The organism is Polaromonas sp. CG_9.5 (assembly GCF_035984465.1).
GTDB lineage: Bacteria > Pseudomonadota > Gammaproteobacteria > Burkholderiales > Burkholderiaceae_C > Polaromonas.
The window spans coordinates 1-114180 of sequence record NZ_JAXCHR010000006.1; the positions used below are offsets into that span (position 1 = coordinate 1).

At 60.9% G+C, this 114180-nt stretch carries 105 protein-coding genes, 1 other RNA gene and 1 riboswitch (1 of these 107 only partly in view); of the genes, 34 read left to right on the top strand and 72 right to left on the bottom strand.

Annotated elements, in window-relative coordinates; genetic code table 11:
• The first annotated feature begins 142 nt into the window (after window positions 1-142).
• The 3 genes from RCH06_RS06100 to RCH06_RS06110 all read left to right on the top strand — a co-directional run bounded on the left by RCH06_RS06100 (window position 143) and on the right by RCH06_RS06110 (window position 2087).
• Window positions 143-646 (top strand): hypothetical protein, encoded by a 504-nt coding sequence (locus RCH06_RS06100; protein ID WP_327080554.1) that lies wholly within the window; start codon window positions 143-145, stop codon window positions 644-646.
• Window positions 647-847: 201 nt separating this feature from the next.
• Window positions 848-1342, top strand: a complete 495-nt coding sequence (locus RCH06_RS06105) for a GlcG/HbpS family heme-binding protein (RefSeq protein WP_327080555.1) — start codon at window positions 848-850, stop codon at window positions 1340-1342.
• Window positions 1343-1370: 28 nt separating this feature from the next.
• Window positions 1371-2087: an ankyrin repeat domain-containing protein gene (locus RCH06_RS06110; RefSeq protein ID WP_327080556.1), complete on the top strand. Its 717-nt coding sequence runs from the start codon at window positions 1371-1373 to the stop codon at window positions 2085-2087.
• Between the two features lie 100 nt (window positions 2088-2187).
• Here the strand turns inward: RCH06_RS06110 and dtd are convergent, their stop codons facing one another.
• Both dtd and tyrS read right to left on the bottom strand, forming a co-directional pair.
• A complete protein-coding gene (dtd, locus tag RCH06_RS06115; protein ID WP_327080557.1) occupies window positions 2188-2625 on the bottom strand; it encodes a D-aminoacyl-tRNA deacylase in 438 nt (145 codons plus the stop codon).
• Between the two features lie 19 nt (window positions 2626-2644).
• Window positions 2645-3877 carry a tyrosine--tRNA ligase gene (tyrS, locus tag RCH06_RS06120; RefSeq protein ID WP_327080558.1) on the bottom strand — a complete coding sequence of 411 codons (1233 nt, stop codon included), beginning with the start codon at window positions 3875-3877 and terminating at the stop codon, window positions 2645-2647.
• 265 nt (window positions 3878-4142) lie between these two features.
• On the opposite strand from tyrS, the gene RCH06_RS06125 reads away from it, so the two are divergent.
• Window positions 4143-5507, top strand: coding sequence for a M23 family metallopeptidase (locus RCH06_RS06125; RefSeq protein WP_327080559.1), 1365 nt, complete (start codon window positions 4143-4145; stop codon window positions 5505-5507).
• Between the two features lie 39 nt (window positions 5508-5546).
• On the top strand, window positions 5547-6686 hold the full coding sequence (locus RCH06_RS06130) for an anhydro-N-acetylmuramic acid kinase (protein WP_327080560.1): 1140 nt from the start codon (window positions 5547-5549) through the stop codon (window positions 6684-6686).
• An 81-nt stretch (window positions 6687-6767) separates the two neighbouring features.
• Here the strand turns inward: RCH06_RS06130 and erpA are convergent, their stop codons facing one another.
• From erpA to rplM, 3 genes are all read right to left on the bottom strand, one after another.
• Window positions 6768-7133 (bottom strand): iron-sulfur cluster insertion protein ErpA, encoded by a 366-nt coding sequence (gene erpA, locus RCH06_RS06135; RefSeq protein ID WP_296904757.1) that lies wholly within the window; start codon window positions 7131-7133, stop codon window positions 6768-6770.
• A gap of 152 nt (window positions 7134-7285) precedes the next feature.
• The gene (gene rpsI / locus RCH06_RS06140) at window positions 7286-7678 is read right to left on the bottom strand and encodes a 30S ribosomal protein S9 (protein ID WP_196863961.1); all 393 of its coding nucleotides are present in this window, start codon (window positions 7676-7678) and stop codon (window positions 7286-7288) included.
• Entirely contained in the window at window positions 7675-8118 is a 444-nt protein-coding gene (rplM, locus tag RCH06_RS06145) for a 50S ribosomal protein L13 (protein WP_327080561.1), read from the bottom strand. Before rplM ends, rpsI begins: the two co-directional genes overlap by 4 nt.
• Window positions 8119-8325: 207 nt before the next feature.
• Here rplM and RCH06_RS06150 point away from each other — a divergent pair, with 207 nt between their 5' ends.
• Complete coding sequence (locus RCH06_RS06150) at window positions 8326-9315, top strand: 23S rRNA (adenine(2030)-N(6))-methyltransferase RlmJ (RefSeq protein ID WP_327080562.1); 990 nt, start codon at window positions 8326-8328, stop codon at window positions 9313-9315.
• Window positions 9316-9405: 90 nt separating this feature from the next.
• On the opposite strand, the gene cydX is transcribed toward RCH06_RS06150, so the two are convergent.
• From cydX to RCH06_RS06185, 7 genes are all read right to left on the bottom strand, one after another.
• Window positions 9406-9528, bottom strand: a complete 123-nt coding sequence (gene cydX, locus RCH06_RS06155) for a cytochrome bd-I oxidase subunit CydX (protein WP_327080563.1) — start codon at window positions 9526-9528, stop codon at window positions 9406-9408.
• Window positions 9529-9588: 60 nt separating this feature from the next.
• Entirely contained in the window at window positions 9589-10743 is a 1155-nt protein-coding gene (gene cydB, locus RCH06_RS06160; RefSeq protein WP_327080564.1) for a cytochrome d ubiquinol oxidase subunit II, read from the bottom strand.
• Between the two features lie 16 nt (window positions 10744-10759).
• Window positions 10760-12340, bottom strand: a complete 1581-nt coding sequence (locus tag RCH06_RS06165) for a cytochrome ubiquinol oxidase subunit I (protein WP_327080565.1) — start codon at window positions 12338-12340, stop codon at window positions 10760-10762.
• Between the two features lie 45 nt (window positions 12341-12385).
• Window positions 12386-14143 (bottom strand): amino acid ABC transporter ATP-binding/permease protein, encoded by a 1758-nt coding sequence (locus RCH06_RS06170; RefSeq protein WP_442799605.1) that lies wholly within the window; start codon window positions 14141-14143, stop codon window positions 12386-12388.
• Window positions 14131-15861 (bottom strand): thiol reductant ABC exporter subunit CydD, encoded by a 1731-nt coding sequence (gene cydD / locus RCH06_RS06175; protein WP_327080566.1) that lies wholly within the window; start codon window positions 15859-15861, stop codon window positions 14131-14133. Before cydD ends, RCH06_RS06170 begins: the two co-directional genes overlap by 13 nt.
• A 99-nt stretch (window positions 15862-15960) precedes the next feature.
• Window positions 15961-16614 carry a GbsR/MarR family transcriptional regulator gene (locus RCH06_RS06180; protein ID WP_327080567.1) on the bottom strand — a complete coding sequence of 218 codons (654 nt, stop codon included), beginning with the start codon at window positions 16612-16614 and terminating at the stop codon, window positions 15961-15963.
• A 172-nt stretch (window positions 16615-16786) separates the two neighbouring features.
• Window positions 16787-17224 (bottom strand): septal ring lytic transglycosylase RlpA family protein, encoded by a 438-nt coding sequence (locus tag RCH06_RS06185; RefSeq protein ID WP_442799606.1) that lies wholly within the window; start codon window positions 17222-17224, stop codon window positions 16787-16789.
• A 40-nt stretch (window positions 17225-17264) separates the two neighbouring features.
• On the opposite strand from RCH06_RS06185, the gene RCH06_RS06190 reads away from it, so the two are divergent.
• Window positions 17265-17711, top strand: a complete 447-nt coding sequence (locus RCH06_RS06190) for a hypothetical protein (RefSeq protein ID WP_327080751.1) — start codon at window positions 17265-17267, stop codon at window positions 17709-17711.
• Here RCH06_RS06190 and metF read toward each other — a convergent pair.
• The 11 genes from metF to RCH06_RS06245 all read right to left on the bottom strand — a co-directional run bounded on the left by metF (window position 17686) and on the right by RCH06_RS06245 (window position 29339).
• Window positions 17686-18516, bottom strand: a complete 831-nt coding sequence (metF, locus tag RCH06_RS06195) for a methylenetetrahydrofolate reductase [NAD(P)H] (protein ID WP_327080568.1) — start codon at window positions 18514-18516, stop codon at window positions 17686-17688. The two genes, RCH06_RS06190 and metF, sit on opposite strands and share 26 nt — an antisense overlap.
• Before the next feature lie 9 nt (window positions 18517-18525).
• Window positions 18526-19572, bottom strand: coding sequence for a TlyA family RNA methyltransferase (locus RCH06_RS06200; RefSeq protein WP_327080569.1), 1047 nt, complete (start codon window positions 19570-19572; stop codon window positions 18526-18528).
• A gap of 217 nt (window positions 19573-19789) precedes the next feature.
• A complete protein-coding gene (ahcY, locus tag RCH06_RS06205) occupies window positions 19790-21226 on the bottom strand; it encodes an adenosylhomocysteinase (RefSeq protein WP_327080570.1) in 1437 nt (478 codons plus the stop codon).
• Between the two features lie 103 nt (window positions 21227-21329).
• Window positions 21330-21404: riboswitch (S-adenosyl-L-homocysteine riboswitch) on the bottom strand.
• Between the two features lie 181 nt (window positions 21405-21585).
• Entirely contained in the window at window positions 21586-22557 is a 972-nt protein-coding gene (locus tag RCH06_RS06210; protein ID WP_327080571.1) for a Bug family tripartite tricarboxylate transporter substrate binding protein, read from the bottom strand.
• 244 nt (window positions 22558-22801) lie between these two features.
• A complete protein-coding gene (locus RCH06_RS06215; RefSeq protein WP_327080572.1) occupies window positions 22802-23704 on the bottom strand; it encodes a carbohydrate kinase family protein in 903 nt (300 codons plus the stop codon).
• 17 nt (window positions 23705-23721) lie between these two features.
• Window positions 23722-24864: a zinc-ribbon and DUF3426 domain-containing protein gene (locus tag RCH06_RS06220; protein WP_327080573.1), complete on the bottom strand. Its 1143-nt coding sequence runs from the start codon at window positions 24862-24864 to the stop codon at window positions 23722-23724.
• A gap of 66 nt (window positions 24865-24930) precedes the next feature.
• The gene (gene prmA, locus RCH06_RS06225) at window positions 24931-25821 is read right to left on the bottom strand and encodes a 50S ribosomal protein L11 methyltransferase (protein ID WP_327080740.1); all 891 of its coding nucleotides are present in this window, start codon (window positions 25819-25821) and stop codon (window positions 24931-24933) included.
• Between the two features lie 172 nt (window positions 25822-25993).
• A complete protein-coding gene (gene accC / locus RCH06_RS06230) occupies window positions 25994-27343 on the bottom strand; it encodes an acetyl-CoA carboxylase biotin carboxylase subunit (RefSeq protein ID WP_327080574.1) in 1350 nt (449 codons plus the stop codon).
• A 70-nt stretch (window positions 27344-27413) separates the two neighbouring features.
• Window positions 27414-27875 carry an acetyl-CoA carboxylase biotin carboxyl carrier protein gene (gene accB, locus RCH06_RS06235; protein WP_327080575.1) on the bottom strand — a complete coding sequence of 154 codons (462 nt, stop codon included), beginning with the start codon at window positions 27873-27875 and terminating at the stop codon, window positions 27414-27416.
• 337 nt (window positions 27876-28212) lie between these two features.
• On the bottom strand, window positions 28213-28749 hold the full coding sequence (locus RCH06_RS06240) for a TlpA disulfide reductase family protein (RefSeq protein WP_327080576.1): 537 nt from the start codon (window positions 28747-28749) through the stop codon (window positions 28213-28215).
• A complete protein-coding gene (locus RCH06_RS06245; protein WP_442799612.1) occupies window positions 28746-29339 on the bottom strand; it encodes a hypothetical protein in 594 nt (197 codons plus the stop codon). Before RCH06_RS06245 ends, RCH06_RS06240 begins: the two co-directional genes overlap by 4 nt.
• A gap of 239 nt (window positions 29340-29578) precedes the next feature.
• Here RCH06_RS06245 and mpl point away from each other — a divergent pair, with 239 nt between their 5' ends.
• Window positions 29579-31087: a UDP-N-acetylmuramate:L-alanyl-gamma-D-glutamyl-meso-diaminopimelate ligase gene (gene mpl, locus RCH06_RS06250; protein WP_327080578.1), complete on the top strand. Its 1509-nt coding sequence runs from the start codon at window positions 29579-29581 to the stop codon at window positions 31085-31087.
• A 406-nt stretch (window positions 31088-31493) separates the two neighbouring features.
• Here the strand turns inward: mpl and RCH06_RS06255 are convergent, their stop codons facing one another.
• The 6 genes from RCH06_RS06255 to rodA form a co-directional block, all read right to left on the bottom strand.
• Entirely contained in the window at window positions 31494-32675 is a 1182-nt protein-coding gene (locus RCH06_RS06255; RefSeq protein ID WP_327080579.1) for a hypothetical protein, read from the bottom strand.
• Entirely contained in the window at window positions 32672-37015 is a 4344-nt protein-coding gene (locus RCH06_RS06260) for an Eco57I restriction-modification methylase domain-containing protein (RefSeq protein WP_327080580.1), read from the bottom strand. The genes RCH06_RS06255 and RCH06_RS06260 overlap by 4 nt, the downstream gene beginning before the upstream one ends.
• Before the next feature lie 221 nt (window positions 37016-37236).
• A complete protein-coding gene (locus RCH06_RS06265) occupies window positions 37237-37548 on the bottom strand; it encodes a hypothetical protein (RefSeq protein WP_327080581.1) in 312 nt (103 codons plus the stop codon).
• A gap of 47 nt (window positions 37549-37595) precedes the next feature.
• Complete coding sequence (locus RCH06_RS06270) at window positions 37596-38717, bottom strand: 3-deoxy-7-phosphoheptulonate synthase (RefSeq protein WP_327080582.1); 1122 nt, start codon at window positions 38715-38717, stop codon at window positions 37596-37598.
• 242 nt (window positions 38718-38959) lie between these two features.
• On the bottom strand, window positions 38960-40486 hold the full coding sequence (gene tldD, locus RCH06_RS06275) for a metalloprotease TldD (RefSeq protein ID WP_327080583.1): 1527 nt from the start codon (window positions 40484-40486) through the stop codon (window positions 38960-38962).
• Between the two features lie 293 nt (window positions 40487-40779).
• Window positions 40780-41928 (bottom strand): rod shape-determining protein RodA, encoded by a 1149-nt coding sequence (gene rodA, locus RCH06_RS06280; RefSeq protein WP_327080584.1) that lies wholly within the window; start codon window positions 41926-41928, stop codon window positions 40780-40782.
• 194 nt (window positions 41929-42122) lie between these two features.
• Here rodA and RCH06_RS06285 point away from each other — a divergent pair, with 194 nt between their 5' ends.
• The 6 genes from RCH06_RS06285 to ruvC all read left to right on the top strand — a co-directional run bounded on the left by RCH06_RS06285 (window position 42123) and on the right by ruvC (window position 48146).
• On the top strand, window positions 42123-42707 hold the full coding sequence (locus tag RCH06_RS06285) for a YqiA/YcfP family alpha/beta fold hydrolase (protein WP_327080585.1): 585 nt from the start codon (window positions 42123-42125) through the stop codon (window positions 42705-42707).
• Between the two features lie 101 nt (window positions 42708-42808).
• The gene (locus tag RCH06_RS06290) at window positions 42809-44887 is read left to right on the top strand and encodes a ribonuclease catalytic domain-containing protein (RefSeq protein WP_327080586.1); all 2079 of its coding nucleotides are present in this window, start codon (window positions 42809-42811) and stop codon (window positions 44885-44887) included.
• 60 nt (window positions 44888-44947) lie between these two features.
• Window positions 44948-45808 (top strand): energy transducer TonB, encoded by an 861-nt coding sequence (locus RCH06_RS06295; RefSeq protein WP_327080587.1) that lies wholly within the window; start codon window positions 44948-44950, stop codon window positions 45806-45808.
• A gap of 66 nt (window positions 45809-45874) precedes the next feature.
• Window positions 45875-46714: a shikimate dehydrogenase gene (gene aroE / locus RCH06_RS06300; RefSeq protein WP_327080588.1), complete on the top strand. Its 840-nt coding sequence runs from the start codon at window positions 45875-45877 to the stop codon at window positions 46712-46714.
• The gene (gene mtgA / locus RCH06_RS06305) at window positions 46711-47457 is read left to right on the top strand and encodes a monofunctional biosynthetic peptidoglycan transglycosylase (RefSeq protein WP_327080589.1); all 747 of its coding nucleotides are present in this window, start codon (window positions 46711-46713) and stop codon (window positions 47455-47457) included. Before aroE ends, mtgA begins: the two co-directional genes overlap by 4 nt.
• Window positions 47458-47597: 140 nt before the next feature.
• Window positions 47598-48146, top strand: a complete 549-nt coding sequence (gene ruvC, locus RCH06_RS06310; RefSeq protein ID WP_327080590.1) for a crossover junction endodeoxyribonuclease RuvC — start codon at window positions 47598-47600, stop codon at window positions 48144-48146.
• Window positions 48147-48184: 38 nt separating this feature from the next.
• On the opposite strand, the gene RCH06_RS06315 is transcribed toward ruvC, so the two are convergent.
• The 24 genes from RCH06_RS06315 to dapF form a co-directional block, all read right to left on the bottom strand.
• Entirely contained in the window at window positions 48185-48361 is a 177-nt protein-coding gene (locus RCH06_RS06315; RefSeq protein WP_327080591.1) for a hypothetical protein, read from the bottom strand.
• A gap of 33 nt (window positions 48362-48394) precedes the next feature.
• Window positions 48395-49318 carry a UDP-3-O-acyl-N-acetylglucosamine deacetylase gene (gene lpxC / locus RCH06_RS06320; RefSeq protein ID WP_327080592.1) on the bottom strand — a complete coding sequence of 308 codons (924 nt, stop codon included), beginning with the start codon at window positions 49316-49318 and terminating at the stop codon, window positions 48395-48397.
• Between the two features lie 146 nt (window positions 49319-49464).
• Window positions 49465-50646 carry a cell division protein FtsZ gene (gene ftsZ, locus RCH06_RS06325; protein WP_327080593.1) on the bottom strand — a complete coding sequence of 394 codons (1182 nt, stop codon included), beginning with the start codon at window positions 50644-50646 and terminating at the stop codon, window positions 49465-49467.
• A gap of 151 nt (window positions 50647-50797) precedes the next feature.
• Window positions 50798-52027 carry a cell division protein FtsA gene (gene ftsA / locus RCH06_RS06330; RefSeq protein ID WP_327080594.1) on the bottom strand — a complete coding sequence of 410 codons (1230 nt, stop codon included), beginning with the start codon at window positions 52025-52027 and terminating at the stop codon, window positions 50798-50800.
• Window positions 52028-52035: 8 nt separating this feature from the next.
• Window positions 52036-52827 carry a cell division protein FtsQ/DivIB gene (locus RCH06_RS06335; RefSeq protein WP_327080595.1) on the bottom strand — a complete coding sequence of 264 codons (792 nt, stop codon included), beginning with the start codon at window positions 52825-52827 and terminating at the stop codon, window positions 52036-52038.
• 8 nt (window positions 52828-52835) lie between these two features.
• The gene (locus RCH06_RS06340) at window positions 52836-53813 is read right to left on the bottom strand and encodes a D-alanine--D-alanine ligase (protein WP_327080596.1); all 978 of its coding nucleotides are present in this window, start codon (window positions 53811-53813) and stop codon (window positions 52836-52838) included.
• A complete protein-coding gene (gene murC, locus RCH06_RS06345) occupies window positions 53810-55246 on the bottom strand; it encodes a UDP-N-acetylmuramate--L-alanine ligase (RefSeq protein WP_327080597.1) in 1437 nt (478 codons plus the stop codon). The genes RCH06_RS06340 and murC overlap by 4 nt, the downstream gene beginning before the upstream one ends.
• Window positions 55243-56298, bottom strand: coding sequence for an undecaprenyldiphospho-muramoylpentapeptide beta-N-acetylglucosaminyltransferase (murG, locus tag RCH06_RS06350; protein WP_442799613.1), 1056 nt, complete (start codon window positions 56296-56298; stop codon window positions 55243-55245). Before murG ends, murC begins: the two co-directional genes overlap by 4 nt.
• 143 nt (window positions 56299-56441) lie before the next feature.
• The gene (ftsW, locus tag RCH06_RS06355) at window positions 56442-57683 is read right to left on the bottom strand and encodes a putative lipid II flippase FtsW (RefSeq protein ID WP_327080742.1); all 1242 of its coding nucleotides are present in this window, start codon (window positions 57681-57683) and stop codon (window positions 56442-56444) included.
• Between the two features lie 8 nt (window positions 57684-57691).
• Entirely contained in the window at window positions 57692-59203 is a 1512-nt protein-coding gene (murD, locus tag RCH06_RS06360; protein ID WP_327080598.1) for a UDP-N-acetylmuramoyl-L-alanine--D-glutamate ligase, read from the bottom strand.
• Window positions 59200-60378, bottom strand: a complete 1179-nt coding sequence (mraY, locus tag RCH06_RS06365; RefSeq protein WP_327080599.1) for a phospho-N-acetylmuramoyl-pentapeptide-transferase — start codon at window positions 60376-60378, stop codon at window positions 59200-59202. The genes murD and mraY overlap by 4 nt, the downstream gene beginning before the upstream one ends.
• Window positions 60368-61765 (bottom strand): UDP-N-acetylmuramoyl-tripeptide--D-alanyl-D-alanine ligase, encoded by a 1398-nt coding sequence (locus RCH06_RS06370; protein WP_327080600.1) that lies wholly within the window; start codon window positions 61763-61765, stop codon window positions 60368-60370. The genes mraY and RCH06_RS06370 overlap by 11 nt, the downstream gene beginning before the upstream one ends.
• On the bottom strand, window positions 61762-63255 hold the full coding sequence (locus tag RCH06_RS06375; protein ID WP_327080743.1) for a UDP-N-acetylmuramoyl-L-alanyl-D-glutamate--2,6-diaminopimelate ligase: 1494 nt from the start codon (window positions 63253-63255) through the stop codon (window positions 61762-61764). Before RCH06_RS06375 ends, RCH06_RS06370 begins: the two co-directional genes overlap by 4 nt.
• A 2-nt stretch (window positions 63256-63257) precedes the next feature.
• The gene (locus tag RCH06_RS06380; protein ID WP_327080601.1) at window positions 63258-64991 is read right to left on the bottom strand and encodes a peptidoglycan D,D-transpeptidase FtsI family protein; all 1734 of its coding nucleotides are present in this window, start codon (window positions 64989-64991) and stop codon (window positions 63258-63260) included.
• The gene (gene ftsL, locus RCH06_RS06385; protein WP_327080602.1) at window positions 64984-65292 is read right to left on the bottom strand and encodes a cell division protein FtsL; all 309 of its coding nucleotides are present in this window, start codon (window positions 65290-65292) and stop codon (window positions 64984-64986) included. The genes RCH06_RS06380 and ftsL overlap by 8 nt, the downstream gene beginning before the upstream one ends.
• 64 nt (window positions 65293-65356) lie before the next feature.
• Complete coding sequence (rsmH, locus tag RCH06_RS06390; protein ID WP_327080603.1) at window positions 65357-66277, bottom strand: 16S rRNA (cytosine(1402)-N(4))-methyltransferase RsmH; 921 nt, start codon at window positions 66275-66277, stop codon at window positions 65357-65359.
• Between the two features lie 6 nt (window positions 66278-66283).
• Complete coding sequence (gene mraZ / locus RCH06_RS06395; RefSeq protein ID WP_327080604.1) at window positions 66284-66712, bottom strand: division/cell wall cluster transcriptional repressor MraZ; 429 nt, start codon at window positions 66710-66712, stop codon at window positions 66284-66286.
• 658 nt (window positions 66713-67370) lie between these two features.
• Window positions 67371-69143, bottom strand: a complete 1773-nt coding sequence (locus RCH06_RS06400; protein ID WP_327080605.1) for an STAS domain-containing protein — start codon at window positions 69141-69143, stop codon at window positions 67371-67373.
• Between the two features lie 40 nt (window positions 69144-69183).
• Complete coding sequence (gene dksA / locus RCH06_RS06405) at window positions 69184-69981, bottom strand: RNA polymerase-binding protein DksA (protein ID WP_327080606.1); 798 nt, start codon at window positions 69979-69981, stop codon at window positions 69184-69186.
• 352 nt (window positions 69982-70333) lie between these two features.
• Window positions 70334-71392 carry a CobW family GTP-binding protein gene (locus RCH06_RS06410; RefSeq protein WP_327080607.1) on the bottom strand — a complete coding sequence of 353 codons (1059 nt, stop codon included), beginning with the start codon at window positions 71390-71392 and terminating at the stop codon, window positions 70334-70336.
• Between the two features lie 224 nt (window positions 71393-71616).
• On the bottom strand, window positions 71617-72807 hold the full coding sequence (locus RCH06_RS06415; protein WP_327080608.1) for a class I SAM-dependent rRNA methyltransferase: 1191 nt from the start codon (window positions 72805-72807) through the stop codon (window positions 71617-71619).
• Window positions 72808-72912: 105 nt separating this feature from the next.
• Window positions 72913-73950, bottom strand: a complete 1038-nt coding sequence (locus tag RCH06_RS06420) for a tyrosine recombinase XerC (RefSeq protein ID WP_327080609.1) — start codon at window positions 73948-73950, stop codon at window positions 72913-72915.
• A gap of 9 nt (window positions 73951-73959) precedes the next feature.
• Window positions 73960-74658: a DUF484 family protein gene (locus tag RCH06_RS06425; protein ID WP_327080610.1), complete on the bottom strand. Its 699-nt coding sequence runs from the start codon at window positions 74656-74658 to the stop codon at window positions 73960-73962.
• A 69-nt stretch (window positions 74659-74727) separates the two neighbouring features.
• Window positions 74728-75606, bottom strand: coding sequence for a diaminopimelate epimerase (gene dapF, locus RCH06_RS06430; RefSeq protein WP_327080611.1), 879 nt, complete (start codon window positions 75604-75606; stop codon window positions 74728-74730).
• Between the two features lie 233 nt (window positions 75607-75839).
• Between dapF and RCH06_RS06435 the strand changes: the two genes are divergently transcribed.
• Together RCH06_RS06435 and RCH06_RS06440 are read left to right on the top strand one after the other, a co-directional pair.
• A complete protein-coding gene (locus tag RCH06_RS06435; protein WP_327080744.1) occupies window positions 75840-77474 on the top strand; it encodes an MBL fold metallo-hydrolase in 1635 nt (544 codons plus the stop codon).
• Between the two features lie 128 nt (window positions 77475-77602).
• Complete coding sequence (locus RCH06_RS06440) at window positions 77603-78463, top strand: basic amino acid ABC transporter substrate-binding protein (RefSeq protein ID WP_327080612.1); 861 nt, start codon at window positions 77603-77605, stop codon at window positions 78461-78463.
• A gap of 100 nt (window positions 78464-78563) precedes the next feature.
• Here the strand turns inward: RCH06_RS06440 and nhaR are convergent, their stop codons facing one another.
• On the bottom strand, window positions 78564-79478 hold the full coding sequence (gene nhaR / locus RCH06_RS06445) for a transcriptional activator NhaR (protein ID WP_327080613.1): 915 nt from the start codon (window positions 79476-79478) through the stop codon (window positions 78564-78566).
• Between the two features lie 162 nt (window positions 79479-79640).
• On the opposite strand from nhaR, the gene RCH06_RS06450 reads away from it, so the two are divergent.
• Complete coding sequence (locus tag RCH06_RS06450; protein ID WP_327080614.1) at window positions 79641-80180, top strand: Rrf2 family transcriptional regulator; 540 nt, start codon at window positions 79641-79643, stop codon at window positions 80178-80180.
• Window positions 80181-80230: 50 nt separating this feature from the next.
• On the opposite strand, the gene rnpB is transcribed toward RCH06_RS06450, so the two are convergent.
• Window positions 80231-80557: RNase P RNA component class A (gene rnpB / locus RCH06_RS06455), an RNA gene on the bottom strand.
• Window positions 80558-80620: 63 nt separating this feature from the next.
• Here rnpB and cysK point away from each other — a divergent pair.
• The 3 genes from cysK (at window position 80621) to RCH06_RS06470 (ending at window position 84476) form a co-directional block, all read left to right on the top strand.
• The gene (gene cysK, locus RCH06_RS06460; protein ID WP_327080615.1) at window positions 80621-81538 is read left to right on the top strand and encodes a cysteine synthase A; all 918 of its coding nucleotides are present in this window, start codon (window positions 80621-80623) and stop codon (window positions 81536-81538) included.
• Window positions 81539-81784: 246 nt separating this feature from the next.
• On the top strand, window positions 81785-83446 hold the full coding sequence (locus RCH06_RS06465) for an NAD(P)/FAD-dependent oxidoreductase (RefSeq protein WP_327080616.1): 1662 nt from the start codon (window positions 81785-81787) through the stop codon (window positions 83444-83446).
• A gap of 133 nt (window positions 83447-83579) precedes the next feature.
• Complete coding sequence (locus RCH06_RS06470; RefSeq protein ID WP_327080617.1) at window positions 83580-84476, top strand: ProQ/FINO family protein; 897 nt, start codon at window positions 83580-83582, stop codon at window positions 84474-84476.
• 120 nt (window positions 84477-84596) lie between these two features.
• On the opposite strand, the gene htpX is transcribed toward RCH06_RS06470, so the two are convergent.
• The 4 genes from htpX to pyrC all read right to left on the bottom strand — a co-directional run bounded on the left by htpX (window position 84597) and on the right by pyrC (window position 88627).
• Window positions 84597-85481, bottom strand: coding sequence for a protease HtpX (htpX, locus tag RCH06_RS06475; protein ID WP_327080618.1), 885 nt, complete (start codon window positions 85479-85481; stop codon window positions 84597-84599).
• A gap of 166 nt (window positions 85482-85647) precedes the next feature.
• On the bottom strand, window positions 85648-86385 hold the full coding sequence (locus RCH06_RS06480; RefSeq protein WP_442799614.1) for a DUF3025 domain-containing protein: 738 nt from the start codon (window positions 86383-86385) through the stop codon (window positions 85648-85650).
• Window positions 86386-86402: 17 nt separating this feature from the next.
• Complete coding sequence (locus RCH06_RS06485; protein WP_327080620.1) at window positions 86403-87572, bottom strand: NYN domain-containing protein; 1170 nt, start codon at window positions 87570-87572, stop codon at window positions 86403-86405.
• A complete protein-coding gene (gene pyrC / locus RCH06_RS06490; protein WP_327080621.1) occupies window positions 87569-88627 on the bottom strand; it encodes a dihydroorotase in 1059 nt (352 codons plus the stop codon). The genes RCH06_RS06485 and pyrC overlap by 4 nt, the downstream gene beginning before the upstream one ends.
• A gap of 126 nt (window positions 88628-88753) precedes the next feature.
• Here pyrC and RCH06_RS06495 point away from each other — a divergent pair, with 126 nt between their 5' ends.
• Genes RCH06_RS06495 through RCH06_RS06505 form a run of 3 tightly spaced genes read left to right on the top strand, consistent with a single transcriptional unit; the run spans window position 88754 to window position 91644 of the window.
• On the top strand, window positions 88754-89281 hold the full coding sequence (locus RCH06_RS06495) for a TRAP transporter small permease (RefSeq protein ID WP_327080622.1): 528 nt from the start codon (window positions 88754-88756) through the stop codon (window positions 89279-89281).
• Window positions 89278-90576, top strand: a complete 1299-nt coding sequence (locus tag RCH06_RS06500) for a TRAP transporter large permease (protein WP_327080623.1) — start codon at window positions 89278-89280, stop codon at window positions 90574-90576. Before RCH06_RS06495 ends, RCH06_RS06500 begins: the two co-directional genes overlap by 4 nt.
• Window positions 90577-90609: 33 nt before the next feature.
• On the top strand, window positions 90610-91644 hold the full coding sequence (locus tag RCH06_RS06505) for a DctP family TRAP transporter solute-binding subunit (protein ID WP_327080624.1): 1035 nt from the start codon (window positions 90610-90612) through the stop codon (window positions 91642-91644).
• 70 nt (window positions 91645-91714) lie between these two features.
• On the opposite strand, the gene RCH06_RS06510 is transcribed toward RCH06_RS06505, so the two are convergent.
• From RCH06_RS06510 to RCH06_RS06540, 7 genes are all read right to left on the bottom strand, one after another.
• Window positions 91715-92125 (bottom strand): GreA/GreB family elongation factor, encoded by a 411-nt coding sequence (locus RCH06_RS06510; protein WP_327080625.1) that lies wholly within the window; start codon window positions 92123-92125, stop codon window positions 91715-91717.
• Window positions 92126-92414: 289 nt separating this feature from the next.
• Window positions 92415-93152: an amino acid ABC transporter ATP-binding protein gene (locus RCH06_RS06515; RefSeq protein WP_327080626.1), complete on the bottom strand. Its 738-nt coding sequence runs from the start codon at window positions 93150-93152 to the stop codon at window positions 92415-92417.
• Between the two features lie 53 nt (window positions 93153-93205).
• Window positions 93206-93874: an amino acid ABC transporter permease gene (locus RCH06_RS06520; protein ID WP_327080627.1), complete on the bottom strand. Its 669-nt coding sequence runs from the start codon at window positions 93872-93874 to the stop codon at window positions 93206-93208.
• 1 nt (window position 93875) lies between these two features.
• On the bottom strand, window positions 93876-94634 hold the full coding sequence (locus tag RCH06_RS06525) for an amino acid ABC transporter permease (protein ID WP_327080628.1): 759 nt from the start codon (window positions 94632-94634) through the stop codon (window positions 93876-93878).
• 95 nt (window positions 94635-94729) lie between these two features.
• Window positions 94730-95626 carry a transporter substrate-binding domain-containing protein gene (locus RCH06_RS06530; RefSeq protein WP_327080629.1) on the bottom strand — a complete coding sequence of 299 codons (897 nt, stop codon included), beginning with the start codon at window positions 95624-95626 and terminating at the stop codon, window positions 94730-94732.
• Between the two features lie 153 nt (window positions 95627-95779).
• Complete coding sequence (locus RCH06_RS06535; RefSeq protein WP_327080630.1) at window positions 95780-96715, bottom strand: LysR substrate-binding domain-containing protein; 936 nt, start codon at window positions 96713-96715, stop codon at window positions 95780-95782.
• A 385-nt stretch (window positions 96716-97100) separates the two neighbouring features.
• Complete coding sequence (locus RCH06_RS06540) at window positions 97101-97631, bottom strand: hypothetical protein (protein ID WP_327080631.1); 531 nt, start codon at window positions 97629-97631, stop codon at window positions 97101-97103.
• 169 nt (window positions 97632-97800) lie between these two features.
• Between RCH06_RS06540 and RCH06_RS06545 the strand changes: the two genes are divergently transcribed.
• Window positions 97801-98253 carry a CBS domain-containing protein gene (locus tag RCH06_RS06545; protein WP_327080632.1) on the top strand — a complete coding sequence of 151 codons (453 nt, stop codon included), beginning with the start codon at window positions 97801-97803 and terminating at the stop codon, window positions 98251-98253.
• A 16-nt stretch (window positions 98254-98269) separates the two neighbouring features.
• On the opposite strand, the gene RCH06_RS06550 is transcribed toward RCH06_RS06545, so the two are convergent.
• Entirely contained in the window at window positions 98270-98530 is a 261-nt protein-coding gene (locus tag RCH06_RS06550) for a DUF488 domain-containing protein (protein ID WP_327080633.1), read from the bottom strand.
• 1289 nt (window positions 98531-99819) lie between these two features.
• Between RCH06_RS06550 and sdhC the strand changes: the two genes are divergently transcribed.
• The 3 genes from sdhC to RCH06_RS06565 are packed head-to-tail and all read left to right on the top strand — an operon-like array spanning window position 99820 to window position 101310.
• Window positions 99820-100197 (top strand): succinate dehydrogenase, cytochrome b556 subunit, encoded by a 378-nt coding sequence (gene sdhC, locus RCH06_RS06555; protein WP_327080634.1) that lies wholly within the window; start codon window positions 99820-99822, stop codon window positions 100195-100197.
• A complete protein-coding gene (gene sdhD, locus RCH06_RS06560; RefSeq protein ID WP_327080635.1) occupies window positions 100194-100532 on the top strand; it encodes a succinate dehydrogenase, hydrophobic membrane anchor protein in 339 nt (112 codons plus the stop codon). Before sdhC ends, sdhD begins: the two co-directional genes overlap by 4 nt.
• 43 nt (window positions 100533-100575) lie before the next feature.
• Window positions 100576-101310, top strand: a complete 735-nt coding sequence (locus RCH06_RS06565) for a succinate dehydrogenase iron-sulfur subunit (RefSeq protein ID WP_327080636.1) — start codon at window positions 100576-100578, stop codon at window positions 101308-101310.
• Between the two features lie 242 nt (window positions 101311-101552).
• Here the strand turns inward: RCH06_RS06565 and RCH06_RS06570 are convergent, their stop codons facing one another.
• The gene (locus tag RCH06_RS06570) at window positions 101553-103454 is read right to left on the bottom strand and encodes an ABCB family ABC transporter ATP-binding protein/permease (protein WP_327080637.1); all 1902 of its coding nucleotides are present in this window, start codon (window positions 103452-103454) and stop codon (window positions 101553-101555) included.
• Between the two features lie 49 nt (window positions 103455-103503).
• Between RCH06_RS06570 and RCH06_RS06575 the strand changes: the two genes are divergently transcribed.
• Window positions 103504-103998: an acyl-CoA thioesterase gene (locus tag RCH06_RS06575; protein ID WP_327080638.1), complete on the top strand. Its 495-nt coding sequence runs from the start codon at window positions 103504-103506 to the stop codon at window positions 103996-103998.
• Window positions 103999-104118: 120 nt separating this feature from the next.
• The gene (locus RCH06_RS06580) at window positions 104119-104649 is read left to right on the top strand and encodes an MgtC/SapB family protein (protein WP_327080639.1); all 531 of its coding nucleotides are present in this window, start codon (window positions 104119-104121) and stop codon (window positions 104647-104649) included.
• A 57-nt stretch (window positions 104650-104706) separates the two neighbouring features.
• On the opposite strand, the gene RCH06_RS06585 is transcribed toward RCH06_RS06580, so the two are convergent.
• A complete protein-coding gene (locus tag RCH06_RS06585; RefSeq protein WP_327080640.1) occupies window positions 104707-105150 on the bottom strand; it encodes a hemerythrin domain-containing protein in 444 nt (147 codons plus the stop codon).
• A gap of 195 nt (window positions 105151-105345) precedes the next feature.
• Here RCH06_RS06585 and RCH06_RS06590 point away from each other — a divergent pair, with 195 nt between their 5' ends.
• The 3 genes from RCH06_RS06590 to RCH06_RS06600 all read left to right on the top strand — a co-directional run bounded on the left by RCH06_RS06590 (window position 105346) and on the right by RCH06_RS06600 (window position 108468).
• The gene (locus RCH06_RS06590; RefSeq protein ID WP_327080641.1) at window positions 105346-106302 is read left to right on the top strand and encodes a complex I NDUFA9 subunit family protein; all 957 of its coding nucleotides are present in this window, start codon (window positions 105346-105348) and stop codon (window positions 106300-106302) included.
• 156 nt (window positions 106303-106458) lie between these two features.
• Window positions 106459-107142, top strand: a complete 684-nt coding sequence (locus RCH06_RS06595; protein WP_327080642.1) for a glutathione S-transferase family protein — start codon at window positions 106459-106461, stop codon at window positions 107140-107142.
• A 39-nt stretch (window positions 107143-107181) separates the two neighbouring features.
• Complete coding sequence (locus tag RCH06_RS06600; protein WP_327080643.1) at window positions 107182-108468, top strand: multifunctional CCA addition/repair protein; 1287 nt, start codon at window positions 107182-107184, stop codon at window positions 108466-108468.
• Window positions 108469-108620: 152 nt separating this feature from the next.
• On the opposite strand, the gene RCH06_RS06605 is transcribed toward RCH06_RS06600, so the two are convergent.
• The 3 genes from RCH06_RS06605 to RCH06_RS06615 all read right to left on the bottom strand — a co-directional run bounded on the left by RCH06_RS06605 (window position 108621) and on the right by RCH06_RS06615 (window position 110648).
• Window positions 108621-109124 (bottom strand): thioesterase family protein, encoded by a 504-nt coding sequence (locus RCH06_RS06605; RefSeq protein WP_442799607.1) that lies wholly within the window; start codon window positions 109122-109124, stop codon window positions 108621-108623.
• Window positions 109125-109245: 121 nt separating this feature from the next.
• Window positions 109246-109782, bottom strand: coding sequence for a phasin family protein (locus tag RCH06_RS06610; protein WP_327080645.1), 537 nt, complete (start codon window positions 109780-109782; stop codon window positions 109246-109248).
• A gap of 158 nt (window positions 109783-109940) precedes the next feature.
• A complete protein-coding gene (locus tag RCH06_RS06615) occupies window positions 109941-110648 on the bottom strand; it encodes a TetR/AcrR family transcriptional regulator (RefSeq protein ID WP_327080646.1) in 708 nt (235 codons plus the stop codon).
• Between the two features lie 279 nt (window positions 110649-110927).
• Between RCH06_RS06615 and RCH06_RS06620 the strand changes: the two genes are divergently transcribed.
• Together RCH06_RS06620 and RCH06_RS06625 are read left to right on the top strand one after the other, a co-directional pair.
• Entirely contained in the window at window positions 110928-112343 is a 1416-nt protein-coding gene (locus tag RCH06_RS06620) for a phospholipase D-like domain-containing protein (protein WP_327080647.1), read from the top strand.
• Between the two features lie 384 nt (window positions 112344-112727).
• A protein-coding gene (locus tag RCH06_RS06625) for an L-lactate permease (RefSeq protein ID WP_327080648.1) crosses the window boundary here: on the top strand, window positions 112728-114180 show its 5' portion. Its footprint extends 242 nt past the window's final position; the window shows 1453 of its 1695 coding nt (coding positions 1-1453); it begins with the start codon at window positions 112728-112730; its stop codon lies beyond the right edge, outside the window.

A 114180-nucleotide genomic window follows, 5' to 3' on the forward strand; every position in this document is an offset into this window, starting at 1 on the left:
AGCGTGTACTTGGCCCTTGATGTCTTTGTCATTTTCGTTTTCCTTGTCTGAATTGAACCACTCAGCAAGGGATACGTTTTCTGGGGGCAAGGTCACTACGGATATTTTTATTATGCAAGTTTTTCTACTTTAGGCGTCCCAAATGCCCCAGCTTTGGATTGAGCACGAATTGCAAACTCTGGTTTCGCTTGTTCGTCTACTCGATCAACAATTGAGCGCGTTGAGCGATAAGAGCACGGATGTTGAAGATGCCGATGCTTTTGGCTACTTCGACACAATGGAACATCTGGTCGGACTAGCAATGGTCATTTTTCAAACTTATGTTGCAACCGTTTGCGGCACGATTTTGGTAGAAAAGCACCTCGCCCTTAAAAAGGGACCCTTTCATTCGGGCGGAATGTACAAAGCCGAAATCGTCAATCATGCTGCGAACTACTGGAAGCACAACAATGAGTGGGGCACTGAGCGTTCAGATCGGCGTAGACGAACAATAGAAGACGCATTCGAGTCCGTCGGCTTTCCGGTTGGAACCGACTACCCACTTTCTGGGGTGCTAACAGAGCTTTCAGCTCCAAAATTTGCTTCATTAGAGCCTCTTATCGAAATACTCCATGAGTGGAAGTCGGCGGTTCTAACCAGCTCTTAAACGTACCTTCAACGAGGTTTTCATCGGCCCTCGACTTTGGTAAAAAGTCTAAGGTATGAAATTAGAGCGGAGGATCGTTCGACTCCGTATTTCTACGGAGCTTCGCGAGTAGCCCTACGAATGGGCAAATCCCTCTCCATTTCTTAAAGTTCATCTACGGCGAATCAAGCCGGTCAACGAACCAAACCAATGGAGAACCCCATGCGCAACATCCTCAAAATTTCTGTCCTAGCCCTGTCCATGATCGCCGCCGCCGGTGCCAACGCCCAAGCCGTGCGCACTGAAAAGAACATGTCGCTCGAACTGGCCAACCAACTGGCTTCGGCCACCGTGGCGGCCTGCGCTGCCAACGGTTATGCCGTCAGCGCCACGGTGGTTGACCGGGCTGGCACTGTCCGTGCCGTGCAGCGTGCCGACAATGCGGGCCCGCACACTTTGGCCGCCAGCCAGCAGAAGGCATTTACCTCGGCATCGGCCAAAAACACCACGCTGGCGATGATGGAGGGCTCGCAAAAGAACCCGGCTGCGGCCAATCTGGTGTACATCCCCGGTTATTTGTTGCTGGGTGGCGGCGTGCCGGTCAAGGTGGGCAATGAAGTGATTGGCGCTGTCGGCGTGGGCGGTGCGCCGGGTGGCAATCTGGATGAGCAATGCGCCCTGGTGGCCATCGATAAAATCAAGGATCAGCTGAAATAAGCAGGCGGGTTCAGTCAAGGACAACACCATGCGCAGCACGCCCTTTTATTCGGCACGCCAACTGTTCGCAGCCCTCATCCTTGGCCTGGCGGCAGCCGCAGGCACCCAAGCCTTGGCGCAGGTCGCGCCGACGGCAGCAGAAGCGGTGGCTTATACCGGCCTTCACGCTGCCGCCCAAAAAGGCGACGTCGCCAAAATCGACCGCCTTGCCGCCGCAAACGCTGACCTGAACGCCCGTGACGGCAACGGCCGCACGCCGCTGCATGTCGCCGCTTTTGCGGGCCAGCGTGAAGCCATCAAGGCGCTGGTCAAGCGCGGTGCTGATATCAACCTGCTGGACAAAGACCGTTATGACGGCGTGACGATTGCCGCCGTGGCCAACGACGAAGAAACCCTGCGGGTGCTGCTGGCGCTGGGTGCCAGCGCGAAGCTGGTGACCAGTCGTTATGACGGCACGGCGCTGATTGCCGCCGCGCACCTGGGGCATGCGGGCGTGGTCAAACAACTGATTGCCGCCGGCGCGCCGCTTAACCATGTCAACAACCTGCACTGGACCGCCGCAATTGAAGCCGTGGTGCTGGGCGACGGCGGGGTGCGGCACCAGGAAACCCTGCGCGCCCTGATCAACGCCGGCGCCAATCTGCAGCTGACCGACCGGGAAGGCAACACGCCGCTTCAGCTTGCCAGGTCACGCAGCTACCAGGAAATGGTTGACATGCTGGAGCGGGCTGGCACAGCAAGATAAAAAAAGGAACTGGAAGGGGCTGAAGTCGGGTGTTCAGCATCAAATCGGGCTTTTGCGCACGTTCTACGGGTATGAGCAGCTATTGATTAAATAGCAAAAATCAAAACTGCAGGGGAATCGTGACGGGCCCGTCATTGACCAGATGCACCTGCATGTCTGCCCCAAACTGGCCGGTTTGCACCACCGGATGCGCCGTTTTGGCCCGGGTCACAAAAAAGTCATACAGCTTGCGGCCCAATTCGGGTGGCGCTGCCGCGGTAAAGCTGGGGCGGTTGCCGCCAGACACGTCTGCCGCCAGGGTGAACTGGCTGACGATGAGCAGGCCGCCCGCCACGTCCTGCACGCTGCGGTTCATCTTGCCGCCTTCGTCTGAAAAGATGCGCAACTTGAGCACTTTGGCGAGCAGTTTGTCCGCTTGCGCCTCGCTGTCGCCGTGTTCTGCGCACAGCAACACCAAGAGGCCCTGGCCAATCTGGCCGGCAACTTCGCCGTCAATCACGACACGTGCTTCGGCCACGCGCTGCAACACGGCTTTCATGAACGCTGGACCCGGCGCATCAGCTGAGCGTGACCCGCGCAAACTTGCGCTTGCCGACCTGCACCACATAAATGCCAGCCGGCAGTTTCAGCGCCTTGTCGCTGACCACGCTGGAATCGACGCGAACGCCGCCGCCTTCAATCAGGCGCGTGGCATCGCCGCCCGACGCTGCCAGGCCGGCCGCTTTCAGCAGCGCACCGATACCCAGCGGCGCGCCCGAAAGTGTGACCTCGGGAATCTCGTCGGGCACGCCGCCCTTGCTGCGGTTGATGAAATCCTGTTCGGCGGCATCGGCGGCGGCTGCTGAATGAAAGCGCGCGGTGATTTCCTTGGCCAGCGCCACCTTGGCGTCTTTCGGGTTGCGGCCGGCGGCCACTTCGGCCTTGAGGGCGGCAATGTCGACTTCGCTCTGGAACGACAGCAGCGTGTACCACTTCCACATCAGCACGTCGGAAACCGACAGCACCTTGGCAAACATGCTGTTGGCGTCTTCTGAAATGCCGATGTAGTTGTTCTTGCTTTTCGACATCTTTTCAATGCCGTCCAGGCCTTCGAGCAGCGGCATGGTCAGGATGCACTGCGGCTCCTGGCCGTATTCCTGCTGCAGGTGCCGGCCCATCAGCAGGTTGAACTTCTGGTCGGTGCCGCCGAGTTCCAGGTCGCTCTTGAGCGCCACCGAGTCATAACCCTGCAGCAGCGGGTACAAAAACTCATGCACGCTGATCGGCGTTCCGGCGTGGAAGCGGTCATGGAAGTCGTTGCGCTCCATCATCCGCGCCACGTTGTAGCGCGAGGCCAGCTGGATCATGCCGCGCGCGCCCAGCGGGTCGCACCATTCGCTGTTGTAGCGGATCTCGGTTCTGGACGGGTCCAGCACCAGACTGGCCTGGCGGTAGTAGGTTTCGGCATTCACCTTGATCTGCTCGGAGGTGAGCGGCGGGCGCGTGCTGTTGCGGCCCGACGGGTCGCCAATCAGCGTGGTGAAGTCGCCAATCAGGAAGATCACCGTGTGCCCCAGGTCCTGCAGCTGGCGCATCTTGTTGAGCACCACGGTGTGGCCGATGTGGATGTCGGGTGCCGTCGGGTCCAGCCCGAGCTTGATGCGCAACGGCACGCCGGTGGCTTCGCTGCGGACCAGTTTTCGCGTCCATTCGTCCTGCGGAATCAGCTCGTCGCAGCCCCTCAATGAGATGGCCAGCGCCGCTTTTACACGGTCAGACAGGGGTGGATTTGTAACAAGCGCTTGATTCATAAGGGGTTTTTCAGGACAGGTTATTGTCCGACAGATATAATTACGACTTTCCTACGTCAGGCCGCCATTTTAGAGGCCGCTTCAGTTGCTGATGAGGAAGCCAGAATTTTGAGCCCGATGACCCCCACCCGCTGGCAAAAACGGATGGCCTGGTCATCGATTTCCTTTTAATAGCAGTTCGGCATGCGCTTGCAGCCCGACGCACTTTAGTTGGGATTCCGCTTTGCGCCTGCCTGTCGCCTCCCGTAGCCTCCTTACCCTCTCCGTGGTGTTGTCCACCGTCGCCGGCAGCCTGCGCCGCCACCCCAAACGCATCACAGCCAGCTTGGCCGTCTTGCTGCTGGGAACTGGTGTGACGGCTTTCGGCGTTGCGCCGCTGGCACCTGACGCCGCCGATTTGCCTGTCCGCCAGATCCTTGAGGCCGTGCAGCCACTTTCGCCCAGCTCGGCGCAAACACAGCTCAATGCGTTGGCCAACTTCAACTTCACACTGTTTCGCACCGAAAGCACACGCAGCAGCGACACCGTAGCCTCGCTTCTCAAACGTCTGAACCTCGACGATGCGGGAGCCGACGCCTTTTTGCGCTCCGATGCCAATGCGCAGCAAATACTGACCGGCCAGGCCGGAAAAAACGTAACAGTTGAAACCAGCGAAAGCCAGCAACTGCTCAAACTCAGCATGCGCTGGGCGACCGATGACGAGCAAGTGTTCAAGCGCCTGGTGATTGAACGCAAACTTGGCGCGGACGGCTCACGTTTCACATCACGGATTGAAACCGCGCCTTACACCCGTTCGGCCCAGTTGGCGAGCGCCACCGTCCAGACCTCGCTGTTTGCCGCCATTGACGACGCCCGCATTCCCGACAGCGTCGGCGTGCAGATCGCGGAAATATTCTCCAGCAACATCGATTTCCGTCGCGCACTGCGCAAAGGTGACCGTTTCAACGTGGTGTATGAAACCCTGGAAGCCGACGGCGAAGTCCTTGGCGCTGGCCGTGTGCTGTCTGCCGAATTTGTCAACGAAGGCAAAGCCTACCAGGCCATGTGGTTTCAGCCGCCAGGCAACGATGCGACAGGCGTGCCCTTCAAAGGCGGCTACTACTCGCTCAACGGCCAGAGCCTGCGCCGCGCGTTCCTGAGCTCACCGGTAGAGTTTTCACGCATCAGCAGCGGTTTTTCGATGCGTTTTCATCCCATCCTGCAAACCTGGCGCGCCCACAACGGCACCGATTTCGCCGCCACCAGCGGCACCCCGGCCCGCACAGTGGGCGATGGCGTGGTGGAGTTTGCGGGCGTACAAAACGGTTTTGGCAACGTGGTGTTCGTCAAACACGCCAACAACCAGGAAACCGTCTACGCCCACCTGAGCAAGATCAACGTTCAGCAGGGCCAGAAGGTCAGCCAGGGCCAGACCATCGGCCTGGTTGGCATGACCGGCTGGGCGACCGGCCCGCACCTGCATTTCGAGCTTCGTGTCAACGGCGTGCAGCAAGACCCGATGACCATGGCCCAGCAAAGTGACGTTATTCCAGTGCCTGCCGCTGCCAAGGCGCATTTCAAGCAACTGGCTGAGGGCTTCAGGAACCAGCTGCAAGCTGCTGCCACCATCGACCAGACACAGGCTGAGTGAGCCTCCAGCGGTCGGCATGACTGCGGCAAAATAGCCGCCATGCACGACTACACCATCGGCCTGATGTCAGGCACTTCCCTTGACGGCGCCGACGGCGTGCTGGTCGATTTCTCCGGCGACACGCTGCGCGTTGTTGCCACGGCCAGCCAGCCGTTTACAGAAGCTTTCCGCGCCGAGCTGCTGGCGCTCAACACCCCATCACACAACGAACTGCACCGCGCTGCATTGGCGGGCAACGAGTTGGCAGCGGTGTACGCCCAAGTGGTGGCAGATCTTGTGCAACAAGCAAGCGCACAGGGAATCACCGCCAGCCAGATTTCGGCCATTGGCGCGCACGGCCAGACCGTCAGGCATCAGCCCCGGCAAACCGCCGCCGGGCCGGCGAACGCGGCCTACACGCTGCAACTCAACAATCCGTCCCTGCTGGCCGAACTCACGGGTCTTGATGTGGTGGCGGATTTTCGCAGTCGCGATGTGGCGGCAGGCGGCCAGGGTGCGCCCTTGGTGCCGGCCTTTCATCAAGGGGTCTTTGACCGCCCCGATGCTCATGTGGCGGTGCTGAACCTGGGCGGCATCTCCAATCTCAGCCTGCTGCCGCCTTCTGGCAGCTCGCTTCCGGTGCTGGGTTTCGACTGCGGGCCGGGCAATGCCTTGATGGACGCCTGGTGCCTGCAATGCACCGGCCAGCCCTTTGATGCAGGCGGCACCTGGGCGAAAAGCGGGCAACTGATTCCGGCGCTGCTGGCCAGCTTGCTGGACGAGCCTTACTTCTCGCTTCCGATTCCCAAAAGCACGGGACGCGATCTTTTCAGCCTGGCATGGCTGGCAGAAAAATTACAGCCTTTTTCCAACGAACGTCCGCAAGATATCCAGAATACATTAACTGAACTGACGGTTTGCGCATGTACATCAGGCGTAAGCAGCTATGGAAAAAAGAGCAAAGAGTTGATCGTCTGCGGCGGCGGAGCGTTTAACCTGCACCTGCTGCAGCGCCTGCAGGCCGGGCTTCCCTGGCTGCGTGTCAGCACCTCAGACGAGCGCGGCTTGCCGCCTTTGCAGGTGGAGGCAGCGGCTTTTGCCTGGCTGGCCCGCCAGATGCTCAAGCGTCAGCCCGGCAACCTGCCCGGCGTGACCGGCGCGGTCGGGCTGCGGGTGCTGGGCGCGCTGTACCCGGCATGAAGTGAGCCAGGCACAAAAAAGCCGCCTTGACAGGCGGCTTTTTTAATTTAGCAAGGGCAGCGTCTTCTGCCCGCCTGAGGCTCAGACCGAGAAGCTCGATCCGCAGCCGCACGAGCTGTTGGCGTTCGGATTTTTGATCACGAACTGCGCGCCTTCCAGGTCGTCCTTGTAGTCGATTTCGGCACCGACCAGATACTGGTAGCTCATCGCGTCAATCAGCAGTGACACGCCATTTTTGGTCATGGTGGTGTCGTCTTCGTTGGTGATTTCATCAAAGGTGAAACCATACTGGAAGCCCGAGCAACCGCCACCCTGCACAAACACGCGCAGCTTCAGGTCAGGGTTGCCCTCCTCGGCAATCAATTCAGCCACTTTCGACGCCGCACTGTCGGTAAAAACAAAAGGTGCGGGCATTTCGGTCTGGATATTTTCAGCAACTGCACTCATGGGGAACTCCGTTATTCAATAGGCAATGGGGGAAATAGTACAGTAAATCGATCAACCATACCGGCTGCGCGTCTTAGCACACAACGCAAGGCCCCATGAAAAAAGCCGCCCGGCGAACCAGGCGGCTTTTTTGCGAAGCAGGGAAAGCGAAATTAACGCTTGCTGAACTGCTTGCGACGGCGGGCTGAACGGAAACCGACCTTTTTACGCTCAACTTCACGGGCATCGCGCGTGACGAAACCGGCTTGGCTCAACGCTGGCTTGAGCGTTGCGTCATAGTCGATCAGGGCGCGGGTGATGCCGTGGCGCACTGCGCCGGCCTGGCCGGACTCGCCGCCGCCGTGAACGTTGATCATGATGTCAAACGTCTCGACGTGGTTCGTCAGGAACAGGGGCTGGCGGCAGATCATGATGGAGGTCTGGCGACCGAAGAACGCTTGAATGTCCTTGTCGTTGACCGTGATCTTGCCAGTGCCTTTTTTCAAGAACACGCGGGCAACGCTGGATTTGCGACGGCCGGTGCCGTTGTTCCATTCACCGATCATTTGGCGACTCCTGCGATTTCCAGCACTTTAGGCTGTTGGGCGCTATGGGGATGCTCTGCACCGCCATAGACCTTGAGTTTCTTGATCATGGCGTAACCGAGCGGGCCCTTGGGCAGCATGCCCTTGACAGCCTTTTCCAGGGCGCGGCCCGGGAACTTGGTTTGCATGTCGCGGAAATTGGTGGCAGTGATGCCGCCTGGATAACCGGAATGGCGATAGTAAATCTTGTCGGTTGACTTGGCACCGGTCACGCGCAGCTGGGCTGCGTTGATGATGATGATGAAATCACCGGTGTCGATGTGAGGCGTGTAAATGGCCTTGTGTTTGCCGCGCAAACGGAGAGCAACTTCGCTGGCTACTCGTCCGAGGACCTTGTCGGTCGCGTCAATCACAAACCACTCGTGCGTCACATCAGCGGGTTTGGCGCTGAAGGTTTTCATGAGTTTTCTTTTCGAAAAAAGGGGTTTGTCGGGTTCTTTTCCACGGTCGGCGTTCTTCTGATGAGAACCTCTTAGGTGGTCATTTGCCTTTTCAAGCAACTCTGTCGCGGAACCCCATGTGCGCTGCAGAGCCTTGGATTATATGAATAATCAAACGCTTGCGTCAATTTTTGAGGGTTTTCGCGTGCAAGAAGGTACGATAGCGCCATGTTTTCTTACCGCCACGCCTTCCATGCAGGCAACCATGCCGACGTTCTCAAGCACACCACTTTGATTGCGTTGATGAAGTACCTGACCCAAAAAGACACGGCGCTGACCGTGATCGACACCCACGCCGGCGCTGGCCTGTACCGCCTTGATGGCGACTACACCGAAACCAGCGGCGAAGCCAGCCAAGGGATTCTCAAGTTGCTTTCAGCGTCAAAAACGGTTCCTGTGCAAGCTGCACGTGCGGGAGCAGCTCCTAAAAATGTAGCACCCGCAACGCCCGATGCTGCCGCCAGCAGCTACGCCTGGGCACCGGCCCTGCAAGATTACCTGAACCTGCTGCGCGACCTGAACCCTCACTTCGCGCAAACCAGCGACCCGTTGCACCTGAAAATTTATCCCGGTTCGCCATTCATCGAACAAAAATTTCTGAGCGGACGCGACAAGCTCAAGCTGTTCGAGCTGCACCCGACCGATTACAAGTCGCTGGCCGGCAACATCGAGCAGCTCGGCGTGGGCCGTCAGGTGGTGGTCGCCCGCGAGGACGGCTTTGAAGCACTTAAAACGTTTTTGCCGCCGCCGGCCCGCCGCGCCATGGTGCTGTGCGATCCGAGCTATGAAATGAAAACCGACTACCTGCGCGTGTCCAGCTGCATGGCAGACGCGGTCAAGCGCTTTGCCACCGGCACCTACGCCGTCTGGTATCCGATCATTCCGCGCCCTGAGGCGCACGACTTGCCGCGCAAACTCAAAACGCTGGCTTCCAAAGCCGGACGCAGCTGGCTGCATGCCACGCTGACCGTCAAGTCGAGCAAACTGACGCTAGATCCCGAAGGCGAAGTGGTTCGCCCCGGCCTGCCCGCCAGCGGCATGTTCATCATCAACCCGCCGCACACGCTGAAGGCCGATCTGCAAGCGGCCTTGCCACAAATGGTGCAGCTGCTGGCCCAAGACCGCCACGCGGGTTTCACGCTCGACCACGGCGGCTAAGCCGCAACCGCCCACACATCAAGCATCCGATTCGATCTGTGGGCGACATGCTTTGGCAGCTGCCAAGCAGTAGCGTTCTGCCCTTCCCCCTCAGGGTGCATCCACTTTGTCACGGCGCATCGCCTCGTCCTCCATCAGCTCAAACCACATGGCATTGAGCACGGCAAAGGCGGCGGCCAGGGGCAGGCCGAGAATCCAGGAGAAATACCACATGGTCAGTTCCTTAAGCAAGTAAAAAGCCGGTGAAGGTTCAACGGCCCGGGGCCGTTGCACTCAATACGCATGGCCGCGTTCTTCGCTGATGGCTTGCTCGTCTACCTTGCCGCGCAGCACCGAATAGACCCAGCTGGTGTAGGCAATGATGAGCGGCAAAAAAATGGTCGTGCTCACCAGCATGATAAACAGCGTCAGGTGGCTTGACGACGAGTCCCACACCGTCAGGCTAAAGCGCGGGTCAACAGACGAAGGCAGCAAAAACGGAAACATCGACACCCCCACGCTCAGCACGATGCCTGCGATGCTGAACGTGCTCGCCAGCATCGTCAGCCATTCGCGGCGCAAGCGCAAACCCAGCCACGCCAGTAACGCACCGGCCAGCCCCGCCCCAGGCACCGCCCACAGCCACGGTCGGGCCAGGTAGTTGGCAAACCAGGCACCGGCCTGCAGTTCGGCGGTTTTGAGCAGTGGATTGGAAGGCCCCTCGGTCACGATGGCGCTGGTGATGCGGTAGCCATCAACATAGCGCCACAGCATCCAGCCTGCCAGCGCGTACAGCACCACCGTCACCAGCGCTGCCACGCTGCCGAAACGGCGTGCGCGTTCAGCCACGGAGCCCTGCGTTTTCAGGCGCAACCAGGCCGCGCCATGCATGACCAGCATGGCCACCGACACCAAGCCGCACAGCAGCGCAAACGGGTTGAGCAGACCGAAAAAGCTGCCGTCGTAAAAAATACGCATGTCGTCTTGCAGTCGGAAAGGCACGCCTTGCAGCACGTTGCCAATGGCCACGCCAAAGATCAGCGCAGGCACGAAGCCGCTGCCAAACAGCACCCAGTCCCAGCGCGCGCGCCAGGCCGCCTCGGGGCGTTTGCTGCGGAACTTGAAAGCCACGGGCCGCAAGATCAGCCCGACCAGTATGACGAACATCGCCAGGTACAGGCCGGAAAAAGACACCGCGTACAGCTGCGGCCAGGCGGCAAAAATAGCGCCGCCGCCCAAAATCAGCCAGACCTGGTTGCCCTCCCAAACCGGCCCCACGCTGTTGATGGCCACGCGGCGCTCCAGATCGGTGCGCGCTGCAAACGGCAGCAGCATGCCCACGCCCAGGTCAAAGCCGTCCATCACGGCATAGGCCAACAGCAGCACGCCCAGCAGCCCCCACCAGATGAGGCGCAGCGTTTCGTAAGACACCATTTGATGCAAGATCATGATTTTTCTCCGGGATTCAGTGGGCGGCCACGACTTGTGCGGCCAAGGGCGCGCGGTGCGTCGCCTCACTGCCGACATCAGGCCCTTTGCGGATGGCCTTGAGCATGAGCTTGACCTCAATGAACAGCAGTACGGTGTAGATCAGCACAAAGCCGGCAATCGTCATCAGCACCGTGGCGGCCCCCAAGCTGGACACCGCTGCCGCCGTAGGCAACACGCCTTCAATCACCCAGGGCTGACGACCCAATTCGGACACGATCCAGCCGGCCTCCACAGCCAGCCAGGGCAGCGGCATCGACCACACCGCCACCTTAAGCAGCCAGCGGCGGGTGTCGAGCTGACGCCGCGCCGACAACACGAAGAACGTGCCGGTCAGCAGTATCAGGAACATGCCGATGCCGACCATCAGGCGGAAAGACCAGTACAGCGGCGCCACCGGCGGCACCGTATCCCAGGCGGCCTTGCTGATTTGCTCGGGCGTGGCCTGGCGCGGGTCGTCTACATAGCGCTTGAGCAGCAGCGCGTAACCCATCTCGTTGCCATGCTGCTCAAACGCGGCACGCGCAGCGGGCGGAATGGCCGCGTCACTGCCAGCAGCGCGAATGGTTTGCAGTGCATCGTAGGCCAGGATGCCATCGCGGATACGTTGCTCGGCCTTTTGCACCAGTTCTTCAATGCCGGGGATGACGGTGTCCAGCGAACGCGTGCCAATCAGGCCCATGACGGCCGGAATATGCACCGCGTAATGCGTCTCGCGCGCTTTCTGGTCGGGAAAGCCGAATGCCGTAAAGGCTGCGGGCGCGGGCTCGGTCTTCCACATCGCTTCAATGGCGGCGAGCTTCATTTTCTGGTGCTCTGTCGACAGGTAGCCGCTTTCGTCGCCCAGCACCACTACCGACAGCGCCGCCGCCAGGCCGAACGAGGCCGCCACCGTCATCGAGCGCTTGGCCAGTTGCACGTGGCGCCCCTTGAGCAAATACCAGGCCGAGATGCCCAGTACAAACACCGAGGCCGTCACATAGCCCGCCGACACGGTGTGGACGAACTTGGCCTGCGCAACCGGGTTGGTGATGACGGCGAAGAAGTCGGTCACCTCCATGCGCATGGTTTGCGGGTTGAAGGCCGCGCCCACCGGGTTTTGCATCCAGCCGTTGGCAATCAAGATCCACAGCGCAGAAAAGTTCGAGCCGATGGCCACGGCCCAGGTCGTCACGAGGTGACCGACCTTGGACAGCTTGTCCCAGCCAAAGAAGAACAAGCCGACGAAGGTGGCCTCCATAAAGAACGCCATCAGCCCTTCCAACGCCAGCGGCGCACCGAAGATGTCGCCCACGTAGTGGCTGTAATAGCTCCAGTTCATGCCGAACTGGAACTCCATCACGATGCCCGTGGCCACGCCCATGGCGAAGTTGATACCGAACAACACGCCCCAGAACTGGGTCATGTCGCGCCAGATGGTTCGCCCCGTCATCACGTAGACCGTCTCCATGATGGCCACCAAAATCGCCAACCCCAGCGTCAGCGGCACAAATAGAAAATGGTAAAGCGCCGTGATGGCGAATTGCAAGCGCGAAAGCGTAACGATGTCGAAGTCCATGATTGGATTCCTTTCTTGATTTCCGTTTTTCTGTCAGTACCGCGTTCAGTCGGCCCGCAGCGCCTGCAGCGCCGCATCAAATTCAAAACTGCCGCGCCGCCAGTCCGCCACAATGACGCCCGCCTGCAGGCACAACACCCGGTCGGCCAGCTCGGCCTCGCGGCGCAAGTGGGTGGCAATCAGCAGCGTGCGCCCCTGCGCCAGCGCGGCCACACAGCCCAGCACCGCTTGCGCCGTGGCGGCGTCGAGCGCCTCCGTGGGCTCGTCCAGCAACCACAGCGGCACATCGCGCAGCAACAGGCGCGCCAAGGCCAGGCGGCGTGACTGCCCGCCCGAAAGGCCCAGCCCGCCCTCGCCCAGCCGCGTATCCAGCCCCGCCGTCAACGCTTGCACATCGCCCGCCAGACCGGCCGACTGCAGCGCCGCTATCAGGCGCGCATCGCTGGCCGCCGGATCGGCGAGGCGCAGGTTGTCGCGCAGGCTGTCTTGAAACAATTCGGTGCGCTGCGTCAGCCAGGAACACGGCTGCGCTTGCAGCGTGCCGCAGCGGGGTGACAATTCGCCCGCCACTGCGGCCAGCAATGTCGATTTGCCCGCGCCGCTGGCACCAATCAGGGCCACGCGCTCACCCGCTGCAATGTGCAGCGACAGCCCTTTGGCCACCGGCACCGGGCTGCCCGGATGGGCCAGCGTGACATCGTGCAGCGCCACCGCATCGTCAGAATCCTGCGCAGCACCTGTCAACGGCAAGTGGCATGCGGCGACTTGATCCGCTTCTTGTTCTTTCCCCAAGACTTCTGGCGTCATATGCGGGCCCAGGCGCCGCGCCGCCAGCCACGTGCGCCCGGCTTCCAGTGCGCCCCGGCGCAGGGCGGCCCACGGCTCAGTGGCGGTCAGCACCACCAGCAAAGCCAGCGCAGCCGCTGGCGCGCCTATCGCCCCCTGCCCCACCAGCGCCCCCACGGCCAGCAGCACGGCGACCAGTGTCAAAGTGCTGGTCAATCCGTAGGCCAGCCCGGCACGCACTTCCAGCCGGTTCAGCGCATCGTCAGCACGGGCCAGACGCTGGTCGGCCAGCGCCAGGGCGTCGCACTGGGCCATCAAGCGTGCGGCCATCGCCAGTTCGGTCTGGCCAGCCACCAAATCCACAGCGCGCGCACGCAGCAGCTCGGTCGCCAGCGCACGCCGCACTGCTGCCGGACGCGCGCGCCGCGCCAGCCACACCGCAATCGCGCCACCCGCCAACACCAGCCACAGCACCAGTGCCAAGCCCAACGCCCCATGCAACGCACCCAGCACCACGCCCGCCAGCAAGGCGGCCCCCAACGCCGCAGCCAGCGGCACCAACAGGCGCAAATACATGGATTCCAGTGCGTCAATATCAGCAGTCAGCCGAAACAGCAGACGCGCCGGGCGCAACAGCAACTGGCGCGCCGCTTCAGGACGCGCCCAGCCGCGAAACAATTGCTCGCGCAGATCAGCCAACACGGCCAGCGTAGCGTCGTGGGTCACCAGCCGTTCGCCGTAGCGCGACAAGGTGCGCCCCATCGCCAGCAGACGAATGCCCGCCGAGGGCATGAACACATCGAACACGATGGCTGTCGCCACGTGCAAACCCGCCAGCGCCGTGGACGTGATGAACCAGCCCGAGAGGCCAAGCAACCCCATCCCCAACAGCACCGTCAGCACCGCCAGCGCGGCACCCAGCAGCAGCAAGCGCGGCCTGGAGGTTAAAAACAGTTGCAGCACGGGCTGCATATCGCGCCATGCTGCACGTCTGTTGAGAGCGTTTACCGGGCGCATGCCAACTCCTCAGCCACCGGCTCGCCGACCTGCACCACGTGCCCCAGCCGCGCCGCCAAAACCGGGTCGTGCGTGGCGACGATCAGGGTCTTGCCTACCGCCAACTGCAGCAGCGCATCGGTCACGCGCTGCGCGGTTTGGCTGTCCAGGTGCGCCGTGGGTTCGTCCACCAGCAGCAGGCCCGCCTGCGTATGCGCCGCCACGCGCGCCAGCGCCAGGCGGACTGCTTCGCCGCCCGACAGGCCACTGCCGCCCTCGCCCAGCGTGCTGCCGGGATGCGCTTGCGCCACATCGCCCAGCGCAGCCCATTGCATGGCGGCTTCGACCTGCGGGCGCGCCACACCGGCGCGGCCCAACGACACGTTGCTCTGCACCGTGCCGGCAAACACGTGCGGGCGCTGCCCCATCCACGCCATGCGCTGGCGCAGCGTGCTGGCCGTGGCAGCCGTCAAGGGCACGCCGCCAATAGCCACTGTGCCTTGGTCAGGGGCCACCAGCCCGGCAATCAGGCTCAGCAGCGTGGTTTTGCCGCTGCCGCTCGGGCCCACCAGCGCCACATGCATACCCGCAGCAACGTGCAAGTTGTAGTCCTGCACCACCGCTGTGCCACCACCGGCATGGGCAAAATGCACGCCATGCAGTGCCACCGACAGTGCGCCTGAGGGCACAGAATCCTCTGCCAGCGTGGCCCCCAATGCGCCAGGCAGCGCTTGGCCCACACGGCCCAATTGCACCAATGCCTCCAGTGCGGCTTTCCCTGCGGCGCGGTCGTGCCAGGCGGCCGACAAGTCGCGCAGCGGCTCGAAAAAAGCCGGTGCCAACAGCAGTACAAACAAACCTTCGCCCAGACTCAGCCGCCGGCCCCAGGCACCAAACTCCAGCGTACCCAACAAGTGAAAACCAATATAGACCGCCACCATCGCCACGCCCAGCGCGGCAAACAGCTCCAGCACGGCAGACGACAAAAATGCAATGCGCAGCACGGCCATCGTGCGCTGGCGCAGCGCCTGCGCTGCATCCCGAAGGCGCAAGGCGGTCGCGTCCACGGCTCCCAGCGCGCGTAGAGTGCTCAGGCCACGTAGGCGGTCGAGCAAAAACGCATTCAATCCGCCCAGCTCCAGCATGTGCGCCTCGCTGGCCGCCTTGGCGCGCCAGCCAACCAGCGCCATGAACAAAGGAATCAAAGGCGCAGCCAGCACCAGCACCAGCGCCGCCACCCAGGAAAGCGTAGTCACGGTGATGGCAATGACCGGCAAAACCAGCATCACGCGCCAGCGCGCTGGCTGGTAGCGCACCAGCCACGGCACCACGGCCTCGGCCTGTTCGGCCATAACACTGGCGGCCAACCCTGAAGCAGGCCGTGCGCTGTCCAGCGGCGAGCGCTGCGCCAACGCCACGGCGACTTCGGCACGCAGCGCCGTCAGCTGCGCGCGCGCCGTCAAAAATACACGCCGCAAACCCCAGGCTTCACAGCCGCTGCGCAGCAGGCCCAGCAGCAGCAAGCCAGCAGCCGAGCGCAGCATGACCGCAGCGCCCGCGCCCTGCGCCAGCTGCTGCACGGCCCAAGCCAAAAGCGCGGCTTGCGGCAACCAGAGCCACGCGCCCAGCACTTGCAAAAAAATGCCGGCATCAATGCCTTTGGCGGATGCAAACGCAGGCGCGCCAGCAACGGGCGATACAGCCGTGTTGCGCAGGGTGGATGAAGAGGAAAGCTGCATACAGAGCGCCTCAGCGCGACCAGATGGCCGGTAAAGCAGTCGTCAGCGGATCAAGGTGAATCAGCATGGCAAATAGGCCTCAACCGCTCCTGGTTAACGTTATGAACGGCTCGCGCCCTGGCTGTCGCCAAGCACGGTCAGCGCGTTGTCAATCGGCATCAAGGCGACTTCTGGCGGCTTGTTGGCGGCGCGTCCACCCAGACTGGTCCGCATGGTTTGCGCCACTTTGTCTTTGACTTCCAGCAGCTTTTGTACTTTTGCGCCCATTTTCATGAGGCTCACCAGCGTGGCGGAATCCATCTTCTGCACGTCAGCCAGCCAGCCCGTCATCAACTCGATCAGGTCGTGCATCTGCCGCATGCGCTCCTGGGCATGGACGTCATCCTGCCCGACGGCCTGCTCCATCAGCGCGTCGCGCAGCATCGACAGCGTCGGGTCGATCTCGCGCTTGCGCCGCTCTTCGGCCAGCGTACGAAAGATGGCCCACACGTCTTCAGGTGCCTGAAAATACTCACGCCGGTCATTGGGCAGGTGCTGCAGGCGCACCAGGTTCCACGACTGGAGTTCCTTCAGGCCCATGCTGACGTTGGAGCGCGAAAAACCCAGCGCGTCGCCAATATCGTCGGCATTGAGGGCGCGGGGCGAGACATACAGCAAGGCATAAATCTGCCCGACCGTGCGGTTGATGCCCCAGCGGCTGCCCATTTCGCCAAAATGGAGAACAAAACGCTGGGAAAGAGGGGCAAGATTCATGGCTGTATATACTGAAGTTTCAGGAATTACTGAAATTCTAGTAACTACAGAGCCGCCGGCGTCGCCGGTTTTACTTAACCTTTGACTCTTCAGGGTGAGCGTCGGCTCTCACGCTACAAGGAATAAATTCGTGCATGGCTTGCCAGCCAGAAGGCGGGACTGGCCAAAGAAATCAGCGCCGGCGGCGGGCGGATGGCGCTTTGTGGGGTTTGCGCAGCGCCTTGCGCATTTTCAAACCCTGGGGGCCCGCCATGTTCAGCGATACCTCAGCCACGCCAGCGCCCACCAACCCCAGCGCCTCGGCGGCAGCCTGGCTGACGTCAATCACGCGGCCAGGCGCGAACGGCCCCCGGTCGTTGATCCGGACATCGACTTCGCGGCCCAGCTTCAGGCTGCGCACCCGGACGATGGTGCCGAAAGGCAGCGTTTTGTGGGCGGCGGTAAGCGCATATTTGTCGTAATTTTCGCCGCTGGCAGTACGGCGGCCGTGAAATTGCCCGCCGTACCACGACGCCTTGCCCCGCTCCACTTCCAGCGCGTCCTCACCGGTCAACCGGTATTTTTCATCGACAGGCGTTTCTGGCACCGGGACTGCTTCGGCGACTGGCACGGGTGCCGGGTTTTCAGCCCGCCTGAGCAAATGGCGGGAGATGAATTCGGAAAAACGTGATGCGCGAGACGCAGTTGACGCAAGCGGCGAAGCCGGCACAGGGAGCGCAACAGCATGCTCGGCTGTCGGCAGCTGCGCTGAGGCGAGAGGCGAAGCCGGTGCAGTCAATGGAACGACAGGGGGCGCTGTCGGCAGCTCCGCTGAGGCTAAAGGCGCAGCCAGCGCAGGTGCAGAAAAGACGGGCTCGACTTTCAGCAACCCGGCTAAGGCCAAAGGCGCCACTGACGCAGGTGGCGCAACAACAGACGCGGCTGACGCCAGAGGTGCGACCGGCGCAGTAGGCGTCTTATTCGTCACGTTCGACGCATCCGGCGCGGGCAATGTGGTGCAAGCCGTCAGCAACGCCAGCAGGCTGGCGGCAACCCCGGCTTTACACGAGCGCCAGAAAAACTGCGCCGTCATCAAACGCGCTTCAGGCGACGAATGATCTCGGTCGTCGCGGCTGCCTGGTTCATGGTGTAGAAATGGATGCCCGGCACACCGGCTGCACACAGCTGCTCGCACAAATCAGTCATCACGTCCAGGCCAAAACGTTTGATCGATGCGGTGTCGTCGCCAAAACCCTGCAGCCGCAAGCGTATCCAGCGCGGAATCTCTGTGCCGCAGGCATCGCTGAAGCGCATCAGTTGCGTTGAATTGGTGATCGGCATGATGCCGGGCACCACCGGCACATCGACGCCGAGGCGCTGCACGTCATCGACAAAACGGAAGTAAGCGTCGGCATTGAAAAAATACTGGGTGATGGCCGAATTGGCACCGGCCTTGACCTTGGCGGCAAACGCCTGCAAGTCAGCTTCGGCCGATTTGGCCTGCGGATGAATTTCGGGGTAAGCCGCCACTTCAATGTGAAAAGCATCGCCGGTTTCCTGGCGAATAAACGCCACCAGGTCGCTGGCATACACAAATTCGCCGCCCATGCCGTAGCCGCTGGGCAAATCGCCGCGCAGCGCCACCAGGCGCTGGATGCCCATGGCCTGCAAGGCGGCCAGTTGCTCACGCACCGTGGCACGGGTCGCGCCGACACAGGAGAAATGGCAGGCGGCGGCCACGCCTTCTTCCTGGATCGCCTTGACGGTGCTGAAAGTGCCCTCTTGGGTCGAGCCGCCAGCGCCAAACGTGACCGAGCAGAACTCGGGCTGGTGCGCATACAAAGCCTGACGGGTCAGCCGCAGTTTGTCGGTACCTTCAGGGGTTTTGGGCGGAAAGAATTCAAAACTGATCGGAATATTCATCGCCATGCTTCAATCATCTGTTGGGTTGTCGTCATGCTTTTTCTCGTGTTGCTTGCGCCGCGCCGGGCCATGCTGACCGGCATGGGCGGCCTCCGAGTCTTCGTGGGGCTCGCGGGAGGCACGCAGTTCGCTGCGCGGAATGCGTTTGGCCGCTTTGCGCTGGGGCGCGGCGGTCAGCGGCTGGTCTTCGCCCACGGCGTCATGGCTTTTTCGAGCCTGGATGAAAAACTCGCGGTTGCCGTCGCCGCCGGCAATCGGCGACTCGCGCCAGGCCAGCACGTCCAGCCCCAAACTGGCACAGGTGTCGCGCAGGCGCTTTTCAACAAATTCAAAATGCGCCGGGTCGCGCACGATGCCGCCCTTGCCGATCTGGCCGGGCTGCAGTTCAAACTGCGGCTTGACGAGCATCAGCAGGTCGCCGCCGGCTTTGAGCAAACGCACCACGGCTGGCAGCACCAGCGTCAGCGAGATAAAGGACAAATCGCCGGTCAGGAAATCAAAGACCGGATCAAAGCCGTCGCCTTCTTCCTCATCGTCGCCCGATTCTTCATCGTCGAAATCTTCGTCAAAATCGTCTTCACTACCGCTGCTGATATGCAGGGCGCGGCGGTAATGCGACACCAGGTCATCTGCCGTGAGGGAACGCGCATTCACGCCTTCAATGCACACCACGCGGCCGTCAGCGCGCAGGCTGTCGTGCAACTGACCGTGGCCGACATCCACGCCCACGACCTGCGCCGCGCCGTGCTGCAGCAGGCAGTCGGTAAAGCCGCCGGTAGACTGGCCGATGTCCAGGCAACGCATCCCGGTCACGTCCAGACCCACGCTTTTGAGCGCGCCTTCGAGCTTGAGGCCGCCGCGCGAAATGTATTTCGCTTCGGTGGTGTCGAGCAGTTGCAGCTCGGCATTGCCCGGAATTTCGTCGCCGTTCTTGGCAATTTTTTTCCAGGCCACGGCCTCATCTACGCGCCACTGCACGCCTGCAGCGATCAGGCGCTGGGCCTGGGAACGGGTGGTGGCATGGCCGTGTTCAACTAGAAATAGATCAGCGCGCATAAAACTCCGGCAACGTCAGGGTTGCAATACATAAAGGAAAGCGGTCGGGCGTCAAGCCAGCGCCGCTCCGGAAAACACTCATATTTTGATAGCTGCTTGCGCATATGCAGCATGCGCAAGCGCCTGATTTGGCTTAAAAACAGCGAATTTTTTCCTTGGTGAACCCTGCATACCCAAAAAGCGCAGGCTCCGGCCCAGAAAAGAAGCCGCCAACGCCTCAATAACGGTAGCTGTTGGCCTTGTAAGGGCCGGCTTTGGACACGCCAATATACGCCGCCTGCTCGTCGCTCAGTTCGGACAGCATCGCGCCGACCTTTTTCAGGTGCAAACGGGCGACCTTTTCATCGAGGTGCTTGGGCAGCACATAGACCTTGCCGGCCTGGTATTGGGCTTGTTTGGTGAACAGCTCGATTTGCGCAATCGTCTGGTTCGCAAAGCTCGACGACATCACAAAGCTCGGGTGGCCGGTGCCGCAACCCAGGTTCACCAAACGGCCCTTGGCCAGCAAAATAATGCGCTTGCCGTCCGGGAAAATGACGTGGTCAACCTGCGGCTTGATTTCTTCCCAAGTGCAGCTTTCCAGCGACGCCACATCGATTTCGTTGTCAAAGTGGCCGATGTTGCAGACGATGGCCTGGTCTTTCATCGCTGCCATGTGGTCATAGGTGATGACGTTTTTGTTGCCGGTGGCGGAAACGAAGATGTCGCACTTGTCGGCGGCGTATTCCATCGTCACGACCTTGAAGCCTTCCATCGCTGCTTGCAGGGCGTTGATCGGGTCAATTTCAGTGACCCAGACCTGCGCGCGCAAAGCCAGCAGCGCCTGCGCGCAACCCTTGCCCACGTCGCCGTAACCGGCCACGACGGCGACCTTGCCGGCAATCATCACGTCGGTAGCGCGCTTGATGCCATCGACCAGCGACTCGCGGCAGCCGTACAGGTTGTCGAACTTGGACTTGGTGACCGAGTCGTTGACGTTGATGGCGCGAAACGCCAGCGTGCCGTTGGCCGACATTTCGTTCAGGCGCAACACGCCAGTGGTGGTTTCTTCGGTCACGCCGATGATGTTTTTCAGGCGGCGGCTGTACCAGGTCGGGTCTTGCGCCAGCTTGGCCTTGATGCTGTTGAACAGGCAGATTTCTTCTTCGCTGCCGGGCTTGGCCAGCAGGCTGGCGTCGGTTTCGGCCTGTGCGCCCAGGTGCATCAGCAGCGTCGCGTCGCCGCCGTCGTCCAGGATCATGTTCGGGCCTTCTTCCGGCGTTCCCTTCGCGCCGGCGAACTCGAAAATGCGGTGGGTGTAGTCCCAGTAGTCGGCCAGGGTTTCGCCTTTGATGGCGAACACCGGCGTGCCGGTGGCGGCAATCGCGGCGGCGGCGTGGTCTTGCGTCGAGAAGATGTTGCACGATGCCCAGCGCACGTCAGCGCCGAGCGCCTGCAGGGTTTCGATCAGCACGCCGGTCTGGATCGTCATGTGCAGCGAGCCGGTGATGCGCGCGCCCTTGAGCGGCTGGGCGCTGGCAAATTCTTCGCGGATCGACATCAGGCCGGGCATTTCGGTTTCGGCGATGGTCAGTTCCTTGCGGCCCCAGCCGGCCAGCGACAAGTCGGCAATCACGTGGTCAGGGGTCTGGACAGGTTTCAGGATGGCGTTCATGGAAATAGCTCCAAAATCAAGGGTCAAGCTGGGCAAAATAGCCTCGGCCGCACATCTTGATCAAGGGGGAGTGTGAAATTCACTCACCCGGCATCAAAGCACATGCGGGTGAGCGTGGTTGCAAATGAGAGTCCTGAGCCTAGACCACATGCCGTGGGTTGCAACGCTCCTCAGGAGAGCCGCCATTGTACAGAACACGTCCGAATTGATATTTGAAGCTTTTGCCCACAGCGTGGGCGTGGCCAGACGGACAAGCGCGGCGCGGGTTTTGCCGAAATGCCCATAGCGATTGGGGCGGCGCGCGCCTGGTCTGTCGGGCAGACCGCCCGGCAGGCCCGGCCAGCACCCCAAACTGAGCCTTACTGGCCTTTTGCCAGCCCCAGTTTTTCAATCAAGGCCTTCTCGCGCCCAAAGGTTTCTTTTGCAAACCGCGTGTAATCAACCGAACTCATGTAGTTCGGCTGCATGTCGTAGCGGCCCAGCGCAGCGACGTAGCTCGGCTCTTCCATGGCTTTTTTGAACGCATCCTGCAGCCGTTTGACGACGTCCGGTGGCGTGCCTTTGGGCGCGCCAATGCCGAAGGGCGAGTTTTGCACGATGTCGTAGCCCAGCTCTTTGAGCGTGGGCGCATCGGGGAACTTGTCCAGGCGTTTTTCGCCCCAGGTGTTCAGCACCCGCAGCTTGCCGGCTTCTACCTGCGGCGCAAAACCGGTGCTGTCAGCGGCGGCCATCAGCTGCCCGCTGAGCACCGCCAGCATCAGGTCGGCACTGCCTTTGTAGGGCACATGCTGCAACTCAATGCCGGCTTTTTGTGCGATCAGCTCGGTCGTCAGGTGCGGGCTGGTCAGCGTGCCGGTCGAGCCATAGGTGAGCTTGCCGGGATTGGCCTTGGCATAGGCGACAAAGTCTGCCCAGGTCTTGAACGGACTATTGGCCGGCACCACGATGCCAAAGGCGTAGCCGGTAACGTTCAGGATATAGGTGATGTCCTTGATCGGATCCCAGTTGATTTTGGTGGTGTAGCCCAGACGGAAAACGCCCAGCGGGATTTGCGCCAGGGTATAGCCGTCGGATGCCGCACCCTGCAATTGCTGCGCGGGCAAGGAACCGCCAGCGCCCGGCTTGTTTTCAACGATGACCGGCTGGCCGAGAATCTTCGAGGCGTTGTCGGCCAGCGACCGCATGGTGATGTCAGTCGGCCCGCCAGCGGGAAAAGCGACGATGAGCTTGATGGGGCGAACCGGAAAGCTTTGGGCTTGCGCCAACCCCATGGCAGACAGGGCGGGCAGCGCCAGTGCGGCGGCAGATTGCAGTAATTGACGGCGTTGCATAAATGAGTCTCCTGAAATGGTCTCGCAGCTTGCGAGACGTCATCATGCGTGACGCGGGCGGCACGCGCATCAGGGCAACACCTGAATTGCTGTCGCATGGGCGTCAGGCTGGTTTTTCAAACTGTTCAGCGTTTGCCTGCTGCCAGCACAGACGTAAGCGACGGGGAAACAACCCTGAAAAAGACCCGGCGAGCGATGAAACTTGCTATCAACCAGATAGCTGTCAGCGCCCGCCCTGCTTGCACTAGACAGCGATTAGCGCCGAATCCAGCGTGTAATTCTGGCCGCCACGGCTGGCAATCTTGCGCGCGCCCACGCGGTTGCCAAGCGCCGCGCATTTCGCCAGCGGCCAGCCCTGCTCCAGCCCGAACAGCAGCGCGCCGCGAAACGCATCGCCGCAGCCGGTTGGGTCTACCACCTCATCGGCTTGCACCGGCGGCACCACGGTTTTATCGCCGTTGACCCAGACTTCGCAGCCTTGCGCGCCCAGCGTCACGATCAGGCCCTGCACGCGGCAGGACAGCTCGGCGCTCGACAGGCCGGTGCGGTCGGACAGCATCCGGCCTTCGTAGTCGTTGACTGTCACCCACGACGCCAGCTCGACGAAATGCGCCAGCTCGGGGCCGTCAAACATTGGCAGGCCCTGGCCCGGATCAAACACAAAGGGAATCCCAGCGGCCTTGAACTGTTCGGCATGCTGCAGCATGGCGTCGCGGCCATCGGGCGAGATCATGCCGAGCTTGATGTCGCTGCGGGCGGTGATGCGGTTGAGATGCGCCTGCATCATCGCGCCGGGGTGAAAGGCGGTGATCTGGTTGTTGTCGCGGTCGGTCATGATCATGGCCTGCGCGGTGTAAAGCTCATCGACTGCGCGCACGAACTCGGTGCTGATGCCCTGCGCTTTCAGGCGCGCCAGGTAGTCGGTGCCGTCGCTGCCCACCGTGGCCATCGGCAAGGGCGTGCCGCCCAGTTGCCTGAGGCTGTAGGCAATGTTGCCGGCGCAGCCGCCATATTCGCGGCGCAAGGCGGGCACCAGAAAAGACACGTTGAGGTTGTGCAACTGGTCCGGCAGGATTTGCTCGGAAAAGCGGCCCTCGAAATTCATGATGGTGTCAAAGGCCAGCGAGCCGCAAATTACAGAAGACATTCAGTTCTCAATTCAATTCAAGGGTAAAAAGCCAGAATACGGTAGCCGGTCACGGGCAAGGCGGCAGCCCGATCCCCCTCGGTTGCGAGCGTCAAGGCCACCAAACCCGCCAGTTCCGAATGGGCTTGCAGCGTGGTGGCCGTGACGCCGAACTGCGCCGGCAGCAGCACCCGACGCACCAGCGCCTGGTGCTGTTTGTCGGTCAGCGTCACTTCCAGCGCCGGAATTTCAACCGCAGCGGCACCGGTATTTTTCAACACGAAAGTCAACCGATACGCACGGGAGCCAGACTTGCTGAATTTGGCGCTTTCAACCTTCACTGACTCAATGCGCCGCAGCGGCCGCACTTCACAGCCCAGCGGTCGGCAAAGCGCTTGCAGCCAAGGCGCGAGCCAGGACTGTTGCGCAGCCAGGACATCTTTTTGCCGGACTGTCCACTGCAGCGCCAAGGCCAGCAGCAGCAGCGTGAAAAGCAGCACCAGTGCGGTGCGCAGCCGGGCCGGTGTCCAGAAGGGCGTGTGCTGCGCTTCGCGCATAAATGACAACTCTTCGGCTGACTCAGGCGGTTCTGCCGCCAGCGGCGGCGCGTTGGCACTGAAGCCGAGGGGTTCAACCAGCGGCGGGCTGGCGGGCTTGAAAACCAGATCAGCATCGAAGAATGTGGGCTCGATGCGTTCCGGCTCTTGCAGTGCGGCCATCGAGGCCGCAAGACTGGCGGGCAGCACATCGGGCTGAATTTTCATCGCTTCTTGCGGCTCTGCCTGCGGCGCAGCTTCGTCAGCGGGTGCAGGCGCTTGTGGTGCGGCTTCATCCTGCGGCGTCGGTGCCTCCTGAAGCGATTGCGCGAAATCTGGCTTCAGCGAAGGCGCGTTGTCAGGAAAATCCAGCGCGTTGTCTGCCAAGCCATGCTGCGAGAACGCTGAAAAAGACGGCGTTTCGGGCGGCTGCGGCGCTGGCATGGCGGCGGGCTGATCAAGCGCAGGCGGCGTATCGGCTTCAGGAATCAGCGCCGCCGGGGGCGCAGCGTGCGCTGGCACCAGAGACGCCTCGAACACTTCGCTGCACCGCCCGCAGCGCACCCAGTCGTCCGCGATCTTGAGCTGATCGGGAGTGACCTTGAACATCGTTTCACAGGCGGGGCAGCGCGTAACCAGATTCATTGAGGGCAATGAGTAAGGGTTCATGGCCGGGAAACCCGGTCGTGAAGAGACGTTAGAGAAGTGCGCTCAAAATTGCGCCGTCATCAGGATCCAGCCTTCTTGGGCGTCGCGGACCTGAAGCTGGCAATAAGGCGCGTAAGCGGCTTTCAACTCATCGGCCTGGCGGTCCAGAATGCCCGCCAGCACCAGGTTGCCGCCTTTTTCAACATGCGCGCACAGCAGCGGCGCCAGCACACGCAAAGGCGTGGCCAAAATGTTGGCCAATACGGTCTGGTAACTGCCCACGGCCTTGTCGGGCAGGCCGGTCTGCAGCTGCACATGGTTGGCTTCGGCATTGGCGCGGGTTGATTCCACGGCGGCTTCGTCAATATCGACCGCATCAATAGCAACCGCGCCAAACTTGGCCGCGCCAATCGCCAAAATACCGGAGCCGCAGCCGTAGTCGAGCACCCGGCCCAGCGATTTGCCGGCAGCGCCCTGGCCAGCAATCCAGCGCAAGCACATGCGCGTGGTCGGGTGCGTGCCGGTGCCAAAAGCCAGGCCCGGATCAAGCCGGATCACCTGCATTGCCTGCGTCGGCGGCTCGTGCCAGGTCGGCACGATCCAGAATTCGGGCGTGATCTCGACCGGCGTGAACTGCGACTGCGTCAGCCGCACCCAGTCCTGCTCGGGCACGGATTGAACCGCGACCAGCTGGCAACCGGCAAAGAAATCCTGCAGCGCCAACACGGCAGCAGCATCTTTTGCCAGTGCTTCGGTGGCAAACAACGCCACGATGCGTGAACGCTCCCAGCCGGCCTTGGGCGGCGGCATACCGGGTTCGCCAAACAACGCCTGCTCAGCCGGTGTGTGGGCGTCGGCATCTTCGACCGAAACACTCAGCGCATCGAGCGCATCGAGCGCATCGCTGAGGGTTTCCACCTCATTCACAGGCGCCAGCAAAATTAGTTCAAACATCATTGATCCATCGCAGTCGGTTCAAGCCAGGGTTGGGGCAGAAAGCAAACGCAGCGAGCGAGCGTGGCACATTCCCTCCAGGCCAGGGCCGCGGGACTGGCTTTGCCAGGCCGCAGGCGCAGCCGCCCCCTCGGGGTGCAGGGAGCACACGCAGTGAGCGACCGTGGGGGCTTCATCTCTCACGCTTCGACAGCCACTCTTCAAGGTAGTGGATGTTGGTGCCGCCGTCCATGAACTTGGCGTCCACCATGAGTTCACGGTGCAGCGCAATGTTGGTGCTGATGCCTTCAACCACGGTTTCGCCCAGGGCCGCGCTCATGCGCGCCAGCGCCTGCTCGCGCGTGTCGGCGTGAACAATGATCTTGCCGATCATCGAGTCATAGTTGGGCGGCACAAAGTAATTGGAATAAATGTGCGAGTCCACACGCACGCCCGGGCCGCCCGGCGGGTGCCAGTTGGTGATGCGTCCCGGCGAAGGGGTGAACTTGTAGGGGTCTTCGGCGTTGATGCGGCATTCGATGGAATGGCCCCGGATCTGGATGTCGCGCTGGGCGAAGGGCAGGCGTTCGCCGGCTGCCACCAATATCTGCGTCTTGACGATGTCGATGCCGGTGATCCATTCGGTGACCGAATGCTCGACCTGAACCCGCGTGTTCATCTCGATGAAATAAAACTCGCCGTCTTCATACAGAAACTCGAAGGTGCCTGCGCCCCGGTAGCCAAACTTCTTGACCGCCGTCACGCAACGCGCGCCGATGCGCTCGATCAGCTTGCGCGGAATGCCGGGCGCCGGGCCTTCCTCAATGACCTTCTGGTGGCGGCGCTGCATGGAGCAGTCGCGCTCGCCCAGCCAGACGGCGTTTTTGTACTGGTCGGCCAGAATCTGGATTTCGATATGCCGGGGGTTCTGCAGGAATTTCTCCATGTAGACCTCCGGGTTGCCAAAGGCCGCGCCGGCCTCGGCCTTGGTCATTTGCACAGCGTTGAGCAGCGCCGCTTCGGTATGCACCACGCGCATGCCGCGTCCGCCGCCGCCGCCTGCGGCCTTGATGATGACCGGGTAGCCAATTTGCTTGGCAATGCGCTTGATGTAGGCCGGATCGGCAGGCAACGCGCCTTCAGAGCCGGGAACGCAGGGCACGCCGGCTTTCAGCATGGTCTGCTTGGCCGACACCTTGTCGCCCATCAGCCGGATGGACTCGGGCGAAGGGCCGATGAACTTGAAACCGCTTTTTTCAACACGTTCGGCAAAGTCGGCGTTCTCGCTCAAAAAACCATAGCCGGGGTGAATCGCTTCAGCGTCGGTGACTTCCGCCGCTGAAATGATGGCCGGCATGTTGAGGTAGCTCAGGGCCGAGGGCGCCGGGCCGATGCAAACTGCTTCATCCGCCATCTTGATGTATTTGGCTTCGCGGTCGGCTTCGGAATAGACCATCACGGCCTTGACGCCGAGTTCCCGGCAGGCGCGCTGGATGCGCAGAGCAATTTCTCCGCGATTGGCGATCAATATTTTTTTAAACATGCGTCAAGATACCTCGTCTGGCCGATGGGCGGGCGCTGGGGCCGGTCTGGCAAATAGGGGCGAAGCCCGCTTACTCGATGATAAAAAGAGGCTGACCGTATTCCACGGCCTGGCCGTTTTCGGAAAGTATCCTGGTGACCGTGCCCGACTTGTCGGCTTCGATCTCGTTGAGGATTTTCATGGCCTCAATGATGCAGATGGTGTCGCCTTCCTTGACCACGCTGCCAATTTCGACGAACGGATTGGAGCCGGGGCTCGACGAACGATAAAAAGTGCCGACCATCGGCGACTTGACGGCATGGCCGGCAGGCTCTGCGGCCTGCGCTTCGGCGGCAGCCTGCGGCGGGGTAGCCATCACGGGCGACGGGCTGGGGGTGGGCATCATGGACATGCCGGGCTGGTGCATCACCATCATGGGCGCGCTACTGCTTTTGACAATACGAACCTTGCCTTCAGCCTCGGTAATTTCCAGTTCCGACACATTCGACTCCGAAACGAGGTCAATCAAGGTTTTGAGTTTTCTTAGATCCATAGATTCTTTCCAACGAAGGTGGAGGCTGGCGTGCGATTTTTGAACACACAGTTTGATCAAAGCAGAAAATGGTGCGGCTACCGATCTTCCTTCTTTCTCGGCTTACTTTCTGCTATTACGTCTTACAGCATCTATCAGACAATGATTACACCGCAAAACAAGCTTTTCTGAAGCCGAAAAAGGCAAAGTGTACCTTAAGGCGTCGCTGGCAAAGCCCTGCAGCCAGACCGGGCAAGCCCGGCAAGTGCTGGCGCAGCGAGCCACTGAACCGTCTTCAAGCACCCGCCGGTGACGCCTGAAAATGCAGCAGCAGTGATTAGGTAGAAGTGCAGCAAATTCAGCTAAGTTGGGTCCACTGAACCAGTTCTTCGGGTAAAACCTTGCCAATTTTGCGATGCAGCAGTTGGCCTGACGTGCCAAAAACCACCGTGAACGGCAGGCTGCCAGAGGTATTGCCCAAGGATTTACTCAACTCGGTGCCGCCCAGCCCGGCCATGCCGACCGGAAAGTTCAAGGGCCGTTTTTCCAGCCAGGTGCGCACCGCGCTGGGCTGGTCAACGGCCAGACCGACGATCTGAACATTCTTGCTCTTGTTTTCCTGGTAGAAAAAATCCAGCAAAGGAAGCTCTTCCACGCAGGGCGGACACCAGGTGGCCCAAAAATTGACCAGCAGCAGCTTGCCGCGAAAGCTGCTCATGGCCACGTCTTTTCCATCCGGGCCGTCAAAGCGCATGGCCCAGAAGTCTTTGGCGGCATCGACGGCAGCAGCGGAGGCTATGTCTCCATGCGGCTGGAATTTCCACCAGGCTGCGCCCGCGCCAGCCACGGCAGCTGCGGCTGCGACGCCGCCATACAGCATGTTTCTGCGATTCACTGATCAAGCTCCAAAAGGGGGGACAGCAATTTTTGCACGGCAGCGAGGTCGCCGCGCGGCGTACGGCCTTTGGCGTCGGGCCGCAACGCGCCGCGCAGGTCGTCATGGTCATAGACCATCAAATGCACGCCGATATTTTCATTCAGCGCCTTGCAGACACTGCTCAGGCTGAGCGCCTCCACGCTGGCGCCGGTAAAGCCGGTGACGGTGCGCGGCTCGTAGTCGACGTTGTGCTCGATCAGGGCGATTTCTGCTGATTTCGGGTCGTCGCAAAACAGCTGGATATAAATGTCGGACAGCCGGGTGGCGGTGCCGTTCCAGACAGCGCCGGCCAGATACGGGCGAAAAACGGCCAGGCGCTCCATCCACACCAGCGCCAGCGCCCGCAACGCGGCCAGCTCGGCAGGCTGGGTGTCGGCGCAAAACAGCGCGATGTACTCACGCACGGCGTCCTCCATCAAGTCGTTGTCAGGCAAGGCGGTGCGGGCGGGCAAGGCGAGCTGCTTGAGCGCGCGGCGCTTGGCCGGGCCGTATTCCAGCCCTTCTTCAACCACCAGCGCAGCCGCCGTGGCGGCAATTTCGGATTTCAGGGTGTTCAATGGCAAGGTCGTCTGGCGCGGGCGCTAGACGCGAAGTGTTAAGGGTTGAAAGGCAGCCAAAAGGCGAATCAAGCCATTGTGCCCAGATTAGTCCTGCGGCTGCCGAGAAAGTTCAAACTGTCGGCCATCACTATTAAATAAATAGCTGCTTACGCCCGCCCCTATTGCGCTACAGGCATTTTTTCTTCAAAAACAAGGTCGCCAGGCCGGGCTTGCCTAGAATACGGGCGATGCACATACATATTCTGGGAATCTGCGGGACTTTCATGGGCGGCCTGGCCGCGTTGGCACGCGAGGCGGGGCACAAGGTGACGGGTTGCGACACCGGCGTTTACCCGCCGATGAGCGACCAGTTGCGCGGCCTGGGCATCGAGCTGATCGAAGGCTACAGCGCCGACCAGATGGCGCTGGCGCCCGACGTGTTCGTGATCGGCAATGTGGTGTCGCGGGCGCGCCTGGCCGACGGCAGCCCTAAACAATTTCCCGCCGGGCCGCCCCAAGGGAAATTAGCCCCCTCGGGGGGCAGCGCAGCACACGAAGTGGCCAGCGTGGGGGCCAAATATCCGTTGATGGAAGCCATTTTGAACAGCGGCCAGCCCTACACCAGCGGGCCGCAATGGCTGTCCGGCCACGTCCTGCACCACCCGACGCACCATGCCACCGGCCCGCGCCATGTGCTGGCCGTCGCCGGCACGCACGGCAAAACCACCACCACCGCCATGCTGGCCTGGATTCTCGAATGCGCCGGCCTGCAACCGGGCTTTTTGATCGGCGGCGTGCCGCTGAACTTTGGCGTGTCGGCGCGGCTGGGCACGGGCAACACCTTTGTGATCGAGGCCGATGAATACGACACGGCTTTTTTCGACAAGCGCAGCAAGTTCGTTCACTACCGCCCGCGCACGGCGGTGCTGAACAACCTCGAATTCGACCACGCCGATATTTTTGACGACCTGGCGGCTATCGAGCGGCAGTTCCATCACCTGGTGCGCACCGTGCCGTCGCAAGGCCGCGTCGTGGTGAATGCCACTGAGGAGAGCCTGCAGCGCGTGCTGGCCCAAGGCTGCTGGAGCGAACAGGTGCCATTCGGTGGCAGCGTGCAGCACGCCGGCTTCAGCGCGCAGGGCGAACCCGGCGATTTCACCGTGCACAAAAACGGCGAAACCGTCGCCCGCGTGCAGTGGGACATCAGCGGCGTTCACAACCAGCTCAACGCCCTGGCCGCCATTGCCGCCGCCGAGCACGTGGGCGTGTCGCCTGCGTTGGCAGCTGAAGCGCTGGCCAGTTTCCAGAACGTCAAGCGGCGCATGGAAGTACGCGGTGTGGTGCAGCGCGACGGGTGCGACATCACGGTGTATGACGACTTTGCCCATCACCCGACGGCCATTCACACCACCGTCGATGGCCTGCGCCGGCAACTCGATGGCGCCGGAAAAACCGCCGAACGCATCCTGGCGATATTCGAGCCGCGCAGCAACACCATGAAGCTCGGCGCCATGACGGCGCAATTGCCGTGGAGCCTGGAGCGCGCCGACCTGGCGTTTTGCCACGCCGGCGGACTCGACTGGGACGCCAGAGCCGCGCTGGCCAGCATGGGCGAACGCGCGCAAGTGGCAGACAGCATCGAGCAATTGCTGGCGCAAGTGACAGCCGCCGCCCGGCCCGGCGACCATTTGCTGTGCATGAGCAACGGCGGTTTTGGCGGAATCCACGCTAGATTGCTGGCGGCGCTGAAGGCCTGAGCGGCTTGATCTGCTGAAGCAGCTGGCCTTTTTGCTATTTAAATAATAGCTGCCAGCGCCCGCCAGTCATGCGCAACCGCCTGTTTGTTCAATAAACAGGTAACTACGCAGGTATCCACGGCTCCTGTCATTCCCGCGAAGGCGGGAATCCAGTCGGACACAACAAACGTGTGATGAAGACCCCCTGGATTCCCGCCTTCGCGGGAATGACGAGGTGCATAGAGAGCTGAGTAGTTACATAAATAGGACCGTAACGCACGGCCACTTCTATTTCCATCAAAGAAATCAGCACGCTGGTTCGCGCATCGTCATTGCAAGCGCAGCGCGGCGATTCATCAACCACCATCGCCAAGCCACGAAACCCGCCCTATTCACAGGGCAATACGACAGTTTTTCGCGCCTCCGCTCAATAAAAACTCATCTGCCGCGCGAGTTGCTTCTGAAATTTCAGCCAGCGCTTGAGGCCTGCGTCGTCTTGCACCATCTGCAGGTCTTCTTCCATCTGCAACCGCGTTTCTTCTAACGCTTCAGCCTCCAGCGCCAGGTTGCGCTGCAGGCTGGCGTCGGTGGGTTTTTCAAAATAATTCAGATTGAAGGCTTGCCGAAGCTGCTCCTGGCGGCCAAACAGTTCGTCCTCCAGCTCGGCGGCCTGCTGCTTGAGCAAGGTCGTCATGGCGGCGATTCGGGCTTCTGGCATTTCGCTGATCGCGCCCGGCTCCAGTTGCTCGATGCGCTGCTGAATGTGCAGCAGCGTGACCAAATCCTGCTGCGCGTAAGCGGCGTTGGCCTGGCTCATCAAGGCCGTCTTGCGCTGGTGCTCCGCCGGGTCTTTCTCGCGGTCGGGGTGCAGCGCGCTGGCCAGTTGGCGGTACACCTGACGCAACACGAGTTTGGCGTCTTCCTGCTGCTGCCCGGTCTTGCGCTGGGCGGCAGTCGGCGGTTTTTTGCTCGCCTTGGCGGCGTGGCGGCGCTGCGCCTGCTCTTCTTCGTCTGCCTGTTGCGCTTTGGCAGCACTTAGCAAGGCTTCAAGCCGCGCCATCGGGTCCAGCGACTCGTCCTCCAGATCAACATCGAGCCGGTCGCCCAGCGCGTTTTTCATCATGTTGCGGATGCGGGCGGATTCTGCTTCTTTGATCTCGCGCAGGCTTTGCGGGCTGTGCTTGTCGTGCAGCGCGGTCATTTCTTCGTCGCCGCTGGCGGCCAGCAACTCGCACAGTCCGCACAAAATTTCGATCAGCGATTTTTTTTGCGCTGCGCTCAAGCCCTTGCGCTGCAGCCGCTCGTCCAGCAGCAGCGCCATGCGGCGCATGGCGGCGCTGTTTTGCGCTTGCAGCGGCGTCAGCGTGTCGCTGTAAAGCACGCGGTAGGTGTCCACCAGCCTCTGGGCTTCGGCGATTTGCGCCTTGAACGTGTCAATGCTGTCCAGCAGCTTGTTGAAGCGCTTTTGCGCGGCAGAAAGGGTTTGCGCCTGAGCGCCGCCCACGCGTAAACCGGTGCCGCCAGCGGCCACGGGCGCTTCGGATTCAGGCTTGAGGGGCTTATTTTTTGGCTTGGGCCTGGCTTTGGGTTTGGGGTTTGGCGCGGTCATGGCGATGGCGTCAGAAGACGCAAAAGTTCAAGAATATCGTCCTGCGTGCGGTAACGGCCAAAGGCTTTTTGGTCCTGATCGCGCACGATGGGGAAAGTGCCCAGGATGTAGGCGGCGTCCTGGGCGTTCAGGCCGTAGAGGTAGAAAAACACGGCATCAAGCGCGGCCAGCCGGGCGCGGCGCGCTTCCTCGTCCCAGACAAAAGGCGGCAACACCGCGCCCGCGTCGTCCACATAGCCCAGGTCGCGCGCAAACGGCGCCATGTCGTGGGCCGTGTAGCTGAGCACCAGCACCTGCGGAATCACAAAATCAGCCACCGTGGGATGCGGATGGCTGCCGTTCATCAGCTTGGCGGCGCGCATGGCTTTGGCGAAAGCGGCGGGCAGGCGTTCCTGGAAACGGGCGGGGGCGATGACGGGGAGTTGTTCGAGGATGTAGAGGCTGTAATTTTGACCTTGCAACTTCTGACGCCCCAAATAATCCAGAGCAAACGTGTTCAGGTTTGCAAGAAGCAGCGGCAGTGAAGCAGTGGGCAGCGCGCCACGAGGCTCCGGCAAGATCACCGACATGGAATGCCCCACACCAGATGCTGGAACCAAGGCGGCAATCATTGACCGAACGTTGGTAGTTGAAGTCACTTGCTTGAAGCACAGCGCCCACTTGAACTCAATATCGCGAGGAATTGAACTCGCGAGAACAAAGTATTGCGGCGCGGGGTAACGCTTGGGGCTGGCTTTTTCGACTTGCGAGATGGTTTCCGGCTGGGCCGCACGCTTGAGATTGGCCGCATTCACCACCACGTCCGCCGCCCGGTGGTCGTACATCTGCACCATCTTGCCTTCGTACAGCGGCAGCGCCTCCAGCCCCGCTGCATTGCGCAAGCGGTTCAGCGCAACGGGCTTGAAACCCTGCGCTCTCAGCTCGTCAGACTTTAAAAACAGTCTGGAGTCGTTGGTCATGTGAAACATGGCCATGCACTTCACTGGCCACGCCTTCACATCGGGCTGGGGGCCGGTTGAAGCGCTAACTTCTCCGTGCTTCACCATCACCGGATGCCGGGCATACAGCCCGAGCGTAATGTCAGCATCGCGGCGGCTGCGAAAAATCGGCGCTGCGCCCGTGTTGGGGTTGACGCGCACAAAGTCTTCTGCGGTGAGCAGCAGCGAACGCGCGGGGTCGTCCAGCTCGTCGAGCTGGTGCAGGTAAAAGGCGCAGCGCGTTTGCGCAAACGTACGCGCCGGGCCGCCAAACACCAGCGTACAAAATTTGAAGCCGGCATGAACGTCCGGGAAAAACACCTTGCGGTTTTCAAAGTCAAACAGCGCGCCCAGCCGCCCGGTGCTGCTGATGCTGCGAAAAAATTCGGCTGCGCCCTTATCTGCCGCAATGCCGCTGGGCGTGACCAACGCCACCAACCCGCCGGGTGCGACCAGCGCCTGCGCCCTTTCCACAAACAGGCTGTAGAGGTTGATATCGCCGCCGCCCAGCAGCGGGTAGTCGCCGCTGCCCTGCTTGCCGTTACTCAGCACGCGGGCGTTGGCTTCGGCGTGCCCGGTGGCGTCCACGTACTGCGCCCACCAATCCACCACTGGCGGCGAATGGGTAGCGGTCTGGCCCATCTTGACGCCTTGCAACGCAGCGATCATCTTTTTACGGTCAGCGGCTCGGGGCGCTTTTGCAATAGCGTCAATGCGCTCAGAAAACCACGGCACTTCTTCAAAACGAATTTTGTCCCACGGCGGGTTGCCAATCACGGCGTCAAAGCCGTTGTTTGAACCCACGCCAAACACGGTCGGAAAGCTGGTCCACCAGTGAAAGAAGGTTTCGCGTGCGGCCAGTGCGCGGGCGCGCGCCATCAGGTCGTTGGCGGCGCGGCTGGCGGCGTCATCGCCGGCCAGCTGTCCGGCGGCCAGCACCGTGACGAGGTTGTGGTTCGGGTCAAACAGGCGCAGCAGCGCGGCATATTCCGGGTGCTTGCCGGCCTTGATTTCAGCGTCGCGCGTGGCCGGGTCGGCGGGCAGCTTCAAGAGGCGCGGCAATTCGCTGAGTTTTTTCACCGGCCAGCCGGGCACCATCCAGCGCATGGCGCGCCAGAAGTCGAGCACCGCATGAATTGGCGCGACCTGCGCGGCCGCTTCTTGCGCGAGTTGCCTGGACAATTGCGCCTCGGCAATGTCCACATCGGTCAGGTCGGCGACCTGCGCAATGTTGCGCGCGGCCAGCGCCAGCCGGTCAAACTCGCTTTGCAGCAGCAGCGCGCCCAGGTTTTGCAGGTTGCCCTGCACCTGTGGCAGGCGCTCGCCGTGCAGGCTGTCGCCAATTTTCAGGTGATGATCCAGAAAACTCAGCGGCGCGCCGACGGTGAAGGTGTGCAGCCACAACGCGGTTTTGGCCAGCTCCACGGCCATCGGGTTTTTATCAACGCCAAAAATGCTTTTCTTCAAAATCATGCGGCGCACGATGTGCCGGTCGTCAAGCTGCGCGTCGGTGACGACCCAGCCCCGGTCTTTGGCGGTGGTCTTGATGCTGCGGCGGATATGCGCCACACGCTGCAGCACCGGGCTTTGCCACGGGCGGCCGGCTTCCACCAGATGCGCGGCCCACGGCTGGGCGTTGACCTGATGCGTCGCCAGGGTGATGGCTTCAAGCACGCGGTCAGCCAGGTCATCGACCAGCGCCACCAAGAAGTGCCCGCTGCCCATCGCCGGATCGCAAATTTTCAGCTCCAGAATCTGGCTGGCCGGGTCCAGGGCGTCCAGCGCATCCCAGTCGCCCGGATTAATCGAGGTTTTTTTGTTGTTCTTTTTCAGGTGGGCTTCAAAAGTGGCCTGCCTTTCGCGGGCCAGCAGCCCGACGGATTCGCGCAGCACCAGCCGCACCAGATCGTCGTGCGTGTAATAGCTGCCAGACACCTTGCGCGCAAAGCTGGCGGGCTGGGCAGTGATGCGGTTGATCTCGGGCTTGTCCTTGTAGCTGTCAGCCGCCTGCACTTCATGCACCAGGCTGTATTCGAGCAGCCGCTCGTAAATGCCGCCCAAATGCGAGACGGACAGGTCGCGATAGTTGATCCAGCCGTGCAGCAGTTCTTCGGTGCGGCGTGACAGCGCGTCAATGATCGGGGCCATGATGGCGTCAGGTACGTTGGTGCGCTCCAGCAACGGGGCGCGGGCGCGGTCGAACAGGCCGCCGTTGTAGGCGGGCATGCCGATGTCGTCGTCGCCCTTGTCAATCAGGGTGAAAGCGCCTTTCAGGTGCAGCCAGATTCGGCCCACGGTGCTGGAGAACTTTCCAGCCGCCTCCACCTTGTCGCGCACCTCTTCGCGCAGGCGGCGCACGCTGTAAGGCGCATAGCGGTCATCGCGCACCGGCAGCAGGTTGCGGTCTTCGGCGTAAAACAAAAACAGCAGGCGGTACAGCAGCACCAGCGCGGCTTCGCGCACTTCGTCCAAGTAGTCGCGGGTAAATTGCGGGCGTTTGAACTGGCCGTAACCGACTTCGTGCGTGCGCGCATGCAAGTCGCCACGCGCCAGCGCATCGGCCAACTGCGGAAAAATCTCTTCAAACACGCGCGCGCCCAGGTCTTGCGACACTTTTTCTTCATACAGCCGCGCCTCGTTCAGCGCATAGGCATGCAAGGTGCGGCCGGTGTCGTCCCAGCTTTGCGGCAAAAAGGCGCTGCGGCTGAAAAACAAGTGAAACAGGCGCAGCGCGTGGGCGGGCGCGATGTCGTCGATGTCGTGCTGAACGCCCTTGACGCCGAGCGCGGCGGCCAGGTCGATTTCAAAAAACTCTTCAGAACGTGAACGTGCGTCTTGCCAGTACAGGCGCCAGACTGCGCCGTTGGTCAGCACGCCCCATTTGATGGCGCGGTCAGAGGCGACATCGACGCGGCTGAGGTAGCGCAGCATTTGCGACGAGGGCGCGTCGGGGTCAAACGCGTCCTGGCCGTCGCCCCGGTCGAGCGGACGCAGCCAGCGCTTGGCCTCCAAAATCGCCAGGCCGTGGCGGTAGCGGCGGTCGTCTTTGGCCTCCAGCAGCGCGGCGGCTTTGGCCTCGGGCGAGGCAAACAGCAGGCAGTCGGGAACGGCTTCGCGGCCCTTGGGGTCGGCGTTGACCTGCGGCAAAAAATCATCGGCCCAGCCGAGTTCGGCCAGCACTTTATTGATGACGACTTGCTCGGTCATCGCTTCATTGAGGGTCGAGGCGCTGTCGAGGCCTTTGAAAATGCGCTGCAGGGCGTCGGCAAACGCGGCCAGCGCGCTGTCGGTCAGCGCCTGATGCGCCGGCGTGTCCAGCACGCCACGGATCAGGAAATCCTGGGTAAAAAGTTGCCCTTGCATGGTGTGTTGCGCCTGGTTGTGCCGGTGAAGTGCGCACCATTTTAAAAAATGAGCGGCCGCTTGAAAATGCCGGGCGGGCTTTCACCCGCCCGGCATTATTTGCTATTTATTTTATAGCTGCTTGCGCACGTGCAACATGCGCTACAGGCCTAAAACACTTGAATTTCGGGCCATTCTTGCGGCACCAGTGCCACACCGCCCGTGCGACGCGGGCGCGCTGGTCAATAACTGATGCTCAATGACGGCACGTCAATGTTCACCAGCGGCTTGCCCAGGGCGGCTGTCACGGCGCGGCCAAACTCCAGCGCCCAGGCGGCGTCGGCAAACTTCTGCGGGCCGGCCGCTTCAGCCACCACGACCACCTTGTCAGCGGTCAGCAGCTTGCCGGTGGGCCGCAGCGGCTCGCAGTCCATCTGGGTGAACTGCTCATCAAGCCAGCGGCGCGCCGCCTCGCTGGGCATCGGCAGGGCGTCATGCAGGTCAATTTGCACAAGCGGCTGGTTTTCAAAGGTCACGGTGACTTCACTGCGCATGATGGATTCCTGAAGAAAAGTGGGTGAATTCTGGCACCTTGCCGGGGTCATTTTGCCCGTCGCGCTTCCACGGCGGCTGACAGCGACGCGAGCATGTCCACCGAATCATTCCAGCCCAGGCAGGCATCGGTAATGCTTTGGCCGTAGGCGAGCGATTTGGCATCGTCTTTGCCAGCGGTGAATTTTTGCGCGCCGGCGGTCAGGTGGCTTTCGACCATCAGGCCGAACACCTGGCGCGAGCCGCCAGCGACTTGGGCGGCAATGTCGCGCGCCACGTCGAGCTGCTTTTCGTGCTGTTTGGAGCTGTTGGCGTGGCTGCAATCGACCATCAGCGTGGCGGGCAACTTGGCGGCTTCGAGTGCCTTGCAGGCTTCAGCCACGCTGGCGGCGTCGTAGTTGGGCGTCTTGCCGCCGCGCAAAATCACGTGGCAGTCAGGATTGCCTGCGGTGTCAACGATGGCTACTTGCCCGTTTTTATGCACCGACAAAAAGTGGTGGCCCCGGCTGGCCGACTGGATGGCGTCGGTGGCAATGCGGATATTGCCGTCGGTGCCGTTCTTGAAGCCAATCGGCGCTGACAGGCCGGACGCCAGTTCACGGTGGACCTGACTTTCCGTCGTGCGCGCACCAATCGCGCCCCACGAGATCAAATCGCCAATGTATTGCGGGGAAATCACATCGAGGAATTCGCTGCCGGCGGGTACGTCCAGGCGGTTGATGTCAATCAGCAACTGGCGGGCAATGCGCAGGCCTTCGTCGATACGGAAGCTTTCGTCCAGGTACGGATCGTTGATCAGCCCTTTCCAGCCCACCGTGGTGCGTGGCTTCTCGAAGTACACGCGCATCACGATTTCCAGCGTCCCGGCGTATTTTTTGCGCTGCTCGGCCAGCCGGCGGGCGTAGTCGAGCGCGGCCATCGGGTCGTGAATCGAGCACGGGCCGATCACCACCAGCAGCCGGTCGTCGGTGCCGGCGATGATGTTGTGGATGTTCTGGCGGGTCTGGGTGATCAGCGATTCGGCCGCCGTGCCAGCAATCGGGAAAAAGCGGATGAGGTGTTCGGGAGGGGGTAGCACGGTGATGTCCTTGATGCGTTTGTCGTCGGTCTCGCTGGTTTTTTCGACGTTCGCATACCAGCTGGCGCTGGCGGGGTTGGCTTTGGCATTCATCACGGGCTTCCTTTTTCTAAGATTTCAAAACGGGTTCGGGCTGTTTCACGGGGGTTGGCAAATCGGGACGGGCAAAAAAAAACCGCCGGGGTGCCCGGCGGTTTTCAGAGATTCGCTGCGTTTTCTGGTGCTTACGCGAAAGTCTCTCTACCGCCGGAGGCGCTTGAGAACCAAAAGTAAGCAAAAGAAAATTTCGCGGAATTCATCTGCTGGAATGTAGCACAGCTTGAAAACAATACGGCTTACGCAGTGCCGCCCACGGTAAGGCCGTCGATGCGCAAGGTCGGCTGGCCGACGCCGACCGGCACGCTCTGGCCTTCCTTGCCGCAGGTGCCGACGCCGCTGTCGAGCTTCATGTCGTTGCCGATCATGGTCACGCGGGTCAGCGCATCCGGGCCGTTGCCGACAATCGTTGCGCCCTTGACCGGGTACAGGATCTTGCCGTTCTCGACCCAGAACGCTTCACTGGCCGAGAACACGAACTTGCCCGAGGTGATGTCAACCTGGCCGCCGGCAAAGTTGCTGGCGTACAGGCCTTTCTTGATGCTGGCGATGATTTCTTCAGGGGCCTTGTCGCCGCCGAGCATGTAGGTGTTGGTCATGCGCGGCATGGGCACATGGGCATAGCTTTCGCGCCGGCCGTTGCCGGTGGGCTTGACGTTCATCAGGCGCGCATTCATCGAATCCTGGATGTAGCCTTTCAAAATTCCGTCCTCGATCAGCACGTTGCGCTGGCTGACATTGCCTTCGTCATCGACATTGAGCGAACCGCGCCGGTCGGCAATCGTGCCGTCGTCGAGCACCGTCACGCCCTTGGCGGCGACGCGCTCGCCGATGCGGCCGGAAAACGCGCTGGAGCCCTTGCGGTTGAAGTCGCCTTCCAGGCCGTGACCGATGGCTTCGTGCAGCAGGATGCCGGGCCAGCCGGAGCCCAGCACCACCGTCATCTGGCCGGCTGGCGCGGGGCGCGCGTCCAGGTTGGTCAGCGCCGCGTTCACGGCGGCATCGACATACTCGCCGATCTGGGTATCGTCGAAATAGGCCAGGCCAAAACGCCCGCCACCGCCGCCCGAGCCGACTTCGCGCCGGCCCTTCTGTTCGGCGATCACCGTCACGCTCAGGCGCACCAGCGGGCGCACATCGGCGGCCAGCGTGCCGTCGGCGCGCGCCACCATGACCACGTCATATTCACTGGCCAGCCCGGCCATCACCTGCACGATGCGCGGGTCTTTGGCCTTGGCGAGTTTTTCGACCTTGCCGAGCAACTCGACCTTGGCGGTGCTGTCGAGTGTGGCAATCGGGTCCAGGTCGCGGTAAAGCGAGCGGCTGGTGGCGATCTTGCGGGACGGCGTCTTGACGCGGCCGGATTTGGCAGCTGCCGAAATGCTGCGCACGGTGCGCGCGGCGTCCAGCAGCGAGGCTTCGGAGATGTCGTCAGAATAGGCAAAAGCGGTTTTTTCGCCGCTCACGGCACGCACGCCGACACCCTGGTCAATGCTGAAGGAGCCGGTCTTGACGATGCCTTCTTCCAGGCTCCAGCCTTCGCTGCGGGTGTACTGAAAATACAGGTCGGCGTCGTCCACGCCGTAGGCAGTAATTTCACCCAGCGCGCGGCTCAAGGCAGCTTCCGTCAGGCCAAACGGCGCCAGCAGCAGCTTTTCGGCAATCGCCAGCCGCTCCGACGTGGAGTCCTTACTGGGCCGGGCCGGAGGACGCCCGGAGACATTGGTTTGGCGGACAGAAGCAGCGGCAGAGTTGAGTGATGTCATCCAGCGATTGTAGGCAGAGTCACCCGGCATTGCGGGCTATGGGGATGATGAATAGAGACGGGCAAAGCAACAGGGCAGGCAAAGCAAAGCACTTATCCCAGCCCTCCAGCGTCGTAGAACTGATGCTGCAAGCCAAAGACGCAGCGCTACCTGAAGAAGCGCATTGCGCAAAACCACAAGCGCCGAAGCGTCTGCCCTCTACCAGCCGGGGCCGAGGAACCGGCTTCGCCGGGCCTCAGGCGCAGCGGCCCCCTCGGGGGGCAGCGAACCACACGCAGTGGGGAGCGTGGGGGCTACGCTTGCCTCTTCGCCCTGGCAACCGACATCAGCATGCCCACGGCCAGGCCCAGCGTCACCATCGCCGTGCCGCCGTAGCTGATGAAAGGCAAGGGCACGCCCACGACCGGCAAAATGCCGCTGACCATGCCCATGTTGACGAACGCATAGGCAAAAAACATCATCGTCAGCGCACCGGCCAGCAGCCGCGAAAACAAGGTCGGCGCGTCTATCGCAATCGCCAGTCCGCGAAAAATCAGGAATATAAAACCGGCAATCAACAGCAAATTGCCAACCAGCCCGAACTCCTCGGAATACGCCGCAAAGATAAAGTCGGTGGTGCGCTCCGGAATAAAGGCCAGGTGCGTTTGCGTGCCGGCCATGAAGCCCTTGCCAAACACGCCGCCCGAGCCAATCGCAATCATGCCCTGAATGATGTGAAACCCCTTGCCCAGCGGGTCGCGCGTCGGGTCCAGCAAGGTGCAGATGCGCTGCTGCTGGTACTCGTGCAGCACCGGCCAGCGCATGCCGTCGGCACACAATTGCGGCTCGAACCAGACAATCAAACTGACGCCCACCAGCCCCAGCAGCACTGGCGGAAGAATCAGCTTCCAGCTCAGGCCGGCAAAAAAAATCACCGCCAGGCCGGCCGCCATCACCAGCAGCGAAGTGCCCAGGTCGGGCTGCTTCATGATCAGCGCGACCGGTACGGCCAGCAACGCCAGGGCGACGACAAAGTCGAGCGGCCGCACCTGCCCTTCACGCTTCTGGAACCACCAGGCCAGCATCAAGGGCATGGCAATTTTCAGGATTTCACTGGGCTGGATCACCACCCCGATATTGAGCCAGCGCCGCGCGCCTTTCTTGGTGATGCCAAACACCAGCACCGCCACCAGCAGCACGACGCCGGCCACATACAGCGGCACGGCAAAAAGCATCAGCCGCTGCGGCGGAATCTGCGCCACCACAAACATGATGGCGCCGGCAATCAGCATGTTGCGGCCGTGGTCCGCAAAGCGGGTGCCATGCTCAAAGCCTGACGAGTACATGATGAGCAGGCCGGCACAAGCCAGCAAAAACACCGCGAAAGCAAGCAAGCCGTCAAAACCCTGCAGCAAAGGCAGGGTTCGGCGGTAAAGGGAAGGGTTGTCAAAAACGGCGGACATGGCTTGAATTATCAGTCAGGCGGTTTTTCAGCCGGTGCCGCCAAGGGCATCAAGCCTGCGCGCTATTTGCTATTAAAAACAGAGCTGCTTGCGCCCGTGCATAGTGCGCAAGGGGCATATTTTGTCATTATTTCGACAACTGACAGCCCACGCAGCCGGTTTCAGGTGGCGGGCGGCACGCTTACGATGGCGGCATGGCCATTACCCACCTTCTTTACCTGCACGGTTTTCGCTCCTCACCGCAATCGGCGAAGGCCCAAAGAATAGCGGCGCGGGTTGCCGCCCGTTACCCGGACGTCATCTGGTGGTGCCCGCAACTGCCGCCCTCGCCGCGTGACGCATTCGCGCTGCTGATGCACGGCATCGCCGGCTGGCCGCGTGAATCAATGGCCGTCATCGGCTCGTCGCTGGGCGGTTTTTATGCGACGGCGGTGGCCGAACGCTGCGGCTGCAAGGCCGTGCTGCTGAACCCGGCCGTCGATCCGGCGCGCGACCTGGCCGCCTACATCGGCGAGCAGACCACCTGGCAAAACCCTGGCGAACATTTTTTCTTTGAAGCGCACTTTGTCGATGAACTGCGCGCGCTGCAGGCCGGCCCGTTGTCCACGCCGCAAAACTACCTGGCCTTCATCGCCAAGGGCGACGAAGTGCTGGACTGGCGCGAAATGGCGGCGCGCTATGCCGGCACGAACCTGCGCCTGCTCGAAGGCGGCGACCATGCGCTGAGCGACTTTGACACCCATCTGCCCGCCATTCTGGACTTCCTGAATCTGGCTTGACACCCGCGCCAGGTGGCCTCTGCCCACGCGCGGCCTGATTACACTAGCGGGCTGTCCCGCAAGGGCCGTCACCCCGCACCCCCAGGCCAAAGGATTTCGTTGTGTTTGTATTGTTTGAAGAAACCGGCAAGTTCCTGGCCGGCCGGATTTTGTCGGAAGCCGACAGCTCGCTGCAGGTCGAACTTGACTCGGGCAAGCGCGTCAAAGTCAAGGCGGCGAATGCGCTGCTGAAGTTTGAAAAACCCGCGCCGGCTGAATTCATCGCCGCCGGCCAGAAGTTGGTCGAAGAAATCGATCTGGACCTGGCCTGGGAATTTGCCAGCGACGAGGAATTCGGCTTTGCCGACCTGGCGCGCGACTATTTCAGCGCCGATGGCACAAAACCGGCGTCGCTGGAGCAGCAGGCCGCCGCCCTGTTCCGCCTGTACGACGCACCGCATTACTTTCGCCGCGCCGGCAAAGGCCGCTTCAAAAAAGCGCCGCCCGAAATTTTGCAGCAGGCGCTGGCCGCCATCGAGAAGAAAAAGCAGATCACGGCGCAGATTGCCAGCTGGGCCGACGAACTGGGCCAGGGCCAGTGCCCGGCACCGATCCGCGATCAGCTCTACAAGATTTTGTTCAAGCCCGACAAGAACAGCGCCGAATACAAGGCCGTGGTCGATGCTTCGCGCGCCACGCACACCGCGCCGCTCGACTTGCTGCAAAAGGCGGGTGCGATTGCGTCGCCCTACCAGTTCCACTGGAAGCGCTTTTTGTTCGAGAACTTTCCCAAAGGCACGCGCTTTCCGGAACTGCAAGCACCGCCCATCAAGGACGAGTTGCCGCTGGCCGACGTGCGCGCGTTTTCCATCGACGACTCCAGCACCACCGAGATTGACGACGCCATGTCGGTGCAGGGCCTGGGCAGCGGCACGGTCACGCTCGGCGTTCACATTGCCGCGCCCGGCCTGGCCGTGCTGCCGGGGAGCCCGATTGACGCCGTGGGCCGCGCCCGCATGTCCACCGTCTACATGCCCGGCTACAAGCTGACCATGCTGCCCGACGACGTGGTGCAGGCCTACACGCTGCAGGAAGGCCGCAACTGCCCTGCCCTGTCGCTTTACTTCACGATGGATGAAACCACGCTGGAAGTCACCGCCAGCGTGACCCGGCTGGAGCAAGTGCCCATCGTCAGCAACCTGCGCCATGACGCGCTGGACAACGTGTTCAACGAGGCGTTTTTTGATGCCGCGCAAACCACACCGCCGGTTCAGACGCAATGGGGCGTCGAACTCACCTTCCTGCACCGCCTGGCCAAACACCTGAAGGCGCAGCGCGAAATCGTTCGCGGCAAGCCTGAAAACTTCAACCGGCCCGACTACAACTTCAAGCTCGACAACCCCTCGGGCCAGGAGCCGCAAGGCGACGAGCTTGTCAGCATCGGCACACGCCAGCGCGGCGCGCCGCTCGATTTGATCGTTGCCGAAGTCATGATTTTGACCAACAGCACTTGGGGCCAGTGGCTAGCCGAGCATGGCGTGCCGGGCATTTACCGCAGCCAGGCCAGCATGGCGCCAGGCGTGAAAGTGCGCATGGGCACCAAGGCGCTGCCGCACGCCGGCATGGGCGTCAAGTGCTACACCTGGGCCACCTCGCCGCTGCGCCGCTACACCGATCTGGTCAACCAGTGGCAGATCATCGCCATCACCAAGCATGGCCGCAGCGCCGCACTGGTTGCGCCGTTCAAGCCCAAGGACGCCGACCTCTTTTCGGTGATTTCGTGTTTTGACGGCGCCTACAGCGCCTACAACGGATTCCAGTCCGGCATTGAGCGCTACTGGACGCTGAAATACCTGCAGCAAAAAGGCATCACCGAACTGACCGCGACCAGCTTCAAGGACAACCTGGTGCGCGCCGATGAGCTGCCGCTGGTGCTGGCCGCGATGGGCGCGCAAGGCCTGCCGCGCGGCGCGCGGGTGCGCATCAAGCTGGGCGCGATTGACGAGATCACGCTGGACATCTCGGGCACGGTGATTGAACGGCTGGACACGGCTGCCGAGGCCACCCCCGGCGGCCAGGATGAGGAACAAGGCGATGACGGCGAAGAGGATCTGGCGGCAGGCCCGATCTCGATTGCCGTTGACATCAGCGAAGCCGAACCCGATACCGCGCCGGCAACGGCACCCGCAGCAGCCAGCTAAATCCGTGCAAGACGCCTGGGGCTCCAGGCGTCGCCACCCGACACCCCGACCCACGTTTTTGTGAAATCACTCAGTACGCTGCAAATTGCCCTCGGCATCTCGGTCGCCGTGCATGCCGTGCTGCTGACGGTGCGCCTGGTCGATCCGGAGCGCTTTGACCACGTGTTTCAGGACAAGCCGCTGGAAATCATTTTGGTCAATGCCAAATCCGACGCCAAACCCGACAAACCCGACAAAGCCACGGCCATTGCGCAGGCGTCGCTGGCGGGCGGTGGCGAGCAGGAAAAAGGCCGCGCCACCTCGCCCTTGCCGCCTTCAGCGCTGATCGAGCTCGGCAATGACGAAGAAGACGAAGCGCAGCAAAAAATCGCCGCCCTGAAAGCGCAGCAAACCCAATTGCTGCTGCAAGTGAAACAGGCGCTGTCGGCCATGCCGCTGACCGACCTTGCCATGCCGGCCAGCACGCCGTCAGAAATAGAGCAGCAGGAAAAGCGCAAAAAGCTCGTCAAGCTGCTGGCCGAGATTGAAAAGCGGGTCAACGAAGAAAATGCGCGGCCCAAGAAACGCTACATCAGCCCGGCCACGCGGGAGGCCGCCTATGCGCTGTATTACGACACGCTGCGCCGCAAGATCGAAGCCAAAGGCACGCAGAACTTTCCGCAACTGGCCGGCAAAAAACTCTATGGCGAACTGATCATGACGCTGACGGTCAATTTCGATGGCCGCGTGCTGGACACCGAAGTGGTGCAAAGCTCGGGCAACCGCACGCTGGACCGACAGGCAAAAAGCATCGTGGGCGGCACCGGCCCGTTCCCGCCTTTCAGCCCGGCCATGCGCAAAACTGCCGACCAGATCGTGGTGGTGTCGAACTTCAACTTCGCCCCGGACAACAGCCTTCAGACAAAACTCACCGCGCACTGAGCGGCGGGTACGCCTGAAATTTCATGACAATCGAAACCCCTTCAATGACCCGGCTGGACAAGTCAAATGGATAACTATTTTGTGCTCGGCAACCCGATTGCCCACAGCAAGTCGCCACAGATTCATGCGCGTTTTGCCGAACTCACGGGGCAAGTAATGGACTACCAGGCGCAATTGGTGCCGCTTGACGGTTTTGCCGCCACGCTGGCGCAACGGGTGCAGGGCGGCGCGCGGGGCTGCAATGTCACCGTGCCGTTCAAGTTCGAGGCTTTTCAGGCCGCGCACACGCAAAGCGACCGGGCGCAACTGGCGCAGGCCGCCAACACACTGATGTTTGAAAACAGCAGGATTCATGCCGACAACACCGACGGCGTCGGACTGGTCAATGACATCCAGAACCATGCCGGCGTGTCACTGGCCGGGCGCGATGTGCTGCTGATCGGCGCGGGCGGCGCAGGGGCCGGCGCGCTGGGGCCGCTGCTGATGGCCGGGCCGCGCCGGCTGGTGCTGGCCAACCGCACGCGCGCCAAGGCCGATGCGCTGGTGGCGCGCCACCAGGCCCATCCGTCACTCCATGCAGCGCTACAAAAAACAGAGCTGCTCGCGCAAGATCTGACTGCGCTGGAGGGCGATTTCGATATCATCATCAATGCCAGCGCCAGCAGTTTGTCGGGCGGCGACGTGCCGGTCGACAGCCGTGCGCTCAAGCCGGGCGCACTGGCCTACGACATGATGTACGGCCCGGCAGCCGCCGGATTCATGCAGTGGGCGCGCGCGCACGGTGCCCGCCCACGTGACGGCCTGGGCATGCTGGTCGAGCAGGCTGCCGAAGCGTTCGCGCTGTGGCGCGGCGTGCGGCCACCGACGGCGCAGGTGCTGCAGGAAATGCGGGCGCGCCTGGCATGAAGGGATTGGGGCGCTGGCTGGTGCTGGTCTTGCTGGCCGGCTTGGCGCTGCAGCTTTATTTTGTCGCCCGCATCGCCCTGATGACGGTCGTCAGCCCCGAATCCACCGCCTTCCAGCGCTCCGAGGCCTGGCGGGTCGCGCAAAATACCGGCACGATGAAATGGCGCCAGCAATGGGTGCCGTACGCACAAATTTCAGACCACCTCAAGCGCGCCATCATTGCCTCGGAAGACGCCAGTTTCATCGTGCATGAGGGCGTGGACATGGACGCGCTTGAAAAAGCCTGGGACAAAAACGCCCAGGCCGAAAAACGTGCCGCCCAGTCCGTCAGCCGTCTGGCCGAGCGCCCGTCCAGCGCCACCGCCAAGCCGCCCAAGATCATCGGCGGCTCGACCATCACGCAGCAACTGGCCAAAAACCTGTTCCTGTCGGGCGAACGCACGCTGCTGCGCAAAGGCCAGGAACTGCTGCTCACGCTGATGCTCGAAGCGCTGCTGGGCAAACAGCGCATTCTGGAGATTTACCTCAACAATGTCGAATGGGGCGAAGGCGTTTTCGGTGCCGAAGCGGCAGCCCAGTATTACTTCCGCAAGCCGGCCGCCCGTCTGAGCGCCCTGGAAGCCGCACGGCTGGCCGTCATGCTGCCCCGGCCCAAGTATTTTGAGACGCACCTCAATTCGGGCTATCTGGCGTCCCGTGCCCGAACCATCACGGCCCGCATGGGCGGCGTGGAAATTCCGTGAGCCGCATGCAAGCCACAGGCGGCGCAACGGCGCAGGACAGCGCCGCGCCTTGCCAAACCCCGTCAAGTGCTCTTTTACGAGCCATTTCGTGCGCTGGCGCAATGCCCACCTGCGCAAGCAGCTACTGAATCAATAGCAACATGCGTATCTTGGGAATCGATCCGGGCTTGCAGACGACCGGCTTTGGCGTGGTCGACATGGACGGCGCGCACCTGACGTATGTCGCCAGCGGCACCATCAAGACCACGCACCTGGAACTGAGCAACCTGCCGGGTCGGCTCAAGGTGCTGTTTGACGGCGTGCGCGAAGTGGTGCAACGCTACCAGCCCGACGCCGCCTCGGTAGAAATCGTGTTTGTCAACGTCAACCCCCAAGCCACGCTGCTGCTCGGGCAGGCGCGCGGTGCCTGCGTTACCGGGCTGGTGTTCAGCGACCTGCCGGTAGCCGAATACACCGCATTGCAAATGAAAAAAGCCGTGGCTGGTTACGGCAAGGCGGGCAAGTCGGAGGTGCAGGAAATGGTTATGCGGCTGCTCAGGCTGCCGTCATTGCCGGGCAAGGATGCTGCCGATGCGCTCGGGCTGGCCATTACGCATGCGCATGTCGGCACGGCCATGGCGCGGCTGGCAGCGGCCAGCGAAGCTGGTGGCAAGATGGGCGGCAACTACCGCGCCGGGCGCAGCCGTTAAGCCCGTGCGAATTCTTGGCGGCCCAACCCGAAAAACAGTTACCTGAAGCGCTCCAGAATCAGCACCGCAAAAAATCCGAATGCGGCGATCAGCGTCCACTTCAGGATGTTCAGCCCCTGACGCCGAAAGCGCACTTGCGACGTGACGGCGTACAGCACAAACGACACGGCAGAAGCCAGCAGTGCCAGCAAAATCATGAAACGAAACACCACCATGATCAAGCTTCCTGAAATGCGCGCAACATGGCCTTACCAGGCCCGTGCCAAGGTGGAAAATCCCTTGGGGGCGTTTTTCTCGTCGTCAAACGTGACGACTTCGTAGGCCTCGGGGTGCGCCAGCAATTCGCGCAGCAGCTTGTTGTTCATGGCGTGGCCGGAGCGAAATGCACTGTAGGCGGCCAGCAGCGGCTTGCCCAGCAAGTACAAATCGCCCATTGCATCGAGAATCTTGTGCTTCACGAATTCGTCGTTGTAGCGCAGGCCTTCGCTGTTGAGCACCTTGTAGTCGTCCATGACGATGGCATTGTCAAGCCCGCCGCCCAGCGCCAGGCCGTTGGCGCGCATCATCTCGACATCCTTGGTAAAGCCGAAGGTGCGGGCGCGGGCGATGTCGCGGCTGTAAGTGCCCGAGCCCATGTCGAATTCGACCCGCTGGCCAGTCGAATCGACGGCGGGGTGGGCAAAGTCGATCTCAAAGCTCAGCTTGTAGCCTTCATAAGGCGTCAAGCGCGCCCATTTCACATTGGCGCCCTCGCCTTCGCGCACCTCGACCGGCTTGAGGATGCGCACAAAACGCTTGGGCGCGGCCTGCAGTGCAATGCCTGCGGACTGCAGCAAAAATACAAACGACGACGCCGAGCCATCCAGAATCGGCACTTCTTCGGCGGTGATGTCGATGACCAGGTTGTCAATGCCGAGACCGGCGCAGGCCGACATCAGGTGCTCGACGGTCAGCACTTTGGTGCTGCCGCTGGAAATGGTGGACGCCAGCCGGGTGTCGGTGACGGCTTCGGGCGAAATGGCGATATCGACCGGCTGCGGCAAATCAACGCGCCGGAACACGATGCCACTGTCGGGCGACGCTGGCCGCAGCGTCAGCTCGACCCGCTGGCCGCTGTGCAGCCCCACGCCGACGGCCTGGGTCAGGGATTTGAGGGTTCTTTGAGCGAGCATGGCATCACTTTAATGGGCGCAGCATGCGGGAAGCTGCCCCGGCTGCAAAGGCCGGAGCAGAAAATGGGCAGTGGCTGGCCTTGTAGCCAGACCAACATGCGACAGCTTAAACCTGCGCGGGCAGGTTTGAGCTGCTGGAGGCAGCATCAGTCGGCTTGCCGACGCAAAAAGGCAGGAATCTCGAAGTCATCCATGCCGCCGGACGACAACGCGTCAATCTTGGCGGCTGCCTGCGTGCGGTTGCTGCCCCACACGTTGGGCCTGGCCGTGTTGCCGTAGTCAGGTTGCTTCAAACCGGCGCCCTGCCCGCCAGCTCTCTGCCCGGTACCGCGAAGCCCCTGCATCGGCGCGACATTGCTGCGCTCTTCCTGACGGCGCAGGCCGGTCGCCACGACGGTCACGCGGATGTCCTCACCCAGTTCATCGTCGTACGCCGTACCGTAGATCACATGTGCTTCAGGCGAGGCATAGGCGCGCACGGTGTTCATGGCGAGTTTGGATTCGCTCAATTTCAGCGAGCCTTTGGCCGCCGAGATCAGCACCAGCACGCCTTTGGCGCCTGACAGGTCAATGCCTTCGAGCAGCGGGCTGGCCACGGCCTGCTCGGATGCAATGCGGGCGCGGTCTGGGCCAGTGGCGCGGGCGGTTCCCATCATGGCTTTGCCGGGCTCGCCCATGACGGTGCGCACGTCTTCAAAGTCAACGTTGACATGGCCAGGAACATTGATGATTTCGGCAATGCCACCGACGGCGTTTTTCAGCACATCGTTGGCATGCGCAAAGGCTTCGTCCTGCGTTACGTCGTCGCCCAGCACCTCGAGCAGCTTATCGTTAAGCACTACGATCAGCGAATCAACATTGGCTTCGAGTTCGGCCAGCCCCAACTCGGCGTTGGTCATGCGGCGTCCGCCTTCAAACTCAAAAGGCCGGGTCACCACACCCACCGTGAGGATGCCCATTTCTTTGGCCACGCGGGCAATCACAGGTGCCGCGCCGGTGCCGGTACCGCCGCCCATGCCGGCAGTGATGAACAGCATGTGCGCGCCACTGATGGCGCTGCGGATATCTTCAAGCGCCATTTCGGCGGCATCACGCCCTTTTTCAGGCTTGCCGCCAGCGCCCAAACCACTGCCGCCCAGCTGGATGATCTTGTGCGAGTTGCCGCGATCCAGCGCCTGCGCGTCGGTGTTGGCGCAGATGAACTCAACCCCTTGCACACCGCACTGAATCATGTGTGCAACGGCATTGCCACCGCCGCCGCCGACACCAATGACCTTGATTTGCGTGCCTTGGTTGAATTCCTGGATTTCAATCATTTCGATACTCATAATGAGCCTCCTGTTCGTTAAGTTCTGTCAATCGGTTTACTGGAAAATAGTCAAAATCTGTTGCGAAACATGGCTTGTCAGGCCGGTGGATCGGCTCCTCCTGAATGGGTTAGGTACCACGGGCGGCTGAAAAAAATAGACAAACGGTTCATCAGAAGTTTCCCACGAACCAGTCTTTGACGCGGCCAAAGACGCTGTGCATGCTGCCAGCCTTTTGGGACACCTTGAACCCGCGAATACGCGCCAGCCGCGCTTCTTCAAGCAGACCCATCACCGTAGCGGCCCGCGTCTGGGCCACCATGTCGGACAGCGCGCCAGAGTAACGCGGCAGGCCGAGCCGCACCGGCTTGAGAAAAATGTCTTCACCGAGCTCGATCATGCCGGGCATCATCGCGCAGCCGCCAGTAATGACGATACCTGAAGACAACACCTCTTCATAGCCCGACTCGCGAATCACCTGCTGGACCAGAAGGTAAATTTCCTCGACACGCGGCTCAATCACGCCGGCCAGCGCCTGCTTGCTCAGCATGCGCGGGATACGGTCGCCCAGACCCGGCACTTCCACCTGGGTGTCGTGGCTGGCCAGCAACTGCTTGGCGCAGCCGTTTTCAACCTTGATGTCTTCGGCGTCCTTGGTGGGCGTGCGCAGCGCCATGGCAATGTCGCTGGTGATCAGGTCGCCGCCAATCGGAATGACGGCGGTGTGCCGGATCGCGCCGCCGGCAAAAATGGCGACATCGGTGGTGCCGGCGCCAATGTCCACCATCGCCACGCCAAGTTCCTGCTCATCGGGCGTCAGCACCGACAGGCTGGAAGACAGCGGATTGAGCATCAGCTGGTCTACTTCCAGGCCACAGCGGCGTACGCACTTGATGATGTTTTCAGCAGCACTTTGCGCGCCGGTCACGATGTGTACCTTGGCCTCCAGACGCAAACCGCTCATGCCGATCGGTTCGCGCACATCCTGGCCGTCGATCACAAACTCCTGCGGCTCGACCAGCAGCAGGCGCTGATCAGTGGAAATGTTGATGGCCTTGGCGGTCTCAATCACCCGCGTCACATCGGCCTGCGACACATCCTTGCCCTTGACTGCCACCATGCCACTCGAATTGATGCCGCGAATATGGCTGCCAGTGATGCCGGTAAAAACGCGGCCAATCTTGCAGTCGGCCATCAGCTCGGCTTCTTTCAGCGCCTGCTGAATGCTCTGGACGGTGGCGTCAATGTTGACGACCACGCCGCGCTTGAGCCCACTGCTGGCGGCAAGCCCCAGACCGGCCAGCTTGAGCTCGCCGCCCGGCATGACTTCGGCCACCACGACCATGATTTTGCTCGTTCCGATATCCAGCCCGACAACCAGATCCTTATATTCTTTCGCCATTTATATTTCTACCTTTTTTTCTTTTGTTCGACTTTGTCGTCGACATCCCCGGTGGTCACGCCCCTGAGCTTGAGGGCGTAGCCACTTGTGTAACGCAGGTCGGCGGACTCGACATCGCGTCCGAACCGTGACGACACCTGCGTCACGGTGTCAATAAATTGTCGTGTCCGCGCCTGGACTTCCTCCAGTGAGCCGTGACCGAGTTCAATCACCGCGCCACTGTCAAGCTGGGCGCGCCAGCTGCCCTGCTCGCGCAGCTGCAGTTGCTCAAGCACCGTGTCCATCTCTTCAAACAGGGGTGCCAGCGCGAGGTAAGCCTGCAGCACCTGGGCCGCCTGGCCTTTGGGGCCATTGAGCACCGGCAGCTCTTCTGTTTCGACATCGCCCGGGTTGGCCTCGAACACCTCGCCCATGTTGTTGACCAGCCGCGAATCGCCTTCTGCACCCCAGTAGGCAACCGCTTTGTGTTCCACCAGCACCACCTTGAGGCGATTGGGAAATTCACGCTGGACTACGGCCCGGCGAACCCAGGGAACGGTTTCAAACGCAGCGCGAGCAGACTGCAAATCGACGGTTAAAAAATTGCCTGCCAGTTTGGACGCAAGATTGGCGCGCAGGGTGGCGGCATTGTTGTGCATCAAATCCCCGCCGACATGGATGGCGCTCAGGTTGAACAAAGGCTGACGCACCACCCATTCCCCGCCCAGCGTCAACACCATGACGGCGAACACCAGGCCCAGAACACCCGACAGGATGTTCATGAGCTTGACGTCCAGCGGCAAGAGTATCGGCCGGGGCATGATTTGTCTCACTTGCAAAGTCCAGCCGGTTGTTGATGGTCTAGCCGGGCGGTTTTGAGCACCTCAAGGCACAGGTCTTCATAGGAAATGCCGGCAGCGCGTGCCGACATGGGCACCAGCGAATGGCTGGTCATGCCCGGCGAAGTATTGATTTCAAGCAGGCAAGGCTTGCGCGTGCGCTGGTCGATCATCACGTCGGCGCGTGCCCAGCCCCGGCAGTTCAGCGTGCGAAAAGCCTGCAGCACCAGCTGCTGGATGGCCGCTTCTTCTCCGCCGGGAAGGCCGCAAGGCACCAGGTATTGCGTGGTGTCGGTGAAGTATTTGTTCTGGTAGTCGTAATTGCCTTGCGGCGCGACAATACGGATGACCGGCAGCGCCCGCGCCTGCTCGCCCGTGCCCAGCACCGGGCAGGTGACTTCGTCACCGGCAATGAATTCTTCGCACAGGATGTCGGCATCCATCTGTTCCGCCAGCGCCACTGCCGCTGCCATGCCGGCGCGCGCGGTGACCTTCGTCAAGCCCAGCGACGAGCCTTCGCGGGCGGGCTTGACGATCAGCGGCAAGCCCAGGGTATCGACCACCGCCTCTATGTCGGAGGCGCTGAAAGCACCCCGGCGCAGCAGCACATAACGCGGCGTGGGCAGGTTTTCTGACAGCAGCACGCGTTTGGTCATGACTTTGTCGATGGCCATGCTGGACGCCATGACGCCCGAGCCGGTGTAGGGAATGCCCAGCAGCTCCAGCGCACCCTGCACCGTGCCGTCTTCGCCAAAGCGGCCATGCAGCGCAATGAAACAGCGCGCAAAACCGTCTTTTTTCAGTTCTGCCAGATCACGTTCAGCCGGATCGAACGCATGGGCATCCACGCCCTGCGAACGCAGCGCCTGCAGTACGCCTTGGCCCGACATCAACGAGATTTCGCGCTCAGCGGACTTCCCGCCCATCAGGACGGCGACTTTTCCAAAATCAAAATGATGGGTTTTCATGCGCAGAGCCTTGGCAGCGCTGCAGGCTCTTGCGCCAGCAGCAGGGCAATAATTTTGGCGGGCACCTGTCCGATGGAGCCAGCGCCCATGCACATCACGATGTCGCCCGTCTGGGCGAAGTCAACAATCGCTTGCGGCATGTCCTCAATCCTGTCGACGAAAACCGGCTCCAGCTTGCCGCCCACCCGCAAGGCGCGCGCCAGCGAACGACCATCGGCGGCCACGATAGGCGGCTCACCGGCGGAATAAACCTCGGCCAGCAACACCGCATCGGCATGGCTGCTGATGACCTTGACGAAATCCTCAAAGCAGTCGCGTGTGCGGGTATAGCGGTGCGGCTGGAACGCCAGCACCAGCCTTCGGCCCGGAAAAGCGCCGCGCGCCGCAGACAGCGTGGCCGCCAGTTCGACCGGATGGTGGCCGTAATCTTCAATGACCGTGAATTGCCCGCCGTCACTGGCCGGCAGGTCGCCATAATTTTGAAAGCGCCGGCCCACGCCGGTGAAACCAGCCAGCGCCTTTTGCACGGCCACATCGGGCACATTGAGCTCCAAAGCGATGGCAATGGCCGCCAGCGCGTTGAGCACGTTGTGCTGGCCGGCCAGGTTGAGCACGATGTCCAGGTCGGGCAGCTTGACACCGTTGCGGCGCTGCGCGGTGAAATGCATTTGCGCACCCACAGCGCGCACATTGACGGCGCGCACCTGGGCGTCTTCGTTCAAGCCGTAGCTGGTGATCGGGCAAGACATCTCGGGCACCAGCTGGCGCACCACCGGGTCATCGGTACACAAGATCGCCGTGCCGTAGAAAGGCATGCGGTGCAGAAAATCGACAAAGGCTTTCTTCAGGTTGCCAAAGTCGTGGCCATAGGTTTCCATATGGTCAGCGTCAATATTGGTGACCACCGCCATGACCGGCAGCAGGTTCAGGAAAGACGCATCCGACTCGTCGGCTTCGACCACGATGTAGTCGCCCGAACCCAGTTTGGCGTTGGCGCCGGCGCTGTTGAGCCGCCCGCCAATCACGAAAGTCGGATCCAGCCCGCCTTCAGCCAGCACGCAAGCCACCAGGCTGGTGGTGGTGGTTTTGCCGTGGGTGCCGGCAATGGCAATGCCCTGCTTGAAGCGCATCAGTTCGGCCAGCATCAGGGCGCGCGGCACGACAGGAATATGTTTTTCGCGTGCTGCCAGCACCTCGGGGTTGTCCGCCTGCACCGCTGTGGACGTCACCACGGCATCGACATCGGCCAGGTTGATGGCCGCATGGCCGACAAACGTCTTGATGCCCAGCCCGGCCAGGCGCTGCAGTGTGGCGCTGTCGGACAGGTCAGAGCCTGAAATGACATAGCCCAGGTTGTGCAGCACTTCGGCAATGCCGGACATGCCCACGCCGCCCAGCCCGATGAAATGGATGTGCTTGATGGCGTGTTTCATCGCGCCAGCTCCTCGCAAGCGGCCACCAAATGTGCCGTAGCGTCTGTTTTTTGCATGTTTTTGGCTTGTAGCGCATGCTGGACAAGCGTAAGGCGCTCTGTTTTTTGTAGCATTATAGAAAGTTTTTCAGGCGTAAGGTCGCGCTGCTGAAGCAGCCAGCCGCCGCCCTGCGCGACCAGGAAATTCGCATTGGTGGTCTGGTGGTCGTCCACGGCAGAAGGAAAGGGAACAAACAGGGCCGCTGCCCCGACGGCGGCAATCTCGGTCACGGTGCTGGCGCCGGCGCGGCAGATGATGAAGTCAGCATCGGCAAAAGCCTGTGCGGTGTCTTCAATAAAAGGGGTCAGTTCGGCCTGCACGCCAGCGGCCTGGTAATTGGCGCGCAGCGCATCAATCTGGCGCGCACCGCTTTGATGCGTCACTTGGGGGCGCACGGCAGCCGGAATCAAGGCCAGGGCTTTTGGAACCAGTTCGTTCAGCGCGGTCGCGCCCAGGCTGCCCCCCACCACCAGCAGCTTGAGCGGGCCACGCCGATCGGCAAAGCGGGCTGCAGGCCCCGGCTGCTGCAGGAAAGGCGGACGCAGCGGATTTCCCACCCACTGGCCGTTGGCCAGCACGCCCGGAAAGGCGGTAAAAACACGGTCGGCGACGCGGGCCAGCAGCTTGTTGACCATGCCGGCAATTGAATTTTGCTCATGCAGTATCAAGGGCTTGCCCAGCAGGACACTCATCATGCCGGCCGGAAAGCTGATGTAGCCGCCCAGCCCCACCACCACATCGGGCTTGACGCGCCGGATCACCTGCACGCTTTGCCAAAAAGCCTTGAGCAGGCGCAGCGGCAACATCACCAGCGTGGCCGGCCCTTTGCCGCGCACGCCTGAAAAGTCGATGCTCTCGAAAACAAAGCCGCGCGGCGGCACAAGCTGGCTTTCCATGCTGGGGCGCTCAGTGCTGCCCTTGCCGCCCAGCCAGTGCACGCGCCAGCCGCGCTCGCGCAGGGCTTCAGCGACGGCCAGACCGGGGAAAATATGCCCGCCAGTACCGCCAGCCATGACCAAAGCTACACGAGCCCCCACGCTTGCCACTTCGTGTGCTGCGCTGCCCCCCGAGGGGGCCGCTGCGCCTGCAGCCCGGCGAAGCCGGTTCTGCGGCCCCTGCTGGGAAAGACCCGCTTCGCCACGCACGTCTTGCGTGTTCATGCGCGGCCTCCGCGCATCAAGACGCGGTTCTCGTAGTCAATCCGCAGCACGACCGCCAGCCCGATCAGGTTCATCACGATGGCCGAGCCGCCGTAACTCATCAGGGGCAGCGTCAGGCCTTTGGTGGGCAAGGCACCCAGGTTCACGCCCACATTGATGAAGGTCTGAAAACCCATCCAGATGGCCACACCCTGCGCAACCAGTCCGGCAAAAAGCCGGTCCAGCACGATCGACTGGCGGCCAATGAGCATGATGCGGCGGATCATCCAGAAGAACAGGCCAATCACGATCAGCACTCCGACCAGACCGAACTCTTCGCCAATCACGGCCAGCAAAAAGTCGGTATGCGCTTCTGGCAGCCAATGGAGCTTTTCGATACTGCCGCCCAGGCCTACGCCAAAGATTTCACCCCGGCCGAAGGCAATCAGCGAATGCGAAAGCTGGTAGCCCTTGCCCATGGAGTATTTGTCGCTCCACGGGTCCATGTAGGCAAAAATCCGCTCGCGCCGCCATTCGCTGAACATCACCATCATGCCAAAAGCAACCACCACCACGGCCGCAATCAGAAAGAACATGCGGGCATTGACGCCGCCCAGAAAGAGAATGCCCATGGCGATAACTGAAATCACCATGAAAGCGCCCATGTCAGGCTCGGCAAGCAGCAGCACCCCAACAATGCCGACCGCAAATGCCATCGGCAGAACGGCGCGAAAGAAGCGTTCCTTGACTTCCATCTTGCGTACCATGTAGTCGGACGCATACAGCAGCACGGCGAATTTCGCCAGCTCGGACGGCTGAAAATTCATGACGCCCAAGGGAATCCAGCGCCGCGCACCATTGACGCCCTTGCCAATAAAGGGAACCAGCACCAATATCAACAGCACCAGCGAAAATATAAACAGCCAGGGCGCGTACTTTTCCCATGCAGCGATGGGAATCTGAAACGCCAGGAAGGCGGCAAAAGTGGCAACGCACAGCGACAGCACATGGCGCGTCAGAAAAAACGTATGGGCATAGCGCGCAAATTTGGGGTTGTCAGGCATGGCCACCGATGCCGAATACACCATGACCAAGCCCCAGAGCAGCAAAGCCGCAGTGACCCAAACCAGCGCCAGATCAAGCCCCGAAAGGTGCACGGGCGTTTCCAGCTTGCCGGGCAGACTGCGACCGCCCAGACGCACGGGCAAGGAGTCGGATGCGGACTTGCCAAAGCCTGAAAACCAGCCGGCAGAAGGCATTTTGGTGCTCACAGCACAGCTCCCTTTTCTACGGCAAGCGCGTGCACCGCATCACAGAAAACCTGGGCGCGATGTTGGTAGTTGTCGAACATGTCAAAACTGGCGCAGGCAGGCGACATCAACACTGCATCACCGGATTGCGCCTGCCGGGCCGCGATGCCGACAGCGTGCTGCATGGAGGACGCTTCCAGCAACTCCACCTGTGTGCCTTGCAATGCAGCGCTGATGAGAGGCGCGTCCCGGCCAATCAGCACCACCGCCCGGGCATAGCGCGACACCGGGCCGGCCAGCGGCAAGAAGTCTTGCCCCTTGCCTTCGCCACCCAGAATCAGGACCAGTTTGCGCTCAGCCCCCAGACCGGCCAGCGCCGCGACGGTCGCGCCGACATTGGTACCCTTGCTGTCGTCAAAATACTCCACTCCGTCCAGCACGGCCACCGACTCCACGCGGTGCGGCTCACCCCGGTATTCGCGCAAGCCATGCAGCATGGGTGCCAGCGGGCAGCCCACGGCAACGGCCAGACCGAGCGCGGCCAGCGCATTGGTGGCGTTGTGGCGACCATGAATGCGCAGCGCTTCCAGCGGCATCAGGCGCTGAATGTGCAATTCCAGCGTTTCTGCTTTTCGGCGCTTGAGGGTTTCATCGGCCTCGGCCGCACGCACCAGCCAGGCCATGCCGTTGACGGTTTCAATGCCGTAGTCGCCGGGCCGCCTGGGCTCGTCGCTGCCAAACGTGAAATAACTGCGCGTTGACTTGCCCTTGACCGGCGCCGGCAGTGCCGCCATCACCCAAGGGTCATCGCGATTGAGAAGCATGAGTCCGCCACGGCCATAAACATTCGCCTTGGCTGCGCTATAGGCCGACTGGGTTTCATGCCAGTCGAGGTGATCCTGAGTGATGTTCAGGACGGCTGCCACGTCAGGTTCAAAATTGCTCACACCGTCCAGCTGAAAACTGGACAGCTCCAGCACCCAGACTTCCGGCAGGGCCACAGGCTCATCATGGGCCCGCTTGTCGAGCATTTCGCTCAAGGTGTCGAGCAGCGTCGGGCCAATATTGCCCGCCACGGCCACCGATTTTCCAGCGCGCCGGATCAGCTGGCCCGCGAGCGAGGTCACGGTGGTTTTGCCGTTCGTGCCGGTGATGCCGATAACCTTGGGCGTATAAGCCTGGTCTTCTTTCAGGTCGGCCAGCGCCTGCGCGAACAGGCTCAGCTCGTTGCCGCAGGGAATCCCTTGCGCCTGAGCTGCCGTGATAACCCCGCTGATAGAAGCTGGAGACAGGCCCGGACTTTTCAGTACCATGTCAAAAGCCGCGCGCGCCAGCAACGCTTCGTCCATGGCGGCATGCACAAAGACTGCAGCTGGCACGCTGCTCTGCAAGGCCGCCAGCTGCGGCGGCGCAGGACGTGTGTCAGCCACCGTGACGTTCGCACCGCAGCGGCTGCACCAGCGCGCAAGTGCCAAGCCTGAAGCACCCAGCCCCAGGACAAGAATGTTTTGATGTGCCAGGTTTTTCATCTGAGCTTGAGCGTTGAAAGACCCACCAGACACAGCAGCATGGTGATGATCCAGAAGCGAACCACAACCTGGGTTTCTTTCCAGCCGCACTTTTCGAAATGGTGATGCAGCGGTGCCATTTTGAGGAGCCGTCGCCCTTCGCCGTAACGCCGTTTGGTGTATTTGAACCAGGTCACCTGCAGCATCACCGAAATCGCCTCGACGACAAAGATACCGCCCATGATGGCCAGCACGATTTCCTGCCGCACGATGACGGCGATGGTTCCCAGCGCTGCGCCCAGTGCCAACGCGCCCACATCGCCCATAAAAACTTGCGCCGGGTGCGTGTTGAACCATAAAAATGCCAGGCCGGCACCCGCCATTGCCGCGCAGAAAACCAGCAACTCGCCCGAACCGGGAATGTGCGGAAACAGCAGATATTTGGAATAAACAGAACTGCCGGTCACATAGGCAAAGACGCCCAGCGACGAACCGACCATGACCACCGGCATGATGGCCAGCCCGTCGAGCCCGTCAGTCAGGTTGACGGCATTGCTGGAGCCCACAATCACCAGATAAGTCAAAATCACGAAGCCAAAAATACCCAGCGGATAACTGATTTCCTTGGCAAAGGGAACGAGCAGACCCGCCTTGGGCGGCAAGTTGACATCAAAACCGGACTGAACCCAGCTTGCAAAGAGCTCCAGCACGCGGATGTTGGAGCTTTCTGAAATGCTGAACACCAGATAAAGCGCTGCCAGCAGGCCAATGACTGACTGCCAGAGGTATTTTTCACGCGAGCGCATGCCTTCCGGGTCTTTGAGCACCACCTTGCGCCAGTCATCGGCCCAGCCAATGGCGCCAAACCCCAGCGTGACGATCATCACAATCCAGACAAAGCGATTGGACAAATCAGACCAGAGCAAGGTAGAAATACCGATGCATAACAAAATCAGCACGCCGCCCATGGTGGGCGTACCACTTTTGCTCAGGTGCGTCTGCATGGCGTATTCGCGAATCGGCTGGCCAATCTTGAGCGCGATGAGCCGGCGAATCACGAAGGGACCCGCCAGCAGGCCAATCAGCAATGCAGTCAGCGCCGCCATCACCGCGCGCAAAGTCAGGTACTGAAATACACGCAAAAACCCCCATTCAGGCGATATCGTTTGCAGCCACTGGGCCAAACTAAGCAGCATGAAGCTCTTTCTTGTCTTGTTGTAAATCGTCGCCAGCGTCCATCACGGCCTGAACGATGCGCTCCATCTTCATGAACCGCGAACCTTTCACCAATACGCTGGCAACTTGTGGCAGCGCTGCCACGACGGCAGCTGTCAGTTCAGCGATGTCATTGAAGTGGCGTCCTTCGCCAAAAGCAGTGCTGGCGCTTTGCGACTGCTCACCGAGCGTGAAGAGTTTTTCGACGCCCAGCGCACAGGCGTTGCGGCCGGCTTCGTGATGAAACTGCGGCCCTTGACTGCCCACTTCACCCATGTCAGCCATGACCAGCAAGCGCGGTCCGGGCAACTCGGCCAGCACCTCGATAGCGGCTTGCATGGAGTCAGGATTGGCGTTGTAGGTGTCATCAATCAGCGTCAGCGTACGGCCCTGTAGCGCAACCGACAAGGCGCGGGAACGCCCCTTGACAGGCACGAATGCCGACAGACCAGCGGCGATGCAGTCCAGCGGGATGCCCGCCGCCAGCGCGCAGGCTGTTGCAGCCAGTGCATTCTTGACGTTATGCCGGCCGGCGATGTGCAATGCAAATTCGAGCACGCCCGAAGGTGTTTGGGCTTTTACCTGCCACCCATTGTTTGTCCAGTGGGCGCTGGCAGTGACATCGGCTGGCGCAGTGAGTGCAAAAGTCAGCGTCTGGCGATTGCCGGCCAGCATGCGCCAGACAGGGGTGTAATCATCGTCCGCAGGAAAAACAGCGGTGTCGTTCGCGTCCAGTGAGGCCAGCACAGCACCGTTTTCCAGCGCGACGGCTTCCACCGTTGCCATGAATTCCAGGTGTTCACGCTGTGCGTTGTTGACCAGCGCGACCGTGGGCCGGGTCATGGCAGCGAGCCCGGCAATTTCACCCGGATGATTCATGCCCAGCTCGACAACGCCCGCCTGATGCTCTGCACGCAAACGCAGCAGCGTCAAGGGCACGCCAATATCGTTGTTGAAGTTGCCTTCGGTGGCAAAAGCGCCCTCCGGTTTCCAGCCCCGCAAAATGGACGCGATCATCTGGGTCACCGTGGTTTTCCCGTTGCTTCCGGTAACGGCAATCAGCGGCAGGCTGAATTGTGAGCGCCAGGCGGCAGCCAGCTGGCCCAGCGCGACTTTGGTGTCAGCCACTTCAAGACCTGACAGACCTGCGTCGTGCAAACCGCCCTGCGCAATGGCAGCTACTGCGCCTTGAGCCTTGGCTTGCGCCAGAAATTCATGGGCATCGAAATGCTCACCCTTGAGCGCCACGAACAGGTCGCCCGCCCGCACGCTGCGCGTGTCGGTGTGTACGCGCACGGGCATGACATGGCCGTCGCCGACCAGCCGTGCTGCTGGCAACCAGTCCTGGGCTTGTTGCAAGCGCATCATGCGGTCACCTCATGCAAAGCTACTGCCTGCAGGGTGGCCAAGACAGCTTGCGCCTGATCCCGGTCAGAAAACGCAAACTTCACACCTTTTATGTCCTGATAATTTTCATGCCCTTTGCCGGCCAGCAGCACCACATCACCCGCTTGCGCCAGGCGCAGGGCGTGGGCAATGGCGGCAGCGCGATCGGCCTGCACCAGTGCCGCGTCGGGATAACTCAAGCCATGAAGCATCTGGTCAATGATGACGTGTGGGTCTTCGGTGCGCGGGTTGTCGCTGGTCACCACGAGCTGATCAGCATTTTTTTCTGCTATGGCCGCCATCAAAGGACGTTTGCTGGCATCGCGGTCACCGCCACAACCAAAGACACACCACAGTCGCCCGCCCCGGCTCAGTGCAACCGGCTTGAGCGCCATCAATACCTTTTCAAGGGCATCAGGCGTGTGTGCGTAATCAATGACGACCAAGGGCTGCCCGGGCACTGTCAGGGTTTCCGTTCGGCCAGGCACTGGCAACAAGTCCGCGCAAGCATTGACTGCATCAGCCAGCGATATGTTCATTGCCCGTAGACTGGCCACTACACCGAGTAAATTGGAGACGTTGTAGAGGCCGACCATCGGTGTCGAAATGCGGTGACGCTCGGCGCCCTCAACCACCTCGAAACTCAAGTCATGGGCGCCATGACAAATAGCCTGAGCCTGCAGCCGCGCAAGATCAGTGCATGAAAAAGTCCAGACATCCACTGGCGCACCTACCAGCGCAGCACTCAGTTCAAGGCCCTTGACATCGTCAATATTGATGATGGCGGCCTGCAGACCCGGCCAGCTGAACAGCATTTTCTTGGCCTGCCAGTAATCCGTCATGGACGCGTGATAGTCAAGATGATCTTGCGTGAAGTTGGTAAAGACAGCCAGCCGGATGCGTGTTCCCTCCAGGCGTCGCTCCTCCAGGCCGATAGAAGACGCCTCCAGCGCACAGGCCACAAAACCTTCATCCACAAAACGTCTTAATTGCTGCTGCAACAGCACAGGGTCAGGCGTCGTCAAGCCATTGAAGACCATCGCGCCGGGCTGACCGACGCCCAGGGTGCCAACTACGCCGCACTTGCGGCCAAGCCGATCCAGTGCCTGTGCAAGCCACCAGGCGGTAGAGGTCTTGCCGTTGGTGCCGGTGATAGCTGTCACCTGCAAATGTTCGCTGGGCGCGCCAAAATAGGCGGCGGCAACCAGACCCGTCGCCGTCTTGAGGCCTTCATAAGTCGCCACCCGGTCGTCACTGAAACCGTAAGCCTGCGCACCCATATACTCGACCAGACAGGCGGCAGCACCTGCCTCCAAAGCTGCGTTGACATACTTGCGGCCATCGGTGGCTGCGCCAGGCCAGGCGATAAAGCCGTCACCGAGGGCCAGTTTTCGGCTGTCAGCCGAAAGTGTGCCGGTGACACGTTCCTGCAACCAGCGGGCAGCCTCTTCAGGCGTGTGAAGTTGATGGATTTTCAAAACGACTCCTCGACAGCCTGCGTGATGATTTGTGGCTTGACGCTTATGTCAGGCTGCACGCCCATCATGCGCAGCGTCTGCTGCACCACTTCGCTGAATACGGGTGCGGCGGCAATACCGCCAAAATACTTGCCATCACTGGGCTCATCGATCATGACCGCGACGATGATGCGCGGTGACTCAATAGGCGCCATGCCGGTAAACCATGCGCGGTATTTGTTGCTGGCATAGCCCTTTCCAACCTGCTTGTGGGCGGTGCCTGACTTGCCGCCGACCGAATAACCCACCGTTTGTGCCAACTGTCCCGTGCCGCCCGGTGCTGCAGCCATCTGCAGCATGCGGCGCACAGCACGCGCATTCTCGGCAGAAAACACCTTGACACCCACGGCAGGTTCACTGTGTTTGAGCATGGTGACCGGAATGATTTCTCCATCATGCGCAAAAGAGGTGTAAGAGTGCGCCATCTGGAACAGCGAAGCCGACAACCCGTAGCCGTAAGACATAGTGGCTTGTTCGACCGGCCGCCAGGTTTTCCAGGGCCGTAGCCGCCCGGTCACTGCACCCGGAAACTCAATCTTTGGTTTTTGCCCATACCCGAGGGCGACATAGGTGTCCCACATCTCGTGCGGTGTCATCTTCTGGGCAATTTTCAGGGCGCCGACGTTGCTGGACTTCTGAATCACCCCTTCCACGGTCAGTTGGCCATAGTTGTGGGTATCTTTGATGGTGAAACCGCCAATGCTGAAGCGGCCCGGCGAGGTATCAATGACGGTTTGCGGCTTGATGCGGCCGGCCTCCAGCGCCATCGCCACGGTGATCGGCTTCATCGTCGAGCCCGGCTCGAAGGTATCGGTGACTGCCCGGTTGCGCAACTGCTCGCCGGTGAGATTCTGACGTTTGTCGGGGATGTAACTCGGGTAGTTGGCCAGCGCCAGCACCTCGCCCGTGATGGTGTCGATCACGACCACGCTGCCAGCCTTGGCTTTGCGCGCAATCACCGCGTCGCGCAGCTTTTGATAAGCAAAAAACTGCACCTTGCTGTCAACACTGAGTTGAATGTCCTTGCCATCAACCGGCAGCACCTGCTCGCCAACGCCCTCGACGATACGACCCAACCGATCTTTGATCACCCGCCGCGAACCCGCCTTGCCGGAAAGATCTTTGTTAAAGGTCAGCTCAATGCCTTCTTGTCCCTTGTCTTCAACATTGGTGAAACCGACTATATGCGCGATGGTTTCGCCTTCCGGGTATTTACGCTTGTACTCTTTAGTCTGGTGAATACCGGGAATGCCCAGTGCATGGATTTTTTGGGCCACAGGTTGTTCAAGCTGGCGTTTGACCCAGACAAAGGTCTTGTCTTCATCACTGAACTTCTTGTTAAGTTCGGCCACAGGCATTTCAAGCAGCTTGGCCAGCTCTGCGAGTTGGGCAGGAGTTGCCTTCACATCGTCGGGTATGGCCCATATGCTGGAGGCCGGCACACTTGAAGCCAGAATCAGACCATTGCGGTCAAGGATGCGCCCCCGATTGGCAGGCAACTCCAGGGTTCGGGCAAATCGAACCTGCCCTTGACGCTGAAAAAACGCATTGGCATAGACCTGGATATAGGCCGCCCTGACGGCCAGCCCTGCAAAACCAATTGCAATGCAGATCACAATGAAGTGACTGCGCCAGACAGGTGTTTTGCTGGCCAGCAAAGGGCTGGAGGTATAAAGGACGCTCTTACTCATTGCGCGCTTTCTGCGCAGCAGCAGCTACACCGGCAGCCGGTCTGTACTTTACGTATTCAGTAATGGCAGGGGTGGCTGCACGCATCTTCAGCCTATCCCGGGCAAGACTTTCAATTTTCAGCGGAATCGCTTCAGCGCGTTTTTCGACCTGAAGGCGCTCGTGCTCGGTGGTGACCTTGCGGCTTTGTGCAGCCGCCTTTTCAAGTTCAACATAAAGACGGCGCGACTCGTACTGGGTATGCACCAGATACAGGGCACTCACCAGCACCGCCAGCAACAGCACAAAATTCAGGCGGGCCATTTAAAGCCTCGCTGAATTACGGTTGAAAAGTCCCCGCCACCAACAATTTGAAAGCTGAAACTGTTCATGCCGCTTCCCCCGTACGCTCCGCCACTCGCATCACGGCGCTGCGCGAACGCGGATTACCGGCCACTTCCTCTGCGCTCGGTTTTGTGCGGCCCAAGGCCTTGAGTTGCATGGCTTTCGGGGCCGCAAAGGGGGCGCGTCGGTCATACACTTCACGCGAGTGGGTTGCCATGAACTGCTTGACGATGCGGTCTTCAAGCGAATGAAAACTGATCACCACCAGACGGCCGCCGGGCTGCAATACCTTGAGCGAAGCTGCCAGCGCTTGCTGCAACTCTTCGAGCTCCGCGTTGATGAAAATCCGCAGCGCCTGAAAAGTGCGCGTCGCCGGATCCTTGCCTGGCTCGCGGGTCTTGACCGCACTGGCCACAACATCAGCCAGTTGGGCCGTGGTTTGAAGGGGCCCATGCGACGCCCGGTACCGGTCAATCGCCCTGGCCACCAGTCCGGCAAAGCGCTCCTCTCCATAATCACGAATTACTTCGGTCATGGACTCAATGGAAGCATCCTGCAGCCACTCGGCCACGCTTTGTCCGCGCGTGGTATCCATGCGCATATCCAGCGGACCTTCATTGCGAAAGGAAAAACCGCGCTCCGGGTTGTCGATCTGGGGCGAACTTACGCCCAGGTCCAGCAGCACACCGGCCACACTGGCTGGCGGCAACTCGCCCAGATGCATGAAGCCCTGATGACGGATTGAAAACCGTGGGTCATTGATGGATTGCGCCTCCGCAATGGCGTCAAGATCCTTGTCGAAAGCAGTGAGACGTCCGAGCGCCGAGAGTTGCGACAACAGCAGGCGTGAGTGTCCACCACGGCCAAAAGTCGCATCGATGTAATGTCCGTCCGGATTGAGCTGAAGCGCCGTGATGGCTTCGTTCAACAGGACGGTGCGGTGTATCCATGTGCCCTTCACCATCTACTTTCAGAAAGAAAAATCTTTAAAAACATCGGGCATTTCGCCCTTCATTTGTTCGGCTTCCTGGGCGGCGTAAGTCGCAGCATCCCAGAGCTCAAAGTAACTGCCCATTCCCAACAAAACCGAATCCCTGGTGATACCTGCCGCCTTGCGCAATTCAGGCGAAACCAGGACGCGACCTGTCGCATCCATTTCCATATCCATGGCATTACCCAAAAAAATCCGCTTCCACCACTGGGCCTGCATGGGAAGGGAAGCGATGCGCTCACGGAATTTCTCCCATTCGCTGAACGGAAAAATCATGAGGCAGCCGTGCGGGTGTTTAGTGATGGTGAATTGACCAGAACGGCTCGCGCCCAGCATGTCACGATGGCGCACAGGAATGGAGAGCCGCCCTTTTGCATCGAGCGCTAGAGATGACGCACCTTGAAACACGTTTAAAGCCTTCTACCCAACACTTTTCACCACTAATCTCCACATTTTCCCACTGTATCAGGGAACTGATTATCGGGCCTGAATCTGAAACAAACTCTTTCAATGGAACCAATAACTTAGAAAAAAAATGTGAAGGAGGTCAGATACCTTAAAACATGCTCTTGATTAACTACTTTGCGCGTATATCGGAAGTTAAGCCTTAAAAATAATGCGTATTTTCAAAACCCATATTCAAATGCACAGTCGTAATTTTTCTGGAGATAAAATTTTTGCGTCCTCTACTGAAAAAAATCAGCACAGGTTTGTTAACCTGTGTATGTTAATTTATGCAATTAATCCATGATGGATAAGCGCAAGCAGCTATTAAAAGTGTAGCGCTTCAGATATCCCGACTCAAAAAGTCAGCTTTTGGACTGCCATCGTGGCGGGCGAACAGTACAGATGATTTTCAGGCGAAAAGAGCTTGCCGCTGAGGCCTGAATTTTTATGCGAAATCAAGACTAGATGTTATTTTTGAAACAAAGCAGAAAAAACTTTAATTGATTGCATCGCCTAAGGTCATTTACGAGTGAGAAGCTGGAGCGTTCACTTCCCACTTCTCTATCAACCCAAACACCCTTTTTCGCCATTGACAGCATGGGTTTCGCAAAGCAGCACATCAGTCGTTGCGAACCACCACTCTGGCATATTCAGTGATTCCAATGACATTAAAGAAAGCTGCAATCAGGCGATTGACGTCTGAAAACTCGATGGAGCGTTTTTCAGCCTGTCGGGCAGACACCCAATTGAGCAGCATGCCTGCGGCCGAAAAATCGACACGGATGAGCTTGGCGCAAGATATCTGCATGATGTCAGCCCCCGTGAGGCTGGCCTCCAGCCTGTCCAGCACAGCGACTGCATGACCCTGTATCTCGCCAGAGAGTTCCACCGACAAGAAACGGCTCGCAGGCATGCTCGACAGCCAGTCCTGAATGGAGTCGCCCTCCATCGGGAAGTTGAAAGTGGAATTCACGGGCTCGCTGGACGGCTCGCCAATAATGGTTGAGCGGCCTATGGCATCTACTTCATCGAGCGATTTGTATTCGCACACTGCGCTGTCCCATGCGGGCGGCGACACCTCATAAGTCACGCAAAAATCAAGCGCGGCCAGTTCAAAGTCATCAGGACGATGAATGACTCGCAACAGTTCCATCCGCAATAACCACCACTTCTGATCGGTGGCACGTTCCCCTGACGGCGTTGTGTCAAGCAGCACTTTTTGCAGTTTTGCATCGCCCATGAAGCGCAACTGCACCGGGTGGTTTGCCCAGTGGCTGAACACCTTATACAAAGGCTCCAGCGCTGAAGTCTCTATGGTCTTGAGGTTACGCCAGTCCAGGCGCCACGGCATGGAGGCACGGGAAATAGCCGCATTGAGTGCGCCGACCGTCTGCATTCCCACAACAGAAGGGCAAATCCAGTCGGCAGCAGCCCCCTGCGCCACCTTTTCAACAGGTTTTGTAATCGCCTTCACCATGTCTGGCAAGGAGAACCACTGCGGCGCGGAGCGGCCAAAGCGCACGGCGAATTCAATAGCGGATGTTTCGAACTTGTCTTGCTCGCCGATTACGCGGTACAGGTCAAACAGGGTCAGCCAGGTCTCTACATGTTCTGCGCGAAGCGCGCCTAGCGCAAGAATTTCGAGCAAACCGGCTTCTGCAGCGGCGTCGTCGCCGTTGGCAAACAAAATGGCGGCTTCCTCAAGCTCAGCATCGTGCTCAATCACACGCGGCCCGGGAAGGGTCACGGGCTCCGAAGACAGCAAAGGACTCAATGCCAGGGCGCCACTGTCCCAAGCCTCCATGCTGCCGCGCAGTTCAGGCTTGCCGGGCTTGCTAGGCGCTTGGGGCAAGCCGGCCAGCAGATCTTTCAGCATCGGCTCTTCCGCTGGCGCCATTGTGGGTGCGAGAGTGTCAAGTCCTGCCGGCATCGTGGGCTGATAAGCGACAGGCATCAAACTGTCCAGCGATGCGTCCTGGGCTTTCGGCGGCTCGGTCCTGGAGGACTTGTCAGAGGGAGTCTGGTTATTGCCTTTCCACCACTGCATCGACATCTGGGCTTCAATGTCATCAATTTTCTTGAGCGTTACAGCCCGCGCATCAGTCGGCGAAGTCATGCTGCTCTGGAAGAAAGAAGGCCTGTCGGAAGCCTCATTGGGCATATTGGCCTGCGCTGCTTCGAGCTTGCGCAAATTGCGCAACATGTCAAATTCGCGCTTACGCACGAAATCGTTGCGCCGTTTACGCTCAATCATCTCTTTGAGCAACTCCTTGTTGACCGAATCGTTTTTTTCCCCTCCAACGGAATCAAGCTCAGTCCAGTTTGTCGCCGGATTGCGTACGAACTTGACGAGCTTGGACAACAAGCCTGGAGCGGTATCGTCTTTGGACATGATGGCCAGCCAGTAAAAGCGTTACGACGCAGTTGAAAAATCAATCCCCAAACATTTTTTGCTTGAGTTCACGACGCTGCTGCGCTTCAAGAGACAAATTGGCCGTAGGTCGGGCAATCAGCCGGCCCACACCAATTGACTCGCCGGTTTCGTCGCAATAGCCGTAGTCACCTGAATCAATGCGGGCAATTGACTGCTCGATTTTCTTGAGCAGCTTGCGCTCCCGGTCGCGGGTTCGCAATTCAAGCGCATGCTCTTCTTCAATGGTGGCGCGGTCTGCCGGATCGGGCACGATGGCGGCGTCTTCACGCAGGTGTTCCGTGGTTTGTCCCGCGCTGGCATGGATTTCCTGCTTGAGCACCGAGAGCTTGTGGCGAAAAAATGCCAGCTGCGCATCATTCATGTACTCGGAATCCGGCATTGCCTTGATTTCCGCGTCGCTCAGCTGGTTGGCAGGTTTGGTTTTCCAGTTGTTCGCAAGCTGCGGGTCTTTGGGGGCAGCGGCCTGGACGGGCGGCGCGATGACGCGTTCGGTCATCGTGGAATAACTGGCTTTGGCGGCGTCAGGCGCATAGGTGGGAAGCATGGGGGCAGATACAGGGGTCTGGATGGCCGTGCGGGCCGAGCTTCTGCGGCCGGGCTTGAGCGGCGCGGAATCCATGCGCACAGCGGCGCCTGCCGATGCTTGAGCCGGGGAAGCCTTGACAACCTTGACGGCTTTGGCCGCCGGGGCAGCTACTTTCCTGACAGGTTCAGCCACCGTTTTGGCGGCCGTTGTGGATACTGGTTTTACCGCAGCCTGGGCAGACGTTTTGGTTTTTTTCTCTGGGGCGTTCACTCAATATCTCCTCTAGGAACCGGCTTTGGGAGAGATCCCTGACCGTTTCTTTGCCGGACTGCTTTGGGCAATCCGGCCCTACTACCTGGTGCCAGATGAACTGGTGTGTGTCTGAGCCGATCCCGCTCAAATGCCACTTTAACGCGACTTCAGCCCGTTTGATGAACAGACTTTCTTTTTGGCAGGCCTCCCGATTCGGATTTCCGGGTATTTTGATCGGCGCGCGATTGTAACGGTTAACCGGACGCGCCCACTGCAGCGCCCAGCCGTGCCCTAAAAAGAAATAAAGCGCGCCAGTTTCAAGCTGGCTTTTTGTTCTGACTCATCGTTGCCTGCGCAGGCTTGGCCGACCTCAAACCAGGCATTGCTCCAGCCCCTGCAGGAAAATATCCTTGGGCAAGTCGATACCGATAAAGACCATCTTGCTGGTTTTCACTTCGCCCTGCGCCCAGGCCGGGCCCAAATCGCTGCCCATCAGCTGATGCACGCCCTGGAAAATCACCTTGCGGTCGGTGCCTTCCATGTTCAGCACGCCTTTGTAGCGCAGCATGCGCGGGCCGTAGATGTTGACCACTGCGCCCAGAAAATCTTCCAGCTTGGCCGGGCTGAAAGGTTTGTCGGAGCGAAAAACGAAGCTTTTTACATCGTCGTCATGGTGATGGTGGTGCCCGCTTTCAGCCGCATGCGAAGGATGGTCGCACTGCTCGCCGTGCACATGGTCGTGGTGGTCATGGTCATGGTCGTGCGGCGCATCGGCCTTGAGGAAATCAGGGTCGATGTCGAGCTTGGCGTTGAGGTTGAAGCCGCGCAAATCAAACACATCGGCAATCGCCACCTCGCCGAAATGAACGGCTTTTTGCGGGGCACGCGGATTCATTTGCGTTAACCGGCTCATCAGCGCCTTGACTTCGTCCTCGGCCACCAGGTCGGTCTTGCTGATGAAAATCTGGTCGGCAAAACCAATCTGGCGACGCGCTTCCTGGCGGTCGTCGAGCTGGGTTTGGGCGTGCTTGGCATCGACCAGCGTCAGGATGGAGTCGAGCAGGTATTGCTCGGCGATTTCCTCGTCCATGAAAAAGGTTTGCGCCACCGGGCCGGGGTCGGCCAGGCCGGTGGTCTCGATCACAACGCGGTCAAAGTCCAGCTGACCCTTGCGCTTTTTGGCTGCCAGCAATTGCAGCGTTTCGCGCAGGTCTTCGCGGATCGAGCAGCAGATGCAGCCGTTGTTCATCTGGATGATGTTTTCCTGCGTGTCGTTGACCAGGATTTCGTTGTCGATGTTTTCTTCACCGAACTCGTTCTCAATCACGGCGATCTTCTGGCCGTGGGCTTCGGTCAGGATGCGCTTCAATAACGTGGTTTTGCCCGAGCCCAGAAAGCCGGTAAGGATGGTGACGGGAATCAAGCTCATGGTGGTTACCTCAAAAACTGAAGACTGAAATACGGTGCGGTGCAGGCAGCGTCCGATGCATTCACCAAGCTGGGGCCTTTAAGCACTCCTTCAAGACCCAAGGGTTCATACGCTCTGTGGCCTTGGCGTGGCAAGCTAAACAACAGCGCCAAAAATTACTATAATTTTAATAGCTGCCAGCGCACGTCTGCTATGCGCAAGAGGCTGATTTGATAAAAAAACGGCTAGTTGACAGTCCGTTTGATCAGTACCAAGCCTTTAAGGTACTCGCCTTCGGGGAAAGCCACCGTCATCGGGTGATCAGGCGCGCCGCCCATGCGTTCGGAAATAAACGCGTCCACGCCGGCGTCGGTTCCAGCCGAGGCGACGATCTTGTGGAACAAATCGGCGCTGATGCCGCCCGAGCACGAATAGGTGAACAGCACGCCGCCCGGCGCCAGCAAAGACAACGCCAGCCGGTTGATGTCTTTGTAGGCTCTGGCGGCCCGCTCGGCATGGTTCACGGTGGGCGCAAACTTTGGCGGGTCGAGCACGATGGCGTCGAACGTACGGCCGTCTTTCACATACTGGCGCAGCGACGCATTCACGTCGGCATCCAGCATGGTGGTGCGGCTGGCGTCGAAACCATTCAACGCGACATTGGCTTTAGCGCGCTCGATGGCCGGGCCGGACGAGTCGATCGACGTGACATGCGCCGCGCCGCCGGCCAGCGCGGCCACCGTGAAGCCGCCGGTGTAGCAGTAGCAGTTCAGCACGTCCTTGAACTGCAGCCGGCGCGCATAGGCGGCAAACTTCTGGCGGCTGTCGCGCTGGTCGAGGTAAAAGCCGGTCTTGTGGCCTTCTGCCACGTCCAGGCTGAGTTTCCAGTCGTGTTCGGTGATGACGATGCCGGTGTCGCCCGAACCGGCGAGCCAGCCGGTGGCCTCGGGCAGGCCTTCGAGTGTGCGCACGCTGGCATCCGAGCGTTCATACAGGCGCGTCAAACCGGTCTGCGCCAGCAGCGCGTCAACGATGACGCTTTTCCATCTTTCGGTGCCGCAGCTGGAAAACTGCGCGACCAGCGTGTCGGCGTAGCGGTCGACGACCAGGCCCGGCAGGCCGTCAGATTCGCCGTGAATCAGGCGCACGCCGTCACTTTTTATATCAAACAAGCTTCTTGCGCATATGGACTGGGCGATACGCGCTATGAAAAACGAAGCATCTATGGGCTGCGCTTCGTTGAAACTCCAGACGCGGACGCGGATTTTGGAGCTTGGGCTGAACGCGCCCCAGCCCAGGAACTGGCCGGCATGGCTTTCGATGCGCACGGTTTCGCCGGAATCAGCGCCGCCGCTGTCGATGGCACCCTCAAAAACCCAGGGATGGCGGCGCAGCAGGGAGCGTTCCCTGCCGTCTTTCAGGCGAATAATGTTCATGGCGCTATTGTCGCGGCTGCGCGTCACGGGCTGCGGGTCACGGGCTGCGGGCGAGAAAAACCGGCCCTTGCCAACACCGCCGGCAAGCCCTGCGGGCAATGCGCCCTACTCCGGCTTTTCAGGCTTTGAAATGACCAGCGGCGGCTTGGCTTTCGCGCCCGCGCCGTCCGAAATCGCTCTCGGATGCGTGGCATCGTAAATCTTGGCCAGATGCTGAAAATCGAGCCGGGTGTAGACCTGCGTGGTGGTGATGTTGGCGTGTCCCAGCAACTCCTGCACCGCGCGCAGGTCGCCGCTGGACTGCAGCACATGGCTGGCAAACGAATGGCGCAGCATGTGCGGATGCACCGGCGTGGCGAGTCCGGCTTGTTGCGAGCGCTGCTTGAGCCGCACGCGAATGTGCTGCGGCGTGAGCCGGGTGCCGCGCTGGTTGATAAACAGCGCTTCGCCGCTGGGTGCGCCCGGCCGCGCCCACAGGCTGCGCACCGCCAGCCACTGCTGCAGCGCCTTGAGCGCCGCACCGCCCACGGGCACGCTGCGCCGTTTCTCGCCCTTGCCGAGCACGTGGGCGTCGCCCCCGTCCATGTCGATCCAGCCGCGCGCCTTGCCGCTGGCCTGCACATCCAGCCCGACCAGTTCGCCGATGCGCAGCCCGCAGCTGTACAGCAGTTCGGTGATGCACTGGTCACGCGCTTCCAGAAAAGGGCCTTTGTCGCTGGCGTCGGCGGTAAAGCTGGCCAGCTGCACCGCTTCATCAACGCTCAGCGCCTTGGGCAGCGGCTTGGCGGCCTTGGGCGAACGCACGTCCTGCACCGGGTTGCCCGGCACCAAGCCTTCGCGGCCCAGCCAGGTGTAAAAGCCGCGCCAGCCCGACAGAATCAGCGCAATGCCGCGTCCGCTGCGCCCGCCGCTGTGCATTTGCGCCACCCAGCGCCGCAAGTGCGTGTGCTTGACCTGCGTCAGCGCCACACCGGCCTTGCGCGCATTGGTCTGCAGCTTTTGCAGGTCGGCGGTGTACAGCTCGACCGTGCGCTGGGCCAGCCGCTTTTCAACCCGCACGTAGTCCAGGTAGCGCGCCACCAGCGGGTCGGGCGCTTGGAGTTCTTGCGGTGCAGCGTCTGCGGGGGGCGGCAAAGCCTTCATCGCTTCGGTTCAGCTTGCGGCCAAAGCCACAGGCGCATGGAGGCGCGACAGTGCCGCGCCGGCCAGCGCACCCAGGCGCTCCAGAAAGTCAGTGCCCATGCCGCTGTGAAAACGCTGGCCATCGGGCGACGCCAGCACCAGCAGGCCCGAAACCGGCGCATCGGTGCAGGTTCGCAGCGCAATCAGGGCCAGCGACTGCACCTGAGCAGGCTCGGGCAACCAGCGGGCAGCTTCAAAGGCGGCGTTGGGCCCGCAATAAGGCGTCGTCAAAGACGCCGCAAAAGCCTGCACATCGCCGCTGACTTCACTGGCGAACGACGCATCGACATACGCATCACCGACACCCCACACCTTGATGGCGGCTTGCGGAATCTGGAATTCGCTGACCAGGCCCTGCACGATGGCGTCAGGCAGCGCGCTCGCCTGCGCTGTCTGCAGCAGGCTACGCGTCCAGGACTGCAGCTTGCCGGCAATCACCAGGTTGTCCTGGCTGTGGTGAATCATCTGGGCCACCCGGCTCTCCAGCTCCTTGATTCTTTCGCGCAGCATGGCGGCCTGACGTTCCTGCAGGCTGATGACGCGGTCGCCATGCCCGCTGGAGAGTTGCACAGAAGCCAGCAGCTGGGCGTGGCGCTCGAAAAATTCCGGTGTGGTCACCAGAAAGTCGGCAATATCGTCTTCAGTCATGGGGGCTTGGGCAGGGTTCATGTCGAAATTGTCTCCATTTTTTTAACGCTGTTAACCGCTGCGCACGCACGCCGGCAAACCCCAAGGGAATCAAGGCGTGTCGGGAATTTCAATCTCGGCTTCAAACACGGTGGTGGCCGGGCCGGTCATCAAGACGGGCGCATCCAGCGCGCCGGCCCATTCAATCGACAGCCGGCCGCCGCGCGTCTGCACCTCGACGCGCGAATCAAGCAGCCCCAGCCGGATGCCCGCCACCACCGCCGCACAAGCGCCGGTGCCGCAGGCCAGCGTTTCGCCCGCACCGCGCTCGTAGACTCGCAGGCGAATCTGGCTGCGCGACAGCACCTGCATGAAACCGGCGTTGACGCGCTTGGGGAAAGCCGCATGGTGCTCGATCAGCGGGCCGGTTTCAGCGACCTGCGCGGTGTCTACATCGTCCACCAGCTGCACCGCGTGCGGATTCCCCATCGATACCACTGCTACTAAAACAGGAGCTGCTTGCACCCGTCCATCAAGCGCCAGCGGCCATTTTTTCCATAAACCAGCGGTGTGGGGCGTCAAACCGGCCGGGTTGAAGGGAATACGCTCCAGCGCAAACACCGGCGCGCCCATGTTGACCGTCACGCGCCCATCCGGCTGCATACGCGGCTCAATGATGCCGCCCAGCGTCTTGACCCTCACGGCGTCCTTGGCGGTCAGCCCCTGCTCGCGCACAAACCGCACGAAGCAGCGCGCGCCGTTGCCGCACTGCTCGACCTCGCCGCCGTCAGCGTTGTGGATCACATATTCAAAATCGATCCCCTCGCCCGGCGAAGGCCGCACCGTCAGAATCTGGTCGGCACCCACGCCAAAGTGGCGGTCGGCCAGAAAGCGGTAGTGCGCGGTTGTCAGCCCCAAAGAGCCTTGGGTTTCGTCGAGCACCACGAAATCGTTGCCCGCACCCTGCATTTTTGTAAATCGGATTCGCATGGCCGGATTATCTGTTGTGGCTGTGCCTTAGGGCGCAACCGGCACGCAGGTTCGCGGCAATGCAACAGCGGGTTGACAACCTCGCCGTGCAAGTGCTGACCGGCCAGTTTCAGGGGCCGGTCGAAGGCCGTTTTGCCGCTTTAAGCGGGTACGACCCGGCACGTTCCCGCATCGTCTCGGCGGCCTTCGCCAGCACGCAGCCTCGTGCGGCCATTTCGCTGCAAAATCAGGCCATGGTCAGACCCACCCAACTCCTCTATCCGCAGCGCGACCCCGCGCCCCTGCGTCCCGCCGCCACCGTGCTGCTGCTGCGCGACACGCCGCAAGGCATCGAAGTGCTGATGACGCGGCGCTCCATGCGCGCCAGTTTTGCGCCCGGCGCCTACGTCTTTCCGGGCGGCGGCATTGACGCCGCTGACACCGCCGCCCATGCGCAGTCCACGCGCCGGGCGAGCCAAAGCGATTTGCAGCTGACGCAGGCCATCGCCGCCATCCGCGAGAGTTTTGAAGAACTGGGCGTGCTGCTGGCGCGCCATGCCGACGGCCGCCATGTCAGCACGGAAGACATCGCCGCGCTGGACCGCCAAGCGCCGTTTGCCGCGCAATGCCAGGCGCGCGGCTTGATGCTGGCCGGTGCCGACGTGTTCACGCTGGCCCACTGGGTCACCGACCGCGATTTGCCGCGCCGCTTTGATGTGCCCTTTTTGGTCGCCCGCATGCCCGAAGGCCAGACGCCGGTGGCCGATGAAGCCGAGCAGTTCGAGCCCAGCTGGGTGCGCCCGCTGGACGCGCTGGCGCGGCACGAAGCCGGCACGTTTTTCATGATTTTTCCGACCCTGCGCACGCTGGAGCGGCTGGCAAAGTACGCCAGTGTCGAAGCCGTGCTGAGCGCCTGCGCGCAGGAAAAGCCGCTGTGGATTTCCTGCCCGCGCGCCGGCCTGCTGGGCGGTCAGGATGCGCGCTACATGGAGCACGATTCGCCCTATGGCGAACTGGCGCTGACTTCGCCCGACGGCCAGATCGTGCACTCGCTCGACTGGCAATCCGAGCACCCCGTGGCGCTGCTGAAAAACGTCATGCGCCTGACCGCGCCGAACCCCGGCATCATGACCGGGCCGGGCACCAACAGCTACATCGTCGGCACCGCCGACGCCGGCTACATCGTGATTGACCCGGGCCCGGACGATGCAGCGCACATCGGGCGCCTGTTCGCGGCGACCGGCGGGCGCATTGAGGCCATCGTCTGCACGCATTCGCACCCCGACCATTCGCCCGGCGCCAAGCCGCTGCAGGCGCTGTGCGCCCAGCGCCCGCCGGTGCTGGGTTTGCCGTCTGCCGCCACCGCGCGCGCCGACTCGCATTTCATGCCCGACCGGACGCTATTAAATAATGAGCTGCTAACGCTTGCCAGCATTGCGCACAAGCACACTTTGAAGGTTATTTTCACGCCCGGCCACGCCGCCAACCATGCGTGCTTCGTGCTGGTTGAAGACGGCCTGCTGTTTTCGGGTGATCACATCCTGAACGGCAGCACCACCATCATCAGCCCGCCCGACGGCGAGATGACGGCGTACCTCGATTCGCTGGATCTGCTCACCCGCGCCTGCAACGAGCATCAGATCGACTTCATCCTGCCTGCCCACGGCCATGTGCTGGGTGAAGCCCCGCAGGCGATTGCCCAGCTCAGGGCGCACCGCCTCAAACGCGAAGCCAAGGTGGCGGCGGCCATGCAGGCCCGGCCCGACGGCACGCTGCAGGACTGGGTGGCGCTGGCTTATGACGACACCGACCCGCGCCTTTGGCCCATCGCCCTGCGTTCGCTGCAGGCGCATGTCGACCGGATCGACGCCTTGCAGCGCGCCGCCTGAGTCCCTCATGCGCCTGCGGGCGCAACAAATACTTACAGGCAGCGCCTTATACTTTTAACCGGTCATTTGGCAGCCTGGCGGTTCAGGCTCATGAAACGACTCTCTTTTCACCCTTACAGGATGCCTCCATGTCAACCATCACGACGCGACACTTTCTTCAATCGACTGGCATCGTGCTGGCCGGTCTTATGCTGGCAGCCTGCGGCAAGCAGGAGCCGCCCGCGCCCAGCGCCGCTGCCAGCGCGCCTGCTGCAGCGCCCGCACCCGCCGCCAAGGTCTACGTGGTGGGCACGGATGCCGCCTACGCACCGTTTGAATCGCAAAACGAAAAAGGCGAGATCGTCGGTTTTGACATTGACGTGGTGAAGGCCGTTGCGAAAAACGCCGGCATTGAAGTGAAGTTCCTGAACACCCCTTGGGAAGGCATTTTCAATTCAGTCGCACAAGGCGACCGCGACTTGCTGGTGTCCGCCATCACGATCACGCCCGAGCGCAAACAGACGCTGGACTTTTCCGAGCCTTACTTTGATGCGCAGCAGCTGATTGCCGTCAGAAAGGACTCAAAAATCACCAAGTTTGACGACCTGAAGAACCTCAAGGTCGGCGTGCAAAACGGCACCACCGGCGACGAAGTCATCACCAAACTGCAAGGCAAGAGCACGCCCAACGTCAAACGCTTTGAATCGACGCCGCTGGCGCTGAAGGAAATGGAAAGCGGCGGCGTCGATGCCGTGGTGGCCGACAACGGCGTGGTGGTCCACTATGTCAACAACAACCCCGACTCGAAGTTCAAGACCCTTACCGACAGCAGTTTTGCCTCTGAGCACTACGGCATCGCGGTCAAGAAAGGCAATGCCGAGCTGCTGGAGAAAATCAACAAAGGCGTGGCCGGCATCAAGGCTGACGGCACCTACAACCAGATTTACACCCAGTATTTCGGTTCAGCGCCCGCCGCTGCGCCAGCACCTGCCGCCGCCGCATCCAAGTAAACCGGCATTCACCTGAACGGCCCAAAAACCCCTCTGCCCGCGCCGGGTGGAGGTCGCCAGAGGCAGTGCCTGCGAAGCGGCCAGTGAGCCGATTTTGGGTTCAGGCGTTTCTTCGGTGCATGTCGTGCAGCAACTGGCCCCGCGCCGCCTGGGTAATGGCCGCTACGCAAGGGTGCGTGATGCGCCGCTCGACCGAGATGGCAAAAAAGTCTTCCACCATCTCGTCAGTCCGGCCAATCACTTCCACGCCGTACTGCGTGCGCGTTTCGGCCTCCAGCACGCTGGCCGACATGAAAATGCCGCGCCCTTCGCGCCCAAAGGCCTTCATCAGCGCCCCATCGTCAAACTCGCCAATGATGTGGGGGTGAATCTGGTGTTTGGTAAACCAGCTGTCGAGCTGTTCGCGCACCGAGGAAGACGCGCTTTGTATAAGCAGCGGCGCATCGTTCAGGCAGTGCGGAAAATCACCCTTGAGCAAGGCTTTGAGCGCAGGCGTGCAGAAAAAACTCATCGGCGTGCTGCCCAGCGGATGGTTGAAGGCCTTGATGCTGACGCGGCCCGACATCGGCTCGTCGGCCAGCACCAAGTCCAACCGGTGCAGCGCCAGCTGGGCCAGCAAATCCGGAAACTTGCCTTCGCTGCAAATCAGGCGCACCGGCTGCGCCATGGCCAGCGCCGGCTCCAGCAAGTGGTAGACCACTGATTTGGCCACCGAATCGGCCACGCCGACGCGAAACTCCAGCGTTTTCTGGCCCCCGCTGGCTTGGCGCAGCGCCGTTTCCATTTCTGCGCCCAGGGTGAATATCTGATCGGCATAACCGAGCGCCAGCCGCCCTTCGTCGGTCAGTTCCAGCTGGCGTCCGCTTTTGCGAAACAACTGCCGCCCCAGCCAGGCCTCCAGCAGCTTGATCTGGCCGGACAGGGTTTGCGGCGTGGTGTGCAATTGCTCGCCTGCGCGCACGATGCCGCCGGCTTTGGCAGTCACCCAGAAATAGTGGAGATGCTTGAAATTCACAAAACCATTCCTTTCAGAACTTTTCCAACAAAAGGTGCTCAAACAAAAACAGTTCGGTTTTTCCGAAATGAATTCATGCCAAATACGAATTTACACGAAGCAATAATGCTCCTATAGTGGAGCGTATCACCCCACTTTTTGAGGGTCAAAGGAAAGATAACCATGCGTTTGAGCACCAAAAGCCGTTTTGCCGTCACTGCCATGATTGACATTGCGCTTCGCGACAATGCCGGCCCGATTTCGCTGGCCGACATCAGCGCGCGCCACCAGATTTCAGTGTCTTACCTGGAGCAGTTGTTCAGCAAGCTGCGCCAGAACCGGCTAGTGGAAAGCACCCGTGGCCCGGGTGGCGGCTACACGCTGGCCCGTGTCAGCGAGAGTATTTCCGTGGCCGACATTATTGGCGCTGTCGAAAGCCAGGCCCAGCCTGTTGGCGCGGGCGAAAAACCGTTTCAGGGCGAGCAAGGTTCAGCCCAATGGATGACCCAGGACTTGTGGGCAACGCTGAACACCAAGATGCTTGAGCACATGCAGTCCATCAGCCTGCGCCAGTTGGCAAGCGAGCAGCGCGCCAAGGGCGTCAAGATCGAGGCCAGGCCCGCCAAACGCGGCGTCTACACCGCGCCCAAGACCCAGCCGGTCTACACCACGGCACCCAATTCGGTGTTTGCCCTGGGCCGTTCTCTGAACGTCCAGCACTGAGCTGCCAGCATTGCGGCTGCGCCCTGGCAGGGGCGCGCGGCGATATAAAAGTGTGAAGTCTGCCGATAAGCCGGATTCTGTGCGCCGGACTTCCTTTCGGTTGCCCGTGTGACCGCCATTAATCTGGGCCGGGAGTCGCCTGCCCGGCTCGGTGCCACCTACCCGCCAGCTCCGCGGAACCACGTCAACGCTGGCCTATTTGGTGTTGCTGCGCGTAGAGATTGCCCGTTTCACCCGAACTGAATCGGCTCGTCTCTGTTGCTCTGATCCTCACCTCACGGTGGAGAGGTATTACCTCCTACGCTGTCCTGTGCAGTCCGGACGTTCCTCCAGTGCTTCCTTTCGGAAATTGCACCAGCGGCGGTCTGGCAGGCTTCACCTCTCTATTATGGCAGTGCGCTGCAGGGCGCAAAAACACCCAACACAGACAAGGAGCCCCCATGAAAGCCGACAGCATCCTCGCCACCATTGGCAACACACCCCATGTCCGCATCAACCGCCTGTTTGGCCCCGATGCGAATGTATGGATCAAGTCCGAGCGCGCCAACCCCGGCGGCTCGATCAAGGATCGCATTGCGCTGGCGATGGTGGAAGACGCCGAAAAATCAGGCGCGCTGCAGCCCGGCGGCACCATCATTGAGCCGACCTCGGGCAACACCGGCATCGGTCTGGCGATGGTCGCGGCGGTCAAGGGCTACAAGCTGGTGCTAGTGATGCCCGACAGCATGAGCGTCGAGCGTCGCCGGCTGATGCTGGCTTACGGCGCGAGCTTTGACCTGACACCGCGTGCCGGCGGCATGAAAGCGGCGATTGCCCGAGCCCAGGAACTGGTCGCCGCCACGCCGAACAGCTGGATGCCGCAACAATTCGACAATCCTGCCAACACCGACGTTCATGCCCGCACCACCGCGCAGGAAATCCTGGCCGATTTTCCTGACGGGCTGGACGCGCTGATCACCGGCGTCGGCACCGGCGGCCACCTGACGGGCTGCGCGCGCGTGTTGAAAGCCGCCTGGCCGCAGTTGCAGGTGTTTGCGGTCGAGCCCAGCGCCTCGCCCGTCATCTCGGGCGGCGCACCCGGGCCGCATCCGCTGCAGGGCCTGGGTGCCGGGTTCATTCCGAAAAATCTCGATGTCAGCCTGCTCGACGGCGTGATCCAGGTCGATGCCGAACCGGCCCGCGAGATGGCGCGCCGCTCGGCCAGCGAAGAAGGCATGCTGGTCGGCATTTCGTCCGGTGCCACGCTCGCAGCCATTGCGCAAAAGCTGCCGGAATTGCCCGCCGGTGCGCGCGTGCTGGGCTTTAACTACGACACCGGCGAGCGTTATTTGTCGGTGGAAGGCTTTTTCCCGGCCTGACGCTGACGCTGTTACCAGCAGCACGGATCGCTTTTTGCTATCGATAAAATAGCTGCTGGCGCACGTGCATCATGCGCCAGTAGCTGTTTTCATCTAAAAAAAATGAAAATTCATGCGCTCCGGCGACGCCAAACGTCTGGCACAGCGCTCGGCGGCTCGCAGGCGTTGCATCCGGCCCGCGCCCGGCACGTTTTATGATGACGCCCTTCTGCTTGATAACCACAAGCCACGAACCGGACGACAACCATGCTGCGACTGACTGAAATCAAACTCCCGCTCGGGCACGCTGAAAACGCGTTGCCCGATGCCATCCTCCAGACCCTTCACATCAAGCCCGCCGAACTGGCGAGCGTCACTGTTTTCAAACGCAGCTTTGACGCCCGCAAGGCCGTGATCATGCAGGTCTACATCGTCGATGTGACGTTAGAGAGCGCCGCGCTGGAAGCCGAGCTGCTAACCACGCACGCCGGCAATCCGCATATCTTCCCCACGCCCGACATGGCCTATCAGCCGGTCGGCCACGCGCCGGCCAGCCTGCCATTGCGCCCGGTCGTGATCGGTTTTGGCCCGTGCGGCATGTTTGCCGCGCTGGTGCTGGCGCAAATGGGATTCAAACCCATCGTGCTGGAGCGCGGCAAGACGGTGCGCGAACGCACCAAAGACACCTGGGGCCTGTGGCGCAAAAATGTGCTGAATCCGGAATCCAACGTGCAGTTCGGCGAAGGCGGCGCGGGCACGTTTTCAGACGGCAAGCTCTACAGCCAGATCAAGGACCCGCGCCATCTGGGCCGCAAGGTGATGAACGAATTCGTCAAGGCCGGCGCGCCGGCCAATATCCTGTTTGAGGCGCATCCGCACATCGGCACCTTCAAGCTGGTCAAGGTGGTGGAGAACCTGCGCGAGCAGATCATCGCGCTGGGCGGAGAGATCCGCTTTCAGCAGCGCGTGACTGACGTGCTGATTGAAGGCGGGCCGGACAACCGCCACATTCGCGGCCTCACCGTGCTCGACCAGTCCACCGGCCAGAGCTACGAATTGCACGCCGACCAGGTGGTGCTGGCGCTCGGCCACAGCGCGCGCGACACCTTTGCCATGCTGCATGCACGCGGCGTGTATGTCGAGGCCAAGCCGTTTTCTATCGGTTTTCGCGTCGAGCATCCGCAGGGCCTGATCGACCGCGCCCGCTGGGGCCGCCATGCCGGCGACCCGGCGCTGGGCGCGGCGGAATACAAACTGGTACACCACGCCAGCAATGGCCGCTCGGTGTACAGCTTTTGCATGTGCCCCGGCGGCACGGTGGTGGCGGCCACGTCAGAAACGGGCCGCGTCGTGACCAACGGCATGAGCCAGTATTCGCGCAATGAGCGCAACGCGAACGCCGGCATCGTTGTCGGCATTGACCCGCGCGACTATCCGGGCAATCCGCTGGCCGGCATCGAGCTGCAGCGCCAGCTCGAAACCCATGCCTACGTGCTGGGCGGCAGCACCTATGAAGCGCCCGGCCAGCTGGTCGGCGACTTCGTGGCCGGACGCGCGTCCACGGGCCTGGGCGATGTCATGCCGTCGTACAAGCCCGGCGTGGCGATGGGCGACCTGTCGTCTGCCCTGCCCCGCTATGCCATCGACGCCATGCGCGAAGCCTTTCCGGCCTTTGGCCAGAAGATCAAGGGCTTCGACCGCCATGACGCGGTGTTGACGGGTGTGGAAACACGCACCTCGTCGCCGATCAAGATGAGCCGGGGCGACGACCTGCAAAGCCTGAATGTGCGCGGCCTGTACCCGGCAGGGGAAGGCGCGAGTTACGCGGGCGGCATTTTGTCGGCCGGCGTCGATGGCATCAAGGTGGCCGAAGCCGTGGCGCGCAGCCTGCTTCAAGACGCCGAAAGTGGCCGTCTGGCCCACGCCTGAACCCGCTGATAAACCGGATAGGGGATACTTCGCCCTCACGGTTTCACACCGCAACGCCGGGCAATGCCCGGCGCACCGTTTTTCAAAGCGGCGCCAAGGCGCCGTTCAAACCTCAACCTGACACAAGCCACCCATGACCGAAACCCTGCCCACACCCGCCGCAATCGATGCCACGCCGGCCCCCGCTGAAGCCACCACCGCCGCCCCACCACGCCAGGGCCGGCAAGGCGGCCGTGGCCGGCCACAGGCCAAGCCGCAGCCAACCCAGGCGCGCGCACCGCGCGAAGTGCATCCGGCGCTGCGCCAGCTGTTCACGCTGTACCCGAAGATGTTTGGCGCGCAGTTTCTGCCGCTCAAGCTCGGCGTGTTCCAAGACTTGCTGGCTCTGCACCCGGACGTGTTCAAGCGCGACGAGCTGAAGGTCGCGCTCGGCCTGCATGCGCGTTCTACCCGTTATCTGGAAAGCGTCGCCTCTGGCTTGCCGCGCCATGACCTGAACGGCGATGCGGTCGAACCCGTGGCGCCCGAGCATGTCCACCACGCCATCATGGAAGTGTTCCGGCGTCGTCAGGCGCGCGCCAACCAGGACTTGCGGCCGTTTGCGAAGGCGCAACTGATTGAGGCGATTGAAGCCTCCGGACTGGCCCGCGAAGACTATTTACTGTGCGTGCGCCAGCAAGACGAAGTGTCCACCGACCTGCTCGACGCGGCTTTTGCCGAACTGGCCGAACAAGCCGCCAAACGCGATGCCTTGCTGCGGATGTTTGAGGCGAGCGGCAAAACCGTCGCCGAATTTGCCGACATGTACGGCATGAATCCCGACGATGTGATCTATGCGGTGGAGCGCTCACGCGCGAACCAGGATGCGTTGAGCGCTCAGGCTGCGGCTCAGGCTGAGGCTGAGGCTGCGGATTTAGCGACTGAGGTGGGCGATGCGGCTGCGGCCAGCGTGCCGGAATCGACGCCTGAAAAAACTGCCGAAGTTTCCGAAGCGCCCGCCATGCCAACCGACGCCAGCAAAGCCCCCTGAAAAAAAAGGCCGGCCATGATAGCCGGCCTTTTAGAGCGGGAAATTGCTATTTATTCAATAGCTGCTTGTGCCCGTGCAGCTTGCGCCAGCGCCTTTTTTCATGCTTAATTCGCTAAAAAATCAGCCCTGTGCGTTCTGCAACGCTGCAATACGCTCTTCAATCGGCGGATGGGTGGCAAACAGTTTGCCCATGCCGCCGGTGATGCCCATCGCTTCCACCGCCTTGGGCAACTCGCCCGGCTGCATGCCACCCAGTCGGGCCAGCGCATTCATCATCGGCTGCCTGCGGCCCATCAACTGCGCTGCGCCCGCATCGGCGCGGAACTCGCGGTGCCGCGAAAACCAGGCCACGACCATCGCCGCCGCAAACCCCAGTACGATGTCCAGCACGATGGTGCTGACGTAGTAGCCAATGCCGGGGCCGGAGTTGTTGTTGTCGCCCTTGCGCAAAAAGCTGTCCACGGCATAGCCGATCACGCGCGACAAAAACACCACAAAGGTGTTCATCACGCCCTGAATCAGCGTCATGGTCACCATGTCGCCGTTGGCAATGTGGGCCACTTCGTGGGCAATCACGGCTTCGATTTCTTCTTTGGTCATGCCCTGCAGCAGGCCGGTGGTCACGGCGACCAGCGACGAATTTTTGAACGCGCCCGTGGCGAAGGCGTTGGGCTCGCCCTCAAAAATACCGACCTCGGGCATGCCGATCTGGGCTTTTTCAGCCAGCTTGCGCACCGTCTCGACAATCCAGGCTTCGTCGGCATTTTGCGGGCCATCGGGGCCGTTGATGACGCGCACACCGGCGCTCCACTTGGCGACGGGCTTGCTGATCAGCAGCGAAATAATCGCCCCGCCAAAGCCCATGATCAGCGCAAAGCCGAGCAAGGCCGACAGGTTCAGGCCATTGGATGTCAGAAAGCGGTTCACGCCCAACAAACTGGCCACAATGCCCAGCACCGCCACGACGGCAATGTTGGTCAGTAAAAAAAGCAATATGCGTTTCATAATTCTCCGGGGGGCGTTAACGACAGGCGGGGTGGCAAAAAAAGCCTCAGCGGCACAGGGCCGCATTGTGCATTTCTACGCAAAAAATGGGGAGTTTTCAACCCAAATCAAGTGATTCTGTATGGACTCTGCGGCCAATACGGCACCCGGATTTCCGGGTTTTGGGCTACCGGCGCGGGCGAAAAACCGTGGCGTCATCATAAAAGGAAAAGTCTTCGTTCCCGGGCCACCAGCCCGGCACGCCCAGCACGGGCAAGGGCACAAAAGGTTTGCTTGCCAGCTTGCCAGCGCTCAGGTCACCGGCCACCCAGGCGTCCAGTTCCGCTATTGAATGAATAGCAGGTTGCGCACGGTAGACGTGCGCCGTGATGGGTTTTCGGGGAAAAACCAGCTTTTCCAGCAAGGCATGGCCAAAAAGCACCAGTTGCGCCTCGGCCCAGAGCGGGCGCAGATCAACAAACAGGCGCTGCCAGTCTCGCTCATCCAGTGCATCCCAGAGCGGCTGCGGTGCCAGCAAAAAGGCGGCGTTTTCGTCAAACACTGTCAGGGCGTCACGCACCGGGCCGCGCGGCGGCAGGTTGACGCCCGCGTTGACGGCGGCCTTTGCGCCAGCCAGTTCAACCGCATGCAGCTGGTTGATTTTTTGCTTGGTCTGCGGAAAGCGCAGCCAGCACAGGCCATTGAAAAAATCATGCAGATTGTCACGCGTTGGGCACTGGTTGCGCTGGAACAGATAGTGCTCGTAGCCCACGCCGGGCGGCAGGTCGGTTTGCGGGACAAATTTAACGGCCACGCTTGGTTCGCAGTTGAGTGCATCAGGCAGCGGCGCGCCGCCCGCAACGGCCTGAATGACGCTCTGCCCCGATGCGCGCCAAGGTTCCAACCAAGGGCGCTGCCAGTCGATCTGGTGAAGGTGTACCGTCAGCAAACGAATTCCAGGTCTTGCGGTTTTTTCAGCAGACGCACTTTGGTGGCGGGGCCGATGGCGGGCAGCAGTTCAAAATAATCCGGGTACAGGCTGAACAACGCGTCCAGCGGCTTGTCGCCAAGGACGACGCCGTTTTCTTCCAGCAACATGCTGAAGGCATTGAGCTGACGGATGGTGCCGGGATGCCAGCTCGCAGACTTGGCCAAAACTCGCTCCAACGCTGATTCGTCCTCGGGCGAAGGGGCAGCCATCACACGAGCCTCGTGGGTATCGTGAAGCACGTCATCCGCCTGCGTGAAATCCGCTTCGTCGAAAGCTGAATCGCCAATCGCGCCAGCCATGCCGGATGGACAAAAGGTGAGCAAAGTCGGTTTATGCGCCGGACTCAATTCAAAATAAGCGGCATAGCGGCCCAAAAAGGCCGTCGATTTCGTGATGCGTTTATCGAAAAACCCATGTCGCTGCAATACAGGAACGACATGGCACAGTTGCTGCGGACGTTCGCGCAAACCGGGCAGGACGTTCAAAATACGCTGCACTTCATCAGGCAGCCGCGCATCGGCCATCGCAGGCGTATTCAAGGGCGCGGTAGCGGCCCGGCAAGCTGGCGCGGCGGGGATGGGGATGCTCGCACCGCCAGCGGCATCAGCGTGGCCATCGCATGCCGACGGCATCACGGGCCGCACTGGCGCAGGCGTAACGGGCGGCGGAGCACACACCGGTGCAGGAAAACACTTCACGCGGTCGTAATACGTCTCGGCATCCCGAAACACAATGCCTTCCATCGAAAAGCACCACACCTCGCAGCCCCATTCGCGCAGGCGCACGGCCAGCGGAGCAAAGTCGGCGTCGCCCGAGGCAATCGCAAAGAGCCGAATGCCTTGCTGAAAATGCAGCGCCACCGCATCGGCAATCAGCGCGGAATCGGTGGTGTTTTTTTCCAGCGGCAAATTGGGAAAGGTGCGCGTGCCCAGATAACGCCACACCGACCCCAGCGACTGCAAGCGCGGCCCGTAACCATAAGCGCGGCATACGCTGACACGGCCTGCATAGGCGTTGAACTCAGCCCAGGCTGCATCGATGGCTTTAGGGTCGGCGAAATTGTCTGCGTCAATCAGCAGCGCCGCTTGCCGGACGCTGTTCGTGCCGAATGCGTCGCTCATTCAGCCAGCAGTTTCCACGGCAGGCTTTCCCCCGAGCGCAGCGGCTTCAATTCCGCCTCGCCAAAGGCAAAACTAACGGGTGGCGTCCAGCTTTCCTTGGCCAGCGTAATCGTGCCCGCATTGCGCGGCAGGCCGTAGAAATCTGCGCCGTTGAAGCTGGCAAAGGCTTCGAGCTGGTCGAGCGCGCCGGCCGCATCAAACGCCTCGGCGTACAGCTCCATCGCGGCATGTGCGGTGTAGCAGCCGGCGCAGCCCGTGGCGTGCTCTTTCAGATGCGCCGGATGTGGCGCGCTGTCGGTGCCCAGAAAAAACCGGGCATTCCCCGACGTGGCCGCCTCAACCAACGCGAGGCGATGGGTTTCGCGCTTGAGCACCGGCAGGCAGTAGTAATGCGGGCGAATGCCACCCGTGAAGATCGCGTTGCGGTTATACAGCAGGTGGTGCGCGGTGATGGTCGCGCCGAGAAAACGGTCAGCTTCAGTCACGTACTGCGCGGCTTCTTTTGTCGTGATGTGCTCGAACACGATCTTGAGTTCCGGGAAATCGCGGCGCAGCGGAATCAATTGCGTGTCGATAAACACCGCTTCGCGGTCGAACAGATCGATGTCGGGAGAGGTGACTTCGCCGTGTACCAGCAGCAGCAGGCCTTCGCGCTGCATGGCTTCCAGGGTTGGGTAGGTTTTGCGCAGGTCAGTCACGCCGGCGTCGCTGTTGGTGGTGGCGCCCGCCGGGTAGAGCTTGACGGCGACCACGCCGGCATCCTTGGCGCGCTTGATCTCGGCGGGCGGCAGGTTGTCGGTCAGGTACAGCGTCATCAGCGGCTCGAAGGCCACGCCGGCCGGCACGGCGGCCTGGATGCGTGCCTTATAGGCCAGCGCCTGCACGGCGGTGGTCACCGGCGGACGCAGGTTGGGCATGATGATGGCGCGGCCGAACTGCGCGGCGGTGTGCGGCACCACGGTCTGCAGCGCTTCGCCGTCGCGCACATGCAGGTGCCAGTCGTCGGGGCGGGTGATGGTGAGCTGGGTGGCGGGAGTGAGGGTGGCTGAAGTCATGCGCTGAATTGTCGCACCGGCTCAAGGAAATCCCCGATGCGCCCAGCACCGCCGCACCGTTACGATGCAGGCCGGCTGCAGGATAATCCCGGTTGTTTTAACCGTTGCAACCCGGGCTTTCTTTTCATGTCTTCCCCTCCCCACGCTGACCAAGCGCCTGAAACTACACCGCCCCTTGACGATATTGACGAGCCAGTGCGTGTGCCGCTCAAGATTGAAGACTGGCTGACCGTTCTCGTCATGGGCGCGCTGGCGCTGATCACGTTTGCCAATGTGATTGCGCGCTATTTCACCAACCAGTCCTTTGCCTGGACGGAAGAGTTCTCGGTGTTTTTGATGATCGTGCTGGCGCTGGTTGGCAGTTCGGCGGCTGTGGCGCGTGACCGGCATATCCGGATCGAGTATTTCTCTGAAAGTGGCTCGATGGCGCGGCGCAAGAAGCTGTCACGGCTGGGCGCAGTGCTGGTCGCGCTGCTGTTTACGCTGATCGGCGTACTGAGCATCCGGCTGGTTTGGGACGACTACCGCTTTGGCGAAACCTCGCCCGGCATTGGCGTGCCGCAGTGGTGGTATTCGATCTGGCTGCCGATTATTTCCCTCGGCATCGCCCTGCGCGCTGTCGGCTTGTTCATCCGCCGGGGACGCAAGTCATGATCGTCACGCTGCTGTTTTTGGCGTTCATCGCCATGATGCTGATCGGCGTGCCGATTGGTGCGGCGCTCGGCCTGGCTGGTGCCACGGCGATTGCACTGGCCAATGGCGATTCGCAATGGTTCGGCCTGCTGGCCGTGCCGCAGAATTTTTACGCCGGCCTGGGCAAATACCCGCTGCTGGCGATACCGATGTTCGTGCTGGTGGGCTCGATTTTTGACCGCTCGGGTGTGGCCTTGCGGCTTGTCAATTTTGCCGTCGCCATCGTCGGGCGCGGCCCCGGCATGCTGCCGCTGGTGGCGATTGCGGTGGCGATGTTTTTGGGCGGTATTTCAGGCTCTGGCCCGGCCTGTGCGGCGGCTGTCGGCGGCGTGATGATTGCGGCCATGAACCGCGCCGGTTATCCGGCCGCATTTTCGGCCAGCGTGGTGGGCGCTGCTGCGGCCACCGACATCCTGATTCCGCCGTCGGTGGCGTTCATCATCTACTCGGTGCTGGTGCCCGGCGCCTCGGTGCCGGCGCTGTTTGCGGCGGGCATGGTGCCGGGCATCCTGGCCGGGCTGGCGCTGATCGTTCCGGCCGTCTGGCTGTCGCGCAAGCACAAGATGGGCGCGCTGGAAGCCAGCATGCCGCGACCGCCTTTCTGGGCCAGTTTTCGCGAAGCGGTCTGGGGACTGGCCGCGCCAGTCCTGATTCTGGGCGGCATGCGCGCCGGCTGGTTCACACCGACTGAAGCGGCAGTGGTGGCCGTGTTTTACGGCCTGTTTATCGGCATGGTGATTTACCGCACGATCTCGGTGCGCGATTTGTTTCCGATCCTGCGCGAGTCGGGCGAATTGTCGGCGGTGATTTTGCTGGTGGTGTCGCTGGCGGGCATTTTTGCCTATTCACTGAGCACGCTGGGCGTGATTGACCCGTTGACGAATGCCATCGTCAACTCGGGTCTGGGCGAATACGGCATCTTGTCGCTGTTGATTCTGATGCTGATCACGGTGGGCATGTTCCTCGACGGCATTTCGATCTTTTTGATCTTTGTGCCGCTGCTGCTGCCGATTGCGCAGTTTTACCACTGGGATCTGGTGTGGTTTGGCGTCATCCTGACGTTGAAAGTGGCGCTCGGCCAGTTCACACCGCCGCTGGCCGTGAACCTGATGGTGTCGTGCCGGATTGCCAATGTGCGCATGGAGGAAACCGTGCGCTGGGTGGTCTGGATGCTGGCGTCCATGTTCCTGGTGCTGGTCGCCGTCATCGCTTTCCCTGAACTGGCCCTGTGGCTGCCGCGCAAGCTGGGCTACTGAGCCTTGATCTTTTTTACCCAAGGAGACTTCCTCATGAAACGCAAGAATTTTCTCGGCCTGGCATTGGCCGCCACCGCGCTGGCCCTGACTGTTGGCGCACCCGCGCAAGCCCAGAACTACAAGTCCGAATACAAGATGTCGCTGGTGCTCGGGCCCGCCTATCCGTGGGGCAAGGGCGGTGAAATCTGGGCGAACCTGGTGAAAGAGCGCACGCAAGGCCGCATCAACATCAAACTTTACCCGGGCGTGTCGCTCATCCAAGGCGACCAGACGCGCGAATTCAGCGCCATTCGCCAGGGCGTGATCGACCTAGCTGTCGGCTCGACCATCAACTGGTCGCCGCAGGTGAAGGAGTTGAACCTGTTCTCCCTGCCCTTCCTGATGCCCGACTATGCGGCGATGGATGCGCTGACACAGGGCGACGTCGGCAAGGACATTTTCAAAATCATCGACAAAGCCGGCGTGATGCCGCTGGCCTGGGGCGAAAACGGCTACCGCGAGATCAGCAATTCCAAGCTGGCGATCAAGAAGCCGGAAGACTTGAAGGGCCTGAAGATCCGCGTGGTGGGTTCGCCGCTGTTCCTCGACACCTTCACGGCACTGGGCGCGAACCCGACCCAGATGAGCTGGGCCGATGCACAGCCCGCGCTGGCCACCGGCGCGGTCGACGGCCAGGAAAACCCGATGGCGATCTACACCGCCGCCAAGCTGCACACCATGGCGCAAAAATACGTCACGATGTGGGGCTACGTGGCTGATCCGCTGATTTTCGTCGTCAACAAGGACATCTGGGCTTCATGGACGCCGGCTGACCAGGCCATCGTCAAGCAGGCGGCAGTGGATGCCGGCAAGCAGGAAATCGCCATCGCCCGCAAGGGCCTAGCCGAAGCCGACAAGCCGCTGCTCAAGGACATCGCCAGCAATGGCGTGACCGTGACGCAACTCAGCCCGGCCGAACGCGACGCCTTCGTCAAGGCAACGCGTCCGGTGTACGACAAGTGGAAAAACCAGATTGGTGCCAACCTAGTGGCCACGGCTGAAAAATCGATTGCCGCGCGCAAGAAATAAGCACTGTGCCAAACGCAAAAAAGCCCCGGACTTCGGGGCTTTTTTGCGTCTGTGAAAGACAACAAGACGTTTAGCGAAGGTATTCGCCGCTGTCTTCCGGCTGAAAAATCACTTTCAGTATTTTGGCTTTCACCTGCACCCCACCGGGCGTCACCCAGTGCGCCAGCTGGCCCTCGACCAAACCCAGCAAACCCGTGCCGATAGGGGACAAAACGGAGACAAACCCTTTGTCGGGATTGGTATCCGGGGGATAACACAAGGTCAGGGTGCGCTCGTCATGCGTTTCGCCATCGGCAATGCGTACCTGGGAATTCATGGTGACCAGCTGCGGCGGCACTTTGTAAGAAGACACCAGCTCGGCATTGTCAATTACCGATTCCAGCTCGGCGGCAAACGCCATGCCAGGATGCTTGAGCAGATTGGTGATGCGGATGTGGTCGAGTTCGGTCAGAACGCGGGCGGGTTGGGATGAAGTAGCCATGAATGAACTCCTGAATCTAAAAACCGGAACATGCTTACCGGTAAGCCAGCGCTGGAGAACGAGGCCCGGTGATCCAGAAAAGCGCAAGAAATGGGAGGGTGGTAGATCGCCGGGCTCAGGAATGTGCCACTGGCTGATACGGCCACTTGCGCGGAAACCCAGCGCGCACCACAGGCGTGGTGTGCAGGTACGCTTTGGCGTACAGCCGGGATGTGGAAGTGGATCGCATGGGACTTGATCCTACCACTGCGCATTGCTACAGCAAGGCCAGCGCCACCCTTCCCTTGCCTCAGTGCTGCAGAATCTTGTTCAGGAATTCCTTGGTTCGATCCTGGCGATTTTCAGGATGGCTGAAAAACTCTGTCTTTGAGCAGTCTTCCAGAATCCGGCCGCCCACGTCCATGAAAATCACACGGCTACCGACTTTCTTGGCAAAGCCCATTTCATGCGTGACGACCATCATGGTCATGCCGTCAGTGGCCAGGCCCATCATGCAGTCGAGCACCTCACCGACCATTTCCGGGTCGAGCGCCGAGGTCGGCTCGTCAAACAGCATGGCAATCGGGTCCATGCTCAGGGCTCTAGCAATCGCCACGCGTTGCTGCTGGCCGCCCGACAGCTGGCCAGGAAACTTGTCCTTGTGCGCCATCAGGCCGACGCGGTCGAGGTATTTCAGGCCGTGCGTCTTGGCTTCGTCAGGCTTGCGGCCCAACACCTTGATCTGCGCCAACGTCAGATTTTCGGTCACGCTCAAATGCGGAAACAACTCGAAATTCTGGAACACCATGCCGACACGGCTGCGCAGTTTGGGCAGGTCGGTTTTCGGATCGTGCACAGCCTGGCCGTCGACAAAAACCTGGCCTTTCTGGAACGGCTCCAGCGCATTGATGACCTTGATCAGCGTGGACTTGCCCGAACCCGACGGGCCGCAAACCACCACGACCTCGCCTTTTTCAATGCGGGTGCTGCAGTTGTTGAGCACTTGCACATCGCCATACCACTTGGAAACTTCTTTCAACTCAATCATGTTCTTCTCCGATGCGCTTTCAAAATAAGGCGGGAAGCCGCAATCACCGGCTGTCAGCGAATGATGGCAATGCGGCGATGCAGCCGCTTGACCACGTAAGACAGGCTGTAGCAGAGCACGAAGTACACCACGGCGGCCAGCAAATAAGCCTCTTCGGGTCGACCGTAATTCTTGCCGGCGGTCTCAAATCCCTTGAGCAGGTCATAGGCACCAATGGCATAGACCAGCGAAGTATCCTGAAACAAAATGATGGTCTGCGTCATCAGCACGGGCAGCATGTTGCGAAAGGCTTGCGGCAAGATCACCAGCTTCATGTTCTGCGCATAAGTCATGCCCAAGGCCCGGCCCGCAAAGACCTGACCGCGCGAAATCGACTGAATGCCGGCGCGCATGATTTCCGAAAAATACGCAGCTTCGAAGCAGATAAAGGTGATGACTGCCGAAGTTTCTGCACCGATGGAGCGGCCAATCAAAAAGGGCATCAGCAAAAAGAAGCCCAGAATCACCATGACCAGCGGCACCGAGCGCATGCCGTTGACATAAATGGCCGCCGGCAGGTCCAGCCATTTCTTGCCCGACAGGCGCATCAGCGCCAGCAGGGTGCCAAAGAACACACCGCCAAGGGTGGCGATAAAGGTCAGAAACACGCTGAAGTAAAAACCCTTGAGCACATAGGTGCTGATCAAGTCCCAGCGGTAGAAGGAAAAGTCAAGATTCAGCATGTCAGTGGCCTCCCGAACCCGTGGCGACGACCATGCCGGGAACGCGAATCTTGCGCTCGATGAACGTCATGATGCGGTTGATGGTCATGGCGCTGATGACGTAAAGAATCACCACACCAATATAAATTTCGATCTGCGCCGAGGTTTCCTCGCCGGCTTGCAAATAGAACTGGGTCAATTCCGGAATCGACACGGCAAAGGCCACTGCCGAGTTCTTGAAGATGTTCATCGACTCGCTGGTCAGCGGCGGCATGATGATGCGGTAAGCCATCGGCAGCAGCACATAACGGTAATACTGCGTTGTGGTCAAACCGAGCGCCATGCCGGCATAGCGTTGCCCGCGCGGCAGCGCCTGCAGGCCAGAGCGGAGCTGTTCGGCGATACGCGACGAAGTGAAAAAACCGAGCGCACACACCACCAGAATGAAAGGCGGAAAACTCTTCATGGGCGGAATCAGCTTGGGCAGCACGAAGTACCACAGGAAGATCTGCACCAGCAGCGGAATGTTGCGAAACAACTCAACCCATGCGTTGCCAAACCGGACCAGCCAAGGGCTGTCGGGCAAGGTTCGCATGGTGCCAATGATTGAACCCACAATCAGCGCCAGCAGCAGCGCAGACACAGAGACCGATACGGTCCAGCCCCAAGCTTGCAGCATCCACTGCAGATATGTCTGATCTCTTCCGGAGGCAAAACAGCCTGCGACCACTTCGTTGTCTATGGTGTTCTGGCAGAACACCTCCCAGCGCCAATTCGCCATGCTTTATTCCTCGGGACCTGTTGGTAGCTTTTGGCAATTTTGGCAAGCCAACGCCCGCCTGTCATGGCGGGCGAGGGCTTGCTTCATACCTGCTTTTATTTTTTGACGAAGTCTTCAGCTGGCCTGTTGTTCAGGTTCGCCCAGGCGGTTTTGGTTGCTTCCGACAGCGGCATGTTCAAGGAAACGTTGTTGGGTGGCACGGGCTGGACCATCCACTTGTCGTACAGCTTGGCCAGTGAACCGTCTTTCACTTGGCGCGCGATGCTGTCGTCGACGGCTTTCAGGAATTTCGGATCATCCTTGCGCACCATGCAGGCGATAGGTTCAATCGACAGCTCGGGGCCGACGATGGCGAAGTCCTTTGGATTCTTCGACTTGGCGATGTTGGCCGCCAGGATGGAGGCGTCCATCACGAATGCATCGGCCCGGCCTGCTTCGAGCAGCAAGAAGCTGTCGGCGTGGTCTTTGCCGGTGACTTCCTTGAACTCGATGCCTTGCGCGCGTTCATTCCTGCGCAAAATTTGCACCGAGGTGGTGCCGGTGGTCGTCGAGACGGTCTTGCCGTTAAGGTCTTTCAGGTCTTTGATGCCCGAACTCGTCTTGACTGCCATGCGCACTACTTCCATATAGGTGTTGTAAGCAAAGGCAACATCCTTGGCGCGGGCGGCGTTGTTGGTGGTCGAGCCACACTCGATGTCAACGGTGCCGTTTTGAACCAGAGGAACGCGGTTTTGCGAGGTCACCAGTACGTGGTTGACGGTAAGCGGCTTGCCGACATTTTTGCTCAGGTCGTCAATGATGCGTTCAGCCATTTCGGTGTGAAAGCCGACATACTTGCCGTTGCCCAACGTGTAAGACAGTGCGGACGAATCACGCACGCCCAGGTTGATGGTGCCGCTGGACTTGATCTTGGCAAGGGTGTCGGTATTCTGGGCAAATGCACCGCTGGTGGCGAGCAGGGCGACAGACAGGGCGACTAGCTTGAATTTCATGAAGTTTCCTTAGATTGAATCAATGAGTAACCGCCATTCTAGGGAGTTGTCAGAAGAATTACGTCGAGACTTACCCGCCCCTGACATCAATTTCTATAAAAAACAACTCTGTTTTACCTAAAACAGGGCTTTTCAATTGCGCTTTTTTAGTATCTAGGGAATAAGACCGCCGTGGCCGGGCTGCGCCTGCAAATAATTCCACAGCGCCTGGACATGAACTTTGGCCGCCATTTTGGGCGTGGGCCGCTCGCGGTAGACGCGCACATCCATGATCATCTCCAGCTCGCTTCCGGCCGCGCGAACCAGCTTTTTGGCGCGCACCTCTTTTTTGACCGCGCTGAGCGGCAAAAAGGCAATGCCGTGGCCTTCCAGTGCCATCGCTTTCAGGCCTTCGGCCATATCGGTTTCGTAAACCCGATCCAGATGAATCGGCGTGCTTGATTGCTTGAGGATCAAATCCACCATACGCCCCAAGTAGGCGCCCGGTGCATAACCCAAATACGGCAGCGGCTGGCTGGCGCGGCCTGGCAGGCAAAACTCGGGCTCGCCGGCGGCATTCGGACGGCAAAACGGTGCCAGCACTTCGCGCCCCAGCGACACCATTTCATAGCGCCCAGGGTCAAGCTGAAAAGGCTGGGAATCATGGTGATAAGAAATGAGCAGGTCGCAACTGCCCTCAACCAGGCGAAGCACCGCGTCATGCACATTGAGCGCAATCAGCCGGCTCTTGATGGGGCCGAACTTCTCGCGCAGGCTGCTGACCCAGGCCGGAAAAAAAGTGAAGGCCAGTGTGTGCGGCACGGCGAATTCGATGAAATCCTGGCCCGAAGACGTGTGGCCGCGCAGCATGGCGCGGGTCGATTGCAGGCTCTGCAACATTTCCAGCGACTGGTTGTAAAGCGTCTGGCCGGCTGGCGTCAGCCGCGTCGGGTAAGAGCTTCTATCGACCAGATCAGTGCCCGCCCAGGCTTCAAGCGCCTGGATGCGCCGCGAAAACGCCGGCTGCGTGACATGGCGCAACTGCGCAGACCGGCTGAAGCTGCGGGTTTCAGCGAGCGAGACAAAATCTTCCAGCCATTTGGTTTCCATGGGGAGATTATGAGAGCGTTTGACGAAAAAATCGCGACATCCTGAGCGGCTTGGTGACCGCCACAAAGCAGCCGAAGTGGCGTGACTGCGTGGTGACAGCCATGTCGTGGCGAGGGTCGGTGAGGGGCACCAACGACGCGCCCGCACTACCCAAGCCAAGGTCGCCAGGGAGGCGGCCGGCATCGCGCTGATGCGCAATGCTCTAGCTTCGTCGGCGTGGCGCTGCGCCGATGATGCTATCAAAATGATCGGTATCGGTGCATGCCTGGCGTGCGACAGGACGATTCAATGCAATTCCCTACGCCATGGACAGGCATAAACACATCCAAAATGCATCAATCCGAACCCGTGACTGCCGCCCGTCACTCACGCAGCGACTGCAGATTCAGGAGCGTGGCATGGCCTTGAGCACGCCGGCCCGGGTGATCAGATGCTTCATCTGGCGCGCCGCCTGGATCGTCAGGTGGTGCGGCGTGGAGCCCTGCTTGGGCGTGATGTAGGCCGCCAGGGCGCTTGCCAAGTCGAGTTGCCGATCGGAGGCTTCAGCCAGCAATGCGGTCACCAGGTTCTCCAGCGCGATCACGCGAAGTTGCAGTTGCTTCAGTTCGGCGTTTGTCAGATGCACTTCGGTTTGCACCGCGCCGGCGATGAAGACGTCCTGCGGGCAAGCCGGCCCTTCGCTCCCGTTGTTATCGCAGCGTGAAAGCCTCTCGCGAAGCTGCAGTGCGCGCGCTGTCCTGACAGCATCGTCCGCCTTCGCATCGACATCCGTGCCGGATTCGACAGCGGATGACGGGTGCACCGGAAGGTGCAAATCAAGGGCTGATTCAGGATCTTCCTCGCCCAGCATCGACTGGGGCGGTTCATCAGGCGATCCGGTCTGGTGCAATGGCGGGTTGCCCTGAGTGTTTGTCATCGAATGTTCCTTGCCATGAATTCTTTGCATTTTTCACCGCGACGAATCGCCCAGCGCACTGGTTCCTGGCCAACCTCGCTGCGAATCGGCCCGATCGACGCTCGACTTAGTGCTACTGTTTACCTTAAATTTGCCAGTATCCATGAAACCGTTGCTTCAGGAAGTAAAAATGAACACGAAACTTGTCACCAGCATCGAAACCGTCGCTCGTTCGCGGCTGGTTACGGTTCCCATCAACGCGCTGTTGATAGACGTAGCAACGCTGCTGTCCGATACCCACATCAGCCTGGTAATCGTTTGCGAGGCAGATGGCAGCATGGCGGGTGTTATCACCAAAACGAACATCGTGCGCTGTATCGGTCACTGCGCAGGCAGTGCTTGCACCACATCGGCCGCAAGCCTGATGACGCGCGATGTCACGTTTTGCCATCCCACCGATGACTTGACGGATGTCTTGGCAATGATGCAGGCGAGAGGCTTTGTCCATGTGCCCGTGGTCGATCAGCAGGCCGTCCCGTTGGGCGTCATCAACGCACGGGATGCGTTGCGCGAGCTGTTGACGCAAGAGCAGTACGAGGAATCGCTGATGCGCGACTACGTGATGGGGATCGGCTACCAGTAACAGCAAAGGCCGGCGGTCAGCGCCCCAGCAGTACGTCGTACAAAACCACTGCGTCGTTGTGCGCTTGGTCATGAGCGGAATAAACGAGCGTCAGCGGGCCAGATCGGGCCAATGAACGCAATTGGCCGACCAGCTCGGGCTCGCGGCGCAGCTCGTCCCGGTAGCGGCGACGGAACTCGCCCCAGCGCGCCGGGTCGTGGCCTAACCACTGGCGTAGTTCGGTCTGGGCGCGATCCTCTGCACCCATTGCCGTCACCGCCAAATGGGTCTTTGACACGCCGTGCACTCATAGCCGGTCGATCAGGATGCGGTGGCTGTCTTCTGCGGCAGCGCTCTCGTAGGCCTGCTTCAGAGCGACATGGCGGGCGGGAATGCGTGTCGCGCTCATAAATTAATGTTCTGTTCGGGCTTCGCTCAGGCAGGCGTTGTGGCGCTGACGTCGGACAAAGTAGTGGACTTCTTGCGATGCAGCGTTACAAGTGTCGGGAAGATCTTGCCCTGCCGCACTTCTTGGGCCCTGTGCTGCACACCGTGCTACAGGGCGATGGCAGCGGTCTTGAAGAACGGCCCCGCTGGCCCGTCGTCCAGCGCTGGCGGGTCGAGCCGTAGACACCGTGTGCCGGTGCCACGCCCTTGAGGTGAACCTCCTCACCGGCGATAACTGCCAGCGGCAACAGCATGATCGGCAGGTGAATAAGGGCGCGGGCATCTGTTGCAAGCGTATGGCCATGGTGTCGACTCCGGAAAGTTGCGTGAAACCTCGCGACGTTTGCTGCCCGGGCCGCTCTGGCGTTGGCGTTGGCGTTGGCGTTGGCGTTGGCGTTGGCGTTGGCGTTGGCGTTGGCGTTGGCGCTGGCGTTTTTACGCGTATTTCGTACACCCCTACTGCCTGCACCCCTTGCCCGAAGAGGTCGCGAACTGCGGCAGCCTTGATCTTCTGCGTCGTCGTCATCCGCTGTTTTAAGCGATGTTTAGGAAAAAAATGTAGGTAACGTCCTACGTTTGCGCATCGGCCCCTGTGGGAGACTTTATTTTCATTGGCGCAACGGGCTTGGTCCTCTGACAAATAGCCAAGAGAGCGAGCATTAATCAATCCTCACGCGATTGCAGATTTGACAGAAATGGAAACCGCTCATGGATCATGGGCAAACAAAGATTGTGAGAATTCGATGATGCTGACCTGCAGAACCAACTCCAGAAACCAACTGAAAATTGGCGTCCGAAACGATGATGTTCGCTTGAGTCCAGCCATGAGACTGGTTTTATGCGCCGGCAGTATCCTCGCAGGTTGGTACGCACTGCACTACCTTGGCCGGCGACTGACAGTATGCGTTTGTCCTATCGATGAGCAACTCACCCTGCGGGACAGCACATCAGACCGGCGTTCAGCTGCCCGCTGGGAAAACGAGGGCGGCGCGATGCTAATGGGGCACCACGACAACCCTGTATACCGGGAGTAGCTCAGTGATACTGGCTCGCAAGCGTTGTCCGCGTGCGCAGCTGCGAAATGCGGTGCTCCATTTCGAAGCGCTGTAGCGCTTTTAAAGCTCAACCAAAGGCATGCGCATGAAACATTCTTCCCGTCCTGTTTTCCTGAACTTGCTGCAGATCAAGATGCCAGTGGGCGCGCTCACTTCTTTTACGCACCGGGTGACAGGTGTTTTACTGGCGGCGAGCGTTCCCGTCGCCCTTTACCTGCTGGAGCTTTCGCTGCGCAATGAGCAGGGTTTTGATGACGCGAGTCGGCTGTTCGGTCATCCGGTTGTCAAGGTGGTTGTCTTCGTTGCGCTCTGGACGCTGGCCCATCACCTGCTGGCGGGTATTCGTCATCTTCTGTCTGACATGAGCGTGGGCTCGACCTTTGTGACCGCGAGGCGCAGCGCCTGGTGGGTCAACGTCGGCGGCTTGGCCCTGGCACTGGTCGCAGCAGGAGTCTGGTTGTGAAGGCGAAAATCTCCGGCTTGCCAGCGTGGCTGGTGCAGCGCGTCAGTGCCGTTTACATGTTGCTCTTCATTGTGTTCGCCGTGGCTTCCTTGTCGCTGCGCCCGCGTCACACGTACAGCGAATGGCACGCCTGGATCGCTCATCCGGGCATGTCGATCGCGCTTTTTATCTTTTTCGTGGCGCTGCTCGGGCACATGGGAGTGGGCTTGCGCGACGTGCTATTCGACTATGTGCGGCCGGCCCGGCTGCGTCCCGTGTTGCTGAACGTGCTGATCGCGGGCCTTCTCGGCATGGCCGCGTGGCTTGTCTGGATTCTCTGGCGCGCGCAGGGCTGAGTGCGTATGGCCTGGCAAAAGAAACAATGATCGAAAGCACTTCATGAAACTCTCCATTTCCCGCTACAACCCCGAGACGGACGAGAAGCCCTATCTGCAGGACTACGAGATCGAACTCGGCCACACCGACCACATGCTGCTCGACGTGTTGGTTCGACTGAAGGCACAAGACCCTACGCTGACTCTGCGTAAATCCTGCCGCGAAGGCGTTTGCGGCTCGGACGCAATGAATATCAACGGCCGCAACGGCCTGGCCTGCATCACGCGCGTCGCCGGCCTCAAGGAGCCGGTGGTGCTGCACCCGCTGCCCGGCTTTCCGATCATTCGCGACCTGGTGGTCGACATGACCAACTTCTTCCGGCAGTACCACTCGGTGACGCCCTACCTCATCAACGCCGAGCCGCCGCCGGAAAAAGAGCGTCTGCAGTCGCCGGCCGAGCGCGACAAGCTCAACGGCTCCTATGAATGCATCTTGTGCGCCTGCTGCAGCAGCCAGTGCCCGTCATACTGGTGGAACCCGGAGCAGTTTGTCGGCCCCGCCGGGTTGATCCAGGCCTACCGCTTCATCGCTGACAGTCGCGACCGCGCCACTGACGAGCGGCTGGACAACCTGAGCGGGCCCTACCGCCTGTTTCGCTGCCGCACCATCATGAACTGCGCCGAGGTTTGCCCCAAGGGCCTGGAGCCGGTGCATGCGATCGAGATGATCCGCCTGAGAATGCTTGGCGTGGAAAAAAACAACGGCTTGGAAACTCACCGCGTGCCGCCAATCAGGTAGCTATTGAATCCCTGGCGCGGGCTCCACTCGACTGGCAAGGGCGCTCCCGGCACCTGCAGCGCGTCGGACCGGTCTACGACAGGCGCTGCAGCGTTTCCATTGACAAGTCGAAGAGCGTCTGGCCGGTGAGTGTCGGCGGGGCCAGATAAGAACTGCACTGCATCAGAGAAATTTGGCCAGGCAACTCTGCGTGAGTAGAAATGCTACTTTATTAATAGCTATCTGCGCCCGTCACACAAGCACTAGACACCGGTTTCATCCAGAACCCGCTCGCTGGCTTGCTGCTGCATGGCCCACATGTCGGCATAACGACCATTTGCCGCCAGCAGTTCGGTGTGGTGGCCACGCTCGACGATGCGTCCGCCGTCCATCACCAAAATCTCGTGCGCATCGACCACCGTGGACAACCGGTGCGCAATCACCAGCGTCGTCTTGTTCTGCGCGGCAGTGCGCAATTCGCTTTGGATGGCGCGCTCGTTGGCCGAGTCCAGCGCCGACGTGGCTTCGTCAAAAATCACCACCGGCGGGTTTTTGAGCAGCGTGCGGGCAATCGCCACGCGCTGCTTTTCGCCGCCCGACAGCTTCAGGCCACGCTCGCCAACCATCGTCTGGTAGCCCGTCGGTGTCGAAACGATGAAGTCGTGGATGCGCGCGGCCTTGGCCGCAGCTTCGACCTCTTCATGCGTCGCGCCGGGTTTGCCGTAGGCGATGTTGTATTCGACCGTGTCGTTGAACAGCACCGTGTCTTGCGGCACGATGCCGATGGCCTGGCGCACGCTGGCCTGCGTGACGTGCTTGATATCTTGCCCGGCAATCGTGATGCGGCCTTCCTGCACGTCGTAAAAGCGGTAGAGCAAGCGGGCCAGCGTCGATTTTCCGGCACCCGACGAACCGACCACCGCCACGGTCTTGCCAGGCGGGATTTCAAAACTCACATTGTGCAGAATCGGCCGCGCCGGGTCGTAGGCAAAGCTGACGTTTTCAAAGCGCACGCTTGCGTTCAACCCGCCGCCCTCACCCCGGCCTTCTGCCAAAGGCAGAGGGAGAAATACCAAAGGCTGCGCGCCCGGCTCGTCGGCAATCTCGCGCTCTTTTTCCATCAGCGTGAACATTTTTTCCAGGTCGGTCAGGCTTTGCTTGATCTCGCGGTAAATCACGCCCAGAAACCCCAGTGGAATGTAGAGCTGGATCATGAAGGCGTTGACCATCACCAGGTCGCCCAGCGTCATCCGGCCATCGACCACGCCCTGCGTGGCGCGCCAGAGCATCGCCACCAGCCCGAACGCAATGATCAGCTGCTGGCCGGCGTTGAGCATGCTCAGGGTTTTCTGGCTGGTGATGGCGGCGGCGCGGTAACGCACCAGGTTTTCGTCGTAGCGTTTGGCCTCGAACTCTTCGTTGTTGAAATACTTGACGGTTTCGTAGTTCAGCAGCGAGTCCATGGCTCGGCTGCTGGCCAGCGAATCGAGCTCGTTCATGGTCTTGCGAAACTGCGTGCGCCAGTTGGTGACCAGCACGGTGAAGGTAATGTAGAACACCAGCGCAATCAGCGTAATGCCGGCAAACCAGACATCGAACTTGACCGCCAGCAAACTCAGCACCAGCGTCACCTCGATCAGCGTCGGGATGATGCTGTAGAGCGAATACGAGATTAGCGAATGCACGCCGCGCGTGCCGCGCTCAATGTCGCGCGTCATGCCGCCGGTCTGGCGCTCCAGATGAAAGCGCAGGCTGAGCGCATGCAAGTGGCGAAATACCTCCAGCGAAATGCGCCGTGCCGCGCCTTCGGTGGCCTTGGCAAACACCAGTTCGCGCAGCTCGGTAAACAGCGTGGTCGACAGCCGCAGCAGGCCGTACGCCACCAGCAAGGCCAACGGCACGACCAGCACCGCCTGCACATCGCCGGGCTTGAGGCTCAGGCTATCGACCAGGTCTTTGAGCAGCAGCGGCACGCCGACGTTAGCCAGCTTGGCGCCCAGCATGAAGGTCAGCGCGGCCAGCGCGCGCCACTTGTATTCCCACAGATAGGGAAACAGCCTTTTCAGCGTCGCCCAGTCGGAACGCGGCGGCACGGGCGTTGCCGGGCCGCCCGCCGTCACGGCAGGCGCAGGATACGAATCAGCGGTGGAAGCTCGGGAGCGCATAAGTCACAATCATTAGGGAGTCATTTTTCAAACCTCAGAGATTGTGCCTATGTCCCTCGAATCAAGCGCCCTGCCGGCCTCTGCCGCTACCGCCGCCCACGCTTCCCAGGCGGCCCACGCCCCAAGCGCCGTCGCCGACCCGGAAACCCGCGCCCTGCACGGCCAGTTGCCGACTGACAAGGAACTGGTGCTCAAGGTTATTCCGATGCCGCGCGACTGCAATGCCAACGGCGATATCTTTGGCGGCTGGGTGATGGCACAGATGGATCTGGCGGGCGCGGTGCTGCCGGCGCGTTATGCCGATGGCCGCATGGCCACCGTGGCGGTCAACCAGTTCATCTTCAAGCAGCCAGTGCGGGTGGGCGACATTTTGTCGTTTTTTGCCTCCGTCAGCCGCATCGGCAACACCTCCATCACGGTGCAGGTGGAAGTGTTTGCCGAGCGCTTCAGCGCGCAGGGCCGTTACATCAAGGTCACGGAAGCCAGCCTGACGTATGTGGCCATTGATCAGGCCGGCAGGCCGCGCCAGATTGCCAAGTCATGAGTGCTCTGTTTTTTATAGCATTGACTGCTGACAGGATATGCGCAAGCGGCATGTTTTATTCAAAATTCCAGTTTTCGATCAACGGCAGCGCCCTCTTTCCTGCGCCCAACGAGAATTTGTATGGCGGCTAGCGTGTGGCAACAGATTGGCGAGACGCTGGCGTCTGAGTTTTCCGACCTGGCCGATGCCGGGCAGGTCACGCGCATCTTGCTTCGCCTGACGCTGGCGGCGCTGCTGGGCGGCTTGCTGGGCATTGAGCGCGAGCAAAAAGGCAAGGCTGCCGGCGTGCGCACCCACATGCTGGTGGCGATGGGCGCGGCCCTGTTCGTGCTGCTGTCGCAGCAGGCTGGCATGCCGCCGTCCGACCTGAGCCGGGTGATCCAGGGCGTCATTGCCGGCATCGGTTTTCTGGGCGCAGGCACCATCCTCAAGGGCGACGACGAAGACAAGGTCAGGGGCCTGACGACGGCGGCCGGTATCTGGCTGACCGCCGCCATTGGCGTGGCGGCGGGCATGGGCCACGAATCAACCGCTGTGCTGAGCACGTTGCTGACGCTGGCCATCTTTACGCTGATGCCGCGTCTGGTGGCCTTGCTGGAAAAACCCGCACCGCAGGTCATCAACCCCAACGCGCCAAAAGACCCGCCTTAAAGCAGCCGCCAGCCCGCCGGCCTGCACGAGTTGTGTGCGCTGCCGGGCGGCGTGGGTTCAGCCCTTGACGCGCTGCGACACAAATTCGCCTTCGTAGTCCTTGGCCAGCGACAGCTTTTCAGACTCGCTCAGCACCTTGCCGGCCAACTGGAAAACGCTTTGTTCTTCGTCTTCCAGGTGGTGATAGATCTTGTGGTGCAGCGCCTTGGCCGTGACCAGCCAGCCCGGCGAGCTGAAGTCGGTGGCGTCCAGCTCCTCGATCAGCTTGTCCATCTGGTGATGTTCGGCGATGCCGTGGCGCGACGGCTCCTGCGTCATGTCATGCGCAATCAGCGGCACATAAAAAAACCGCTCTTCGGCGCAAGCATGCGCGCTGAGTTCGCGCTTGAGTTCCGTAAAAAGCGACGCCCTCTCAGGGCTGTCTCCCTGGGTCTGGATCAATTGGTCGGCCAGCGTGCGCTGGGTGACATGGCTGATACGCAATGCTTCAAAAATGTTCATTGCGCCATTATGCGGATCAGGCGGGCGCGGGTTGGCCAAGCATGATGGGCGCGCCACTTGCCTGGCCCGCACGCCGGCGATGGCGCTACTAAATAAATAGCTGCTTGCGCCCGTGCTGATTGCGCTACAAGCCAAAAATCTTGAATAAAAAGGTTTTCAGTCAAACCCCCGTCCAAACAGGCTAAATTAGACCCCATGAAAAAAATTCTGATCTTCGGGGGCACCGGTTTTGTCGGTACGCAGGTTTGTGAAAAACTCAACCAGTCGTCATGCCGCGTGACCGTGGCCACGCGCCGCCGCGAGCATGCGCGCCACCTGCAACTGCTGCCGCTGGTCGATGTGATCGAAATCGACCTGAATGACAGCGCTGCGCTGGCCGCGCTGGTGGCCGGACACGACGCCGTAGTCAACCTGATTGCCATCCTGCACGGCTCCGAAGAAGCGTTTCAAAAAGTCCATGTGCAGTGGCCGCTGACCTTGATTCGCGCCTGCAAGGCCGCTGGCGTGCGGCGCGTGGTTCATATCAGCGCACTGGGCGCGGCCATTGATTCGGCCTCGAAATACCAGCGCAGCAAAGCACGCGGCGAAGCTGCCCTGCTCGGCGCCGGGCTGGACGTGACGGTGCTGCGCCCGAGCGTTATTTTTGGCGCTGGCGACAGCTTTTTGAACACCTTTGCCAATCTGCAGCAGGTGTTTCCGGTGATTCCGCTGGCCGGCAGTGATGCCCGCTTTCAGCCGGTTTGGGTCGGCGACGTAGCCAGCGCGGTGGTGCGCTGCCTGGAAGACAACACGACCGACGGACAGGTGTATGAAGCCTGCGGCCCGCAGGTGTTTACGCTCAAGCAGCTGGTGCAACTGGCGGGGGGTTACGCCGGCATTAATCATGGCCAAGGCCGGCCCGTGATGGGCCTGCCCGACGCGCTGGCGCGCATTCAGGCTTTTTTCATGGAACTCGCACCCGGCGACCCGATGCTCAGCCGCGACAACCTGGACGCCATGAAAACCGACAACGTGGCCACCGGCAAGCTGCCCGGCCTGCAGGCGCTGGGCATCACCCCGGCCGCACTGGCCGCCATTGCGCCGACCTATCTGGGCGCGCGCGGGCTGCGCAGCGGCTTGATGGCCAAACGTAAAACCGCAGGCCGTTTTTAGATTTGGCAGGTGCCTGCGGGGGTCGCTTCGCGTGGTTTTCTGCTCCCCGAGGGGACTGAACTTCGCGGGTGGCGGTCCGACGCTTTATTCGCATCCCCGCGCTGGTCGCAGCGCAACTTTCCCCACTTTCACCCTTTTTTGTAAAACGGAGACTCCATGCGCAAGCTCTACATTGGCAATAAAAACTATTCCTCCTGGTCGATGCGCCCGTGGGTGCTGCTCACGCAGGCAGGCATTCCTTTTGAGGAAATCGTCATCCGTTTCGACTCGTTTGACGCAGGTTCTGACTTCCGAAAAGCCGTCAGCAGCTTGACGCCGGCGGGCAAAGTGCCGGTGCTGGACGATGAGGGCCTGGTCATCTGGGACACGCTGGCGATTGCCGAGTATCTGGCCGAGCGTTTTCCCGACAAACAACTCTGGCCGCACAGCGTTGCAGACCGCGCCCGGGCGCGCAGCATTTGCGCCGAAATGCACAGCGGTTTTGCCGCCCTGCGCAGCGCCTGCCCGATGAATATCGAGGCCGACCTGCGCGCCACCGGCCAGTTGATCTGGCGCGACAAACCCGCCGTGCGCGCCGATGTGGCGCGCCTGGTCGCCATGTGGCAAGAACTGCTGGCCGCACACCCGGGCGGCATGCTGTTTGGCGAATTTGGCATTGCCGACGCGTTTTATGCGCCGGTATGCATGCGCCTGAAAAGCTACGCCCTGCCGGTGCCCGATGACATTGCCGCCTACATCGAACGCTTGTGCGCCCTGCCCGGCGTGAAAGCCTGGATAGACGGCGCGCTGGCTGAAAACGACTTTCGCGAATTTGAAGAACCCTACCGCCTCGAACGCTGAATGCCCCAATCACCCGCAGCGCTTCGCTAAACTGCCCGCATGAAAATTTACATGGTGGGTGGCGCGGTGCGCGACCAATTGCTCGGCCTGCAAGTCGCAGACCACGACTGGGTGGTGGTGGGCGCAACGCCCGAAGCCTTGACAGCGCAAGGCTTCTTGCCGGTGGGCAAGGACTTTCCGGTGTTTTTGCATCCGCACACCCGCGAAGAGTACGCACTGGCGCGCACCGAGCGCAACACGGCGCGCGGCTACCGGGGTTTCGAGGTCTACGCCGCGCCCGACGTGACGCTGGAGCAAGACCTGGCGCGGCGCGACCTGACTATCAATTCAATAGCTGCCCCCGCCCATCCAGAAAGCGCCAGCGGCACATTTGAGCCTGATTTCGGGGCGTTGGTCGATCCTTACGGCGGACAGCGCGATTTGCAGGCCAAAGTGCTGCGCCATGTCACCGACGCCTTTCGCGAAGACCCGGTGCGCATTTTGCGGCTGGCCCGGTTTGCGGCGCGCTTTGCCGATTTTTCGGTCGCGCCGGAAACCGTGGCGCTGATGCACGACATGGTGGCGCAGGGCGAAGTCGATGCGCTGGTGCCCGAGCGCGTCTGGCAAGAGCTGGCGCGCGGCCTGATGGAAAAGCAGCCTTCGCGCATGTTGGAGGTGCTGCGCGACTGCGGCGCGCTGGCCCACCTGCTGCCCGAAATCGACCGGCTGTGGGGCGTTCCGCAGCGCGCCGAATACCACCCCGAAGTCGACACCGGCATTCACCTGATGATGGTGCTCGACATGGCCGCGCAACTGGGCGCGCCGCTGCCGGTGCGTTTTGCCTGCCTGTGCCACGACCTGGGCAAAGGCACCACGCCCGCCGACATGCTGCCGCGCCACATCGGCCACGAAGAGCGCAGTGCCCGCTTGCTGAAAGGCGTTTGCCAGCGACTGCGTGTGCCGGTGGAATGCCGCGAAATTGCCGACGTGGTGGCGCGCGAACACGGCAACATTCACCGCAGCAGCGACTTCAGCCCCGCCGCCGTGGTGCGCCTGCTGGAGCGCTGCGACGCGTTTCGCAAGCCGCAGCGGTTTGCCGACATTTTGCTGGCCTGCGAATGCGATGCGCGCGGGCGGCTCGGACTGGAAGAATCACCGTATCCGCAGCGCCCCCGGCTGCTGCAGGCGCTGAGCGTCGCCCAGGCCGTGGCCACCGACGTCATCGCCGCCGAAGCGCTGGCCGCTGGCCAGAGTGGCCCAAAAATTGGCGAGTGGATTCACCGGGCGCGCGTGGCAGCGGTCAAGCAAAGCACCGACAGCGCACCTGCGACTGTGGCCACGCCTTGACGCGCTGGCGTGCATCCATTTTGGTTTACCCGCGCTATTTTTAAGTCAAAAAGGCAGCATGCGCATGCTGCATGCGCGCTGCCAGCTATTAATAAAATAGCAATTTTCCGGCTTGATGGCCTGCCCGCCTGACCCGTCAAGCAGGTTTTTCGTCAGGAAACGATGTAGGCGGCAGCGCCGGTTGAAAACAATTTGCCGTCAGCCCCCAAAAACTCCATGCGCGTGCTGGCCACGCGCGAACCAAGCCGCAGCACTTCGGCGCGCAATTCAAAATACTCGCTGATGCCGGGCCGCAAATAATCCACCCGCAGGTCAATCGTGCCGAGTTTGGCAAAGCGCTGCAGCCGCTGCAGGGGCGGCTCGTTCATGTGGCGCGCACCAATGGCCGCCATCACGGCCAGCCCGCCCATCGCGTCCAGCCCGGCGCTGATGACGCCGCCATGAATGCGGTTGTAGGCGTAATGCCCGATGAGCTCATGCCGCATGTCGATGCGCGCCGTGACCCGGTCGGCCTTGAGCGACGTGATTCTCAAGCCGAGCAGCTGGTTAAAAACAATTTTTTCTTCAAAGATGGCAGTCAGTCCGGTGACGAACTCTTCTTCAAATTCAGGAAGCGGCGTGGCCGCGTGGGTCAATGTTTTGGTCATGCGCTGCATTGTCAGGCCGCCGCCGCATTTCGGACTTGCCAAAAAAAAAACGGCACCCGAAGGTGCCGCTGTCTGCAGCCGGGGCATTGAGCGCCTCGAGGATGCAATGTGAGCCTGAAGGCCCGCTTGATTACTCAGCCTTCTGGCCGGCTGCAGCGACGGCGTCAATGTTGGAATTGATGCTGGTGTCGACGGCTTTGAGGGCTTGCTTGGCTGATTTCTGGGCAGTTTCCACAGCAGAGGTGCCGGCGGTCATGGCCGACTTGATGACGGCGACGGCAGTTTCGGAACCGGCAGGTGCGTTTTTGAGCGACGTTTCCAGCAGTTGCGTAACGGCTTTTTTCGATTCGGCGCTGTTGGCTTCCATCGTCTGCGTGAGGTCAGCGCTGGCGCTGGACACGATGTCATACAGATGACGGCTGTAAGAAGCCGCTTTTTCATTCATCGGCTGAACCATGCTGGTTTGCAGGGCGATCAGCGCTTGCGCATCCTTGACTTCCATCAGGGCTTGCAGGTTGTCAAACGATTCGCCGAGCAGCGCTTTGGACGCGGCCATGTTCAGCTCAACCACCTGTTCAAAGCTGGCAAATGCTTTTTCTGCCAGGCTGGTGAAAGCGTCCAGGCTGGATTTTTGGTTGGCGATGAGTTGGTCGTTGGAGAAGTTCATGGGGAATCCTTTTGTCAGGTTTGAAAAATGTTGCAGTGCAGCAATTAAACCATCGCTGCCTATTCATTGCAACCTTCAAACGCAGCTAATTTGTAATTAGTACAAACCCTCTATCGCCCTCTTCCTCATTGAGTCCACCCGGCGCAAGTGCAAAAACATCATCCCGAACGCGGCGGCGACTGCAAAAAGAGCGCGATGGCGGCGTCGCTCAGGTCGTCCAGCGAAGCGCCCTTACGCACATCAAACCATTTCACCGACCAGTTCAGCGCGCCAAATATCAGCAGCCTGATCAGCTGGAGCGGGCCGTGCAGCCGGCCTGACTCGCACAGCGCCTGCAGCACCGGCTCCCAGACGGCTTCGTAATCGCGTTGCAGGCGGGCCAGCAACAGGCGCTGCCTGGCCGTGAGTGCACGCGACTCGTACAGCATGACCGGAATAAAGTCGCTGCCGGGCCCGAGCAGCACTTCAAAGTGGCTGCGCACCAACAGGCGCAGTAACGTCTCGGTGTCGGGCGCGCTGGCCGCAGCCGCCTGCAAGACTGCGCTTTGGCGCGCCAGAGCCGAACGCATGCCTTCCTCCATCACCGCATAAAGCAGCGTGTTTTTGGTCTTGAAATGATAAAAAGGCGAGCCGCTTTGCATGCCGACGGCGGCCGCAATATCGCGCGTGCGGGTGGCGTCAAACCCTTTTTCGTGAAAGAGCCGGGCGGCAGCATGCAGCAATTCGACGCGACGGTTGCCATCGTCGCGCTCGTCCAGCGTTTTGCGGGGCCGGCCGCGCGGCTTTTTTGGGCCAGCCAATAACGCCGCTGCTGGCGTAGCAGGCGCGTCCGCAGCAGGGAGTGTGGGGTTGACAGAGTGGTGCATGAGCGCAAACCATAACAAAAATCTTCTTCAGGATTCAAGGCGTGCATTTAGGCGTCTGAAGCAGCGGCGGTAACCGGCTCGGGCGGACGGTAATACGCTTCAGGTTCGGCCCACGCCGCTGGCTGAAAACCTGCGCTTTGGCGCGGTATAGTGATTTGATGTCTGCGCACCGTTGCCCCCTTCACGTCAAATTCATCCCCTGCATCCCCCGGCGGGATGCACCAGCACCGGCCCGTGCGTTGAAAACGTCAGCTGCCACCCCAGCACTGGCTGCGCGCCATGCTGCATGAATTTCTGAGCCGCTGGGGGCTAACCGTGCATGGCTTGGCGACCGTGACCGGCCTGCTGATTTACGTCATCGCCTCCCACATCCGGCGTCAGCGCAGACACCCTTCTGCCGCCATCGCCTGGGTGGTGTCGCTGGCGCTCATGCCTTATGTGGCGCTGCCGTTGTATTTGCTGTTTGGCAGTCGCAAAGTCATTCGCGGCGCGTTGGCGCAGCCCGCACCGGCCTTGCCTTTTCAAGCGCCCCGCTCGGCAGCGCTGGCACCCCGATTCCAGCAGCTTGCAGCCGCGATGGGCTTGCCGCGTGCGGCGATCTATCAGCAACTGTGCATTCACGCGGATGGAACTGACGCGCTGCTGGCGCTGCGCTCGGTCATGGCGGGCGCGGTGTCGACGCTGGACATCTGCACGTTTTTGCTCGGACGCGATGCGCTGGGCGCCGAAGTCATGGCGTTGCTGATGCAGCAGGCGCAAAAAGGCGTGAAGGTGCGCTTGCTGGTCGATGGCATCGGCACCTATCTGGGCGGGCGTCCCGACCTGAAACCGTTGATGGCTGCAGGCGTGCAGGTGGCGCTGTTCGTGTCGCCGTTTCGCTCGCCCCTGCCGGGCCGTACCAACCTGCGCAATCACCGCAAGATGGTGCTTGCCGATGGTCAGCGGCTGTGGATGGGCGGGCGCAACCTGGCGGCTGAATATTTTGTTGGCGATGCAAATAGCCAGCCACCCAAAACGCCGTGGATCGATTTGAGTTTTGACTTGCACGGCGATTTGGCGCGCCAGGCCCAGCAGCGTTTCAATCAGGACTGGGCGTTTGCCACGCAAAAAAGCCCGCTGGCGCAGGCGCTGCCGGTGTTTGCCGCACCGGCGGCTGAACAGGCCGGGGCGCAGCTGATTGCCAGTGGGCCGGATCAGGCCGAGGACACGCTGTATTCGCTGCTGATTTCCAGCTGCTTCACGGCGCGCAGCCGCATCCTGATCGTCACGCCGTATTTCGTTCCCGATGCACCGCTGTTGATGGCGCTGACGCTGGCTGCGCGGCGCGGCGTTGCGGTGGATTTGGTGCTGCCGCGCCAGTCCAACCACCGGCTGGCTGACATGGCGCGGCCCGCTGCGCTGCGGGAAATGTCAGCGGCTGGCGCCCATGTCTGGCTGGTTGACACCATGATTCATGCCAAGGCCGTGGTGATTGACAGCGAGCTGGCGCTGGCCGGATCGGCCAACCTGGACGAGCGCAGCCTGTTCCTGAATTACGAGTTGATGATTGCTTTTTTTGAGCCTGCCGACGTACACCGCTTTGCCAGCTGGATCGACCATCAGCGCGCCAGCGCCCAACGCTACCAGCCGCAGCCGTCCAGCTTGGCGCGCGAATTGTCGGAAGGACTGGTTCGCTGGCTGGCGTTTCAGCTCTGAGCCTTGGGGCGTATGGGCATGCTGAAGGCAGCTCGACCACGGCAGCGTTTGTTGGATCGTCGCGTGGCCGTGGCTGCTGCCGCATCAGGCAATTTTTGCAATGGGGCACAGCATGCCAAGCTGACCGCAACTTGACAGCCACAGGCACGCCTGACAAAATTTTTGCAATCGCCCAACCAAGAAGATTCAATCTGCCGGCGGTTTAGTTGCCTATAGTTCGGCAACAGCGCGGCCAGGCACGGCCCGTCAGGCCCCAGCCTGAACGCTTGACTTCATGGCATTCACGCATGTCGTAACCCCCCAACCCTTCAGGAGATGCACGATGCACCGGCACCACACCCCCCACCTTTTCAGCCCTGGCCGTAGCCGCGTCAGGAATTCAGCATGAACCCGACCCTGCTTTCCTTGATGGCCTTTGTACCGCTGGTGCTGGCGGCCGTGCTGCTGGTTGGCTTGAACTGGCCGGCCAAACGCGCGATGCCGATGGTGTTGCTGGTCACGGTGCTGATTGCGCTGACGGCCTGGGACATGACCTTCAACCGCGTTCTGGCGTCCAGCCTGCAGGGGCTGGTGCTGACCGGCGCCATCTTGTGGATCATTTTTGGCGCTATTTTGCTGCTCAACACCCTGAAGCATTCCGGTGCCATCAAGGCCATCCGGGGCGGCTTTGCCAACATCAGCCCGGATCGTCGGGTTCAGGTGATTATTGTGGCGTGGCTGTTTGGCTGCTTCATCGAAGGCGCGTCCGGTTTCGGTACGCCGGCTGCGGTGGCAGCGCCCTTGCTCGTCGCGCTGGGTTTTCCAGCAATGGGCGCGGTGATGCTGGGCATGATGGTGCAGTCCACGCCGGTGTCGTTTGGCGCGGTCGGAACGCCCATCGTGGTGGGTGTGCAGGGCGGCCTGGACAAAGCCGGCATCACGGGCAAGCTGATCGCCAACGGCTCTGACTGGGAAACTTTCTACCGCCTGATCACGTCCGAAGTCGCCATCACGCACGCCATCATCGGCATCGCCATGCCCCTGCTGATGTGCATCATGCTGACGCGCTTTTTTGGCCGCAACAAGTCCTGGACCGAAGGCCTGGCGATTGCGCCTTTTGCCCTGTTTACCGGGCTTTGTTTCGTCATTCCGTATGCCGCTGCGGGCGTATTTCTGGGCCCTGAATTTCCGTCCATGATCGGCGCGCTGGTCGGTCTGGTGATTGTGGTTCCGGCGGCCAAAGCAGGCTTTTTGCTGCCCAAGACAACATGGGACTTTGCCGAGCCCAAGGACTGGCCGGTCGAATGGATGGGCAGCATCCAGATCAAACTGGACGAGTTGAGCAGCAAAGCGCCGATGTCCGTCGGACTGGCCTGGCTGCCCTACCTGCTGCTGGCCGGGTTGCTGGTGCTGTCGCGCGTCAATGGCGACGTAAAAGCGTTCTTTTCCAAGAATCTGGTGCTGGGCTGGACCAATATCCTGGGTGAAAAAGGCCTGTCGGGCAGCATCGAGTTTTTGTACCTGCCGGGCGGCATCATGGTGATCGTGGTGCTGGCAACCTTCTTTTTGCAGCGCATGAAATTTTCCGAGTTGAAGGCGGCCGTCGGTGAATCTTCACGCACCTTGCTGGGCGCCGGTTTTGTGCTGATTTTCACCATTCCGATGGTGCGTATCCTGATCAATTCAGGCGTCAACCTCTCAAACCTGCCGTCCATGCCCAGGGCGATGGCTGAACTGGTGGCCAACAGCGTGGGCCATGTGTTCCCGTTCTTTGCGCCGTCGGTGGGGGCGCTGGGGGCGTTCATTGCCGGATCGAACACGGTGTCGAACCTGATGATGGCGCAGTTCCAGTTTGACA

Excerpts from the sequence above, each read along its gene's own strand:
- murG (WP_442799613.1), bottom strand. The coding sequence starts at position 56,298 with ATGGCTGGCGGTACTGGCGGGCATATTTTCCCCGGTCTGGCCGTCGCT.
- accC (WP_327080574.1), bottom strand. The coding sequence starts at position 27,343 with ATGTTTAAAAAAATATTGATCGCCAATCGCGGAGAAATTGCTCTGCGC.
- rpsI (WP_196863961.1), bottom strand. The coding sequence starts at position 7,678 with ATGATCGGTGAATGGAACAACGGCACCGGCCGTCGCAAATCCAGCGTT.
- RCH06_RS06610 (WP_327080645.1), bottom strand. The coding sequence starts at position 109,782 with ATGAACTTCTCCAACGACCAACTCATCGCCAACCAAAAATCCAGCCTG.
- RCH06_RS06600 (WP_327080643.1), top strand. The coding sequence starts at position 107,182 with ATGAAAATTTACATGGTGGGTGGCGCGGTGCGCGACCAATTGCTCGGC.
- RCH06_RS06505 (WP_327080624.1), top strand. The coding sequence starts at position 90,610 with ATGAAACGCAAGAATTTTCTCGGCCTGGCATTGGCCGCCACCGCGCTG.
- RCH06_RS06200 (WP_327080569.1), bottom strand. The coding sequence starts at position 19,572 with ATGCGCGCTGATCTATTTCTAGTTGAACACGGCCATGCCACCACCCGT.
- RCH06_RS06315 (WP_327080591.1), bottom strand. The coding sequence starts at position 48,361 with ATGGTGGTGTTTCGTTTCATGATTTTGCTGGCACTGCTGGCTTCTGCC.
- RCH06_RS06425 (WP_327080610.1), bottom strand. The coding sequence starts at position 74,658 with ATGAACCCTGCCCAAGCCCCCATGACTGAAGACGATATTGCCGACTTT.
- RCH06_RS06380 (WP_327080601.1), bottom strand. The coding sequence starts at position 64,991 with ATGAGTAAGAGCGTCCTTTATACCTCCAGCCCTTTGCTGGCCAGCAAA.
- mpl (WP_327080578.1), top strand. The coding sequence starts at position 29,579 with ATGCACATACATATTCTGGGAATCTGCGGGACTTTCATGGGCGGCCTG.
- RCH06_RS06465 (WP_327080616.1), top strand. The coding sequence starts at position 81,785 with ATGCTGCGACTGACTGAAATCAAACTCCCGCTCGGGCACGCTGAAAAC.
- RCH06_RS06540 (WP_327080631.1), bottom strand. The coding sequence starts at position 97,631 with ATGACAAACACTCAGGGCAACCCGCCATTGCACCAGACCGGATCGCCT.
- RCH06_RS06595 (WP_327080642.1), top strand. The coding sequence starts at position 106,459 with ATGCGCAAGCTCTACATTGGCAATAAAAACTATTCCTCCTGGTCGATG.
- RCH06_RS06265 (WP_327080581.1), bottom strand. The coding sequence starts at position 37,548 with ATGCGCAGTGAAGTCACCGTGACCTTTGAAAACCAGCCGCTTGTGCAA.
- cysK (WP_327080615.1), top strand. The coding sequence starts at position 80,621 with ATGAAAGCCGACAGCATCCTCGCCACCATTGGCAACACACCCCATGTC.
- RCH06_RS06170 (WP_442799605.1), bottom strand. The coding sequence starts at position 14,143 with ATGCGCCCGGTAAACGCTCTCAACAGACGTGCAGCATGGCGCGATATG.
- lpxC (WP_327080592.1), bottom strand. The coding sequence starts at position 49,318 with ATGCTCGCTCAAAGAACCCTCAAATCCCTGACCCAGGCCGTCGGCGTG.
- tyrS (WP_327080558.1), bottom strand. The coding sequence starts at position 3,877 with ATGAATCAAGCGCTTGTTACAAATCCACCCCTGTCTGACCGTGTAAAA.
- ftsA (WP_327080594.1), bottom strand. The coding sequence starts at position 52,027 with ATGGCGAAAGAATATAAGGATCTGGTTGTCGGGCTGGATATCGGAACG.
- RCH06_RS06470 (WP_327080617.1), top strand. The coding sequence starts at position 83,580 with ATGACCGAAACCCTGCCCACACCCGCCGCAATCGATGCCACGCCGGCC.
- RCH06_RS06590 (WP_327080641.1), top strand. The coding sequence starts at position 105,346 with ATGAAAAAAATTCTGATCTTCGGGGGCACCGGTTTTGTCGGTACGCAG.
- RCH06_RS06620 (WP_327080647.1), top strand. The coding sequence starts at position 110,928 with ATGCTGCATGAATTTCTGAGCCGCTGGGGGCTAACCGTGCATGGCTTG.
- RCH06_RS06180 (WP_327080567.1), bottom strand. The coding sequence starts at position 16,614 with ATGAATCTTGCCCCTCTTTCCCAGCGTTTTGTTCTCCATTTTGGCGAA.
- RCH06_RS06220 (WP_327080573.1), bottom strand. The coding sequence starts at position 24,864 with ATGAATCTGGTTACGCGCTGCCCCGCCTGTGAAACGATGTTCAAGGTC.
- rsmH (WP_327080603.1), bottom strand. The coding sequence starts at position 66,277 with ATGGTGAAGGGCACATGGATACACCGCACCGTCCTGTTGAACGAAGCC.
- RCH06_RS06545 (WP_327080632.1), top strand. The coding sequence starts at position 97,801 with ATGAACACGAAACTTGTCACCAGCATCGAAACCGTCGCTCGTTCGCGG.
- RCH06_RS06400 (WP_327080605.1), bottom strand. The coding sequence starts at position 69,143 with ATGTCCAAAGACGATACCGCTCCAGGCTTGTTGTCCAAGCTCGTCAAG.
- RCH06_RS06270 (WP_327080582.1), bottom strand. The coding sequence starts at position 38,717 with ATGAATGCCAAAGCCAACCCCGCCAGCGCCAGCTGGTATGCGAACGTC.
- murC (WP_327080597.1), bottom strand. The coding sequence starts at position 55,246 with ATGAAACACGCCATCAAGCACATCCATTTCATCGGGCTGGGCGGCGTG.
- cydB (WP_327080564.1), bottom strand. The coding sequence starts at position 10,743 with ATGATCTTGCATCAAATGGTGTCTTACGAAACGCTGCGCCTCATCTGG.
- RCH06_RS06515 (WP_327080626.1), bottom strand. The coding sequence starts at position 93,152 with ATGATTGAGTTGAAAGAAGTTTCCAAGTGGTATGGCGATGTGCAAGTG.
- RCH06_RS06535 (WP_327080630.1), bottom strand. The coding sequence starts at position 96,715 with ATGGAAACCAAATGGCTGGAAGATTTTGTCTCGCTCGCTGAAACCCGC.
- RCH06_RS06335 (WP_327080595.1), bottom strand. The coding sequence starts at position 52,827 with ATGCCCCGGCCGATACTCTTGCCGCTGGACGTCAAGCTCATGAACATC.
- RCH06_RS06450 (WP_327080614.1), top strand. The coding sequence starts at position 79,641 with ATGCGTTTGAGCACCAAAAGCCGTTTTGCCGTCACTGCCATGATTGAC.
- RCH06_RS06105 (WP_327080555.1), top strand. The coding sequence starts at position 848 with ATGCGCAACATCCTCAAAATTTCTGTCCTAGCCCTGTCCATGATCGCC.
- RCH06_RS06530 (WP_327080629.1), bottom strand. The coding sequence starts at position 95,626 with ATGAAATTCAAGCTAGTCGCCCTGTCTGTCGCCCTGCTCGCCACCAGC.
- RCH06_RS06130 (WP_327080560.1), top strand. The coding sequence starts at position 5,547 with ATGCACGACTACACCATCGGCCTGATGTCAGGCACTTCCCTTGACGGC.
- accB (WP_327080575.1), bottom strand. The coding sequence starts at position 27,875 with ATGGATCTAAGAAAACTCAAAACCTTGATTGACCTCGTTTCGGAGTCG.
- RCH06_RS06495 (WP_327080622.1), top strand. The coding sequence starts at position 88,754 with ATGTCTTCCCCTCCCCACGCTGACCAAGCGCCTGAAACTACACCGCCC.
- RCH06_RS06485 (WP_327080620.1), bottom strand. The coding sequence starts at position 87,572 with ATGAGCGACGCATTCGGCACGAACAGCGTCCGGCAAGCGGCGCTGCTG.
- ftsZ (WP_327080593.1), bottom strand. The coding sequence starts at position 50,646 with ATGAGTATCGAAATGATTGAAATCCAGGAATTCAACCAAGGCACGCAA.
- RCH06_RS06605 (WP_442799607.1), bottom strand. The coding sequence starts at position 109,124 with ATGCAGCGCATGACCAAAACATTGACCCACGCGGCCACGCCGCTTCCT.
- rodA (WP_327080584.1), bottom strand. The coding sequence starts at position 41,928 with ATGTCCGCCGTTTTTGACAACCCTTCCCTTTACCGCCGAACCCTGCCT.
- RCH06_RS06260 (WP_327080580.1), bottom strand. The coding sequence starts at position 37,015 with ATGCAAGGGCAACTTTTTACCCAGGATTTCCTGATCCGTGGCGTGCTG.
- RCH06_RS06165 (WP_327080565.1), bottom strand. The coding sequence starts at position 12,340 with ATGGACTTCGACATCGTTACGCTTTCGCGCTTGCAATTCGCCATCACG.
- RCH06_RS06410 (WP_327080607.1), bottom strand. The coding sequence starts at position 71,392 with ATGAGCTTGATTCCCGTCACCATCCTTACCGGCTTTCTGGGCTCGGGC.
- RCH06_RS06565 (WP_327080636.1), top strand. The coding sequence starts at position 100,576 with ATGAAACTCTCCATTTCCCGCTACAACCCCGAGACGGACGAGAAGCCC.
- RCH06_RS06500 (WP_327080623.1), top strand. The coding sequence starts at position 89,278 with ATGATCGTCACGCTGCTGTTTTTGGCGTTCATCGCCATGATGCTGATC.
- RCH06_RS06340 (WP_327080596.1), bottom strand. The coding sequence starts at position 53,813 with ATGAAAACCCATCATTTTGATTTTGGAAAAGTCGCCGTCCTGATGGGC.
- RCH06_RS06525 (WP_327080628.1), bottom strand. The coding sequence starts at position 94,634 with ATGGCGAATTGGCGCTGGGAGGTGTTCTGCCAGAACACCATAGACAAC.
- sdhC (WP_327080634.1), top strand. The coding sequence starts at position 99,820 with ATGAAACATTCTTCCCGTCCTGTTTTCCTGAACTTGCTGCAGATCAAG.
- cydX (WP_327080563.1), bottom strand. The coding sequence starts at position 9,528 with ATGTGGTATTTCTCCTGGATTCTCGGCCTGCCCCTGGCCGCCGCCTTT.
- RCH06_RS06510 (WP_327080625.1), bottom strand. The coding sequence starts at position 92,125 with ATGGCTACTTCATCCCAACCCGCCCGCGTTCTGACCGAACTCGACCAC.
- RCH06_RS06285 (WP_327080585.1), top strand. The coding sequence starts at position 42,123 with ATGGCCATTACCCACCTTCTTTACCTGCACGGTTTTCGCTCCTCACCG.
- RCH06_RS06520 (WP_327080627.1), bottom strand. The coding sequence starts at position 93,874 with ATGCTGAATCTTGACTTTTCCTTCTACCGCTGGGACTTGATCAGCACC.
- RCH06_RS06370 (WP_327080600.1), bottom strand. The coding sequence starts at position 61,765 with ATGATGCGCTTGCAACAAGCCCAGGACTGGTTGCCAGCAGCACGGCTG.
- RCH06_RS06210 (WP_327080571.1), bottom strand. The coding sequence starts at position 22,557 with ATGCAACGCCGTCAATTACTGCAATCTGCCGCCGCACTGGCGCTGCCC.
- RCH06_RS06255 (WP_327080579.1), bottom strand. The coding sequence starts at position 32,675 with ATGACCGCGCCAAACCCCAAACCCAAAGCCAGGCCCAAGCCAAAAAAT.
- RCH06_RS06585 (WP_327080640.1), bottom strand. The coding sequence starts at position 105,150 with ATGAACATTTTTGAAGCATTGCGTATCAGCCATGTCACCCAGCGCACG.
- ftsW (WP_327080742.1), bottom strand. The coding sequence starts at position 57,683 with ATGCCTTCTGCCGGCTGGTTTTCAGGCTTTGGCAAGTCCGCATCCGAC.
- rplM (WP_327080561.1), bottom strand. The coding sequence starts at position 8,118 with ATGAAAACCTTCAGCGCCAAACCCGCTGATGTGACGCACGAGTGGTTT.
- dapF (WP_327080611.1), bottom strand. The coding sequence starts at position 75,606 with ATGCGAATCCGATTTACAAAAATGCAGGGTGCGGGCAACGATTTCGTG.
- RCH06_RS06420 (WP_327080609.1), bottom strand. The coding sequence starts at position 73,950 with ATGAAGGCTTTGCCGCCCCCCGCAGACGCTGCACCGCAAGAACTCCAA.
- aroE (WP_327080588.1), top strand. The coding sequence starts at position 45,875 with ATGGATAACTATTTTGTGCTCGGCAACCCGATTGCCCACAGCAAGTCG.
- ruvC (WP_327080590.1), top strand. The coding sequence starts at position 47,598 with ATGCGTATCTTGGGAATCGATCCGGGCTTGCAGACGACCGGCTTTGGC.
- murD (WP_327080598.1), bottom strand. The coding sequence starts at position 59,203 with ATGAAAAACCTGGCACATCAAAACATTCTTGTCCTGGGGCTGGGTGCT.
- RCH06_RS06615 (WP_327080646.1), bottom strand. The coding sequence starts at position 110,648 with ATGCACCACTCTGTCAACCCCACACTCCCTGCTGCGGACGCGCCTGCT.
- htpX (WP_327080618.1), bottom strand. The coding sequence starts at position 85,481 with ATGAAACGCATATTGCTTTTTTTACTGACCAACATTGCCGTCGTGGCG.
- mtgA (WP_327080589.1), top strand. The coding sequence starts at position 46,711 with ATGAAGGGATTGGGGCGCTGGCTGGTGCTGGTCTTGCTGGCCGGCTTG.
- RCH06_RS06190 (WP_327080751.1), top strand. The coding sequence starts at position 17,265 with ATGAATTCGGAAAAACGTGATGCGCGAGACGCAGTTGACGCAAGCGGC.
- RCH06_RS06110 (WP_327080556.1), top strand. The coding sequence starts at position 1,371 with ATGCGCAGCACGCCCTTTTATTCGGCACGCCAACTGTTCGCAGCCCTC.
- RCH06_RS06440 (WP_327080612.1), top strand. The coding sequence starts at position 77,603 with ATGTCAACCATCACGACGCGACACTTTCTTCAATCGACTGGCATCGTG.
- RCH06_RS06435 (WP_327080744.1), top strand. The coding sequence starts at position 75,840 with ATGGTCAGACCCACCCAACTCCTCTATCCGCAGCGCGACCCCGCGCCC.
- ftsL (WP_327080602.1), bottom strand. The coding sequence starts at position 65,292 with ATGGCCCGCCTGAATTTTGTGCTGTTGCTGGCGGTGCTGGTGAGTGCC.
- dtd (WP_327080557.1), bottom strand. The coding sequence starts at position 2,625 with ATGAAAGCCGTGTTGCAGCGCGTGGCCGAAGCACGTGTCGTGATTGAC.
- RCH06_RS06580 (WP_327080639.1), top strand. The coding sequence starts at position 104,119 with ATGGCGGCTAGCGTGTGGCAACAGATTGGCGAGACGCTGGCGTCTGAG.
- cydD (WP_327080566.1), bottom strand. The coding sequence starts at position 15,861 with ATGCAGCTTTCCTCTTCATCCACCCTGCGCAACACGGCTGTATCGCCC.
- RCH06_RS06415 (WP_327080608.1), bottom strand. The coding sequence starts at position 72,807 with ATGAACATTATTCGCCTGAAAGACGGCAGGGAACGCTCCCTGCTGCGC.
- pyrC (WP_327080621.1), bottom strand. The coding sequence starts at position 88,627 with ATGACTTCAGCCACCCTCACTCCCGCCACCCAGCTCACCATCACCCGC.
- prmA (WP_327080740.1), bottom strand. The coding sequence starts at position 25,821 with ATGTTTGAACTAATTTTGCTGGCGCCTGTGAATGAGGTGGAAACCCTC.
- RCH06_RS06575 (WP_327080638.1), top strand. The coding sequence starts at position 103,504 with ATGTCCCTCGAATCAAGCGCCCTGCCGGCCTCTGCCGCTACCGCCGCC.
- metF (WP_327080568.1), bottom strand. The coding sequence starts at position 18,516 with ATGAATATTCCGATCAGTTTTGAATTCTTTCCGCCCAAAACCCCTGAA.
- RCH06_RS06150 (WP_327080562.1), top strand. The coding sequence starts at position 8,326 with ATGTTTTCTTACCGCCACGCCTTCCATGCAGGCAACCATGCCGACGTT.
- ahcY (WP_327080570.1), bottom strand. The coding sequence starts at position 21,226 with ATGAACGCCATCCTGAAACCTGTCCAGACCCCTGACCACGTGATTGCC.
- RCH06_RS06570 (WP_327080637.1), bottom strand. The coding sequence starts at position 103,454 with ATGCGCTCCCGAGCTTCCACCGCTGATTCGTATCCTGCGCCTGCCGTG.
- RCH06_RS06215 (WP_327080572.1), bottom strand. The coding sequence starts at position 23,704 with ATGTCTTCTGTAATTTGCGGCTCGCTGGCCTTTGACACCATCATGAAT.
- tldD (WP_327080583.1), bottom strand. The coding sequence starts at position 40,486 with ATGACATCACTCAACTCTGCCGCTGCTTCTGTCCGCCAAACCAATGTC.
- mraY (WP_327080599.1), bottom strand. The coding sequence starts at position 60,378 with ATGCTGCTTAGTTTGGCCCAGTGGCTGCAAACGATATCGCCTGAATGG.
- RCH06_RS06100 (WP_327080554.1), top strand. The coding sequence starts at position 143 with ATGCCCCAGCTTTGGATTGAGCACGAATTGCAAACTCTGGTTTCGCTT.
- erpA (WP_296904757.1), bottom strand. The coding sequence starts at position 7,133 with ATGAGTGCAGTTGCTGAAAATATCCAGACCGAAATGCCCGCACCTTTT.